The organism is Mycobacterium sp. MS1601, from assembly GCF_001984215.1.
In the GTDB taxonomy this organism is placed as follows: domain Bacteria; phylum Actinomycetota; class Actinomycetes; order Mycobacteriales; family Mycobacteriaceae; genus Mycobacterium.
Map to the genome: position 1 here is coordinate 5,752,092 of NZ_CP019420.1, position 115,343 is coordinate 5,867,434.

Annotated in this window: 89 protein-coding genes and 4 pseudogenes (2 of these 93 cut by a window edge); 39 read left to right on the top strand and 54 right to left on the bottom strand. The window is 66.7% G+C overall.

The features are described from left to right. The 5 genes in view from BVC93_RS27585 to BVC93_RS27605 are tightly spaced (at most 51 nt apart) and all read left to right on the top strand, a layout consistent with a single transcriptional unit that may run on beyond the window. Positions 1 to 355: the 3' end of a molybdopterin-containing oxidoreductase family protein gene (locus tag BVC93_RS27585; RefSeq protein WP_083740187.1), read on the top strand. The gene continues 1,760 nt to the left of window position 1, outside the view; the window shows 355 of its 2,115 coding nt (coding positions 1,761–2,115); its start codon lies off the left edge, out of view; its stop codon occupies positions 353 to 355. 51 nt (positions 356 to 406) lie between these two features. After that, complete coding sequence (locus tag BVC93_RS27590) at positions 407 to 754, top strand: cupin domain-containing protein (RefSeq protein ID WP_083740188.1); 348 nt, start codon at positions 407 to 409, stop codon at positions 752 to 754. Then, positions 706 to 2,073 carry an FAD-dependent oxidoreductase gene (locus BVC93_RS27595; RefSeq protein ID WP_083740189.1) on the top strand — a complete coding sequence of 456 codons (1,368 nt, stop codon included), beginning with the start codon at positions 706 to 708 and terminating at the stop codon, positions 2,071 to 2,073. Before BVC93_RS27590 ends, BVC93_RS27595 begins: the two co-directional genes overlap by 49 nt. A gap of 41 nt (positions 2,074 to 2,114) precedes the next feature. Beyond that, entirely contained in the window at positions 2,115 to 2,540 is a 426-nt protein-coding gene (locus tag BVC93_RS27600; RefSeq protein ID WP_083740190.1) for a hypothetical protein, read from the top strand. Positions 2,541 to 2,577: 37 nt separating this feature from the next. Then, on the top strand, positions 2,578 to 4,206 hold the full coding sequence (locus BVC93_RS27605; protein ID WP_236950147.1) for an alkaline phosphatase D family protein: 1,629 nt from the start codon (positions 2,578 to 2,580) through the stop codon (positions 4,204 to 4,206). A gap of 246 nt (positions 4,207 to 4,452) precedes the next feature. Here BVC93_RS27605 and BVC93_RS27610 read toward each other — a convergent pair whose 3' ends face one another. Continuing rightward, positions 4,453 to 5,412, bottom strand: coding sequence for a methionyl-tRNA formyltransferase (locus tag BVC93_RS27610; protein ID WP_083740191.1), 960 nt, complete (start codon positions 5,410 to 5,412; stop codon positions 4,453 to 4,455). A 169-nt stretch (positions 5,413 to 5,581) separates the two neighbouring features. Here BVC93_RS27610 and BVC93_RS27615 point away from each other — a divergent pair, with 169 nt between their 5' ends. From BVC93_RS27615 to BVC93_RS27640, 7 genes are read left to right on the top strand one after another with little or no spacing between them, the layout of a single operon-like run. Next, complete coding sequence (locus BVC93_RS27615) at positions 5,582 to 5,821, top strand: MbtH family protein (protein WP_083740192.1); 240 nt, start codon at positions 5,582 to 5,584, stop codon at positions 5,819 to 5,821. Continuing rightward, positions 5,818 to 7,503: an ABC transporter ATP-binding protein gene (locus BVC93_RS27620; protein WP_083740193.1), complete on the top strand. Its 1,686-nt coding sequence runs from the start codon at positions 5,818 to 5,820 to the stop codon at positions 7,501 to 7,503. Before BVC93_RS27615 ends, BVC93_RS27620 begins: the two co-directional genes overlap by 4 nt. Continuing rightward, entirely contained in the window at positions 7,500 to 9,269 is a 1,770-nt protein-coding gene (locus BVC93_RS27625; protein WP_083740194.1) for an ABC transporter ATP-binding protein, read from the top strand. The genes BVC93_RS27620 and BVC93_RS27625 overlap by 4 nt, the downstream gene beginning before the upstream one ends. A gap of 11 nt (positions 9,270 to 9,280) precedes the next feature. Next, positions 9,281 to 9,433 (top strand): hypothetical protein, encoded by a 153-nt coding sequence (locus BVC93_RS34225; protein WP_236950149.1) that lies wholly within the window; start codon positions 9,281 to 9,283, stop codon positions 9,431 to 9,433. Next, a complete protein-coding gene (locus BVC93_RS27630; RefSeq protein WP_236950150.1) occupies positions 9,403 to 31,587 on the top strand; it encodes a non-ribosomal peptide synthetase in 22,185 nt (7,394 codons plus the stop codon). Before BVC93_RS34225 ends, BVC93_RS27630 begins: the two co-directional genes overlap by 31 nt. Positions 31,588 to 31,637: 50 nt before the next feature. Beyond that, positions 31,638 to 32,045 carry an aspartate 1-decarboxylase gene (gene panD, locus BVC93_RS27635; protein ID WP_083740195.1) on the top strand — a complete coding sequence of 136 codons (408 nt, stop codon included), beginning with the start codon at positions 31,638 to 31,640 and terminating at the stop codon, positions 32,043 to 32,045. Further along, positions 32,045 to 33,349: a lysine N(6)-hydroxylase/L-ornithine N(5)-oxygenase family protein gene (locus tag BVC93_RS27640; protein ID WP_083740196.1), complete on the top strand. Its 1,305-nt coding sequence runs from the start codon at positions 32,045 to 32,047 to the stop codon at positions 33,347 to 33,349. The genes panD and BVC93_RS27640 overlap by 1 nt, the downstream gene beginning before the upstream one ends. 10 nt (positions 33,350 to 33,359) lie before the next feature. On the opposite strand, the gene BVC93_RS27645 is transcribed toward BVC93_RS27640, so the two are convergent. Continuing rightward, the gene (locus tag BVC93_RS27645; RefSeq protein ID WP_083741408.1) at positions 33,360 to 33,851 is read right to left on the bottom strand and encodes a hypothetical protein; all 492 of its coding nucleotides are present in this window, start codon (positions 33,849 to 33,851) and stop codon (positions 33,360 to 33,362) included. Positions 33,852 to 34,083: 232 nt separating this feature from the next. Here BVC93_RS27645 and BVC93_RS27650 point away from each other — a divergent pair, with 232 nt between their 5' ends. Further along, complete coding sequence (locus BVC93_RS27650) at positions 34,084 to 34,728, top strand: MspA family porin (RefSeq protein WP_083740197.1); 645 nt, start codon at positions 34,084 to 34,086, stop codon at positions 34,726 to 34,728. A gap of 7 nt (positions 34,729 to 34,735) precedes the next feature. Beyond that, complete coding sequence (locus tag BVC93_RS27655; protein WP_083740198.1) at positions 34,736 to 35,266, top strand: hypothetical protein; 531 nt, start codon at positions 34,736 to 34,738, stop codon at positions 35,264 to 35,266. A gap of 5 nt (positions 35,267 to 35,271) precedes the next feature. On the opposite strand, the gene BVC93_RS27660 is transcribed toward BVC93_RS27655, so the two are convergent. Beyond that, positions 35,272 to 36,354 carry an aldo/keto reductase gene (locus BVC93_RS27660; RefSeq protein WP_083740199.1) on the bottom strand — a complete coding sequence of 361 codons (1,083 nt, stop codon included), beginning with the start codon at positions 36,352 to 36,354 and terminating at the stop codon, positions 35,272 to 35,274. Positions 36,355 to 36,508: 154 nt separating this feature from the next. On the opposite strand from BVC93_RS27660, the gene BVC93_RS27665 reads away from it, so the two are divergent. Next, positions 36,509 to 37,405: an AraC family transcriptional regulator gene (locus tag BVC93_RS27665; protein ID WP_083740200.1), complete on the top strand. Its 897-nt coding sequence runs from the start codon at positions 36,509 to 36,511 to the stop codon at positions 37,403 to 37,405. Here the strand turns inward: BVC93_RS27665 and BVC93_RS27670 are convergent. Next, positions 37,402 to 37,821, bottom strand: a complete 420-nt coding sequence (locus BVC93_RS27670) for a hypothetical protein (protein WP_083740201.1) — start codon at positions 37,819 to 37,821, stop codon at positions 37,402 to 37,404. The two genes, BVC93_RS27665 and BVC93_RS27670, sit on opposite strands and share 4 nt — an antisense overlap. Positions 37,822 to 38,062: 241 nt before the next feature. Between BVC93_RS27670 and BVC93_RS27675 the strand changes: the two genes are divergently transcribed. The 5 genes from BVC93_RS27675 (at position 38,063) to BVC93_RS27695 (ending at position 41,734) form a co-directional block, all read left to right on the top strand. Continuing rightward, positions 38,063 to 38,326: a LapA family protein gene (locus BVC93_RS27675; RefSeq protein ID WP_157517108.1), complete on the top strand. Its 264-nt coding sequence runs from the start codon at positions 38,063 to 38,065 to the stop codon at positions 38,324 to 38,326. Between the two features lie 103 nt (positions 38,327 to 38,429). Next, positions 38,430 to 39,686 (top strand): GTP cyclohydrolase II, encoded by a 1,257-nt coding sequence (locus BVC93_RS27680; protein ID WP_083740203.1) that lies wholly within the window; start codon positions 38,430 to 38,432, stop codon positions 39,684 to 39,686. Further along, positions 39,683 to 40,852 carry a URC4/urg3 family protein gene (locus BVC93_RS27685; RefSeq protein ID WP_442928985.1) on the top strand — a complete coding sequence of 390 codons (1,170 nt, stop codon included), beginning with the start codon at positions 39,683 to 39,685 and terminating at the stop codon, positions 40,850 to 40,852. The genes BVC93_RS27680 and BVC93_RS27685 overlap by 4 nt, the downstream gene beginning before the upstream one ends. Beyond that, entirely contained in the window at positions 40,852 to 41,481 is a 630-nt protein-coding gene (gene upp, locus BVC93_RS27690; protein ID WP_083740204.1) for a uracil phosphoribosyltransferase, read from the top strand. Before BVC93_RS27685 ends, upp begins: the two co-directional genes overlap by 1 nt. 64 nt (positions 41,482 to 41,545) lie before the next feature. Next, entirely contained in the window at positions 41,546 to 41,734 is a 189-nt protein-coding gene (locus tag BVC93_RS27695; RefSeq protein WP_083741410.1) for a hypothetical protein, read from the top strand. Positions 41,735 to 41,765: 31 nt separating this feature from the next. Here BVC93_RS27695 and BVC93_RS27700 read toward each other — a convergent pair whose 3' ends face one another. The 3 genes from BVC93_RS27700 to BVC93_RS27710 form a co-directional block, all read right to left on the bottom strand. Next, positions 41,766 to 42,653 (bottom strand): LLM class flavin-dependent oxidoreductase, encoded by an 888-nt coding sequence (locus BVC93_RS27700; protein WP_083740205.1) that lies wholly within the window; start codon positions 42,651 to 42,653, stop codon positions 41,766 to 41,768. Beyond that, positions 42,650 to 43,063, bottom strand: coding sequence for a VOC family protein (locus tag BVC93_RS27705; RefSeq protein ID WP_157517109.1), 414 nt, complete (start codon positions 43,061 to 43,063; stop codon positions 42,650 to 42,652). Before BVC93_RS27705 ends, BVC93_RS27700 begins: the two co-directional genes overlap by 4 nt. 71 nt (positions 43,064 to 43,134) lie before the next feature. Further along, on the bottom strand, positions 43,135 to 43,692 hold the full coding sequence (locus BVC93_RS27710; protein WP_083740207.1) for a hypothetical protein: 558 nt from the start codon (positions 43,690 to 43,692) through the stop codon (positions 43,135 to 43,137). Between the two features lie 242 nt (positions 43,693 to 43,934). Between BVC93_RS27710 and BVC93_RS27715 the strand changes: the two genes are divergently transcribed. Continuing rightward, positions 43,935 to 44,348 (top strand): acyl-CoA thioesterase, encoded by a 414-nt coding sequence (locus tag BVC93_RS27715; RefSeq protein WP_083740208.1) that lies wholly within the window; start codon positions 43,935 to 43,937, stop codon positions 44,346 to 44,348. Here the strand turns inward: BVC93_RS27715 and BVC93_RS27720 are convergent. Next, complete coding sequence (locus BVC93_RS27720; RefSeq protein ID WP_083740209.1) at positions 44,323 to 44,610, bottom strand: putative quinol monooxygenase; 288 nt, start codon at positions 44,608 to 44,610, stop codon at positions 44,323 to 44,325. The two genes, BVC93_RS27715 and BVC93_RS27720, sit on opposite strands and share 26 nt — an antisense overlap. A gap of 130 nt (positions 44,611 to 44,740) precedes the next feature. Between BVC93_RS27720 and speB the strand changes: the two genes are divergently transcribed. Then, entirely contained in the window at positions 44,741 to 45,787 is a 1,047-nt protein-coding gene (gene speB, locus BVC93_RS27725) for an agmatinase (RefSeq protein ID WP_083740210.1), read from the top strand. A 34-nt stretch (positions 45,788 to 45,821) separates the two neighbouring features. On the opposite strand, the gene BVC93_RS27730 is transcribed toward speB, so the two are convergent. Genes BVC93_RS27730 through eltD form a run of 8 tightly spaced genes read right to left on the bottom strand, consistent with a single transcriptional unit; the run spans position 45,822 to position 54,594 of the window. Next, the gene (locus tag BVC93_RS27730; protein ID WP_083740211.1) at positions 45,822 to 46,280 is read right to left on the bottom strand and encodes a ribose-5-phosphate isomerase; all 459 of its coding nucleotides are present in this window, start codon (positions 46,278 to 46,280) and stop codon (positions 45,822 to 45,824) included. Beyond that, positions 46,280 to 48,028, bottom strand: a complete 1,749-nt coding sequence (derK, locus tag BVC93_RS27735) for a D-erythrulose 4-kinase (RefSeq protein WP_083740212.1) — start codon at positions 48,026 to 48,028, stop codon at positions 46,280 to 46,282. The genes BVC93_RS27730 and derK overlap by 1 nt, the downstream gene beginning before the upstream one ends. Then, positions 48,025 to 49,158, bottom strand: coding sequence for an ABC transporter ATP-binding protein (locus tag BVC93_RS27740; protein ID WP_083740213.1), 1,134 nt, complete (start codon positions 49,156 to 49,158; stop codon positions 48,025 to 48,027). The genes derK and BVC93_RS27740 overlap by 4 nt, the downstream gene beginning before the upstream one ends. After that, complete coding sequence (locus tag BVC93_RS27745; RefSeq protein WP_083740214.1) at positions 49,155 to 50,258, bottom strand: ABC transporter ATP-binding protein; 1,104 nt, start codon at positions 50,256 to 50,258, stop codon at positions 49,155 to 49,157. Before BVC93_RS27745 ends, BVC93_RS27740 begins: the two co-directional genes overlap by 4 nt. Then, complete coding sequence (locus BVC93_RS27750; RefSeq protein ID WP_083740215.1) at positions 50,258 to 51,121, bottom strand: carbohydrate ABC transporter permease; 864 nt, start codon at positions 51,119 to 51,121, stop codon at positions 50,258 to 50,260. Before BVC93_RS27750 ends, BVC93_RS27745 begins: the two co-directional genes overlap by 1 nt. 2 nt (positions 51,122 to 51,123) lie before the next feature. Further along, positions 51,124 to 52,077 (bottom strand): carbohydrate ABC transporter permease, encoded by a 954-nt coding sequence (locus tag BVC93_RS27755; RefSeq protein WP_083740216.1) that lies wholly within the window; start codon positions 52,075 to 52,077, stop codon positions 51,124 to 51,126. Between the two features lie 8 nt (positions 52,078 to 52,085). Beyond that, on the bottom strand, positions 52,086 to 53,456 hold the full coding sequence (locus tag BVC93_RS27760) for an extracellular solute-binding protein (protein ID WP_083741411.1): 1,371 nt from the start codon (positions 53,454 to 53,456) through the stop codon (positions 52,086 to 52,088). A 49-nt stretch (positions 53,457 to 53,505) separates the two neighbouring features. Then, positions 53,506 to 54,594 carry an erythritol/L-threitol dehyrogenase gene (gene eltD, locus BVC93_RS27765; RefSeq protein WP_083740217.1) on the bottom strand — a complete coding sequence of 363 codons (1,089 nt, stop codon included), beginning with the start codon at positions 54,592 to 54,594 and terminating at the stop codon, positions 53,506 to 53,508. Positions 54,595 to 54,754: 160 nt separating this feature from the next. Here eltD and BVC93_RS27770 point away from each other — a divergent pair, with 160 nt between their 5' ends. Next, a complete protein-coding gene (locus BVC93_RS27770) occupies positions 54,755 to 55,783 on the top strand; it encodes a sugar-binding transcriptional regulator (RefSeq protein WP_442929108.1) in 1,029 nt (342 codons plus the stop codon). A 23-nt stretch (positions 55,784 to 55,806) separates the two neighbouring features. Here BVC93_RS27770 and BVC93_RS27775 read toward each other — a convergent pair whose 3' ends face one another. After that, positions 55,807 to 56,433, bottom strand: coding sequence for a TetR/AcrR family transcriptional regulator (locus tag BVC93_RS27775; protein ID WP_083740219.1), 627 nt, complete (start codon positions 56,431 to 56,433; stop codon positions 55,807 to 55,809). A 119-nt stretch (positions 56,434 to 56,552) separates the two neighbouring features. On the opposite strand from BVC93_RS27775, the gene BVC93_RS27780 reads away from it, so the two are divergent. Next, positions 56,553 to 58,274 carry a sulfatase-like hydrolase/transferase gene (locus tag BVC93_RS27780; RefSeq protein ID WP_157517111.1) on the top strand — a complete coding sequence of 574 codons (1,722 nt, stop codon included), beginning with the start codon at positions 56,553 to 56,555 and terminating at the stop codon, positions 58,272 to 58,274. Between the two features lie 80 nt (positions 58,275 to 58,354). Here the strand turns inward: BVC93_RS27780 and BVC93_RS27785 are convergent, their stop codons facing one another. Next, entirely contained in the window at positions 58,355 to 59,833 is a 1,479-nt protein-coding gene (locus BVC93_RS27785) for an FGGY-family carbohydrate kinase (protein WP_083741412.1), read from the bottom strand. A gap of 113 nt (positions 59,834 to 59,946) precedes the next feature. Between BVC93_RS27785 and BVC93_RS27790 the strand changes: the two genes are divergently transcribed. From BVC93_RS27790 to BVC93_RS27800, 3 genes are read left to right on the top strand one after another with little or no spacing between them, the layout of a single operon-like run. Next, positions 59,947 to 61,080 (top strand): DmpA family aminopeptidase, encoded by a 1,134-nt coding sequence (locus tag BVC93_RS27790; RefSeq protein WP_083740221.1) that lies wholly within the window; start codon positions 59,947 to 59,949, stop codon positions 61,078 to 61,080. Positions 61,081 to 61,117: 37 nt separating this feature from the next. After that, complete coding sequence (locus BVC93_RS27795; protein WP_083741413.1) at positions 61,118 to 62,587, top strand: MFS transporter; 1,470 nt, start codon at positions 61,118 to 61,120, stop codon at positions 62,585 to 62,587. Between the two features lie 46 nt (positions 62,588 to 62,633). Continuing rightward, complete coding sequence (locus BVC93_RS27800; protein ID WP_083740222.1) at positions 62,634 to 63,593, top strand: YihY/virulence factor BrkB family protein; 960 nt, start codon at positions 62,634 to 62,636, stop codon at positions 63,591 to 63,593. A 4-nt stretch (positions 63,594 to 63,597) separates the two neighbouring features. On the opposite strand, the pseudogene BVC93_RS27805 reads toward BVC93_RS27800, so the two are convergent. Next, positions 63,598 to 64,436 (bottom strand): annotated as a pseudogene (locus tag BVC93_RS27805) (EamA family transporter). Between the two features lie 117 nt (positions 64,437 to 64,553). Here BVC93_RS27805 and BVC93_RS27810 point away from each other — a divergent pair. Then, complete coding sequence (locus tag BVC93_RS27810) at positions 64,554 to 65,465, top strand: LysR family transcriptional regulator (protein WP_083740223.1); 912 nt, start codon at positions 64,554 to 64,556, stop codon at positions 65,463 to 65,465. Between the two features lie 25 nt (positions 65,466 to 65,490). Here BVC93_RS27810 and BVC93_RS27815 read toward each other — a convergent pair whose 3' ends face one another. From BVC93_RS27815 to BVC93_RS27845, 7 genes and pseudogenes are all read right to left on the bottom strand, one after another. Next, positions 65,491 to 65,889 carry a VOC family protein gene (locus tag BVC93_RS27815; RefSeq protein WP_083740224.1) on the bottom strand — a complete coding sequence of 133 codons (399 nt, stop codon included), beginning with the start codon at positions 65,887 to 65,889 and terminating at the stop codon, positions 65,491 to 65,493. 74 nt (positions 65,890 to 65,963) lie between these two features. Continuing rightward, positions 65,964 to 66,794, bottom strand: coding sequence for an acyl-CoA thioesterase II (locus BVC93_RS27820; protein WP_335583106.1), 831 nt, complete (start codon positions 66,792 to 66,794; stop codon positions 65,964 to 65,966). Between the two features lie 38 nt (positions 66,795 to 66,832). Further along, positions 66,833 to 68,251 carry a pyruvate kinase gene (pyk, locus tag BVC93_RS27825; RefSeq protein WP_083740226.1) on the bottom strand — a complete coding sequence of 473 codons (1,419 nt, stop codon included), beginning with the start codon at positions 68,249 to 68,251 and terminating at the stop codon, positions 66,833 to 66,835. An 88-nt stretch (positions 68,252 to 68,339) separates the two neighbouring features. After that, positions 68,340 to 69,842: a glutamate synthase subunit beta gene (locus BVC93_RS27830; protein WP_083740227.1), complete on the bottom strand. Its 1,503-nt coding sequence runs from the start codon at positions 69,840 to 69,842 to the stop codon at positions 68,340 to 68,342. Continuing rightward, positions 69,835 to 74,408, bottom strand: a pseudogene (gene gltB, locus BVC93_RS27835) (glutamate synthase large subunit). The gene BVC93_RS27830 and the pseudogene gltB overlap by 8 nt, the downstream one beginning before the upstream one ends. A 183-nt stretch (positions 74,409 to 74,591) precedes the next feature. Next, positions 74,592 to 75,011 carry a DUF2752 domain-containing protein gene (locus BVC93_RS27840; protein ID WP_083740228.1) on the bottom strand — a complete coding sequence of 140 codons (420 nt, stop codon included), beginning with the start codon at positions 75,009 to 75,011 and terminating at the stop codon, positions 74,592 to 74,594. Continuing rightward, the gene (locus BVC93_RS27845) at positions 75,001 to 75,426 is read right to left on the bottom strand and encodes an NINE protein (RefSeq protein ID WP_083740229.1); all 426 of its coding nucleotides are present in this window, start codon (positions 75,424 to 75,426) and stop codon (positions 75,001 to 75,003) included. Before BVC93_RS27845 ends, BVC93_RS27840 begins: the two co-directional genes overlap by 11 nt. Before the next feature lie 99 nt (positions 75,427 to 75,525). On the opposite strand from BVC93_RS27845, the gene BVC93_RS27850 reads away from it, so the two are divergent. Next, complete coding sequence (locus tag BVC93_RS27850) at positions 75,526 to 76,020, top strand: DUF427 domain-containing protein (RefSeq protein ID WP_083740230.1); 495 nt, start codon at positions 75,526 to 75,528, stop codon at positions 76,018 to 76,020. A gap of 7 nt (positions 76,021 to 76,027) precedes the next feature. Here BVC93_RS27850 and lgt read toward each other — a convergent pair whose 3' ends face one another. From lgt to BVC93_RS27880, 6 genes and pseudogenes are all read right to left on the bottom strand, one after another. After that, complete coding sequence (gene lgt, locus BVC93_RS27855) at positions 76,028 to 78,016, bottom strand: prolipoprotein diacylglyceryl transferase (protein ID WP_083740231.1); 1,989 nt, start codon at positions 78,014 to 78,016, stop codon at positions 76,028 to 76,030. Then, entirely contained in the window at positions 78,013 to 78,810 is a 798-nt protein-coding gene (gene trpA, locus BVC93_RS27860) for a tryptophan synthase subunit alpha (RefSeq protein ID WP_083740232.1), read from the bottom strand. Before trpA ends, lgt begins: the two co-directional genes overlap by 4 nt. Then, the gene (gene trpB, locus BVC93_RS27865; RefSeq protein ID WP_083740233.1) at positions 78,807 to 80,075 is read right to left on the bottom strand and encodes a tryptophan synthase subunit beta; all 1,269 of its coding nucleotides are present in this window, start codon (positions 80,073 to 80,075) and stop codon (positions 78,807 to 78,809) included. Before trpB ends, trpA begins: the two co-directional genes overlap by 4 nt. Positions 80,076 to 80,112: 37 nt before the next feature. Then, complete coding sequence (trpC, locus tag BVC93_RS27870; protein WP_083740234.1) at positions 80,113 to 80,931, bottom strand: indole-3-glycerol phosphate synthase TrpC; 819 nt, start codon at positions 80,929 to 80,931, stop codon at positions 80,113 to 80,115. A 68-nt stretch (positions 80,932 to 80,999) separates the two neighbouring features. Continuing rightward, positions 81,000 to 81,596, bottom strand: a complete 597-nt coding sequence (locus tag BVC93_RS27875) for a TIGR02234 family membrane protein (protein ID WP_083740235.1) — start codon at positions 81,594 to 81,596, stop codon at positions 81,000 to 81,002. Next, positions 81,596 to 83,178: pseudogene (locus tag BVC93_RS27880) on the bottom strand (anthranilate synthase component I). Before BVC93_RS27880 ends, BVC93_RS27875 begins: the two are co-directional and overlap by 1 nt. Between BVC93_RS27880 and BVC93_RS27885 the strand changes: the two are divergent. Continuing rightward, on the top strand, positions 83,177 to 83,638 hold the full coding sequence (locus tag BVC93_RS27885) for a peroxiredoxin (RefSeq protein ID WP_083740236.1): 462 nt from the start codon (positions 83,177 to 83,179) through the stop codon (positions 83,636 to 83,638). The pseudogene BVC93_RS27880 and the gene BVC93_RS27885 sit on opposite strands and share 2 nt — an antisense overlap. 9 nt (positions 83,639 to 83,647) lie before the next feature. Here the strand turns inward: BVC93_RS27885 and hisI are convergent, their stop codons facing one another. The 8 genes from hisI to hisD are packed head-to-tail and all read right to left on the bottom strand — an operon-like array spanning position 83,648 to position 90,030. Beyond that, positions 83,648 to 83,995, bottom strand: coding sequence for a phosphoribosyl-AMP cyclohydrolase (hisI, locus tag BVC93_RS27890; protein WP_083740237.1), 348 nt, complete (start codon positions 83,993 to 83,995; stop codon positions 83,648 to 83,650). After that, positions 83,992 to 84,789 (bottom strand): imidazole glycerol phosphate synthase subunit HisF, encoded by a 798-nt coding sequence (gene hisF, locus BVC93_RS27895; protein WP_083740238.1) that lies wholly within the window; start codon positions 84,787 to 84,789, stop codon positions 83,992 to 83,994. The genes hisI and hisF overlap by 4 nt, the downstream gene beginning before the upstream one ends. After that, positions 84,786 to 85,604: an inositol monophosphatase family protein gene (locus BVC93_RS27900; RefSeq protein WP_083740239.1), complete on the bottom strand. Its 819-nt coding sequence runs from the start codon at positions 85,602 to 85,604 to the stop codon at positions 84,786 to 84,788. Before BVC93_RS27900 ends, hisF begins: the two co-directional genes overlap by 4 nt. Continuing rightward, the gene (gene priA, locus BVC93_RS27905) at positions 85,601 to 86,338 is read right to left on the bottom strand and encodes a bifunctional 1-(5-phosphoribosyl)-5-((5-phosphoribosylamino)methylideneamino)imidazole-4-carboxamide isomerase/phosphoribosylanthranilate isomerase PriA (RefSeq protein ID WP_192860124.1); all 738 of its coding nucleotides are present in this window, start codon (positions 86,336 to 86,338) and stop codon (positions 85,601 to 85,603) included. The genes BVC93_RS27900 and priA overlap by 4 nt, the downstream gene beginning before the upstream one ends. Then, on the bottom strand, positions 86,335 to 86,952 hold the full coding sequence (gene hisH / locus BVC93_RS27910) for an imidazole glycerol phosphate synthase subunit HisH (protein ID WP_083740240.1): 618 nt from the start codon (positions 86,950 to 86,952) through the stop codon (positions 86,335 to 86,337). Before hisH ends, priA begins: the two co-directional genes overlap by 4 nt. Next, positions 86,949 to 87,572: an imidazoleglycerol-phosphate dehydratase HisB gene (gene hisB, locus BVC93_RS27915; RefSeq protein ID WP_083740241.1), complete on the bottom strand. Its 624-nt coding sequence runs from the start codon at positions 87,570 to 87,572 to the stop codon at positions 86,949 to 86,951. Before hisB ends, hisH begins: the two co-directional genes overlap by 4 nt. Then, positions 87,569 to 88,705: a histidinol-phosphate transaminase gene (locus tag BVC93_RS27920; RefSeq protein ID WP_083740242.1), complete on the bottom strand. Its 1,137-nt coding sequence runs from the start codon at positions 88,703 to 88,705 to the stop codon at positions 87,569 to 87,571. The genes hisB and BVC93_RS27920 overlap by 4 nt, the downstream gene beginning before the upstream one ends. Then, positions 88,702 to 90,030: a histidinol dehydrogenase gene (gene hisD, locus BVC93_RS27925; RefSeq protein WP_083741415.1), complete on the bottom strand. Its 1,329-nt coding sequence runs from the start codon at positions 90,028 to 90,030 to the stop codon at positions 88,702 to 88,704. Before hisD ends, BVC93_RS27920 begins: the two co-directional genes overlap by 4 nt. Positions 90,031 to 90,108: 78 nt before the next feature. On the opposite strand from hisD, the gene rhtB reads away from it, so the two are divergent. Continuing rightward, on the top strand, positions 90,109 to 90,744 hold the full coding sequence (gene rhtB / locus BVC93_RS27930) for a homoserine/homoserine lactone efflux protein (RefSeq protein WP_083740243.1): 636 nt from the start codon (positions 90,109 to 90,111) through the stop codon (positions 90,742 to 90,744). A 31-nt stretch (positions 90,745 to 90,775) separates the two neighbouring features. On the opposite strand, the gene BVC93_RS27935 is transcribed toward rhtB, so the two are convergent. The 4 genes and pseudogenes from BVC93_RS27935 to nadA form a co-directional block, all read right to left on the bottom strand. Beyond that, positions 90,776 to 92,428 carry an HNH endonuclease signature motif containing protein gene (locus tag BVC93_RS27935; protein WP_083740244.1) on the bottom strand — a complete coding sequence of 551 codons (1,653 nt, stop codon included), beginning with the start codon at positions 92,426 to 92,428 and terminating at the stop codon, positions 90,776 to 90,778. Positions 92,429 to 92,527: 99 nt separating this feature from the next. Continuing rightward, a complete protein-coding gene (gene nadC, locus BVC93_RS27940) occupies positions 92,528 to 93,385 on the bottom strand; it encodes a carboxylating nicotinate-nucleotide diphosphorylase (RefSeq protein ID WP_083740245.1) in 858 nt (285 codons plus the stop codon). After that, the gene (locus BVC93_RS27945) at positions 93,385 to 94,965 is read right to left on the bottom strand and encodes an L-aspartate oxidase (RefSeq protein WP_083740246.1); all 1,581 of its coding nucleotides are present in this window, start codon (positions 94,963 to 94,965) and stop codon (positions 93,385 to 93,387) included. Before BVC93_RS27945 ends, nadC begins: the two co-directional genes overlap by 1 nt. Then, positions 94,962 to 96,010 (bottom strand): annotated as a pseudogene (gene nadA / locus BVC93_RS27950) (quinolinate synthase NadA). The gene BVC93_RS27945 and the pseudogene nadA overlap by 4 nt, the downstream one beginning before the upstream one ends. A 45-nt stretch (positions 96,011 to 96,055) precedes the next feature. Here nadA and BVC93_RS27955 point away from each other — a divergent pair. Beyond that, on the top strand, positions 96,056 to 96,751 hold the full coding sequence (locus BVC93_RS27955; protein WP_083741416.1) for an NUDIX hydrolase: 696 nt from the start codon (positions 96,056 to 96,058) through the stop codon (positions 96,749 to 96,751). A 44-nt stretch (positions 96,752 to 96,795) separates the two neighbouring features. Then, positions 96,796 to 98,148 (top strand): lipase family protein, encoded by a 1,353-nt coding sequence (locus BVC93_RS27960; protein ID WP_083740247.1) that lies wholly within the window; start codon positions 96,796 to 96,798, stop codon positions 98,146 to 98,148. Here the strand turns inward: BVC93_RS27960 and BVC93_RS27965 are convergent. From BVC93_RS27965 to bioB, 3 genes are read right to left on the bottom strand one after another with little or no spacing between them, the layout of a single operon-like run. Beyond that, complete coding sequence (locus BVC93_RS27965; RefSeq protein WP_083740248.1) at positions 98,122 to 98,760, bottom strand: DUF2567 domain-containing protein; 639 nt, start codon at positions 98,758 to 98,760, stop codon at positions 98,122 to 98,124. The genes BVC93_RS27960 and BVC93_RS27965 overlap by 27 nt on opposite strands. Then, positions 98,757 to 98,987: a biotin synthase auxiliary protein BsaP gene (bsaP, locus tag BVC93_RS27970; protein ID WP_083740249.1), complete on the bottom strand. Its 231-nt coding sequence runs from the start codon at positions 98,985 to 98,987 to the stop codon at positions 98,757 to 98,759. The genes BVC93_RS27965 and bsaP overlap by 4 nt, the downstream gene beginning before the upstream one ends. Positions 98,988 to 99,015: 28 nt before the next feature. Further along, complete coding sequence (gene bioB, locus BVC93_RS27975) at positions 99,016 to 100,023, bottom strand: biotin synthase BioB (protein ID WP_083740250.1); 1,008 nt, start codon at positions 100,021 to 100,023, stop codon at positions 99,016 to 99,018. Positions 100,024 to 100,091: 68 nt separating this feature from the next. Between bioB and BVC93_RS27980 the strand changes: the two genes are divergently transcribed. Further along, a complete protein-coding gene (locus tag BVC93_RS27980) occupies positions 100,092 to 100,670 on the top strand; it encodes a TetR/AcrR family transcriptional regulator C-terminal domain-containing protein (protein WP_083740251.1) in 579 nt (192 codons plus the stop codon). Here BVC93_RS27980 and BVC93_RS27985 read toward each other — a convergent pair. The 4 genes from BVC93_RS27985 to BVC93_RS28000 are packed head-to-tail and all read right to left on the bottom strand — an operon-like array spanning position 100,663 to position 104,347. Beyond that, entirely contained in the window at positions 100,663 to 101,178 is a 516-nt protein-coding gene (locus BVC93_RS27985) for a 2'-5' RNA ligase family protein (RefSeq protein WP_083740252.1), read from the bottom strand. The two genes, BVC93_RS27980 and BVC93_RS27985, sit on opposite strands and share 8 nt — an antisense overlap. Positions 101,179 to 101,182: 4 nt before the next feature. After that, a complete protein-coding gene (bioD, locus tag BVC93_RS27990; RefSeq protein ID WP_083740253.1) occupies positions 101,183 to 101,863 on the bottom strand; it encodes a dethiobiotin synthase in 681 nt (226 codons plus the stop codon). Then, positions 101,854 to 102,999, bottom strand: a complete 1,146-nt coding sequence (locus BVC93_RS27995; protein WP_083740254.1) for an 8-amino-7-oxononanoate synthase — start codon at positions 102,997 to 102,999, stop codon at positions 101,854 to 101,856. Before BVC93_RS27995 ends, bioD begins: the two co-directional genes overlap by 10 nt. Before the next feature lie 31 nt (positions 103,000 to 103,030). Next, positions 103,031 to 104,347, bottom strand: coding sequence for an adenosylmethionine--8-amino-7-oxononanoate transaminase (locus tag BVC93_RS28000; RefSeq protein WP_083740255.1), 1,317 nt, complete (start codon positions 104,345 to 104,347; stop codon positions 103,031 to 103,033). Between the two features lie 70 nt (positions 104,348 to 104,417). Here BVC93_RS28000 and BVC93_RS28005 point away from each other — a divergent pair, with 70 nt between their 5' ends. The 4 genes from BVC93_RS28005 (at position 104,418) to treZ (ending at position 112,854) form a co-directional block, all read left to right on the top strand. Further along, the gene (locus BVC93_RS28005) at positions 104,418 to 106,571 is read left to right on the top strand and encodes an acyltransferase family protein (protein ID WP_083741417.1); all 2,154 of its coding nucleotides are present in this window, start codon (positions 104,418 to 104,420) and stop codon (positions 106,569 to 106,571) included. 74 nt (positions 106,572 to 106,645) lie between these two features. Continuing rightward, entirely contained in the window at positions 106,646 to 108,832 is a 2,187-nt protein-coding gene (gene glgX / locus BVC93_RS28010; RefSeq protein WP_083741418.1) for a glycogen debranching protein GlgX, read from the top strand. A 4-nt stretch (positions 108,833 to 108,836) separates the two neighbouring features. Next, on the top strand, positions 108,837 to 111,122 hold the full coding sequence (gene treY, locus BVC93_RS28015) for a malto-oligosyltrehalose synthase (protein ID WP_083740256.1): 2,286 nt from the start codon (positions 108,837 to 108,839) through the stop codon (positions 111,120 to 111,122). Further along, a complete protein-coding gene (gene treZ / locus BVC93_RS28020; RefSeq protein WP_083740257.1) occupies positions 111,115 to 112,854 on the top strand; it encodes a malto-oligosyltrehalose trehalohydrolase in 1,740 nt (579 codons plus the stop codon). The genes treY and treZ overlap by 8 nt, the downstream gene beginning before the upstream one ends. A gap of 13 nt (positions 112,855 to 112,867) precedes the next feature. Here the strand turns inward: treZ and ilvA are convergent, their stop codons facing one another. Further along, positions 112,868 to 114,151, bottom strand: coding sequence for a threonine ammonia-lyase IlvA (gene ilvA, locus BVC93_RS28025; protein WP_083740258.1), 1,284 nt, complete (start codon positions 114,149 to 114,151; stop codon positions 112,868 to 112,870). A 120-nt stretch (positions 114,152 to 114,271) separates the two neighbouring features. On the opposite strand from ilvA, the gene BVC93_RS28030 reads away from it, so the two are divergent. Further along, entirely contained in the window at positions 114,272 to 114,499 is a 228-nt protein-coding gene (locus BVC93_RS28030; protein WP_083740259.1) for a hypothetical protein, read from the top strand. Here the strand turns inward: BVC93_RS28030 and BVC93_RS28035 are convergent. Further along, on the bottom strand, positions 114,496 to 114,909 hold the full coding sequence (locus BVC93_RS28035) for an SRPBCC family protein (RefSeq protein ID WP_192860125.1): 414 nt from the start codon (positions 114,907 to 114,909) through the stop codon (positions 114,496 to 114,498). The two genes, BVC93_RS28030 and BVC93_RS28035, sit on opposite strands and share 4 nt — an antisense overlap. 51 nt (positions 114,910 to 114,960) lie before the next feature. Then, on the bottom strand, positions 114,961 to 115,343 hold the end of the coding sequence (locus BVC93_RS28040; RefSeq protein WP_157517297.1) for a polysaccharide pyruvyl transferase family protein. The gene runs 628 nt beyond the window's last position; only the last 383 of its 1,011 coding nucleotides appear in the window; its start codon lies off the right edge, out of view; its stop codon occupies positions 114,961 to 114,963.

The window sequence follows — 115,343 nt, forward strand, 5'->3', positions numbered from 1 at the left end:
TACGCCCCGAGGACACCACTTCATCAGTTCTCAATACGCGAACGTTGATCGACAGCGGTTGGCGGAAGGATGCCAGTCGGTCACGGTGAATCCAGAAACGGCGCAATCCCGTGGACTCCAGGCAGGACAGCAGGTGACTGTCTTCAACGAACTCGGGCGGTTCTCAGCAGAGTTGAAGATCGACGACTCGTTACAACGGGACACAGTCGTCGCGCCATACGGATTCTGGCCCTCCCGGAGTCTGGGCTCCAATACGGTTGCCGCAGTTATCTCCGCAGAACTCACCGACATAGGTCGCGGGGGGCTCTATCAGGACGCCCGTGTCGACATCGAGGCAAACCCAGCGATGACCTGATTCCCAAGTCCGTCAATTCCGCATCGACAAGTACAACCAGGAGAAGATCTCATGACTGAAGTTGCAGTGCCCGTGGACAGATCAGCTGTCGACGCTGATAGCTACGAACCATTCATCGTCGACGACGAAGCGGTTGGCGAGGTGCACTGGATTCGCAGGTCCGACATCGGCGGAAACGGTCTCACGGTGGGGTTGTGGCGCGCCGAACCAATGGAATTTGCGTACCCGTTCACCGAAGACGAGACAATCCACGTACTCGAGGGGCGGGTCGAGATCACGCTCACAGCTGGGTCGACAATCGTGCTCGAGCCGGGCGACATCGCCTCGTTCGCCAAGGGCACTGACTCGACATGGAAAATCGTCACGGCGTTCAAAAAACTCTTCGTCAGCATTGGCTGATGGCGCCACCCAGTGACATGAGTGGGTCCGTCCACCATATTGCAGTGGTGGGCGCTGGGCCCTCCGGCCTGTTCACAGTAGCGGAGATCTCACGACGGGCGCCCAGCTTCCTGATCGACGTCTATGACCGTGATCCGACCCCGTTCGGGTTACTACGGCACGGCGTTGCTCCAGATCATCTGAAGATCAAGTCGTTGGCAGGATCATTTGAAAAGACGTTGCGTTTGCCGAACGTACAGTTCTTCGGAAACATCTTGGTAGGCGACAGGATTCAGTTCGAGGAACTTCTCGATGCCTACGATGCGGTGATCGTAGCGACGGGAGCGGGCACCACGAAAGTACTGTCGGTTGACGGCATCGACTTGGCCATACCGGCAAGCGATGTAGTGCACTGGTACAACGGTCATCCCGACGGCCCCGCCGTGGCACCGCTCGATCTGCCCGTCACGCACGCCACCATCATCGGTGGCGGGAACGTCGCACTGGATGTGGGCCGGATATTGTTGAAAGGTTCCGAAGGGCTGGCACATACAGACATGACTGCCACTGCGCTGTCCGCCTTGAGCGGCGGCGCTCAGAACGTCACGCTGCTCATCCGAGGCGGCATAGCGCAGGCCAAGTTCACACTCGCCGAACTCCTCGAGTTCGACAATCTCGACGGGGTGGCGCCAGTGGTCGACGGCGACGACATCCGGATCTCAAGCGAAGAAGAGGCGCTTATCGCAGCATCACCCCACCTCAAGCAAACCGTTGACGTACTGACGAACTGGGCTTCGCGGCCGCGCTGCCGACATCCGCGAAGGGTGCACTTTCGGTTCTACTCGACTCCACAGCGCGTGGTGGGCCGATATCGCGAAGTCGAGGCCATCGATGTGTTGCGAACAGATGGCCAAGCAGGCTATCGGCTCAACACGCACGCAGTGATCTCGGCCGCCGGTTACCGAACAAGGGGTCTGGCCGGGGTTCCGTTTGATGAAGTGGCCAACCATGTCCCGAATGAAGCCTCACGCGTCACCGGTCTGCCGCGGGTCTACGTCGTCGGTTGGGCCAAACGTGGGCCACGCGGGGTCATCGGGACAAACAAGGCGTGCGCCCGCAACACCGTCGACGCCCTCTTCAAAGACATAGAGATGGGGTTGGTGGTGCCTAGAACACTGTGCCGACGACCCTTTCGCGACACTTCGAGCCTCGGCGCCGTGACTGCTGAAGCATGGTCTCGAATTGACCAACACGAGATCGCCACAGGCAGGGCGCAAGGCCGGGCACGTGCCAAGATCGGGTCACGACGCGATCTGCTTGAGATTGCCGGCGTTCTATAGAGCATCGCTCCCCCGTCCCCGTCCCCAAGTACTGTGCAGTCATGCGTGCTCGCCTGATCCCGGCCGCCGTCACCGCGCTGGCGGCAGGCCAGCTCAGCCTCGGCATCCCGGCCGCCGGTGCCACCCCCGTCATCACCACCATCCCCGAGGTGCAGGCACCGTCCGGTCAAACCGTCTTCACCGACAACTCGGCCGTCGTCGACCCGCATCCTCAGTCCATCGACTCCTGGAGCCGGGTGGCGGAGACCGATTCCTCGATTGCCGTGCACTTCACCACCGGGACGCCGGAGTGTTTCGGCGTCACCGCCGAGGTCCAGGAAACCGTCGACATCGTGGCGGTGAAACTGCGCGGCGGCACGCGGCCGGAAGCACTGGACCGGGCCTGCATCATGCTCGCGGTCTTCGGCACGTTGACGGTGCCCCTGTCGGCACCTGTCGGGGACCGCGCCGTCGTGAGCATCACCTGAGCAGACCCGCCAGGGCGGATGCCCCTACGCTGGATCGGTGACTCTTCTGCTGGGCCCGGTTCTGCGCCACGTCGCCGACACCACAGCCATGGTCTGGGTACAGACGGAAAACGCCGCAGAAGTGGAGATCCTCGGCTGCACGGCACGGACCTTCCAAGTGCAGGACCGCCACTACGCGCTGGTTCCCGTCGAAGGACTGACACCGAGTTCCTCCATCGAGTACGAGGTACGCATCGACGGCGCCAAGGTGTGGCCGGAAGCCGACTCCGACTTCCCTCCGAGCGTGATCCGCACCAGGGGTCCGCAGACCGCGGACCGGATGCGGATGATCTTCGGCTCATGCCGCTACCCGAAGACCGGCGATCCGAAGATCGACGACAAACTGGGCCAGGATGCGCTGGACTGCTACGCCGATCGGTTGACCAACGTCCCCATGGACGAATGGCCCGACGTGTTGATCCTGCTGGGCGATCAGGTGTATGCCGATGAGCTGACTCCGGAGGCCCGTCGCAAGCTGGCCGGCCGCCGCAGCCACACCTCGAAGAAGCGGCCACCGGATGAGGTGGTGACGTTCAACGAGTACGAGAGTCTCTACCGGCACACCTGGGGCGATCCCGAGATCCGCTGGATACTGTCAACAGTGCCGACGGCCATGATCTTCGACGACCATGACATCCGCGACGACTGGAACACCTCCGCGGCGTGGCGCGCCGAGATCAACCAGAAGCCGTGGTGGCGCGATCGCATCCGGGCGGGACTCGCGTCCTACTGGGTGTATCAGCACATCGGCAACCTGAGCCCGCAACAACTGGCCGCCGACGCCGAATACCAGAAAGTGCTCGCCACCGAAGGTGACGTCTGGCCACAGCTGGTTGACCTGGCAGACCGTGCGGACCGGGAAGTGGACGGCGAGAAGGGATTGCGGTTCAGCTTCCGCTGGGACGTCGGCCGCAGCAGGCTCATCATGATCGATTCGCGAAACTCCCGCATCCTCGACGGCGGCGAACGGAAGATGCTGGGCGACCGCGAGTTCGACTGGCTGGAACAGCAGGTCGATGACGGATTGGCCGACTTGGACCACCTCGTTCTCGCGTCCTCACTGCCCTGGCTGCTGCCACCGGTGATCGGCGACATCCAATCCGTCAACGAGCGCGCTGCCACCCATTCCGGGCTGCGTGGCACTGTCGCCGAAAAGATCCGGCAGGCAGCGGATCTGGAGCACTGGCCCGCGTTCTTCAGTTCCTTTCTCCGGCTCAGCGAGCTCATCATCGGGGTGGCCAACCGCTCCGGTGACGGGCCAGCCACCGTATTGGTGCTCTCCGGAGACGTCCACCACAGTTACGCCGCCAGGGCACAGTTCCCCGGTAAGTCGACGACGCAGGTGTACCAGCTGGTCTGTTCACCGGTGCACAACTACGTGCCGACGTTCATGAGGCCGGTGTTCAAGCTGGGATGGTCACCCACCGTGGCATCGCTGACGCGCCGCTGGGCCAATCGCCTCGGCGTTCCGGAGCTACCGATGTCGTGGCGCAACCTCAGCGGGCCGCTGTACGGCAACACCATCGCCACGCTCGAAACCTCCGGTCGCGACGCTGAAGTGAGATTCGAACAGCCGCAGGACAACTCTGAGTTGGCCACTGCGGCGTCAATTGCACTCACCGAATGACGGTCGTCACGTGGCAGGACTGCCACCACCTCGATCAGGCTGCCCCACATACACCACCAATACGAGCAACCGCGTTCTTGCGTGTCATGCCCTCGACGTTAGGACACCGACGCGTCGATGTGGGGCCTACGAATGGCCGATGTCGCCGGATGTGGACAACCAGCAAAATTGGCGGATCAGTCAATACTGCAACGGAATTCGCCACTGAACAGCCATCCGCCACATGCCACCGTGCCCTGAGCGCGTTTATCGCAACCCCGGGTCGAGGCTCGAACTCAGGTATCCACCGCCATGCTTGAAGTACGCCATCGCACTGTGATCGACCCCGTCATCGGTGCGGACGACGTCGAGCACCAGGCCGGGTGACTCACCCCGGTGTGCATCGGCTCCCGCCACGATGACCATGCCGCCGTCCTCCTCGATGAACACCCGTCCCGGTGTGCCACCGTAGCGGCATCGGGAGACCCTCGCGGAGATCAGGCGGAGTCTCTGACCACGAAAGTAAGTGTAGGCGTTGGGGTATGGATCTGACAGGGCACGGATCAGCCTTTCGATGTCTTGAGCTGGCCAGTTCCAGTCCACCTGGCCGTCGCGTTCGCAGCGTTTATGGAAAAACGTGCGGCGGCTGAGGTCCTGAGGAACCGGCTTGGCAGTGCCGAACTCCAGCTGGTCAAGAGCCTCGTTGAGTACGCCGGGCACCAGATCCAAAGTGGCCAGTACCAAACTGGTTCCGGTGCTGGTGGGCGTGATCTCCACGGAATGCTGCACCAGCACATCGCCGGTGTCGAGTTCACCGTCCATCAGATGGGCCGTCAGACCAGTATGGCTGGCCCCGCTGATCAGAGACCAGATCACCGGCGAGAATCCGGTGAACGCCGGCAACAAGGAATCGTGAAGATTCACAGTCCCGTGCTTGGGGATACGAAACAGCTCCTCCGGCAATCGAGTACGCCAATTGTTGGCCACCATGACATCTGGCTGGACGTCCTTGACACGCTCGACCAGCTCCGATGTGGGCCTCTTGGCGAGAAGTACCTCGATGCCCTCGTTGCGGGCCAGGTCTTCCACAGAATCCGCCCAAATTGATTCATAGGCATGCTCGCTCACAGGGTGAGTCGCCACGAGAACCACCTCGTGACGGGATTTGAGCAGGGCCTGGAGGGTACGGTGCCCCCAGGTCTGATACCCGAACATCGCTACACGCACAGCAACCTCCCAGCTTCACAGCGCCAAAATATGGTTAGGCTTCCCTTTGATAACACGCTGGGGAGCGTGAGCATCATCGCCCACGAGGGCACCTGACCGGCACAGCGGCCGACTGGATATCGGCTGCCGCACGAATGCCGTGTTCAGTCGACGTTACGGGAGGAATGCATTGTCCAGCAACCCTTTTGATGATCCGGACGGCCGATTCTTCGTCCTCGTCAACGACGAGGAACAGCATTCGCTGTGGCCGACCTTCGCTGAGGTTCCCGCCGGATGGAGCGTAGTGTTCGGAGATCCGGACGGTTGCGACCGGGAGAGCGCCCTGCGCTACGTCGACGAGAACTGGACCGACATGCGGCCGCTGTCGCTACGCCAGAAAATGGCCTCCGACACCGCTTCCCGAGGTTGAGCCGGGCGGAACCGAGCGCTCTCACCGGCGCTCGGGTTCTGCGCCGCACCGTCGTGCGGAACCTGCGCTGGCTAGCGCCCGGCTCGGGTTTGATTGCGGCGCATCAATTGTGCGAGGTGGCAGTACCAGTGCTGATCGGCGTCATCGTCGACCGCGCGGTGGCGACGGGGAGCGTGGGTGCCATCGTCGGCTGGATCGGCGCGCTGGCCGCGCTGTTCCTGGTTCTGACCACTGTGTACCGCTTCGGTGCCCGGCTGCTGATGTTCGCGATCGCCAGAGAGTCACACCTGCTGCGAATCGAGTTGAGCCGCAAGATCGTCGACCCGCTGGGTATCCGCACCGACTATCAGGTTGGTGAACTGTTGTCGATCTCGTCCACCGACGCCGACGAGACGTCCTATGTCCTGGACTATGTGCCTCGGGTGACCGGCGCCGTGGTCGCCACCGTGGCGTGCGGCGTGGTGCTGTTGACGGTGGATCTGGCACTGGGCTTGATGGTCCTGATCGGGGTGCCGATCGTGGTGGCCGGTTTGCAACTGACCGCACCGCTGATAGCGCGACGCGTCGAGGAGCAGCAGAGCCAGATCGGCCGCACCGCGGCCCTGGCGACAGACCTTGTCAGTGGGCACCGTCCACTGGCCGGAATCGGCGCACAGGGCAACGCCGCAGCCCGGTATCGCGTGGCCAGCGGCCGCGCTCTAACTGCCGCCTTGAGGGCCGCACGCATCCAGAGCGTGCACGCCGGTGCGGCAGCCGCCGCCGGTGCCGTCGCCGCGATGTCGGTGGCTGTCGCAGCGGCCTACTTCGCTGTGCAGGGCGATCTGACCGTGGGTCAGCTGATCACGGTGATCGGGTTGGCGCAATTCCTCATCGAGCCGTTCTCGCTTCTGGCCATCGTGCCGAGTTGGGTCGCCGAGGCCAGGGCGTCTGCCAATCGGGTGGCCACCGTGTTGTCAGCGGACACCCGACATCGGTCCCACAGTGACCCGGGGGCCGACATCGACGAACCGGTTGGATCGCTGTCACTGTCCGGCGAGCCCGCACTCTCGGTGGGCCCGGGCGAGTTGGTCGCGGTCGTGACAGCCGACCCCAAGGATGCCAGCCTGCTGGTCGACACCCTGTCGGGGCAGATCCGCGACGCCGGCGTGGTGCGGGTGGGCGGCCGGTGGATCGGCAACATCCCAGCCGGTGAGCGGCATCGGCTACTGCTGGTCGACCACCACAACAGCGATCTGTTCAGCGGCACACTGCAATCCAATCTCGGTTCGGTACCCGACGACGACATCGTGCAGGCAGCTCTCACCGCATCCTGCGCCGTGGACGTCGTGGGTCTACACACCGACGGGCTGGCGCATCCCGTCACCGAACGCGGGGCCAACCTCTCGGGTGGTCAGCGCCAGCGCTGGACTCTGGCCCGGGCACTGGTCACCGACCCCGACGTGCTGGTCTTGCACGATCCCACCACCGCGGTCGACGCGGTGACCGAACAGGCCATCGCCGACGGTCTGCGACGGCTGCGTCGCGACGCCGGCCGAACCACCGTGGTCTTCACCACCAGCCCGGCACTGCTGGCCGCGGCCGACCGCGTGGTGCTCATCGCCGACGGCCACGTGCGCGCCCAGGGTGCGCACCACAGGCTCATGGAAACCGATGCCGACTACCGGGAGTTGGTGAGCCGATGAGCGTCGGTGAATCCGTCACCAGGCCGGTGCTTCCGGTGGCCGCCGCCCGCCGCACCGCAACGTGGCTGCGCACCGAATTGCGAAGCCGAAGTACAAGCGTCACCGCCGCCGTGGTCGTTGGGCTCGGCGCGGCAGCGGCGGCCACGGTGCCCATCTATCTGCTCGGAGCGCTGATCGACCGCGTCGATCAACACGATTCTGCAACGGGGCTGACGTGGTTGGTGGTGGCCATCGGCGTCACCGCAGTGCTCGGCGGACTAGGCACCGGTTTGTCCACCTACCTGATCACCCGGCTGGGTGAGCAGGCCGTGGCAGACCTTCGTGAGGATGTCCTCGACCGCGCACTGCACCTGCCGGCGACCACCATCGAGGAGAGCGGTCGCGGTGACCTGCTGTCGCGCGTGGGCGCCGATGTCTCCACGGTGGCCAAATCGGCCTCCGAAGTGCTGCCCACCATCCTCAACGCCTTCTTCCTCGGTGTTGTCACCCTGGTCGGAATGTCCAGTCTGGACTGGAGGCTGGGGCTCGCCGGAGCGCTGTGCATCCCCGCCTACATCGCCGGGCTGTGGTGGTACCTACCGCGTTCGGCGCCGATGTATGCCGACGAGCGCGTCGCCATCGCCGCACGTGCTCAGGTCACCGTCGAATCAATCCAGGGTGTCAAGACCATTGACGCCTACGAGACCCACCAGCAGCACCGCAGCGACATCGAAGACGCCTCGGCGCGCGCGCGTGACATCTCGATCGCGGTGTTCACGCTGTTCACCCGTCTGGTCGGACGAGTCAACCGGGCCGAATTCATCGGTCTGGCAGCTACTCTGGTGGTCGGCTTCCTACTGGTGAAATCCGGTTCCGCAACAGTAGGTCAAACCACCGCCGCGGCATTGATGTTCCATCGGCTGTTCAATCCGATCGGCATGTTGATGTACACCTTCGACGAGGCGCAGGCAGCCGGTGCCAGTCTGGCCCGACTGGTCGGCGTGTTGGATATGCGCACTTCGGTGAACGAGGTGGTGCGCTCTGCGGTGCCGCGGGGTTCCGACGTGCTCGTCGAAGGTGTGTCCTTCTCCTACCACACCGGACCCGTTGTGCTGCACGATGTTTCTCTCCACATCCCGGCGGGCACCAGGTGTGCACTGGTGGGAACCACCGGGGCCGGTAAGTCTTCCCTGGCGGCACTTGTCGCAGGGTTGCTGTCCCCGACATCGGGCCGGATTCGCATCGGTGGGGTCGACATCGCCGACATCGATCCCGACGAGTTACGGCGCCGCGTCGCCAGCATCACCCAGGAGGTCCATGTGTTCTCGGGACCGCTGATCGACGACCTTCGGCTGGTCTCACCGCAGGCCGGCCACGAGGAGATCTGGTCCGCTCTGCACCAGGTCGGCGCAAGCCGATGGGTAGAAGCTCTCGAGGACGGGTTGGACACCGTGGTGGGCGAACACGGGGCGATGCTCACCGCCGCCCAGGCACAACACATCGCCATGGCGCGACTTGTGCTGGCGGACCGGCAGGTGGTGATCCTCGACGAAGCCACCGCAGAGGCCGGTAGCGCGCACGCAGGGGAACTCGAATCCGCTGCCGATGCGGCCACCAAGGGCCGCACCACCCTGGTGGTCGCGCATCGACTCACCCAAGCCGCCAGTGCCGACCAAATCGCCGTCATGGACGGCGGCCGCATCGTCGAATGCGGCACCCACACCGAACTGCTGGGACGCGACGGCCGTTACGCACGGCTGTGGCGGGCCTGGAGCAGCCACCACTGACGAGGAGTTACGTGACCGCGAACCCGCTGGACATCGCCGAACTGCTGGAGGAATGGAACAACCACTCGACGCCGGAGTCCACTTCGACTGTCCCCGAGTTGTTCGCGGCCCAGTGTGTCGCCACCCCGAATCGGTGGCGGTGGTCCACGGCACCCGCAGCCTGACCTACCGCGAGCTGGCACAGCGGGTGTCGACATTGGCTCACGCATTACAGGCCCTCGATCCGCGGCCCGAGGCCGTGATCGCCGTCGGGGTCCCCCGCTCTGCGGAGATGGTGGTGTGTGTGCTTGCCGCGATGGTCGCCGGCGCCGCGTTCGTGCCGTTGGACCCCAGCTGGCCAATGCACCGCCGCAACCAGGTGCTGGCCGACTCGGGCGCGGTGGCTGCGTTGGTGTCCCGCGGCGACGACACCGAGTGGGATGTTCCCACCGTGGTGGTGGACCTGGACCGGTGGGCGTTCGACGACGGGCCCACGCGGACCGCGGAGATCCAGCCCGCCCAGTTGGCGTACGTCATCTTCACCTCCGGTTCCACCGGGAAGCCCAAAGGCGCGATGATCCGCCACGAAGCCATCGCCGAACGGCTGCTCTGGCAGCGTGATCAGATCCTGATGTTCGGCGGCGACGACGCCGCGCTGTTCAAAGCACCACTGTCCTTTGATATCTCGGTCAACGAGATCCTGTTGCCTCTCATCGCGGGCGGGCGGGTGGTGGTGGCCGACCCCGGTGGCGAGAAGGATCCCGACTACCTGCTCGAGCTGATCCACGCCCAGCGGGTGACCTTCGTCTATCTGGTGTCGTCGATGCTGGACACCCTCCTCGAGCTGGACCGTGCGGTCACCGACCAGGGGGCGCCCAGTGCGCTGGAGTCGCTGCGGCACGTCTGGTGCGGCGGTGAGGTGCTCACCCCCGGTCTGTTCGCCCGCTTTCGCCGCCAACTGACCACCACGCTCTATCACGGATACGGTCCGGCCGAAGCGACCATCGGGGTGTCGCATGTGATCTACCGGGACAACGCCGAACGCATCGCCACGTCGATCGGCAGACCCAACCCGCACACCCAGCTCTACGTCCTCGACGACAGCATGCAGCCGGTGCCACCTGGCGTCGGCGGCGAACTCTACGCTGCCGGTTTTCTGTTGGGTCGCGGATACGTCAATGCCGCAGCGCTGACCGCATCGCGGTTCGTGGCCAACCCCTTCGACCCCCACGGTGCACGTATGTACCGCACCGGCGATCTGGCGCGCTGGACCGACAGCGGGACACTGGAATTCCTGGGCCGTGCGGACAACCAGGTCAAGATCCGAGGCCGGCGCATCGAACTGGAGGAGATCGAATCCCAGCTCGCCGAACACCCGGCGATCCGGCAGGCCGTCGTCGACGTCCACCGCGACAACCTGGTCGGATACCTGGTCACCCACGACGGCCACACCGATGCTGCCGCCCTGCACACTCAGATCAGCCACTGGGCACACTCCAGGCTGCCCGACTACATGGTGCCCACGTGGTTCGTCGCACTCGAGACGGTACCGCTGACGCCCAACGGCAAAACCGACCGGCGCGCACTGCCCGCACCGCAGATTGCCGACACCGCGACCATCACCGCGCCGCGAACCCCGCGGGAGACACTGCTGTGCACGGCTTTCGCCGAGGCGCTGGACCTGGACGCGATCGGTGTGGACACCGACTTCTTCCACGCCGGCGGTGACAGCATCGTCGCCATCAAAGTGGTGAGCAAGCTGCGCGCTCAGGGGTTGTCGTTGCGCCCGCGGGACATGTTCACCCACCGCACCGCGGCGGCATTGGCTCCGCTGCTGGTACAGACCGAAGCGTCGGCACCGCCGACCATCGGCGCCACCGGCACCGCCGTGGCCACCCCGATTCTGCGTTGGCTCGCCGAGATCGACACCGCGCCGACCGGTTCGGCGCTGGACGGCTTCTTCCAGGGCATCGTGCTGCGCACGCCCGCCGACCTGACCGAAGAGGTGTTGCGCTCCACGCTGTCGGCGGCCGTCTCCCGGCATCCGGTGCTGTGGGCGGCCACCGGCGCCGACGCTGCGACACTGACCATCGCACCCGCGCCACCACCGCTCGCCTTGACCACCGTCACCATCAGCGACCGGGACATGGCCTCCGCGATAGGTGAACTACGAGACGACCTGGTCTCACTGTTGGATCCCGCGGCGGGGATCATGATCGGATTCGCCTGGGTACGAGTGCCTTCGGGACAGGGCCGTCTGCTTGTGATCGCCCATCACGTCGTCGTCGACGGGGTCTCTCTCCGAATTCTGGCCGACGACATCGCCGCCGCCCACCATGGCGTCCTGCCTGCCGAGGAGACGTCGTGGCGCGCCTGGGCAGCCGGGCTCACAGCGGCGACCGAGAGCGGGCAGTTCGACGCCGACCTGACCTACTGGGAACACACGTGCGCGGTGACCGAGACACCGTGGGGGAACCGACCACTGGATCCGGCTCTCGACACCGTGTCCACGGAACACCGCTGTACCGTCGAACTGCCGCCGCAGGTCAGCGAGGCCGTGCTGACCCGGGTGCCGCAACAGATCCACGGCCACGTCAACGATGCCATGGTGGCGGCGCTGTATCTGGCGCTGCGGCAATGGCGCCGTGACTCATACCCCGACGACATCAACCCCCACGACCTCGACCCTGATGCGCTGCTGATCGAGATGGAGGGCCACGGCCGCGAACCCCAATACGTCGGCGACGTGGATCTCTCCGGTACCGTCGGCTGGTTCACCACGTTGTACCCGGTAGCGCTGCGTGATCGCGACTTCGATTGGCGTGCAGCATCTTCGGGCGGTCCCGAACTGGGTGCGGCGGTGCGCTCCATCAAGGATCAGCTGCGCGCGGTCCCGTCGCACGGGCTCAGCTACGGTGCGCTGAGGTATCTGCTTGGGGCTCCGTTGAATTCAGCGCCGCAGGTACTGTTCAACTACCTCGGCCGATTCGACACCTCCCCGCGGGACTGGGGTGTCGCCGATGACACCCATGCCGTCCTGGAAGACCGCGATCCAGCCATGCCGTTGCCGCGGCTGTTGGAGGTCAACGCCGAAGCGGTGTCCTGCGGCTCCGACACGCTCCTGCGAGCGACGTTCAGCTGGCCTGCCGGTGCAGTGGCCGACGCCGACGTCGCCCGACTGGCCGACCTGTGGGCGCAGACACTGACCACCATCGCCACCTCCGAGGACGTCGCCGGCCACAGCCCCAGCGACTTCGCGGGCGTAGCGCTCTCCCCCGCCGACACCCTCGAACTCGAGCGCCGCTACCCAGGTCTGCGGGATGTGGTGCCGTTGACCTCGACACAGACCGGCATCTACTTCCACTCCACCTTCAACCGTCACCATGACCCCTATGTGGTGCAGCAGATCATCAACATCACCGGTCCCCTGGACCACGATCTGTTCCAACGGGCCACCGAGACCGTCGCCCGTCGCCACAACGCGCTGACCGCGGCCTTCACCACCATCGGCGACGGCACGCCGGTGGCGGTGTACGCAGGCGCGGTGGCACCGGACTTCGACGTGGTGGACGCCCGAGGGCACGCCGACCCGGACACCGTGGTGGCTCAGCGCGCCCGATACGAACGCGAACGCCGGTTCGATCTGGCTGCCCCACCGCTGACCCGCTACACCTTGGTGCGCCGTACCGACAACCTGCACACCATGATCCAGACGGTGCATCACATCGTGGCCGACGGCTGGTCGGTCCCGGTGGTGCTCGACGATCTGCTCACGGCGTACGCCGGCGACGATTTCGACAGTCCGGCCGCACAATTCGACAGATTCGTGGACTGGCAGCGGAGCCGGGGCCAGGAGCACGACGCTGACCGTGCCGCCTGGACACACATGCTGGCGGGGGTGGGCGAACCGACTCTGGTCTCGTCGGTCGACGGCGGCCGCAAGAGCTCCGGGTACGGCACTCGCCGCACCGATGCCGGGTCTCGGAACACGCTGGCCCAGGCGGCCTCTCGGATGTCGGTCACAGTCAGCACCCTGCTGCACGCCGCATGGGGTGTGACACTCGGGCGCCTCGCCGGTTGCGGCGACGTGCTCTTCGGCACCGTGGTGTCCGGCCGCGACGCCGACGTCGCCGGGATCGAATCGATGGTGGGTCTGCTGGTCAACACCATTCCGGTGCGGGTGCAGTGGTCGGCTGACCACACCGCGGCGCAGGTGGCCAGGGAACTGGCGGCACGGGAGTCAGCAGTGATGGAACACCATCATCTGCCGCTGGTCGACGCCCGCGAGATCGTCGGTGGCGACCAGCTGTTCGATTCGCTGATGGTGATCGAGAACCTGGGGTCGCAGGCCGGTCGCGGCGGCGAGATCACCTTCGGCGACATCGACGTCATCGAAGCCCCGCACTACCCCCTGACCGTCATGATCGCCGTTCACGACACGGTCAGCGTCACTGTCACCAATGACCGCAGCCAGGCCAGCGACACGTTCGCCGATGCGGTGACCGCCACCTTCCTGGAGGTACTGGCGGCCATGGTGCAGGACCCGTCGACTCCTTGCGGCCGCATCGAAGTGCGTGCACCCGAACAACTCTCTCCCGCCGCCTCGACGGGCACCGTGACCGAACTGCTGCGCGGTGCCGCCGACACCCATCACGACCTCACCGCACTGGTGGTCGGTGATACCCACGTCAGCTTCGCCGGTCTCGAGGCGAGGGCCCGCGCACTCTCGGCGCAACTGGCGGCCTTCGGGGTCCGGCACGGTGACATCGTCGCGCTGGCGCTGCCCCGCGGAGCGGATGCCGTGGCATCGATCTGGGCGACGCTGGCCGCCGGCGCGGCCTACCTCCCGCTGGATCTGTCGTACCCGCCGGCACGGCTGGAGTTCATGCTCAGCCACGCGCGTCCCGCGGTGGTGCTGGTGGACGGAACCACCGGTCTCGCTGTCCCTGCGGGGTCACAGGTGGTCGACGTCAACGCCGAAACTCCGGAACGCCCCGCCTGGCCGTCGGTCGACGTAGCGCCGCTGGATGCGGCGTCCGTGCTCTTCACGTCCGGCTCGACGGGTGCGCCCAAAGCCGTGGTGGGAACCCATGGTGCGCTGGCCAACCGCCTGTCCTGGGCCCGCGACCGATGGCCCGCCGCAACCCGGCTGGCCAAGAGTTCGCTGTCCTTCATCGACGGCACCACCGAGCTGTTGGCCGGGTTGGTGTCCGGGGCATGCACCATCCTGGCCGACGACTCCGCGGCCCGCGACGGCGCGCAGCTGGCCGGATTGGTACGCGAGCACGGGGTGACACAACTGCTGGCAGTGCCGTCGCTGGCAGCCATGCTGGTCGAGGAGCACCCTGACCACTTCGGGTCACTGAACCGCTGGATCGTCAGCGGTGAGGATCTGCGCACCACGCAACTGGCGCAGCTCGCACGCACCTGCCCGCAGGCCGCGGTGGTGAACTCCTACGGCTCCTCCGAGGTGACCGGGGACGTTCTCACCGCGGTGCAGTCATCGGGCGAGATCATCTTGGGCGCACCGGTTCCCGGTGCAGGTGTGCACATCCTCGACCGGACTCTGCGAACACTTCCCGACGGTGTGATCGGCGAGATCTACGTCTCCGGTTGCCAACTGGCCCGCGGCTACCTCAACGCCCCGGCCGCCACCGCAACACGTTTCGTCGCGGCCGCGGGCGGAGGCCGGCTGTACCGCACGGGCGACCTCGGTGCCCGCCTGCCCGACGGCAGCGTGGTCTTCGCAGGCCGCGCCGATGATCAACTGACGATCAACGGCCACCGGGTGGAACCCGGCGAGGTGGAAAGCGCGCTGCTCGAGCACAACGGTGTCCATGCGGCTGCCGTGGTGAGCGCCGGGTCGGGCCTCGCTGCATTCGTCACCGGCGACTGCGCCGACACCGCAGCGCTTCGCGCCATGCTTGTTGCACGGCTCCCCCGCCATCTGGTGCCGGCAACCATCCAGATGATCGACGCGATTCCGTTGCTGCCCAACGGAAAAAAGGACAGTGCGGCACTGCGCGCCTCCGTGCGACAGGACACCACGACCACCGCAGTAGCACCTGAAAACGAGGTGCAGCGGCTGATCGTGACCACCATGGCCGACGTACTGGGCCGACCCACGATGTCGGCCGACGCCGACTTCTTCGCCGCCGGTGGTGACAGCATCTCCGCCATCCGGCTCACCAGCCGGCTGGCCCGGGCAGGTTTACGCGTCACCACCGAGGACGTGTTCCGGCACCGAGACGCCTTCGGCCTGTCCACCGCTGCAACTGTGGACTCCGTCACCGCCGCCGCACCGATCCCCCGATTCGGGACCTCGCCCCTGTCCCCCGCTGCCACCTACCGGCTGGCGGAGGAACCAGACGTGGAGGACATCTGGGCGATGTCGCCTCTGCAGCAGGGGGTCTACTACCAGAGCACCCTGTCCGACGGCGCCGGAACCTACCTCGCGCAGAACATCTTCGACTTCGACCGACCGATCAGCATCCCCACCATGCGGATCGCCTTCGACGCTTTGCTGCGGCGCCATCCGCAGTTACGGGCCGGCTTCCACAGCATCGACGACGGTGACACCACCGCGCTGGCACAGGTGATCCGCCGAGTCGAGCACCCCGACATCCAGGTTGTCGACATCCGTGACGGGGACCCCGAAACTGCCCGTGCGGTCGTGGACACCGACCGCACGGCGCCCTTCGATCTGCGGCGCCCGCCGCTGCTACGGCTCACCGTCATCCGCATGCCGGGCGGGCGCGATCGCCTGTTGGTCACCTATCACTTCCTGCTGTTCGACGGTTGGTCCCGTGAGCTGGTGCTGCGGGAGTTGTTCGCGCTATACGGTTCTGCAGGCACCTCCGGGGCGGTGCCACCCCACAGTGAGCTGGTGGTGCAGTACCTGGACCGGTTGGCCGAGGGCGGAGAGGCCACCAGCGGCGCCGAGTCCGCCTGGCGCGCACTGCTGTCCGGGTGCGAGGAGCCGACACTGGCCAGCGGTGTGGAGCCCGGGCATCCCGACGCCGCCCCCGACACCGAACCCGGACGCATCGTCGCGACAGTGCCACCCGACGTCACGAGCCAGCTCAACGCCCTGGCCCAGCAGTTGGGCGTGACACTCAACGCGGTGGTGACCACCGCTGTGGCCGCGGTGACCGGCTACCACGCCGGTACCACCGACGTTCTGCTGGGCGCCACGGTCGCGGGCCGGCCCGGCGATCTGGTGGGCATCGACGAGACCATCGGCCTGTTCCTGAACACCGTCCCGGTCCGCGTCCGCCTGCGCGCCGCCGACACCGCGGCGTCGACCATGCGGACCGTCCACGACCAACGGCTCGCGATGCTGCGCCACGATCATCTCGGCCTGGGGCAGATCCAGCGCGCCGCAGGTGAAACCGGACGCGAACTGTTCGACACGTTGCTGGTCCTGCAGAACTTCCTCGACGACGACACATTCGCCGATCTGGAAGCCGACTACGGGATCGTGGGTGTGGACTATCACGACACCACCCACTTCCCTTTGACCTGGGTGCTGACGCCGGGGCGCGCGCTGAGCGTGAAACTCGAGTACCGGGTGATCGGTGACGCCCGAGCCCGCGAGATGGTCGACCAGTTGCTCGCCGTCCTCGCCGCGGTGGCCCGTGATCCGCACAGCGCCGCCGGTGCCCTGCCTCTGGTGGAAACGCAGCGTAGGAAGGAACTGGAAGCCCGCTGGTCCTCGACGGCCAGGCCGGTGGAAGCTGTCACCATCGCCGAGTTGTTGGCCCGCCAGGCGCAGCGACGACCGGACGACACGGCGTTGGTGTTCGGTGACCACCAACTGAGCTACGGCGACTTCGATGCCCGGGTGACCCGGTTCGCCCGCCTCCTGCAGGCCCGCGGTGCCACCGCGGAGTCCTTCGTCGCGTTGGCCTTGCCACGATCGGTCGACATGGTGGTGGCTCTGTTCGCCGTCCTTCGCGCCGGCGCCGCCTACCTTCCCCTGGAACTCGACCTGCCGAGCGAACGGTTACGGGCCATCGTCGACGACGCCCGCCCCACGCTGTTGGTGACCAGCTCTGCCGGCACCGAATTGGCTTGCCGTGCAGCAGGTTCGGGCATCGACGTGATCGCACTCGACGACCCCGCCACCGCAGAGCAGCTCAGAGCGTCCTCTGATGCACCGTTCGCCGAGGGCGGCGTGGACCTGCAGAACCCGGCCTACCTCATCTACACCTCCGGCTCCACCGGCCGCCCGAAGGGTGTGCTGACCCCGTACGCCGGTCTGACGAACATGTACTTCAATCACCTCGACACCATCTTCGCTCCGACGGTGCAACGCGCCGGGGGGCGGCAGGTCACCGTCGCGCACACCGTGTCCTTCTCGTTCGACATGTCCTGGGAAGAACTCTTCTGGCTGGTCGCCGGCCACTGCGTGCACATCTGTGATGAGGACCTACGCCGCGACGCCCCCGCCCTGGTGAACTACTGCGACCGCCACCGCGTCGACGTGGTGAACGTGACGCCGACCTACGCCCACCACCTCCTGGATGCCGGACTGCTGGACGGGCACGCACCGGTGCTGGTGCTGCTCGGAGGTGAGGCAGTGGGAGACCACGTCTGGAGTACCCTGCGCGAACACCCGTCGTCGGCGGCGTACAACCTGTACGGGCCCACCGAGTACACCATCAACACCCTCGGCGGCGGCACCGATGACAGCGTGACACCGACTGTCGGACAACCCATCTGGAACACCCGGGCGTACATCCTGGACTCGGCATTGCGCCCTGCGCCCGACGGCTCGGCCGGCGAGTTGTACATCGCCGGCAGCGGGCTGGCCCGCGGTTACCACCGACGCACCGGGCAGACTGCGGCAACCATGGTCGCCGACCCGTTTGTCGCCGGCGGCCGAATGTACCGCACGGGAGATCTGGTCCGCCGGCGCGGCGACGGGCATCTGGATTTCCTGGGCCGCGCCGACGATCAGGTGAAGATCCGCGGTTACCGGGTGGAGCCCGGTGAGGTGGCCGCCGTGCTCGAGACCGCGCCCGGGGTGGCCCGGTGCGCCGTGGTAGTCCGCAGTGTCGACTCCACTCCGCCGTCGAAAACTCTGGTCGCCTACGTGATTCCGCAGACGCTGCCCGCCGACGGCGGCGAGTTCGTGATGCGGCTGCGTGACCATCTGGCAGCGATGTTGCCCAGCTACATGGTGCCCACCCGGTTCGCTGTGGTGTCGACGCTGCCCTTGACCGTCAACGGCAAGCTGGATGTCGCGGCACTTCCGGAACCGGTGGCCGCCAGTCGAGGCACGGCTCGTGCACCGCGAACCCCCGCGGAGCAGATCCTGCTGGAGGTGGTGGCCTCCGTGCTGGGTGTCACCGACATCGGCGTCGACGATGACTTCTTCACCCTCGGCGGTGACAGCATCTCGTCGATCGCGGTGTGTGGGCGGGCCCGCAAAGCTGGTCTGCAACTCACTCCGCGCGACGTGTTCCGCCGCAGAACCATTGCGGCGTTGGCCGCGGCGGCCGCGCTGGAGGACATGCCACAGGTCTTCGCCGACAGTGGGGTCGGCGAGATCACCGCCACCCCGATGCTGGCGGAGACGGTTGCCGCCGGGACCCCGCTGGACAACTTCTACCAGTCGATGGTGTTGGCCACCCCGCCCGACCTCACCGCCGCCCACTTGGATGTGGTGCTGGGTGCCGTGATCGCCACGCACGCCATGCTGCGGGCGAAGCTGGACCGCCGTGACGACACCTGGACTCTGGTGGTGCCCGAAAGCATGGCCGGCACTGTCGAGGTCACCCGCGGAGTTCTGGACGAGCACACCATCGATGCCGCCACCGGTTCGGCGGCGGCCGACCTGGCCCCGGACGCCGGCGTGATGATGAGAGCGGTCTGGGACCCCGAGAACTTCCGGCTGCTGCTGGTGATCCACCACCTGGTGGTCGACGGGGTGTCGTGGCGGATCATCGGCGAGGATCTGGCCCGCGCCTGGGATGCAGTGACCAGCGGGGGCGACGCGCGCCTCGACGATGTGCCGACGTCGTTCCGGACCTGGGCGAACACCCTGGTGCAGAAGGACTTCAGTGGTGAAGCCGACTACTGGAACGGTGTTCTGGACACCGAGGACCCCGACCTGGGGCGGCGACCGTTGGATCCCGACACGGACACCGCGGCCACCGTGCGTTCACACCGGGTCACTCTGCCCGCCGATGTCAGTTCCGCGCTGCTGTCCGCTGTGCCCGCCGCCATGCACGGCGGGGTCAACGACGTTCTGCTGACGGCGTTCTCGCTGGCACTGGCCCAGTGGCGCGCAGACCGCGGCCACGAGGCACGGACTGCACTGCTGAACCTGGAAGGCCACGGTCGCGAATCCGAGGAACTGGACCTGTCCCGCACCGTCGGCTGGTTCACGGCCATCTACCCGGTACGGCTGGAACCCGGGCAACTGACCTGGTCCGAGGTGCTGGCCGCTGGCGAACAATTGGCGACCTCGGCCAAAGCGGTCAAGGAACAGTTGCGGGCGATACCGAACGCGGGGCTGGGCTACGGGGTGCTGCGGTACCTGAGAGACCCGGCGGCTGTCCGCGGCCCGGCACCACAGATCCTGTTCAACTACCTGGGGAGGTTCGCCGGCGGCAGCGGACGGCCCTGGCAGCCGGTGGCTGGAGTCGGCGCCCTGCGGGAAGGGGTCGACCCGGCCAATCCTGCTGTTGCACTGGAGATCAACGCTCTGGCCGAGGACACTGCCAACGAGACCACGCTGAGTGCGACACTGGCCTGGCCGTCGGGTCTGTTCGACGCAGCAGACGTCGAGTCACTGGCGGTGCTGTGGGTCGAGGCGTTGACCGCCCTGACGCGCTGTGACGCACTGCGTGGTCACACCCCCGCCGATTTCCCGCTGCTGCACCTGACTCAGGCCGATCTCGACGAGTGGGAACGTGACGGTGGCGTCGAGGAGGTGCTGCCGCTGCTTCCGCTACAGGAGGGCATGTACTTCCACAACGTGCTGGCCACCGGGGAAGACGAAGACACCTACCGGGTGCAGCAGATCGCCGAGCTGTGCGGACCGGTTCAGCCTCAGGTGCTGCGCGACAGCATCCTGGCGGTGCTGCGCAGGCACCAAGGTCTGCGTGCCGGATTCCGGGAGCGCCACGACGGCGGTTTGGCCCAGGTGATCTGGTCGGAGCCTGCGCTGGAATTCGACGTCCTCGACGGTGAACTGCACACCGTTGCGCAGCAACAGCTCAACCGTCCCTTCGATCTTGCCCGGCCACCTCTGGTGCGCTATGCGCTGGTGACCGTCGCGCCCGATGAGCACCGCCTGATCCAGACCATGCATCACATCGTCGCCGACGGCTGGTCCTACCCGGTGATCTTCAGCGACATCGTGACGCACTACAACAGCGTGGTACGCGGCAGTGCGGGCCTGCGGCCCTTGCCGGTGACGTTGCGCGATCACATCGAGTCGGTGGTCGGCGCGGACCGCGACACTGCCCGGCGGGTCTGGTCGGAGGCGCTGGCAGGTGCCAGGGCGTGCACCCTGCTGCCGACCGACACAACCACCGTCGGGGAGCACCGCAGCAGCGTGCGCCACCTGTCCCCCACCGTCACCTCTGCCCTCACCCGCGTTGCGCGTGAGAACGGTCTGACCTTGAGCACCGTGGTGCACGGCGCCTGGGGGCTGGTGCTCGGTCGGCTGCTGGGCCGACGCGACGTGATGTTCGGATCAACCGTGTCCGGCCGCGGCGGCCGGTTGGAAGGCACCGAATCCATTGTCGGACTGCTGATCAACACCATCGCGGTGCCGATGCGCTGGGAACAGGACTGCACTGTCGTGTCGGTGCTGGCCGACCTGCAGGAGCGGCAGACCGCGTTGCTCGACGCCCAGCACGTGGGACTGGCCGAGCTGGCTCGCCTCAGCGGGGTGCGGGATCTGTTCGACACCATGGTGGTGGTCGAGAACTTCCCGTCCGTCAGTACACCAGCCGAGGACCCCGACAGCCTGACCTACCGCGGGTTCACCGGCTCAGATGCCCCGCACTACCCGGTGTCTCTTGTCGCCTACCTCGACGAGCAACTGACCATCGAGATCAAGTACGACACCTCCCGGTCGTCCCAGACGCAGGCAGGCGTGTTCGCCGAGCGGGTGGAGCTGGTACTGAGCGCTTTCGCCGAGCGGCCCGACCTTCCGGTCGGCCGTCTCGAGGTGCGCACCGCACCCGAGCGGGAGATGGAGTCGGACGCGGTGTCGCTGCCCGGGCCGCACCGGACCATTGCCGATAGCTTCGCCGAAGTGGTTGGCCTGCACCCGAATTCCGTGGCGCTGCGCTGCGGCGACACCGAGTTGACCTATGCGGCCCTTGACCAGCGGGCATCCGCCGTCGCCGCGGGCCTGGTGGAGCGTGGAGTGCGCCCCGAAGCCCGGGTGGCGGTGGCGCTGCCACGTTCGGTTGATCTCATCGTGGCCATCATTGCGGTGATCAAGGCCGGCGGCACCTACGTGCCCGTCGACACCGCCTCTCCGACAGCACGGCTGCGGCATATTCTCACCGATGCACGCCCCGTCTGTGCCCTGGTGGACCGGCCGGACCGCCTCGACGACGCCGCCCCTGCCGGAACGCCGATGCTGGTGCTGGCGGAGTTGAACACACCGACGGCATCCTCACCGGAACCGCAACTGCATCCCGACCACAGCGCCTACGTCATCTACACCTCCGGTTCAACGGGTGCGCCCAAGGGCGTCACCGTCACCCACCGCGACGTTGCCGCCCTGTTCCGCGTCACCGAAGGGCCGCTGTTCGACATCGGTCCCGACGACGTGTGGACGATGTTCCATTCGGCGGCCTTCGACTTCTCCGTCTGGGAACTGTGGGGGGCGCTGCTACACGGCGGGCGCCTTGTCGTGGTGCAGGACACCGTGGCACGGGATCCCGAACAGTTCCTCGAACTGCTGGAGCGTGAACGCGTAACGGTGCTGAACCAGACGCCCTCGGCGTTCTATCCCCTGATCGACGCCGACCGACAACTTCGACCCTCTTTGGCACTGCGGTATGTGGTGTTCGGCGGGGAAGCCCTGGACACCACCCGCTTGGCCCGGTGGTATCAGCGACACGACGCACAATCACCGCAGCTGGTCAACATGTACGGCATCACCGAAACCTGCGTCCACGTGTCGCTGCGGGCACTGCTGCCCGAGGACACCCGCAACTCCGCCAGCGTGATCGGGCGGCCCCTGCCCGGCCTGCAGATCCACGTCCTCGACGATGCGCTGCAGCCCGTACCGGCCGGTGTGGTCGGTGAGATCTACGTTGCCGGTGGTCAACTCGCACGCGGTTACCTGGACAAGCCCGCCCTGACCGCAACGCGTTTTGTCGCCGACCCGTTCCACGCCGGTCAGCTGCTCTACCGCAGCGGCGACGCCGCGATGTGGACGGACACCGGTGAACTCGTTTACGTCGGGCGAACCGATCAGCAGGTGAAGGTGCGGGGCTACCGCATCGAACTGGGCGACGTCGAATCCGCCCTGGCTGCCGTTCCCGGCGTTGTGAATGCCGCTGCCGCGGTGCGCCAGGATGATTCGGGGCGCACCAGGCTGGTCGGGTACCTGGTCGGCGATCGGCTTGACACCTCGAGCGTGCGTGCCGAGCTGGAGCAGCACCTGCCCGGCTACATGGTGCCGTCGGCTCTGGTGGTGCTGGAGCGGCTGCCGCTGACGGTCAACGGCAAGCTGGATCGCGGCGCACTCCCCGATCCTGCTGACCGACCGGCGAATGCCGAGCCGGTTGCCGGCGGCGTCGCAGCACAGATCGCGCAGTTGTGCACGGAGATCCTGCGCACCGAGGTGAACGTCTCGGATGACTTCTTCGGCGCCGGAGGCGACAGCATCGTCGCGATCCAGTTGGTGAACCGGGCGCGGCGACTGGGCCTGCGGATGACCCCGCAGGACGTGTTCACCCACCGCACCCCCGCCGCGTTGGCCGCCACCGCCGCCGCTGCCGACCACCCCGACACCGACGCCGGCCAAGACAACGGCGAGGTGATGCTGACGCCGATCGTGGCGCGCCTGGCCGAACTCGGCGGCACGATCGACCGGTTCAACCAGACCGAACTGCTGCTCACCCCGGCAGGAGCCGTCGGAGCACATCTCGACGCGGCGTTGACGGCACTGACCCGACGCCACGACGCCCTGCGTCTGCGCCTGCAGCGACCGGTGCCGATGTTGTGGTCACTGGAGATCACGGGAAGCGACTCTGTTTCACTGCTACAGCTGGATGCTCGGCACTGTGACGACGACGAGTTGCGCGAGCTCATCGCGATACAGTCCGACGAGGCGGCGACACGACTGGACCCGGAGGCCGGGCCGATGCTGCAGGCGGTGTGGTTCGACCGCGGGCCGCAACTGCGTGGCCGGCTGCTGTTGGTGGTGCACCATCTGGCTGTCGACGCGGTGTCGTGGCAGATCCTCGTCGACGATCTGGCACAGGCCTACGCCGACATCGCGGCAGGGCGGCCACCGGCGCTCGATCCGGTGCCGACCTCACTGCGTCACTACGCCAGGATGGTCAATGAGAATGCCCTGCAGGCGGCCCGCCTGGCCGAATTCGAGCGCTGGACAGCAACACTGGCACCCGGTGGTGAACTGGTCGAGGGAGCCTCTGCCACCGGGCTGACCGTGGGCGACACCCGCGATCACGAGGTCACGCTCACCACAGCGCAGACCGTGGCGCTGCTGACCGCCGATGTCACCGAAACCCTGGTGACGGCGGTGATGCTGGCGGTGCAGCGGTGGCGGGACAGTCGCGGTGTCACGGCCGCTCCCCTGGTGCTCGATGTCGAGCGACACGGTCGCGACGGCTGGACCGAGATGGACCTGTCTCGCACCGTGGGCTGGTTCACGGCCATAACACCGGTTCGCCTGCCCGCCGACGCCGGCTGCGTGGGGCAGACCGCACTGAACACGGTGAAGGAGTCGTTGCGCCAGATGCCCGATGGCGGGCTCGGTTTCGGACAGTTGCGGTACAACAACCCCCGCACTGCCGCCGCCCTCGGCCGGTTCGCGCCACCACAGCTGTTGTTCAACTACCTGGGCCGCTCGACGAGTGACGCCGACGCCGACTGGCACACAGCTCCTGAAAGTGCCGCGCTGCGAGTGGCGCCGGACCCGGATCTGGGCACACCGTATGTGCTCGAGATCAATGCCCACACCGAGGACTCCGTTGCCGGGCCGCGGCTGCGCGCCACGTTCACCTACGTCGACGGCCAGCTCGACGACGCGGATGTCGCCGACCTGGCGGACGCGTGGGTCCAGGCGCTGATCGAGCTGGGTGAGGTGTCGAATGCCGACGGAAAGGTGCTCACGCCGTCGGATCTGCCGCTGGTGTCGCTGACCCAGGCGCAGATCGACGGCATCTGTGCGGTAGCCGACGGCGCCGAGGACATCTGGCCGTTGTCGCCGCTGCAGGAGGGGGTGTACTTCCAGGCCCGGTACGCCGATGCCGCGGTGTACGTGGTGCAGAATGTGTTCGACTTCGCCGACCCTGTGGACGTCACAGCCCTGAGCACCGCCTTCCGTTCCGTCATGCGTCGAAACCCAGTGCTGCGCTGCGGCTTCCATGCCGATGATCTGCCGTATCCACTGGCTGTGGTCACGGCCGATCCGGTGTGCACCCCGCAGGTGGTGGATCTCTGCGACCTCGAGGGCGACGAGCTGGAACATGCCGTGCTCCAGCACACCGGCGATGACAGATTGCGCACCTTCGACCTGGCCCGGCCACCGCTGGCCCGGTTCACGGTGCTGCGTACCGGTCGGGGTGACCGGCTGATCTTCAGCTACCACTTCCTGTTGCTGGACGGCTGGTCGCGGGAGCAACTGTTGCGGGAGCTGTTTGCCGACTACACCGCGGCCAAGGCCGGCACTGTTTGCGAGCTGCCCACTCCCACAGCCGGATTCACCGACTACTTGCGCTGGCTGGCCGGCCGGGACCGCGCCGAGTCGGCACGGATGTGGGCTGCCCGCCTGGATGGGCTCAGCGCACCAACCCTGCTGATCCCCGAGGCTGTGGGCAGTGCACCCACCCTGGCGTCACGTCTGGAGTTCATCCTCGGCGACACCGAAACCCGGCTACTGACACAGCGGGCCCGCTCGGTCGGGGTCACCCTCAACGCCGTCATCGGCACTGCGTTGGCCCTGGTGCTCGGGTACGAATCAGGCAGCGACGATGTCGTTTTCGGATCAACCGTGGCCGGTCGTCCCACCGAGGTGGACGGGATCGACAGCGTCATCGGGCTTTTCCTCAACACGGTGCCCACCAGATTGCGGTTGTCCGCGGACCGCACCACCGCCGACGTCATGCGCGATCTCCAGTCCGACCGGCCGGCTTTGATGGACCATGAATACCTGGGGCTCGGTGAGATCCAACGGGCGGCGGGCAGTGACAACCGGCCGCTGTTCGACAGCCTGTATGTGCTGCAGAACTTTTTGGACGACGACACTTTCACGGACATGGAGGCCGAACACGGCATCGTCGGCCACGATTCCGTGGACGCGTCACACTATCCACTGACCTGGGTGGCATCACCCGGGCGACGGCTGTGGGTGAAACTGGAGTATCGGCCCGACGTGGTGGCCCAAGCCCACGCGCAGCGGCTCCTGGATCGACTCCAGCAGGTGTTGCTCCATCTGGCCCACCATGACACCGCACTGGCCGCGGTACCCATGGTGCTGCCGCGAGAGCGTGCCGAACTGGTTGCACTTGCGCAGTCCGCCGAGCACCCGCTGCCGCAGGCCACGGTGACCGATCTGTTGGAGGCGCAGGTCGGGCTGTCGGCAGACCTGCCCGCACTGGTGTGCGGGCAAGACAGCGTCGACTACGCCGAACTGCAACGTCGAGTCGATCAGCTGGCCTGGATTCTGCGTGATCGCGGTGTCGGCGTGGATACCACTGTGGGCCTGGCGATCCCACGGTCGATCACCGCCGTGGTGGCGCTGTTTGCGGTGTTGCGGGCAGGTGCGGCATATCTGCCGCTGGAACTCGACTACCCCGACGAGCGGCTGGCGGTGATGCTCGCCGACGCTCGTCCGACCTACGTGTTGACCACTGCGCAGGTCGGCGCCCGACTGGATGGACTGGTTCCCACCGGATGCGCGGTGGTGTCCGTGGACGACCTCCCAGGCCTGGAGGGGCACCTCACCTGGGATGGCCGGTCCCCCGAACTCGACGACCCCGCCTACGTCATCTACACCTCGGGGTCCACCGGCACCCCCAAAGGTGTGGTCACCGGTCACCGCGGTCTGACCAACATGCACCTCAACCACCGCGAGGCGATCTTCGTCCCCGCCATCACCAAGGCGGGCGGGCGCCGGCTGCGGATCGCCCACACCGTCTCGTTCTCCTTCGACATGTCATGGGAGGAACTGCTGTGGCTCATCGAGGGACATGAGGTCCACATCTGCGACGAGAATCTGCGCCGTGATGCCACCGCGCTGGTGAAGTACTGCCATGAGCACGAGATAGACGTCATCAACGTCACCCCCAGTTACGCGGCGCTGCTGATCGAACAGGGCCTGCTGGACGCCGACGGTCATCCGCCGGTGCTGGTACTGCTGGGCGGCGAGGCGGTGTCGACGTCAGTGTGGGATCGGCTGCGCAGCAGCGACACCAGTTACGGCTACAACCTCTACGGTCCTACCGAATACACGATCAACACCCTGGGTGGTGGCACCGATGACAGTGCAACTCCGACTGTCGGACAACCCATCTGGAACACCACGGCGCTGATCCTGGACAGCTGGCTGCGCCAGGTGCCCGACGGTGTCCCGGGCGAGTTGTACATTGCCGGGGCCGGGCTGGCCCGTGGCTACCTGCGGCAACCGGCATTGACGGCGGGCAGGTTCGTGGCCAACCCGATCTCCGGCGGCCGCATGTACCGCACCGGCGATCTGGTGTGCCGCAGGGCAGACGGGAACATCGACTTCCTGGGCCGCACCGACGACCAGGTGAAGATCCGTGGCTACCGGGTGGAACCAGGGGACGTGCAAACGGTGTTGACCGCACACCCCGGAGTCGCCAGCGCTGCGGTGATAGCGCGACCGGACCCGACCCGCCTGATCGCCTATGTGGTGCCTGCCGCCCAGTGCACCGCCGACCTCGTCGCCGACGTCCGCAACCACGCGAAGAGACATCTACCCGGCTACATGGTGCCCTCGGCCATCGGCGTGGTGGACGCGCTTCCCCTGACTGCCAACGGCAAACTCGACGTCCGGGCGCTGCCCGACGTCCAACCGTCCAGCAGGGACACCCGGTCACCGGCATCTGCGCACGAGGAAATGGTGTGCGGACTGTTCTGCGATCTCCTCGGAGTCAAGACAGTGGGCGCCGAGGACGATTTCTTCGAACTGGGCGGGCACTCGCTGCTGACCATCCGGCTGATCAACGGGATCCGCGCCGCCTCCGGGGCGGAGCTCACCCTGCCGGAGGTGTTTGACGCGCCGACGCCGGCCGAGCTGGCTGCGCTGGTATCGCAACGGTCGAGCGCAACGCGTCGCCTGCCGTTGGTCGCGGGACCGCGTCCTGCGCAGATCCCGGTCTCGCCCGCGCAGGCACGGATGTTGGTCCTGGACCGGATCGGCGGCACCGGCGCCGCGTACAACTATCCGCTGGTGTTCAGGGTGCGGGGGCATCTGGACCTGGAGGCATTCCGGGCTGCGGTGGGCGACGTGGTCGATCGACACGAGGTGTTGCGCACCGTGTTCGCCGACGAGGACGAGACCTTGCTGCAGCGGATCCTTCCCCCGGGCACCCGGCCGCCGTTCCGGGTGCAGGCCTGTGACGCGGAGCTGGTGGCGCAGCAAGTGAGCGCAGCGGTGGCCCACCGGTTCGACCTGGCAACCGAAATCCCGATTCGGGTCGAGGTTCTGGAAGCCGGGCCCGATGACCACACGGTCGTGATCCTGCTGCACCACATCACCACCGACGAATGGTCGGACACCCCACTCCTGGCCGACCTGGACCGCGCCTACCGAAGCAGGGCCGCCGGAGCGGACCCGCAACTGCCGCCGCTGCGCGTGCAGTACGCCGATTACTCGCTGTGGCTACGCGACATGTCCACGCACAACCAGATGGGGTTCTGGCGTGACACTTTGGCCGATGCTCCCGACGAACTGGCGCTGCCGACCGACCGGGACCGTCCGGCACTGCCCAGCGGATCCGGTGGCACCGTCCACGTCGACCTATCGGAGGCCACTGCCACCGGAGTCCGCACCCTGGCCGTAGCGCGGCAACTGAGTCCGCTCATGGTGCTGCACGCAGCGGTAGCGCTGCTGTTGCACCGGCTGGGCGCGGGTGAGGACATCGTGGTGGGGACGCCGGTGGCCGGACGGTCCGAGTCGGCCCTGGACGAGGTGATCGGACTGTTCGTCAACACCGTGGTGCTGCGGTGCGACGTGTCCGGCAACCCGACCATCGAGGATCTGCTGTCCCGTGTGCGCGAGGCCGACCTGGCGGCGTTCGCGCATCAGGAGGTGCCGTTCGAGCATCTGGTGGAAGCACTGAACCCGCCACGCGTCGCCGGCCGCAATCCACTGTTCAACGTGTTCGTCGGCTATCACCGCGACACCGGTCAGGACACCGCACTGTTCGGCCTGGACACGACGTGGCAGGAGCCTGCGGTCACCGCCGCGATGTTCGACCTCGGTTTCACGCTGGTCGACGGTCCCGCCGGGGCGACGGTGATGGCCGAATACAGCTCCGACCTGTTCGACGAGGCCAGTGTGCGGACGCTGGCAGGTCGGTTGGTGTCCGTGCTGGACCAGGTGGTACGCGCTACGACACGACGGGTCAGCACCGTGGACGTGCTGTTGGATGACGAATTACGCACCGTGACAGTCGATTACAACAACACCAGCCATCCCGTTCCTCCGGCGGATCTGGCGGCGGCGGTGCACAGGCAGGCGCAATCGAGGCCGGCGGCCACGGCGGTGATCTTCGACGGGGAACAGCTCGACTACACCGAACTCGACCGGTGGTCGGATCAACTGGCGGCACGCCTGCTCGACGCCGGAGACCACGCTGTGATCGGGGTGGCGCTGCCTCGCTCACTGGAGCTGGTGGTGGCACTGCTCGCGGTGGCCAAGACCGGCGCGGCGTTCCTGCCGCTGGACCCGGAGTATCCACCGGAACGGTTGCGCCACATGATCGACGACGCACGTCCTGCGATGGTGGTCGACGACACCGCGCAGGTTCGGGCGGCGCGGGCCGACCCCCATCGCCGGCCGGAACGAGTGGTGGACCCGTCGTCGTGGGCGTATGTCCTCTACACCTCCGGCTCCACCGGCAAACCGAAAGGCGTGGCGGTGCCGCATGCCGGCATCACCAATCGGATCGCCTGGTTGCAGCACGCCTACCCGTTGTCCGGTGAGGATCGGATGCTGATGAAGACGCCCATCGGGTTCGACACCTCGGTGTGGGAGGTGTTCTGGCCGCTGAGCGCGGGCGCCACGCTGGTGGTGGCACAACCCGGTGGCCACCGTGACCCGCGTTATCTGGCCGATGTCATTGCCGATCAACAGGTCACGGCCGTCGACTTCGTGCCGTCGATGCTGGAGCTGTTCCTCGACGACCTCGACGTCGGCAGGTGCGCGTCACTGACCCGGGTGACGGTGGGCGGTGAAGCACTCTCCGACGAGCTGGCGCGCCGGTTCACCGCGGTGTTCGGTGACGAGGTGGCGCTGCACAACCTCTACGGCCCCACCGAGGCGTCGGTGGACGTACTGGGCTGGACCGCCGACGGTGGCCCGGTGGCGCTCGGGAGGCCGGGCTGGAACGTCCGAGCGCACGTGCTGGACCGCTACCTTGAGCCGGTTCCGCCCGGGACAACGGGTGAGCTGTACCTCGCGGGTGTGCAGCTGGCCGACGGGTACCTGAACCAGAATGCGTTGACCGCCCAGCGGTTTGTGGCTGATCCATTCGGCAGCGGGTCCCGGCTGTACCGCACAGGTGACGTGGTGCGGTGGCGCAACGACGCGCAGTTGGAGTACCTGGGGCGCTCCGACGACCAGATCAAACTGCGCGGGGTGCGGATCGAGCCGGGCGAGATCGAGGCCGTGCTGGGTACTCACGCCGGTGTCGCGTCGGCGCGGGTGACGGTGCGCGACGACCGGCTCGTGGCGTACTACACCACAACCGGAATCCACTGCAGCCCCCAGGAATTGCGCGTTCACGCCACTGCGTCACTTCCCGGCCACATGGCACCTTCGGCGTACGTCGAGGTGGCGCAGTTCCCGCTGACTCCCAACGGAAAGCTGGATCGCAAGGCGCTGCCGCCGCCGCGGCCGCAGCGCGCCGACTCCGTCGCGGGCACCCACCGGCAACAGCGATTGTCCGCGGTGTTCGCAAAGATCCTCGGGGTCGACTGGGTTGGTCTGGACGACGACTTCTTCACCCTCGGTGGGCACTCTCTGCTGTTGGTTCGCCTGGCCGCGGCCCTGCGCCGTGAGTTCGGCGCCGAGATCTCGGTGGGTGAGTTGATGATGGCCGCCACTGTCCGCGCCGTCGAGGCAAGGCTGGCCGGCGCCGGATCGGAGGCCGACAGTCTGGCACCGGTGCTGCCGCTGCGCACCGGAGGTTCAGCGCCACCACTGTTCTGCGTGCACCCGGCCAGCGGATTGAGCTGGCAGTTCTCCGGCCTCAAACGGCATCTGCCGCAGTCCATCCCGCTGTACGGACTGCAGTCGCCGCTGTTCTCCGGCACAGCACTGCCGGACAGCATCGACGAACTGGCCGCCCAGTACGCCGACACCGTGCACCTGATCAGCCCCACAGGACCCATCCGGCTGCTGGGCTGGTCGTTCGGCGGCGCGCTGGCGGTGTTGATCGCCGCCGAACTCGTGGCACGCGGGCGCGATGTCAGCTGGGTCGGCATGCTGGATGCCCGCACCGACGTGGCCCCCGAGACGGAGTTCGATCCCGAGCAAGTGCTGGCCGGGCTGATGCGCGAGATGGGGTTCCGGGTGGCCGCAGGTACCCGGCTGTCGGTGGCAGAGGCGGTGCGGTTGGTGCGCGACAGCGATGATGCGATCGGCTTTCTGGACGACGATCAGATAGCGCTGGTGATCCAGAACTACGTCGCAGCCGAGCGGCTCACGGCCGCAGCCGACTACAGAACCTACAGCGGTGACGTCTTCTTCGTCGACGCCACCGTGATGGAGCTGGACCTCCACGGAGTCGCCTCACACGGATGGGCCCAGCATCTGACCGGCCGGGTGCGGGTGCTGCCACTGGAGTGCGGACACTCCGAGCTGCTGGACGCGGCCATCCTGGAACAGCTGGGCCCGGTGATCGCCGAGGAGCTCACATGAGCATATCGACTACTGCACAACACATTCCCACAACGCGAGAAGGGCGCCAAATGCAACGAACACTATTGGCAGGCAAGATCCACCGGGCCACGGTCACCCAGGCCGACCTGCACTACGTCGGGTCCATCACCATCGATGCCGACCTGATGGCGTCCGCCGACATCGTCGAAGGCGAGCAGGTGCACGTCGTGGACATCACCTCCGGAGCCCGACTGGTCACCTACGCCATCACCGGCGCCGCGGGCAGCGGGGTGATCGGCATCAACGGCGCTGCAGCCCATCTGGTCTCACCAGGCAACCTGGTGATCATCATGTCCTTCCTGCAGGTGGACGAATCGGAGCGGGCACTCCACGAGGCACGGGTGGTACACGTCGACTCCGCGAACCGCATCGTGGCACTGGGATCGGACCCGTCGCAGCCCGTCCCCGGTGCCGTCGACCAGATGGCAGGTGCGTGATGTCCACCAACGGTCACCAACGGATCCTGGATCTGGTCGGGGTGGGCTTCGGGCCCTCCAACCTCGCGCTGGCCATCGCCATCGCCGAACACAACGCCGACCCGAACACCGTCAGGCCGATACAGGCTGAGTTCGTAGAGGCCAAGGAGGAGTTCGGCTGGCATACCGGCATGCTGATACCGGGCGCCACCATGCAGATCTCGTTCCTGAAAGATCTGGTGACACAACGTAACCCGAAGAGTGACTTCACGTTCCTGAACTACCTCACCGAACGCGGCAGGCTCACCGACTTCATCAACTACAAGACCTTCTTCCCCACTCGGCTCGAGTTCCACGACTATCTGTCCTGGGCCGCCGAACGGGTGGCTGCGGTGGTGCACTACGGGTCGCGGGTCACCGGCGTCAGGGAGGTGGACGGCTGCTTCGAGGTGGAGGTCAGCGGCAACGGTGCCCGCCGCCTGCGCGCCCGCAATGTGGTGATCGCCGGCGGCCTGAACCCTGCGCTTCCCGCCGGGGTCACCGCGTCGGCGCGTCAGATCCACAACCACGGTTTCCTGCACCACCTGGAGCAACTGCCGGGCCACACCCACAACCGGTACGTCGTGGTGGGCGCCGGCCAGAGTGCCGCCGAAGTGGCCGCCTACCTGCACGACCAGTCGCCGGTGAACGAGATCCACGGCGTGTTCGCCAAGTACGGGTACAGCCCTGCCGACGACAGTCCGTTCGCCAACCGGGTGTTCGATCCCGACGCCGTCGACGACTTCTACACCGCCGACCCCGGCGTGCGGCGCCGGCTGATCGACTACCACCGCAGCACCAACTACTCAGCGGTGGATCTGCCGCTGATCGAGGATCTGTACGCCCGCGAGTACGCCGAACGAGTGGCCGGGCAGCGACGGCTGTTCCTGCGCGGCGCCTCGAGTATCACCAAGACCGACGAGGACGACGACGGCGTACGGGTGCACATCCTGCACCACCCCACCGGTGCGGTGGACGTGCTGGACTGCGACGCCGTCATCTATGCCACCGGCTTCCTGCCTGCCTCCCTGCAGGGAATCCTCGGCGACTTGCACCACAGACTGGTGCTGGTGGACGGACAGCCCGCGGTGACACGGGACTATCAACTGGCCACCGAGCCCCCCACCGCGGGCAACCTCTACATCCAGGGCAACACCGAACACACCCACGGGCTCACGTCGTCACTGCTGTCCAACATCGCCATTCGCAGCGGCGAGATCCTGGACTCGATCCGGGATTCGGTGCCCGCCCCGGTCGCTGTCGGCGCGGCCGCACGCGGCGCCTGAATCGACAGGTCTACAGCTCGGTCGGACCGGGTGCCTGTCGCCGGCGGCGGGGCGCCCGGTCCAGCCATCGCGCGATCTTCGGTTCCAGCGCCGCGAGGATCAGCAGCACGATCGGCCAGAGGACGCCGATCACCTCGGTGGTGACGTACGCGCCGCTGTCTCGGTAGCCCTCGTCGTCGTATTGGGGGTAGTAGGGCTCGATGATGCCGAACTGGATGACCGGCGCGATGGCAATACACAACGCCAGGCCGACGGTCGCCCCGAAGGCACCGCGCAACAGATACGCGCGAGGAGAGCGCACCACGGGCGCCGCACGGTGATGGGCCAGCAGGATGATCAGCAACAGCACTCCCACCACGCAGGCCAGGACATCCCAGTCACCGTCGCCGAAGATGAAAGCGATGGCACCGGCCACGGTTGCGAGCGCCAGGGCCCCCGGATCGACGCGTTGCTCGTAATCGCCGGGAGCAGACCGCGGGTCCGGCGAGGGTTGAGGCCCCATGGCGCCTGAGTATGGTCCACGGCATGCCCGCCGGGCCGGTGACGCGCCGGTGTCGGGGTTTGCCAGACCGTAGCCCGCCACCACCCCTCGGACGGCTTGTCGGGATAGATTCAACGGCGCCGGTAATTGCCGTCGGTGTTTTACACTTCGGTGGCCGCACGCTGATATCAACCGACATCGCCGTCGACTCTGAATCGGTGACAGAACCAGTTGAGTTGGGGGCTTGGGTTTCATGAGGCTTTCCGGAGCGGCAGCAGCTGTCGTGGTCGCGGTGGTGCTCAACAGCGTTGTCGGTGCTCCCGCCGCGTCGGCGGAGCCGGTGAACATGGCGCCCAAGACTTACGGGAAGATGTCGCGCGACGGTTGGCAGCTGAACATTCAGCTGGACCGCGAAGTGGTGAACTCGGTGCCCAATCTCGCCAATGCAGCCGACTCCCGTGAGGGCTTCGTGACCGTCTCCGGGACTGCCACCGCCACCGGCGGTGCCGGGCAGATCACCGACAGCCTGTTCATCGTGGGTTATCAACTGGGATGCCAGCGGGATGTGTCGACCGGTTTGCAGTACGGCGGCACCGCGGGCATCGCCCCGGAGGCGTCGGTAGGTCTGCCGTTCAGCAACGGCGCCAACCTCGGCATCGCCGGCGGCGGAGCCGGATTCGTGCAGACCGTGGTGCAACCAGGCGTGATCGTCGACCTGCCGCTGTCCAACATGGCACTCAGCGAGGGCGGCCAGGCCATGATCGACATCGACAACATCCACGTCAAAGCGGACGCCTGCGGCGGCGATGTGACCATTCGGTCCTACGGTTATCTGCGTGTGTCGACATCCGCGGCGCACACCCAGTTCGCCATCTACGGCGACCCGATCAAGATCTGAGGCCACCATGACGTCTCGGTACCTTCCCGCGGTCGCTGTCGCTGCCGGCCTGATGGCGGTTGCGGCGCCCACAGCCGCCGCCGAACCGCCCGATCTCCCTGGGGCGCCCGACTACGTTCCGGGCGCGCCCACCCCGGAGCCCGGCAGCTTCTCCTACCCGTACAACATCATCGTGACCGGGCCGCCGGCCACCACCGATGCCCGCGGGGTCCGGATCACCACCAATGCCGCGGCGGGCCAACAACTGAGCGGCCTGCCCGGCAGTCAACTGGGCAACACCGGCCAGGCTGCAGGCAGCCTCACCAACTCCAGCGCGTCCTACGGCATCTCTGTGGGTAACTCGCATCCCGAGCCACCCAGCCCCGGGATCAACATCAGCGCCGGGCCGCAGACCAGCGTTACGCTCGAAAGCGCCGACGGGCAATCTCCACAATCGGTACTCGGCATCGAATCTGCCTTGCCGACAACCGATCCCACGGTTCCGGTGATGAACATGGAGGACCCGCACGGCCAGCACCCGGCGCCCGCAACCAACTAGCAGAGTCAGTAGCGCGTGCTGCTCTGCAGCAGCGGCGGATACACCGTGGACGACTCGCCGTCGACGGTGGTGCCCGCGAACTGCAGCATCGCACGCACCACACCGTTCTGCGGGGCAGGGTCGATGGGCTCGGGCGCCGAGGCGGCATCCAGGGCCGCCAACTGGCCGTCGCTGAGAGTGATCTCGAGGCCCTTGAGGTTGTCCTCGAGGTGATGCAGGCGCCGCGCCCCGATGATGGGCACCACGGTGCCCGGCCTGGACCGCAGCCAGGCCAGGGCCACTGCCGCCGGGCTGGCGCCCACTTCGGCGGCCACCGCCACCACGGTGTCGATCACGCCGAACTGGTGGTCGGTGGGCCGTCCCACGTAGTCCACCCGCGCAGAATCGGCGACCTCGCCGGTGCGCCGGTACTTGCCCGACAGGAAGCCGTTCTTCAACGGACTCCACGGCACCAGCGCCATTCCCTGGTCACGTGCCAGCGGCGCCATTTCGTGCTCGATGGTGCGGGCCAACAACGAGTACTCGATCTGCACGGCGATCAGCGGGCTCCAACCGCGCAGCGTCGCCATCGTCTGCGCCTGCGATGTCACCCAGGCCGGGGTGTTGGAGAAGCCGATGTAGCGGATCTTGCCCACCCGGACCAGGTCATCGAGTGTGCGCAGGGTTTCCTCGACAGGGGTGTTGCGGTCCCAGTTGTGCAGCCAGTACAGATCCAGGTAGTCCGTCTTGAGTCGTCGCAACGTTTGCTCGAGTTGGGCGACGATGGACCGCCGGCCCGCTCCGCCACCGTTGGGGTCACCCGGGTACATGTTGGTGAAGAATTTTGAGGCGAGAACAACACGATCACGGCATCCGGGACGGTTCGCGAAGTAGTCGCCGAGGATGGCCTCGGAATGCCCGTTGGTGTAGAAGTTCGCGGTGTCGACGAAGTTGCCGCCACGCTCGAGGTAGGCCGTGAGTATCTGCCCGGACTCTTCCTCGGTGGTTCCGGCACCACCGGCATCGGTACCGAAGGTCATGGCGCCCAACGCAAACGGGCTGACGCGAAGACCGGATCGGCCGAGGGTGACGTAGTGGTCGAGGGACATCGGTTGCTCCTGGAAGTGGTGGTGTGTGATACCTCTTCATTCCATCCGGCAAGCCACGCCCGCGGTAGCTCATTTCCCCCACGTTTTTGCACAATCCTGCTCAATCTGACGGGATCGGGTGGATTTCACGGTCTGATGCTGGTTCCCTGGGGACATGACGACACGGGAGAACCTGCTGAACACCATCCGCGGTCGCATCGCAGCGCACGCGCGCCCCGACCTGCACACCTCGATCGACGGGTTGCTGCTCTCGGCGGTCACCGAACCCGAAGCCGTGCCGGAGTATTCGCTGACCGAACCGATTCTGGTGGTGATGGCCCAGGGCGGCAAGCGATTGTCGATCGGCAACCGGACCTATGAGTATCGCGCGGGAGACTGCCTGGTGGTGACGGCCGATCTGCCTGTGACCGGGCATTACCTGGACGTGGCGCCAGGGCGGCCTGCGCTGTCGCTGGGGCTGACACTGCGGCCCTCGGCGGTCGCCGACTTGGTACTGCGAATGCCGAGTCGGCGCTCGATCCGCACCGAGACGCAACCCTCGGCCATCGCCACCGGCCCAGCCGACCACGACCTACTCGACGCTGTCTGCAGATTGACGCGCCTGTTGGACCGACCGGCCGACGCGCCGGTGTTGGCTCCGCTGATAGAACAGGAAATCCTCTGGCGGGCCCTGACCGGGCCGCTTGGGGACATGGTGCGCCAGATCGGGCTGGCAGACAGCGATCTCACCCATATCGGCCGAGTGGTCACCTGGATCAGGGACCACTATGCCGAGCCGATCGCGGTCGAACAGCTGGCCCGCCTTGCCGGTATGAGTTCCTCGACGCTGCACCGCCGGTTCCGCACGGTGACGGCCTTGAGTCCGGTGCAGTTCCAAAAACAGATTCGGTTGCAGCACGCCCGGTCGCTGTTGTTGAGTCGCCCCGGAGATGTGGCCGCGGTAGGTCACGCGGTGGGTTACGACAGCGCCTCTCAGTTCACTCGCGAGTACCGGCGGATGTACGGAGCGCCACCCGGACGCGACAGCAGACAACTGCGCGCAGAGGTTTAGGTCCAATCCATGGGCACGCCATGCTGCCCGATGACCGCGCGGTCGGCCACGGCGGTGGCGGTGGCCTGCCCCAAAATCACGGTGCCATGAATGGACACCTGGTCATTGACGGCGAAAGGCACCGCGGTGGCAAAGGACTGGCCACCCGCCCCGGTGACCGCGGTGGTCTGCGGCGTCACTCGGTAGGTCTGGACAAAGCCGTTGTCGCTGCGCGCGGTGATGGTGTCCGCGGTGACGGCCACAATGGTGCCCTGCTGGCTGACCGACTGCGGTTGCGCCACGGTGTAAGCGCTGGGCGCCGGATCGGCGCGCACAGTCTCCGGCGTTGACTGCGCCACCATCACGGCGGCACCGAAGCCGGCGAACGCCACGGCCATGGACGCCGGAAACCACATGACCCCGGCGGAGCGCTTCACAGCTGCTGCCGCGCCAGAACGTGGCTGGTGGTGCGGAGATGCTTCACGGTGTCGACCCGACATCTGGAATATCGCCTCCTCACACGCTCGATGTTGGATGTCAGAGCTTTACCCTTCGTCCAAAGTGCATAAACAGGGCCAGCTATTCCCGGTACCGGGTTTCAGCTGCGCTGGTACTCGGGTACCAACCATGGGTAACAGGTCGTCGGGGCGACCGAGGACCACGTGAGGGGAGACACACGTGAGTGACCGAACCCCAGACCCGGCAAATGCAGACACTCCGGTGGGAATTCCAGGTTTGGTGCTGATCGCGGTAGGCGTAGCGGCATTCGCGGTGTGCATCGTCGCGTTCACCCAGGCGTGGGTCGGTACCGGCACCTGGGCGGGCATCGTCGCACTGCTGTCCAGCGCCGCGGGCCTGGCGTGGCTGGCCGAGGAGGGGCGACGACAACACGGGCAACGACCGATGAGGCCCGGTGGCGGTACGGGGTCAAAGTCGGCCTGACCGCTGGTGAAGCCGTGACCCGGCAGCACCCCCGGCAACTCGTTATGCTTGCCCATTCCGGCAGCCACGCCGGGCCGCCGGGCCGAGGATGTCGAGGATCGTCATGTCTGCTGAAGCCCCACGGGTTCCCAGCCATATCCGGCTGACATCGCACAGCGGTGGACCGGAGGCGCCCCCCGTGCGCTGGGGTGCCGCCACTCCCGTCGAGCGCGGCCCTGTCATCGGCACCACCGGCTCACGAGCTCACCGGAACGTCATCGGCACCCATTCCGGCTCCTATAGCGTCTACCGGGCGTTGGCAGTGGCTTCGGGTGCCCTGTCCCGCGAGCACCGCGCCGATCTCACCAATACCGCCCCTACCGATGTCGTAGGTCCCTATCCGAAGTGGGGCGACCCCACCGCGATCGTCAGCCTCGATCCCTGGGGCGCAGCCGTGGCCGACGTCTTCGCCCCGCAGATCGCCGCCGGCATGGACATCCGGCCCACCATCGCCGTCACCAAAGCGCACGTGCACCTTCCCGAGATCGCCGAAGCCGTCGTCAAGGGCCGACTGCACCCGGACGGCAAGATCCTGTTACCCAGCGGAGCCGCCCTGGTGACCAAAGCCGCGGTGGAGCCGGTGTGGTACCTACCCGGCGTGGCTGCCCGGTTCGGCTGCACCGAAGCCGACTTGCGTCGAGTGCTGTTCGAGGAGACCGGCGGGATGTACCCCGAACTGGTCACTCGCGGTGATCTCGAGGTGTTCCTGCCGCCGATCGGTGGCCAGACCGTCTACATCTTCGGCGATCCCCGCGCGTTGTCGGACCCGTCGGTGGAGCTGACCGCCCGCGTGCACGACGAGTGCAACGGCTCCGACGTCTTCGGTTCCGATATCTGCACCTGCCGTCCCTATCTGACCCATGCCATCGAGGAATGCATCGCGGGAACACAGCGCGGCGGTGTGGGTCTGGTGGCGTACTCCCGCAAGGAGGGTCGCGCCCTGGGCGAGGTGACCAAGTTCCTGGTCTACAACGCGCGTAAGCGCCAGATCGGCGGCGACACCGCCGATCAGTACTTCGCGCGAACGGAATGTGTTGCCGGAGTGCAGGACATGCGTTTCCAGGAGCTGATGCCCGACGTGCTGCACTGGCTGGGTATCACCCGGATCCACCGGCTGGTGTCGATGAGCAACATGAAGTACGACGCCATCACCGGTTCGGGCATCGAGGTGGGCGAGCGGGTGAACATTCCCGACGAGCTGATCCCCGCCGACGCCCGTGTCGAAATCGACGCCAAGATGGCCGCGGGCTACTTCACCCCCGGCGAGGTCCCCGACGCCGAAGCGCTGCGCAACACTGTCGGCCGGGGCCTGAGCGGGTGACGGTGTCGGTCGCCGAGTTGCGCACCACGGCAGCCATCCGTATCCGCGCCGAATCACTGCTGGCGCGTGCACGTTCCGGCAGTTCACCATGGTTCAGGATCGACGACACCGCGCTGCAGGTCGCCGCCGCGCACGTCGCCGAGTTGACGGCACAACGCTTTCCGGATCTGCAGATTCCGTTTCACAGCCGCTGGCGGCATTTCGAGGCGGGCGGAGTGGACCGCAAAGCCGATCTCGACCGTCAGCTGCGTGGCCGCAGCGATACCGAACGCGCACGCACCTACGTCGATCTGGCCGTGGTCAGTGTGTTGCTCGACGCCGGTTCGGGACCGGGCTGGAGCTATCACGAGACCAGCAGCGGGCAGTCGTTCACGCGTTCCGAGGGACTGGGCGTCGCGAGCTTCCACGCCTTCTGCGCCGGGCTGTTCTCCTCCGACCCCGACAATCCGCTCCAGGCGGATGCGGCGGGGCTGACGTCACTGGATACCGGGCAACTGGCGCGGGCGTTCCAGGTCTCCCCCGACAATCCGCTGGTCGGCCTCGACGGCCGTGCCGCACTGCTGCGCCGGCTCGGTGCCGCCGTCGACGAACGCCCGGGCACGCTGTTCGACGTCCTCACCGCCGACGGGGCCACCGTCGCCACCCACGACATCCTCACTGCCCTGCTGAACTCACTGTCGGGAATCTGGCTGGCCGACAACCTGATCGACGGAGTGCCGGTGGGAGACTGCTGGCCGCACCCGGCGGTGGCCGGAGGGTGGATGCCGTTTCACAAGTTGTCCCAGTGGCTGACGTACTCGCTGCTGGAGCCGCTGAGCTGGGCGGGCGCCGAGGTGACGGGCTTGGACGCGCTGACCGGGCTGCCCGAGTACCGCAACGGCGGGCTGCTCCTCGACACCGGTGTCCTGGTGTTGCGCGACCCCGCGTGGAGCGCCCGGAGTTGGTCGGTGTCCGATGAGCTGGTGGTCGAGTGGCGTGCGCTGACAGTGGCTCTGATCGACGAACTGGCGCCGTTGGTCCGCCGGCACCTCGGTGTCGGTGAGGCGGCAATGCCGTTGGCCTGCATTCTGGAGGGCGGCACCTGGTCGGCGGGACGCCGGCTGGCACGCGAGCTGCGTGACGGGTTGCCGCCCTTGTCCATCACCAGCGACGGGACTGTCTTCTGATGAGCGACGTATGTCTGATCGAACATCCACTGGTGCAACACAAGCTGACCCTGTTACGGCAGAAACAAGTGTCCACCAACAATTTCCGTCGACTGGTGAACGAGCTGTCGGCTCTACTCACCTACGAGGTGCTGCGTGACATCCCGCTGCACGACATCGAGATCGAAACTCCACTGGAGACCATGACCGGCCGGGTGATCGACGGAAAGAAGCTGGTGTTTGTCTCGATCCTGCGGGCCGGCACCGGCATCCTGGACGGCATGTTGTCCGTGGTGCCGGGCGCTCGCGTCGGCCACATCGGTCTCTACCGGGACCCCAAGACCCGGATCGCCGTCGAGTACTACTTCAAGATGCCCCACGATCTGGCCGAGCGCGACATCGTGGTGGTCGATCCGCTGCTCGCCACCGGACATTCAGCGGTGGCGGCGGTGGACCGGCTCAAGGAGTACCGGCCCAAGTCCATCAAGTTCGTCTGCCTGCTGACCTGCCCGGAAGGCCTGGCGACGTTGCACGGCGCCCACCCTGATGTCCCGGTGTACACCGCGGCCATCGACCGTGAACTCGACGACCAGGGCTACATCGTGCCGGGCCTCGGTGACGCCGGTGACCGGATGTTCGGTACCAAGTAGCAGTTGATCGTCGATACGCGATGGGGCCAGCCCCGGGGTGAGCAGGGCGGGTACAGTCAGGTCGATGCGCAGTGCACTGCTCGTTTTGTTCGGCGTGATCATCGCGCTGTTCGGTTTGCTGTTCACCTTGCAGGGGCTCGGTTTTGTGCAGGGCAGCCCCATGAGCAACACCACCACCTGGTCGATCCTGGGTCCACTGACGGTGCTGGTGGGGCTCGGGCTGGTCTACCTGGGACGCCGGCTGCGCCGGTAGAAGTGCGCAGCAGCGCAGGGAACGCGAGTCATCACCGCGACGTCCGGTTCATCAGAGGCTGCACCTGGACCGCGATGTCGGTGACGAAGTCGACGACATCGACGTCAGGGCCCGGCTGGAAAACAATGGTGTCCGCACCGGCCTGCACCCACCGCCCCGCCGCGGCAGCCACCTCGTCGGGCGTGCCGTAGGCGGCCAGGTCCGCGTCGACATCAAAGCCCCAAACCTGAAGCTCCTGCAATGCACGGCTTTTCGCATCTGCTCCGAGCGCGCACTGCACATAGGCGACCACCGAATGTGACGCCGGTTCAGGCCGAAGCGCCAGACCCGCCCTGACGTGCGGCATCGCGGCGGCCAACCCGTCCGGGGATGTACCGCCGGTGATGACGGTACCCGAGGCCAACTCGCCGCTGAGAGCCAGCGTCTTGGGTCCACCTGCGGCACAGAGCAATTCGACGCCCGCCTGCGGAGGCCAGTCCAGCTTCACTCCATCGAGCTTGACGTACCTGCCCTCGACGGTGACCTCCTGGCCGTCGAGCAAGAGCCGTAGCGCGCTGAGATGTTCACGCAGCAGCGTCATCGGTGAGGCGACCTTCTCACCGATCTGCGCCATCCAGTCCTGCACGCCATGTCCGAGCCCGACACGCACGCGCCCCGGAAAGGAACGGCACAGCGTGGCGATCTCCATGGCGGTCAGGGCGACGTTGCGCAGCGGCACCGGCAGCACCCCCACTCCGACGGTCAGGCGTTGCGAGTTGGCCAGAGCGATAGCTGCCGACGACACGCCACCCGACAGGAAACAGTCCTCCCACAGCCACAATTCGTCCAGGCCCGCGGCGTCGGCGGCCCGGGCCGCGGCCGCCAGCGTCTCGGGAGCGAACTGCGGGCGAAAGACGCACCCCACCCGTGTCGTGGTCACAGAGTGCCGAAGAATTCGATCCAGTTGCCGTCCGGGTCGGCGATGAACAGAAAGCCCATACCCGGCACGGGTTCGAACTCGGTGAGTGGTTCCACGACCTCGTATGGCGATTGGGCGGCTCGCTCGGCCAGCGCGGTCAGGTTCTTCACCGCGAACGAGAAGTACTTGATCCCGGCCTGCGCCTTGCCGCCGCCTGGTGTTGCGGGCAGCGCGGGCGCAGGGGTGTACGTGACAAGCTTGACGACGTTGCCGCCCAGGGCGTAGCGCCGCTGCGATCCGCCGGGGAAGTCCAGTTCGGACTGGAACTCCAGACCCAGGAAGTTCTCGTAGAACTCGATCATCGGGGCCAGGTCGGTGGTCACCACGGCCACCTCGAGTGTGGGGCTGAGCAGATCCAGTTGTGCGGTCACGGGCTTCATGGTGCCACGCCATCACACCAGCCTGAGCTCCTTCGCCTGGCTCCTCCGTCGCCAGCCTCGGACTAAGGCCAGGTCTGGTCGATCATCCCCGCCACGTCGATCACCTTCGCCTGAATGGACTCCGGCGCATCGATCTGAGCCGATACGTGCGCGGCGATGAACCGTCGGATCTCGGCGTCCACCCCGCCGATCAGCCGCACGATCTCACCGCGGATGGACTTCGACTCCACATGGACGCTGATATCGGTGGGCCGCGGTTTGGCCACGTCGAGAATCAACACCAGCGGCTCGGCGGCGCGGGCGGCGGCGCGCAGAGCGATCTCACCGTCGACGGTGAACCGTTGTTTGTCCAGCCGGAGATCGACCAACAGATCGATCACCAACGGGATGCGGATCGTGAAGGTGATGGTGTCACCGAGCTGACGAGTCGCTCTCGGCTCCTGGATCCGCACCTTGGCGGTGACGCGCGCCAAGCGGCCCGGCCCCTGCGCCATGGGACCCATGGTCAGTTCGTCGCCCGCGATCTCGGCGAACGCCGCGGCCACCCGCTCCTCGGTTACCGCGAGCTCAAAAAAGGAACGCCCCCACTGCTCATAGGTGACGTAGTCATGGGAGTCCATAGTGCTCCTACGTTCTCACAGCGCGTCGGCCAGACTGTCCAGGTGAGCATTCGCGAGTCCCCCGCTCCACCGTTCGGCACGCTGGTGCACAGGTGGCGCAGACGCAGGCGGCTCAGCGGAGCCGGACCTGGCGACCCGCGCCGACGCCCCCTCGAGTGTGACGAAACCGGCAGGTCAGCGCCGCGACGCTGCGCGGCGGCACGCAGGGGCACCACCGGCGCGGCGACGGCGGAGGCCTTGTGATGACGGTGCACCACACCATGCCGCTGCGGGTCCGGTTCGTCGAATGCGACATGCAGGGCCGGGTGTTCAATGCCCACTACCTGACGTGGGTGGACATGGCTCACACCGACGCGCTCAGCGAAGTCGTCGGCGACTACCAGGCCCTGTTGGATTCCGGCGTCGACGTCGTGGTGGCCGCCGCCCAGCTGCAGTTCCGACGCCCGGCCTCTTACGACGACCGGTTGACGGTGACAGTGACATTCCGGCCGCCCGGAAACACCTCACTGCAAACCGAATTCACCATCCTGCGGGGCGACGACGTGATCGCCGAGTGTCTGATGACCCACGTGTGCGTCGATTCCACGAACTACGAGAAGCAGCCGTGGCCTGCGTCGATCCGAGCCAAACTCAGCTCAGCGACCGCGTCGCACTGACGTTGTACTCGGCGACGGCCGCGGCGAGGATGGCAGCCCCCTGATCGTCGCCAGGGCCGCCGCCGCGGAACTCCTCGACGGCCTGCGTTGTCTCCCAGCGCTCGAAGATGTTGATCCTGCCGGGATCCACCAGATCCGCGCTGATCGAGAAATCGAGGCACCCCGGGGTGGCCCGGGCCTGCTGCACCACCGCACTGCAACCCTGCAGATACTCCTTCCGTTGGTGCGCAGCGACTGTCAGATGTCCGGCGACGATCACCATGGGTTCTCCTCTCGGTCTGCTGATTGAGACCCGGTGCCGAGCCAGAAATCATCGGTCGTCCAACGATCCGCCGACGCGAGGCGACCTTCAATTACCTGCCACATGGCCGTTCTGCCCCTAGGGTTTGTCCATGGGCCACGACCACCACCACGGACCGCAACGCGACCTCCCGCCAGGGATGGCAGAGCAACTCGACCTGGCGTATGCCGGGTTGGCGTCGTTCGGCCACCGGCCGTTCCTGACCGAGGTGGAGCAGCTCGATTCGTGGCAGCCCGACGTAGCGATCGTCGGTGCGCCCTTCGACATCGCGACCACCAACCGGCCTGGCGCCCGCTTCGGCCCGCGCGCCATCCGAGCCACCGCATATGAGCCCGGGACCTATCACATGGACCTCGGCCTGGAGATCTTCGACTGGCTCGAGGTCGTGGATTTCGGTGACGCGTACTGCCCGCACGGCCAAACCGAGGTGTCGCACGCCAACATTCGTGAGCGGGTTCACGCTGTGGCATCGCGCGGCATCGTGCCGGTGGTCCTGGGCGGTGACCATTCGATCACCTGGCCGTCGGCCACGGCGGTGGCCGACGTGCACGGCTACGGCAACGTCGGCATCGTGCATTTCGACGCGCACGCCGACACCGCCGACATCATCGAAGGCAACCTGGCCAGCCATGGCACGCCGATGCGTCGACTCATCGAATCCGGGGCGGTGCCGGGCACCCATTTCGTCCAGGTCGGGCTACGCGGCTACTGGCCGCCGCAGGACACCTTCGAATGGATGCTCGAGCAGGGCATGACATGGCACACCATGCAGGAGATCTGGGACCGCGGCTTCAAAGAGGTGATGAACACCGCGGTCAGTGAGGCGCTGGCGAAGGCGGACAAGCTGTACCTCTCCGTGGACATCGACGTGCTCGATCCGGCCCACGCCCCGGGCACCGGCACCCCTGAACCCGGCGGCATCACCAGTGCCGACCTGCTGCGCATGGTGCGCCAGCTCTGCTACGAGCACGACGTGGCCGGGGTCGACGTGGTCGAAGTGGCACCCGCCTACGACCACGCGGAGCTGACGGTGAATGCCGCGCACCGCGTGGTGTTCGAGGCGTTGTCCGGCATGGCGGCCCGACGCCGCGACGCCGCAGGCGGCAAGCCCGGACATCCCTCGCCGCTGGCGCGATGAACCGGGCCCGTGTGTCAGTTTGGGTGAGGTGGGTTCAGGCTTCGTAGCCGCAGATGGCGTCGACCTTGGCGGCCGACTTGCTGGTGGGGTCGAATTCGTAGTCCAGCCATTCGCGGGCCAGCCGACGCGCCAACTCCAGACCGATGACCCGCTGCCCCATGCACAGCACCTGCGCATTGTTCGACAGCACCGAGCGCTCGACGGAGAACCCGTCATGGGCAGTGACCGCCCGGATCCCGGCGACCTTGTTGGCGCTGATCGCCACACCGAGGCCGGTACCGCAGATCAGCAGGGCGCGATCGGCCTTGCCTTCGGCCACCAGCCGGGCCGCCGCGACCGCCACATGCGGGTAATCGGTGTGCTCATCGGAACCCACACCCACGTCGGTGACCTCGACCACCCGCTCGTCACCCAACAGGTCCGCCTTGAGGGCTTCCTTGTACTCAAAACCCGCATCGTCACAACCGACGACGATGCGCAGATCCGACGGCATTACTTCGCTCCTTCAGTAGTGAACACCTCGGCAACGGTGTTGGCACACATGGCCAACGACGTCGCCCCCGCATCCGGGGTACCGATGCTGCGCTCAGCCAACGGCCGAGCGCGACCGACCTTGGGCCGCATCTCCGCTGTCGCCTTGGCAGCCTCGGTGGCCACCGCTGCGGCGGACCGCCACGCGTCGCGCCACGCCTCGCCGGCAGCAACGCGACGTTCCAGATCCTCGGTGAACGGCAACAGCGCATCCAGCATCGTCTTGTCGCCGGGGGATGCACCACCCAACGAGATCAGTGCGTTGTAGCCGTCACGGATTCCGGCGGCCACCGTCGCCGCCTCCGGGGTCCCGGTGTCACCTATGCGGGCACCGAGCGCAGACAGGAACGCGCCCCACAACACCCCTGACGTGCCGCCGGCCTTGGCCGCCCACTCCTTGCCCGCCGCGGCCAGTACCGACCGGGTACCGCCGCCCTCAGCGGCCGCCTTGTCCGCCGCCGTGCGCGCCGCCGATGAGCCCTTCACCATGCCGCGACCGTGATCGCCGTCGCCGGCCACCGCATCGATGCGCCCCAACTCGTCCTCAGCGGCGGCCAGCATCTCAGCCATCGCGGTGATGGCGGCGGCGACGAACTGCCCACATGCGCGACCCTCGTCATCGGAGAGTTCCGAGAGCACCGGGGCATCAACCGCGGCATCGGCGGTGGCGTCGGTGCGCCTCTCCCCCAGGGCCGCAGATGCCGACTCCCCCGAAAACGCGCCTTTGCGGTAGGCCGGTGTGTCGGCCGGCGCGGTCCAGTACTTCTCCAACTCTTCGTCCAGCCACATGATCGTCAACGAGCATCCGGCCATGTCCAGGCTGGTGACCAGCTCCCCGACCTCAGGTTCGACGATCTCGAAACCCTTGTCCCGCAACAACTGTGCCGCAGTGCCCCACACCACGAACAGTTCCTCGTACTTGGTGCGGCCCAACCCGTTGAGGATGACCGCGATCCGCTTCGACGGGTTCTCCGGAAAGTCCTCCAGAACACCGTCAACCAGCGTCTTGGCCAGATCCGCGGCAGTCGGCATCGGATGGTCGGCCACCCCGGGCTCACCGTGGATGCCCAAGCCCAGACCCATCTGCCCCTCGGGCACGGTGAACAACGGATGATCGGCACCCGGCAGGGTGCAACCGTCGAACGCCACCCCCAACGTGCGGCTGGCAGCGTTGGCCGCCTGGGCAACCCGAACCACACCGTCGAGATCCAGCCCGTCCTCGGCCGCCGCGCTGGCGCATTTGAACACCGTGAAATCACCCGCGATCCCGCGACGCTTGGCCTCTTCACCCTTGGGTGCCGAGGCCACGTCGTCGGTGACCGCGAAGTACACCGCGTTGATGCCCTCACTCTGGAGCTGGCTGACAGCCAGACCGAAGTTCATCACGTCACCGGCGTAGTTGCCGGTGGTAAGCAGAACCCCGGCGTCACCGTGGGCGGCGCGGGCCACCGACGCAGCCTCCTCGGCCGACGGTGAGGTGAAGATGTTTCCGACCACGGCGCCGTCAGCAAAACCCGGACCGACCGTGCCGCAGAACGCGGGGTAATGCCCGGACCCGCCACCGATGACCACCGCGACCTTGCCCGGCGCCGTCTTCGTCGCCCGCACCACACCACCGGGAACCCCGGCGACATACCGCGAATTGGCATCCAAGAACCCAACCAACATGTCCTCGGTGAACCGGGCAGGGTCGTTGAACAACTTGGTCATCGAAGTCTGGCTCCATTCTCTGCATCGAAGAGGTAGACCCGCTCAGCCGGGGCGGTGATCGTCACGCGCTGCTCGGGCTGATAGCTCTCCTGTGCGGGAGTCTGAACGACGATCCCCTCTTCCATACCCGCAACCGTACTGGTCGCCAGTCCGAACTCCAGCAGGTGTTCGAAGAACGCGACGGTGGCTGTGACACCCGTCGCAGAATCGTCCCCGGCCACCGTCAGCGCACAATCCTGCGGCCGGATACCGACGGTCACCCGGGTGCCGTCGGGGACTCCCGAGACGGTGGTTTCCAGCGAGCCGGCGCGGCTGCCGATCTCCACGTGAACCCGGCCGCCGTTCACTCGTGCCGTGCCGCGGAGCACGTTGATCTGCGGCTCGCCGACGAACGTCGCGACGAACAGGTTGGCCGGATCGTCGAACACCTCGTCCGGTGTGCCGAACTGCTGTACGACGCCCGCGTCCATGACCGCCAGCCGGTCGGCCAGCGAGAGCGCCTCCACCTGGTCGTGGGTGACGACGATGGTGGTGTAACCGAATTCCCTCTGCAGGACTTTGAGTTCGCGTCGGACACGCTGACGTGCCGAGGCGTCGAGGTGGCTCAGCGGCTCGTCCAGCAGCAGCACCGGTGGGTTGCGCACCAGCGCCCGCGCCAGCGCCACGCGCTGCTTCTGGCCGCTGGACAACCCCGCCGGACGCAGATCCAGCAGGTCGTTCATCTCCAGCCGATCGCAAATCGAGGCCACCATCTGATCAGCGCCTTTGACCTTTCGCGCCTTGAGGCCGTAGAGCAGGTTGTCCTTGATGGACATCGGCGGATACAGCGCGTAACTCTCGAAGCCGACGCCGATGCCACGCTTGGCCGCGGGCAGCTGCGAGATCTCGCGGTCACCGATCTTGATGGATCCGCTGGTGACAGTCTCCAGTCCGGCAATCATCCGCAGCGTGGTGGTCTTGCCGCAACCCGATGGGCCCAGCAGTGCGATCAGTTCTCCCGGCTCGATGGCCAGGTTGATGCCCTTGGCGGCGGTCACGTTGTCGCGGCCACGCGACGAGTACGTCTTCACCAGGTCGGCCAGCGTGAGGCTCTGCGCCGTGGTGGTGGTGCTCTTCTGTGTGACGGTCACTTCACGGCCTCCAAGGGAATGTCTGCGCTGAGCCGACGGGTGTCGCCGTCCCCGGATGCGAAAACGTGCACATTCTCGTCGGCGATCTTCATGGTCACGGTGTCGCCTTCTCCGACGCCGTGCCTGCCCGAGGTCAGCACGATCAGTTGCGCACCACCCACGTCGACGGTGAGCTCGATGTTGCGGCCCAGTCGCTCGGCCAGCAGCACCCGACCGTGTAGCGATCCCTCACCGCTGGTGACATGAATGTCGGAGGGCCGCAACCCGACTCGTACCCGGTCGCCACGACTGACAATGGCGTCCTGCGGAATCGCGACGGTGAGGTTCTGCCCCAGGTTGATCCTGCCGTCGTCCACCACACCGTCGATGATGTTGATCTCCGGCTGACCCAGTGCCTTGGCGACAAAGGTGTCGGCCGGACTGCGCCAGATCTCGTCGGGCGTGCCGATCTGCACCAGCCTGCCCTCGCGCATCACGCCGATCCGGTCACCAAGGGCCAGCGCCTCCTGGTAGTCGTGAGTGACATAGATGGTGGTGGTATTACTCATGGCACCAAGCTGTTTGAGCTCAGCGCGCATCTGCGCCCGCAGCTTGGCGTCCAGGTGACTCAGCGGTTCGTCGAGCAGGTACACGTCGGCCGGGCGCACCAGCACCCGGCCCAGTGCCACACGCTGACGCTGACCATTGGACAGCTCTCGCGGGAACCGCTTCAGCAGATGGTTGATACCGAGGGTCTTGGTGACCTGATCGATACGCTCGGACTGCTGGGCTTCGGTGTATTTGCCGGTGCGGCCCGACCGCAGCGGTGAGGCCAGGTTCTGGCTGACGGTCTTCTGCGGGTACAGCGCATAGCTCTCGAACGCCATGGCGACGTTGCGGTGATAGGGCTCCACCATGGTCATGTCGACACCGGCGATGCTCACCGATCCGGAATCCACGTCGACAAGTCCGGCAATGGATTTCAAGGTGGTGGTCTTGCCGGCACCACTGGGTCCGAGGATCACGAAGAACTCGCCGTCGGCGATGTCGACGCTGATCCCGTTGACCGCGTGGGTCTTTCCGTAGGTCTTCTGAAGATCCTTGACCGCAATGGTGGCCATCAGGCTTTCACCGCCCCGAACGACAGGCCCCGCACCAGATAGCGCTGGATGGTCAGGGCGAGGATGAGTGGCGGCAACGCGGCGATGAGTGCCGCTGCTGCCGTGAGGTTGTAGTACGCCTGGCCGCCACCACCGAGGAACTTGGTGATGGCCACCGTGACGGTGCCCGCGTTGCTGTCGGCCAGGATCAGCGGGAACACGTAGTTGTTCCAGGCGAAGATGAAGGCCAGCAGCGCCGCCGCCGCGATGCCCGGCCGCACGATCGGCAACGCCACCATCACAAATGCGCGGCTGCGGGTGTAACCGTCGAGCAGTGCCGCCTGCTCCAGATCCTCGGGCAGATCCTGGAAGTAGGACCGCAGGATCCACACCACCAGCGGCATGGTGACCAGCTGCAGCACCCAGATCATGCCGACCTTGGTGTCGAACAGGCCGATCTGGTTGTAGATCACGAACAGCGGGACGATCACCATGAGTTCCGGCGCGAATCGGAACGAGAGCATCTGGAACATCAGGTCGTTGGAACCCTTGTACTGCCAGCGGCCCGCGGCGTACGCGGCCGGGATGCCGATGACCAACGAGACGATGACCGCACCACCGCAGTTGAGCAGGCTGGTGAGCATCGCCGCCTTGAAGTCGACGCTGGTCATCTGGGTGCCCTTGTCGGACAGCACCGTCGCGAAGTTGGACCAGGTGGGACTGAACGAGAAGTACGTCGACGTCTGTTCCTCGGCGTTCTTCAGAGCCAGCATCAGCATCCAGAAGATCGGGAACAACGAAAACAGGAACCAGAAGACCAGCCCGATGTCGGCGGCCACCGATCCGATGGACCAGCGTTTCTGGCCCGGAAGCAATTCAGCCATCTCTAGGACTCCGCTCCGGCAGCACGACGCTGCGCCTTGCCGAGCACGCTCACCAGGTAGCGCGCGGTGATGAACACGATGATCCAGAGCAGCAGCATGTAGGTGCTGCCGCGGGAATAGTCGAGGTTGATGATCGAGTCCTCGAACGCGCCGATCTGCAGGGTGCGGGTGGCCACGCCCGGGCCGCCCGCGGTCAGCACGTAGATGTGGTCGAACACCTTGAGGTTGTCCATGAACCGGAAGATGACGGCCACCAGGATGTAGGGCCACAGCATCGGCAGCATCAGCTTGCGGAACATGTAGAACCAGTTGGCTCCGTCCACCTCGGACGCTTCGAACGGTTCGCGCGGCAGCGAGCGGATGCCGGCCAGCACCAGGATGGCGACAAATGGTGTGAAGATCCAGATGTCGACCAGGATCACCGAGACAAGTGCGTTGCCGGCCGACAGCCAGTCGAAGGTGTTGCCGAGTCCCAGAACGTGATTGAGGATGCCGAACTGGGGGTTGAACATCAGTTTCCAGATGACGCCCGCGATCACCGGGGCGATCATCAGCGGCAGGATCAACACCTTCTCGAAGATCTTGCCGATGATCGAGGACCGGTTGAGCAGCAGTGCCAGGCCCACGCCGAGCACGGTTTCGATGAAGGTGGCCGCCACCGCGAACGTGGCCGTCACCTGCACGCTCTTCCAGAACACCTGATCGCCCAGCACCGAACCGAAGTTCTGGAACCAGACGAAGTGCGGGTCGGGATTGACCGCGGCGTAGTTCAGGAACGCGTAGTAGGCGCCGACCGCGAAGGGGTAGAGAATCCCGATCACGATCACCACGGCCGGAATCGAGAGCAGGTACGGCCGCAGCTTGCGCCGCCAGCTGGGCACCTCCGGCAACTTCCGCGGCGGGGTGCCGCGCTGCTCAGCAGATGTGCCGGGAGCCTTGGACGTCTGAGTGGTCATTCGGGCTCCTAGAGGTTGACCTTGGAGGTGTTGGTCTTGGCCAGGCTGGCCAGCCGAGAGCGCGCGTCATCCCCGCCGTAGATGTCCTGCAGTGCGACGGCCCAGTTCTGGGTGGTGTCGAAGAACTTCTTCTGCGGGGTGAACTGGATCTTCGACTCACCGATGACGGTCTCGAACGCCTCGAGGTAGCCGTACTGGTCGGCGGCCACCCGCTTGAAGGTGGTGTCGAACACCGACTGGCGCACCGGGTCGGCGTAGGTACCACCCTCGACGGCCTTGTTCATCGAGTCCTTGCCGGTGGCCCACTGGATGAACAACCAGGCCGGCAGCTTGTTGCGGGAGTTGGCGCTCATGGCCCAGCTCCAGGTCCACAGGTTGGTCTTGTAATTGCCGTCAGGTCCGGCGGGTCCGGCATACCAGGCGATGTTGCCGGCTTCCGCGCTGGCACCCGGCTTGTTCTTCGGGTAGGTCGCGCTGTCGGCGTCGAACACCATCATGGCCTTGCCGTCACCGAGATCGCCTGTGGCATTGGGATAGTCGTAGGTGGTCCAGGACGTCGGTCCGGCCTGGTGCTGCAGGTCGATCCACTTCTCGGTGAACTCGACGGCGGCGTCGCTGTCCATCTCGGCCACGAGCTCGCGGCCGTTCCAGCTGTAGTCCACCGCACCCTGGCGCACATACTGCGTCATGAAGCCGGGGTGGATGGTGGCCCACGACTTGGAGCCGCGGGTGGACAGGCCGTAGCGGTTCTGGGACCGGTCGGTCAGATCGATCGCCAGCTGGATGAAGTCATCGAGGTTGTCAGGCAGTCGGGTGATGCCTTTTTCGTCGAAGATCCGCTTGTTGTAGGCGACGACGTTGTTCTCGAATCCCCACGGAATCGCCCACTGCCCACCGGTTCCCAACGGATTTCCCAGGGTGAAGTCCCACCGGGTGGAGGTACGCAACCCCTCGAAGATGTCCTCGAAGTCGTACTCGGCGCTGGTGGCCGAGGTGTTCTGCAGCCACGGCCCCAGATCCTCGACCCATCCGGGCGGGCCGTACTGCCAGATGAAGTAGGCGCCGAGCATGAACGCGTCGTGTTTACCGGAGCCGCCGGCCAGTTCGGTGTTCAGTTTGGTGAAGTAGTCGGCCTCGGGAACCAAGTCGACGTTGACGGTGATGCCGGTCAGCTCGGTGAACTCCTGCAGCAGCGGCTGATACGACAGCTGGTAGGGATGCGGGGTTTGCAGGATGTTGATGGTCTGCCCCTCGGCTTTGCGCCAGTCGAAGCCGCCGGTGACCTCGGAGGCTCCGTTGGGTAGCGGTGTCATGCCGCCCACCCCGCATGCGGACAGCAACGGCACGCTGGCTGCCGCAAGGCCCATGGCGGCCAACATGTTCCGGCGGGACATCTGAGGTCCCTGATAGTTACGCATGCTCTGCCCTTCAGGCGGGGATCAGGGAGACTTTGACCGATTCCTTACCGCTGCTCACCAGGTCCAGACCTTTCTGGAACTCCGAGAGCGGGAGCTGATGGGTGCAGATCTCGTCCATCGGCAGTACACCGGACTCGAGCAGCTTGATGGCGGCCGGCCAGCAGTAGGCACCCAGGTGGGCGCCCAGCACGTCGAGTTCCTTGTCGTCGCTGATGATGCTCCAGTCGACGGTGACGTCGCTGCCGAACACGCTGTACTCGACGTAACGCCCGCACTTGCGCAACAGGTTGAGCCCTTGCGCCACGGCCGACGGGTGGCCGGTGCCCTCGAGGTAGACATCGGCGCCGTAGCCGTCGGTGAGGTCCTTGACGATCTTCTCCACGTCGTCCTCAGCGATGTTGAGTGCCAGGTCGGCGCCGCATTTCTTGGCCAGCTCCAGCTTCTCGGGGGCCATGTCCAGCGCGATCACCCGGGCGGCGTTCTTGGACTTGGCGCCGGCGATCATGCCGAGACCGATAGGACCGCAGCCGGCCACCACCACGGTGTCCTCGAAGGTGAGCTGCGCGCGCTCGACGGCATGCAGGGCGCACGACAGCGGTTCGACGAACGCGGCGTGTGCGGGCGGCAGGTCACCGGAGATCTTGTGCACCAACGCTTCCACGGGGTACGTCATGTAGCCGGCCATGGCTCCCGGGGTGCGGCGCTTGAAGCCGTACAGATCGTGGGGCTGGCACATGTGGTACTGACCGCGTAGGCAGAAACGGCATTTCCAGCACGGCACGATCTGCTCGGAGGTCACCCGGTCGCCGACGGCGATGTTCCAGCGCTGCGCGGCCTCGTCGTCGAGTTCGACCACCCGACCCACGAATTCGTGGCCCGGGATGACCATGGTCTCGGCCCATGCCGGACGGTTCTCATCGCCCCAGAACTTGGCGGCGCCGTGGTAGCACTTCAGATCGCTGGCGCAGATGCCGACGGCCTCGACGCGGATCAGCGCCTCTCCCGGACCGCGCTGCGGTACCGCGACCTCCTCGAGGCGGTAGTCGTTGGGCCCGTGACAGATCACTGCCTGCATTTTCTCGGGGATGTTCTCGCTCATCTGTCCGCTCCTGGATTCCGTCGTCTCACACCCCTGCACCGGTGTGGGTGGGGTCACACTATGCGACCTTCTGCATATTTGTCCAGAACGAATGTTCAGAGAACGGCAGACGTGCACAAGTGTTCAATGTCATACTCTTGAGGTGCCTCGACCTGCACACTTGCCCACCCCGGCCAACGGCCCCAGTCCGACTCACAGCGACGTGTCGACGTCCGACGGTGAAGCCGGCCATTTTTCGGCGTCATTGCTGTACTCGGCGGCCAAGCTCTACTACACCGAGGACGCCACCCAGGCCGACGTGGCAGCCCAGCTGGGCTGCAGCCGCGCCACCGTGAGCCGACTGCTGGCCGAGGCGAAACGGCGTGGCATCGTGCGCATCGAGGTGGTTCCGCCCGCCGAGGTCTCCTCCGGCGATCTGGCCGACCGGTTGGCCCGCGCCCTGTCGTTGACGACGGTGTTCCTGTCCATGCCGATGCCCACCGCGGGGCCGGGACGGACGGTGCTCGACGTGATGGGCAGCGCGCTGGCGCCTGCAGTGGGACGGGCCCTGACCGCCGCCGGCCTGTTGCCGGGCGACATCCTGCTGGTGTCCTCGGGTCGCACGGTCTACGAGGTGGCACAGTTCGATCTGCCTTCACTACCCGGTGTGCTGGTGGCGCCCACGGTCGGCGGCAACGACCAGCCCGAGGAGTGGTATCAGACCAACGAGATCACCCGGCTGGTGGCCAACCGGGTGGGTGGACGCGCCAATTACCTTTTCGCGCCGGCACTTCCGGGCCCCGACCTCTACCCGTCCCTGCTGAAGGACCCGAGCATCCAGCGGGTGTTGCACCTATGGCCCCACGCCCGGTGTGCGCTGATGGGCATCGGCGCACCGCCGCTGTTGCGCTCCGACATCCCGCAGTTCGTGCCCACCCGGTCCAACTCACTGCGGAACGCGGTGGGCGACGTCTGCTCACGTTTCTACAACCGCGAGGGCGCCGAAGTCTCCTTTGAAGGTGGCGACCGGCTGATTGCCGTGGAACTGGAAGCGCTGCGCCACATTCCGGTGTCTATCGGTGTCGCGATCGGCACCGACAAGGTGGAGTCGATCATCGCTGGCGCCTCCGGCGGCTACTTCAACCAGTTGGTCACCGATCCCGCGACAGCCGAGGCCATCCTGGCACGACTGGGCGAGGGCGGCGCATAGGCAGTCGGCGGCCAATCGCCCGATCAGAGCGCCATCGCCGCGGCGGCCTGGAACACCAACTGTGCGTGCAGTTCGAACAGTTCGACGAAGCGCCGCGGATTCTCCTCGATCTCATTGGCGACGAAGATGCCGTCAGCGCCTGCGATCAGGTAGGTGGTGAGCACCTCGACCTTGTCCTCGGCAAGCCCCGGAGCCACTGCGCGGATCACATCGGCGAACCGCTGGAACGTCGCATTCCGGTTGTACAGGAAACGCGTCTTGGCGTGTAACTCGACCGGTCGGCGGTCCAGCGCAAGTTTCAGTCCCAGCCTCAAGAACTCCGGACTCTCCTGCAGCGCCTTCGCGACCTCAGCACCGATCTCGCGCCCGCGCTCCTGGGCGCTGGCGGCCTCCGGCAGGCTCAACGCGCGTGACCACCGCTCGAAGCTGCGGTCGATGACCGCCGCCATCAGATCGTCCTTGTCCTCGAAGTGCCAGTAAATGGACGTCGGCGGTAGGCCACTGAGGTCGCTGACCGCCGAGATACTGGCGGCGTCGTATCCCCGTTCGGTGGCGACCGTGGTGGCCGCGTCGAGGATGCGCTCGCGGGAACGGTCGCCGTTGGCCCGGGTACGGCGGGTCGGCGACGAACCCGGCTTCTTTCTCGTCATGACCGCCTCCCTGACGTCTGATTATGCACTAATCTCTTACTATAGGGATCACTACATCAAGAGAGAGTGGCTGCGTGATGACCCACTTTTATGCACCAAGCCGTCGAGCATTTCTGACCATGGCGGGTCTGTCTTTCGCTGCCGCCACCGCCGTCTCGTGCGCGGCCGAACCATCCACCACCCCCGCGGCGACGAAGACCGGTCTGCCGTCGGAGTCCAAATACAACATCCTGTTTGTCTTCACCGACCAAGAGCGACATTTTGAGCAGTGGCCAGCCGGAATGTCGTTGCCCGGCCGCGAGCGTCTGCACAACGATGGAGTCACCTTCACCAACCACTACTGCCCGGCGGTCATGTGCACGAGTTCGCGGTCGGTGATCCTGACCGGGCTCCAGACACCGGACAACGGCATGTTCGAGAACGTCGACCTGCCGTACGTCACCTCGATGAGCCCGGATATCCCAACGGTCGGTGACATGCTGCGCGCGGCGGGCTATTACACCGCCTACAAAGGTAAATGGCATTTGAACAGCGCGTTCGAAACCGCTACGCCGGATCACCTGTTCACCGAAGAAATGGAGGCCTACGGCTTCTCCGATTTTGTGTGGCCCGGTGACGTGCTGACCCACACCCTCGGCGGGTACACCTATGACAACATGATCGGCGGCAGCGTCGTGTCGTGGCTGCGCGATCAGGGCCGTGCACTGGCGGACGAGAACAAGCCGTGGGCAATGTTCGTGAGCCTGGTGAACCCCCATGACATCATGTACTTCAACACCGACGCACCCGGCGAGCATGTTCAGGACAACGGCCGGCTTCTGATGCGGGCCGCCCGGGCCCCCAAGAACGAGCTGTATGAAAAGCGTTGGCACGCACAACTTCCCGATAGCCTGAACCAGCCGATGGATGCGGCGGGGCGACCGTCTGCACACGGCGAGTACCTCAAGGCGTGGGGCTATACGCTGGGCACCATTCCGCCGGAGGCCGAGCGCTGGGACCGATTCTCCGACTTCTATCTGAACAGCATCCGCAGTGTCGACCAGCAGGTCGCGCTCCTGCTCGACGAACTCGATGCGTTGGCGCTAACCGACAACACCATCGTCGTCTTCACCAGCGATCATGGGGAAATGGGTGGCGCTCATGGACTCCGCGGAAAAGGCCCCTTCGCCTACCAGGAAGCCATCCACCTGCCTTTGCACATCGTTCATCCTGATGTTGCAGGCGGACAGCAGGTTTCGTCTCTGACCGGACACATCGACCTGGCACCGAGCTTGCTTTCCCTTGCCGGTGTTCCGGCCGGTGCGGTGGGCGACATTGCGGGACGCGAGCTACCCGGTTCAGACCTCAGCGCGGTACTGGGCAACCCGGCTGACGCCGACGAGCACTCGGTTCGGGATGCGGTGTTGTTCACCTACAGCGGACTGGCCACCAACGACAGCGAAGTCATCCGCATAGTCGCCGATGCCAAAGCCGCCCAACGGGACCCGAAGCAGGCCATGGCCGAGATCGGTTACCGACCGGACTTGAGCAAGCGGGGCAGCCTGCGCACTATGTTCGACGGGCGGTACAAGTTCAGCCGCTACTTCGCACCCACACAGCGCAACCTTCCGCGCGACCTCGACGAACTCTATCGATTCAATGACATCGAGCTGTTCGACCTGCAAAACGACCCCGCGGAGATGACAAACCTGGCCGCCGAAAAGGGTGACAACGCCGATCTGGTCATGACCTCGAGCGCCAAACTGGAGGCGGCCATCAAGCGCGAGATCGGTCTCGACGACGGGCGCGAGATGCCAGACTTCGACAAGATCGAATGGACGATCGACCGCCTCGATCTCTGATTGGACGCCGAATCAAGGAACTGTCGGGGCCCAGCTTCTGCTGCGACCGACAACATGCCGACAGATTCACACCGTCGGGTTCATGCGTCGGTGTGGGCAAGCCGGTGCACCACATCCCGAGTGTCCGGGTAGAGCCTCGACCAGGTGGCGTAAAGGTCGTCATACAGCGCCACCGCGTCGGGATCAGGGGTGATCTCGTAGGAGATCCGCGCCCAATCTGTCTCCGGTGCAACAACTCCCGCGCCTATTGCGGCTAGTAGTGCGTCACCGTAGCTGGCTCCGATCGCCTGTTCGGGCACCAGTTGCGGGCGGCCGGTGATATCGGTCAGCGTCCGCGCCCAGATCGGGCTGCGCAGGCCGCCGCCGACGGCGACCACACGACGGGCGGTGTGCGCGTCGTCGAACTTCTCCAGTATCTGCCGAATGCCGAACGAGATTCCCTCATACGCCGCGCGGAAGAGGTGTCCCCTGCCGTGCCGCAGTGTCATGCCCGCGAACACCCCGCGCGCCCGCGCGTCGAAGACCGGCGTCCGCTCCCCCGCCAGATAGGGCAGCACCAGCAGACCCTCGCTGCCCGGCGGGACAGCCTGAGCCTCAGCCATCAATTCCTCGAAGGGTGCGCCACCGGTGACGGCCTGCAACCAGTTGACCAGGCTGCCTGCTGTAGCGGTCCCCGCGGCCAGAGCATGGGTACCGTGTTCCACTCCGGAGGTGGTCCACAACACAGGGTCGGCGTGGTAGCCCTCGATGATCTGCACCAAGAACATCGTCGATCCGTACATCAGCATCTGATCGCCGGGATGGCGCACCCCCACGGAGAATGCCTCGGCGAACGCGTCCACCGTGCCCGCCGCCACCGGGGTGCCCACCGGCACACCGGTGGCCGCCGCGGCCTGGGCGTGCACCGTGCCGACCACCTCACTGGGCCAGACCAGCCGGGGCAGCGGCAGGTGCCCGCAGATCCGTTGTGCCCATTCGGTGTTCCAGGCAAAGGTGCGGGTGGCGTACAAGGGGTCACACTGGCTGGCGGTGTGGTGATCCATGACGTACTCGCCGGTGAGCTTCGCGGCGATGTAGGAGTTGGAGCCGTACCAACCGGTGGCGTCGGCGAAAACCTCGGGTTCATGGCGGCGCACCCATTCGATCTTCGGACCCACCGCCTGACTGGATAGCAATGTCCCGGCGCGATCGAGGATGGCGTCGGCACCCAATTCGGCTGTCAGGAGCTCGATTTCGGCTTCGGCGCGGGAATCGACGCCATAGAGGATGGCCGGCCGCAAAGGCCGAAGCTGCTGATCGCACAACACCAGACACGGTCCGACCCCGCTGACACACATCGCCGCGATGCGGGCACCCGTCGGGACCCTGCTCACCAGGGCGCGACTGATGACGCAGACCTCGCGCCACCACAGGCTCTCCGCGTCCACTTCCGCCCAGCCCGGCCTCGGCAGGGACATCGAATGCGAGATGGTCTCGGTCGCGAGCACCACACCCGTGGAGTCGACAAGAACACCTTTGGAGCTTCCGGTGCCCATGTCGATGCCGAGCAGCAGGTCCACGCACATCACCCTACGGCCTGGCGCAGCCGCGTAGGCCGACCCCGTACCCGCCATCGCGGGAACAATCCGGGCTGCAGGCGTGACGGCGTTGGGGCACTTAGGGTGCAGAGACCATGACTTCACCGCAGACCCACACCCCTGACGGCAGACCCCGTGCCCGCGGCCTCGGCATCAATCTGCCCGGGCGCCCCGGCCCGCTCAACGCGATCACCGATGTCCCCGGATTCGAGGTCGGCGTCACCACACTGATCGAGGACGAGAGGGTGCGCACCGGGGTCACTGCCCTGCTGCCCCGGGGCCGGGGCGGCGTCGGCACCCCGTGCGCCGCGGGGTGGTATTCGCTCAACGGCAACGGTGAGATGACCGGGACCACATGGATCGAGGAAGTGGGCTCGCTGAACCTGCCGATCGTGCTGTCGAACACCCACGCCGTGGGCGCCTGCCACACCGGTGTCATCTCCTGGGTCAACACGGTCAATCCCGGATTGGCCCGGCAATGGCTGCTGCCAGTGTGCGCCGAGACCTGGGACGGCTACCTCAACGACATCAACGGCGGCCACGTCCGGCCCGAACACGCCGAGGCAGCGCTCGACTCGGCAGCAGGCGGGCCTGTCGCCGAAGGTTCGGTGGGCGGCGGCACCGGGATGAACTGCTACGAGTTCAAGGGAGGCAACGGGACCTCATCGAGGCTGGTGGCCTACGGCTCGCACACCTTCACCGTTGCCGCATTCGTCCAGGCCAACTTCGGGTCGCGGACGGAGTTGACGGTTGCCGGGCGCCACCTCGGCACGGCACTGGCCGACGACAACCCACTGGGTGGCGACTGGTTCGAAACCGAGATGGGGTGGACGCCGCCACCCGGCGCGGGATCGGTGATCGTGATCATCGCCACCGACGCCCCACTCCTGCCCGGGCAGTGCAAGGCGCTGGCGCGCCGCGTCCCGCTGGGCCTGGCCCGCACCGGCACCGCCGGATCCCATTTCTCCGGCGACATCTTTCTGGCGCTGTCCACCGCCGATGCGCGGGGCCTGGCCAGTGCCTTCCCGGTGGGCCCACCGGGTGACGACGAGTTCGGCACCGTTCGCTTCCTACCATGGGGCCGGATGGACGACCTGTACACCGCCACCGTGCAGTCGGTGGAGGAGGCAGTGCTCAACGCCATGGTGGTCAACACGGAAATGACCGGCCGCGACGGGCACCGCACGCCGGCCCTACCCCACGATCGATTACTGGCGCTGCTGCGATAGTTTGGTAGTCAATCTATTTCGTCGGTGAGGAGGCGTGGTGCTCAAGGCCGGAGGGACATCCCCCGTCGCTTCGCTCGCCCCGTCGCCCCGGCTCCTGGTCTCCGCATTGAGCATCGTGGCCCTGACGGTGGCCGTGTTGCAGACCGCCGTGGTCCCCGTCCTGGGCCTGATCTCCGAGCAGTTGCACTCCTCGACGGTGGCCGTCAGCTGGACAGTGACCGCCAACCTGCTGGCCGCGGCCGCAGCCACCCCGTTGCTGAGCAGGCTGGCTGATCTCTTCGACAAAAAATACGTGTTGCTGGGTGTGCTGGCCGTGGTCCTCATCGGGTCGGTGCTGGCCGCGACCACCACGTCGCTGCCCGTCCTGATCGCCGCCCGTGCCCTACAAGGCGTGTCCTACTCGCTGTATCCGATCTGCGTGGCCGTCCTACGACAAGAACTCGACGAAACCCAGGTGGTCCGGGCGCTGGCGGTGCTGTCGGCCATCCTCGGCTTCGGCGGCGGGATCGGACTGGTGACCACAGGCCTGCTGGTGACCGGCGACGCCGACTATCACCGCGTCTTCTGGCTCACCACCGGCTTCACCCTGTTGGTGATCCTGGTGGTGGTGCTGGTGGTGCCGTCGCGCCGCCGCGACGGAGAGGGCACGATCGACTGGCTGGGCGCGGTGGGATTGGCGGTCGGACTCAGCGCGATCCTGCTCGCGATCACCCAGGGCAACAGCTGGGGCTGGGCCGCGCCCGCCACGCTGGCCGCAGGCGCCACCGGTGTCGCGGTGCTGGCGTTGTGGTGGTGGTGGGAACGCGGTCGCCGCTATCCACTGGTGTCGATTGCACTGCTGACCCGGCGGGCGATGCTGCTGACCAACCTGGCCACCGTATTCGTGGGGATGGGACTGTATTTCAGCTTCCTCGGCCTGACCGCTTTCGTGCAGGCCCCGCGCGAGGTCACCGGCTACGGCTTCTCCGCCAGCGTGCTGTACGCCAGCATCGTCTACCTGTTGCCCGGTGCCGTCGCCGGTCTGGTGATCGCGGTGATGAGCGGCCGGTTCATCAACCGCTTCGGCGCCCGTCCGGTGTTGATGGTGGGTGCGCTGATCGGCGTGGCGGGTTTCGTCGGGCTGGCGGTGGCGCATTCGCAGCCCTGGCAGGTGATCGTCGCCGGCATCTTCGCCAACGCCTACGTCAGCCTTGCGTACGGCGCGCTGCCCGCGCTGGTGGTCAGCGAGGCCGCCCACAACGAGACCGGAATCGCCACCGGGCTCAACGCCATTGCGCGCACCGTGGGCAGTGCTGTCGCCGCCGCGGTGGTCGCGGTGCTGTTGGGTCACGTCTCACCGCTGACCGGCCAGCCCCCGGAGAGCGCCTACATCATCACCTTCGCCGCGGGAGCGGTGACCGCGGCGCTGGCCACCGTGCTGATCGCCCTGTCACGCGGCAGGCGCGGCAGGGAATCGACGGAGTACGACACCGTCGAATCGCGAGCCATGAACCATGAATGGGGCTGAAACGGGCGCACGGTTGCCGGTGGGGCGCAACGGGTAACTACCAGCCATGGTGAACTGGCTGGACAGGCTGCAGCAACGTAGCCCGGCGGCCGGGTTCGTGATTGCCGTCATCTACAAATACGTCGATGACCAGGCCGGATACCTCGCGGCGCTGCTGACCTACTACGCGTTCATCTCACTGTTTCCGTTGCTGCTGCTGCTCACCACGGTGCTGGGCGTGGTGCTGGCGGGGCGACCCGAATGGCGCGAGGACATCTACAACTCGGCGCTGTCCCAGTTCCCGCTCATCGGGGACCAGCTCAGCGAACCGAGCCGGCTCAGCGGCGGCACCGCCGGCGTCGTCATCGGCATCGCCGTCGCTCTCTACGGTGGCCTGAACGTCGGCCAGGCGCTGCAGAACGCTATGGAGAACATCTGGGCGGTTCCGAAGAACCTGCGGCCGGACCCGATCCGGTCCCGGTTGCGCAGCCTGCTGTTGCTGTTGGTGCTCGGCACCGCATTGGTGGCCACCACGGCGCTGGTCGCGGTGGGTCGATTCCTGGGCCCGCTCGGCGCGGTCGCGGTGGTGCTGGCGGCGCTGGCGTTGAACACCGGCGTGCTGGTGGTGGCGTTCCGGGTGACCACCACGCGGTCGTTGACCGTGCGGGACGTGCTGCCCGGCGCGCTGGCCGCCGCCGTGGTCTGGCAGCTGCTGCAGTGGTTCGGCGCCAGCTACGTCCAGCACGTGGTGGCCTCGGCCAGCGTCACCAACAGCGTATTCGCGGTGGTGCTGGGGCTCATCGCGTTCCTGTACCTGATCTCGACGGTGCTGCTGATCTGTGCCGAGGTGAACGTGGTGCGGGTCGACCGCCTGCATCCCCGTGCCCTGTTGACGCCGTTCACCGATGACGTGGAGTTGACCGCGGCGGACCGCAAGATGTACGAAGGCCAGGCAAAAGCACAGCAGGCCAAGGGCTTTCAACGCGTTGAGGTGACGTTCGAGGATCGCTCCCCCGCCGGGGACTGACCGCTCAGGTGGTATGCACCGGCTCCGCGGCGACAACGGGCCTGGCGCCCGCACGTGAGGCACCGATACCGGCGATCACCACGAAGGCGATCCCGATGATCGCAGCGGGCCCCGGCACCTGGTGCAGGATCACCAACCCGATCAACAGGGCGAAGGCAGGTTCCAGGCTCATCAACGTGCCGAAGGCCGAGGTGGTGAGCCTGCGCAGGGCGAAGAACTCCAACGTGAACGGGATGACCGGCAGCAGCACGGCCAGACCCAGCCCGATCAGGATGAGGTCAGGAGTGATTCGGTCGTACGCCATGGGACCGGCTATCAGCGTCGCGACAATGCCCGCCGTGGGCATCGACACCGCCAGCGCGTTGACGCCACTGACCTGATCACCCACCCGCTGCGTCAGCAGGATGTAGCCGGCCCAGCACAGTGCGGCACCGAGAGCGAACAGCACACCCACCAGATCCACCTGGCCCGACCAAGGTTGCGTCAACAGCAGCACCCCGACGGCCGCCAGCCCCGGCCACAACATCCGACGACCGCCTCCCGCCGTGGCCACCGCAACACCGAGGGGCCGAGGAATTCCAGGGCGCTGGCAGTACCGAGCGGAATCCGGGCGATGGCGGCCATGAACAGCAGGGTCACCAGTGCGGTGACGACACCGAGGAGCACGCTGTAGCCGAAGGAGCGGCGGGTGAAGGCACTGCGCTTCGGACGGACGAGGACCACCATGAGGATGCCCGCCCAGGCCAGCCGGAGCCAGGCCGCACCCTCTGCGCCCACACGGTCGATCAGCATCACCGAGACTGCCAGGCCCAGCTGGACGAACGCCATGGAGCCCAGCGCCATGAAGGTGCCGCTGCGGGCCTGGTCGGTAGTCACGCAGACATTGAAGAACGACAGAACCGTTCATGTCCACGTGATATTCGTGGACATACCGTTCGTGATTGATGAACAATTCAGGGCATGGATCCCCGGCGCCTGGAACTGCTGCTCGCGTTGGCCCAGCAGGGCTCGATGCGGGCGGTGGCCGACACCCATCACCTGACGACTTCGACGGTCTCCCAACAGATCGCGGCACTGTCCAAGCACGTGGGAACGGCGCTGATCGAGCCCGACGGGCGCAACGTCCGGCTGACCCCCGCCGGAGTACGGCTGGCCGATCATGCCGTCACCATCCTGGCAGCCCTCGAATCGGCCCGGCTCGACCTCGATCCGGACGCCGAACCCGCGGGCACCGTCCGGGTGGGCGGGTTTGCCACCGGCATCCGTGTGTCGCTGATGCCGGTGCTGGCCGCACTGCGCGACAGTCACCCCGACGTCGATGTGGCGATCAACGAATTCGAACCACTGGAGGCGTTCCGCTTGCTGGTCGACGACGACCTGGATCTGGCGATCACCTACGACTACAACCTGGCACCAGCGACCGTGAATGCCGTCCTGGAGACGGTACCGCTGTGGTCGGCTCCGTGGGGTCTGGCGGTCCCCGCCGCAGAGCCCGACCACTCCGGCGACCTGGCCGCCTATGCCGGCCGTCAGTGGATTGTCAACTCCCGCAACACCGCTGACGAGGTTGTGGTCCGGACGCTGGCCTCGTTGGCCGGGTTCACCCCCATGATCACCCACCAGATCGACACCCTGGATCTGGTGGAGGACCTGATCCTCGACGGCTACGGAGTGGGACTACTGCCCGCCGGCCGACGACCGCGGCCCGGCATCACGGTGCTTCCGCTGACCGACCCCGACGTGGTGATGACGGCCTACGCGGTGACGCGTCGAGGCCGTGGCGGCTGGCCGCCGTTGCGGCTGCTGCTGCAGCGGTTGCGGGCCGATGCCACAGTGCCGCACCTGGACCGGTGGCCACGCATCACGGTGTGACCGCCAGGCCGGACGAACCCGCGGGTCACGCCGGTGGAGCGAAGAACTCCAACGCGATGTTGTCCGGATCGCGGAACGAGATGCCCGAACCGTAGTGGCCGTTCTTGATGCCGCCGTGGGCAACACCCAGTGCGTCCAGTTTGTCGCGCCAGCCGATGAGTTGGTCCTGAGTGCAGCCGAAGGCGATGTGGTCCAACCCGGCTCGCCTCTCATCGAAGGGACTGTCGGCCTTGGATCCGGTGTGGGTGTGCAGGCCGAACAGCATGCCGTCGGCCAGGGCGAAGACAGTGTGGTGGAATGTGCCCGATTCCTCGTCCTCGTCGAGCACGGGGTCGGTCCCGAAGAGCTTCGAGTACCACTGGGTGCTGGCGGCGAGGTCGGACACCGTGACTGCGACGTGAGCCAGGCCGGGAAAGGTCGACATGGCTCGAACCTACGACCGCCCGACGCCGCCGCGTGCTGGGTTGACCGGAAACTGCCCACTCGGGCAGGTTGGGTTCACTTCCTGGCAGGAAAGTGCTTGATGATGCCTTCCTGCACCACGGTGGCGACGATGTTGCCCGCCGTGTCGAAGAAATGGCCGGTTCCCAGGCCGCGGGAATCCGAGGCCACCGGCGACGACGTCGAATAGAGCAACCAGTCGTCGAACACCACGGGCCGGTGGAACCACACCGAGTGGTTGATGGTCACGGCAAAGATCCGGTCGAAACCCCACGACAATCCGTGGGTGGTGATGATCGAGTCGAGAACCGTGGTGTCCGACGAATACACCAGCGCGGCGTGATGCAGCACCGGATCCTCGGGCATCGGCCTCTCGGTCTTCATCCAGACCCTGTTGTGCGGCAACCGCCCACCCTTGGTGCGCATCACCCAGGCCGGATCGTTGGTGTAGCGCCACTCGATGGGCTTGAGCGCCTCCACGAACAGCGGCACCGTCTCCTCGTAGCCGACCAGCAGATCGGTGATCTTCGGAAGATCATGTGGCGCAGCCACATCCGGCATCTCGACGCTGTGCTCCAGACTGCGACCGCCGGCCAGAAAGGACACGAACGCCGTCGTCAGCAGGGTGCCGTCCTGGGTGACATCCACCCGGCGGTTGGCGAACCGCCGCTCGTCGCGCAGCCGCACGACTGTGAACTCCAGATCCTTGGTGGGATCACCACCGGCGATGAAGTGCGCCGACAGCGCGTTCGGCGGCAGCTGATGCGGCACTGTGCGGCTGGCTGCCACAAATGCCTGCGCCATCATCTGTCCGCCGAACGTGCGGATCGGGTTCTTGCTGGGATGAGAGCCGAGGAAGGAGTCTTCGCCGGTGGCACGGAGATCCAAGACGTCGAGCAGCTCGTGGAAATCCGAGCGGTCCGAACTCAGTGGTCGTCCTCGCCTATCCGGTGCACGTGGATCAGGTTGGTCGAGCCCACCGTGCCCGGAGGGGCACCCGCGACGATGACCACCAGATCACCACGCTTGTAGCGGCCGAGCGCCAGCAGTGATTTGTCGACCTGGCGGATCATGGTGTCCGTGGTGTCCATCTTCGGCACGATGAACGTCTCGGTGCCCCAGGTCAGCGCGAGCTGACTGCGGACCTCGGGCAGCGCCGTGAACGCCAGCAGCGGCAACGGGGTGTGCAGCCGGGCCAGACGGCGCACGGTGTCCCCGGACTGTGTGAAGGCGACCAGCGCCTTGGCGTCCAGACGCTCGCCGATATCGCGTGCGGCATAGGAGATGACGCCGCGCTTGGTGCGGGGCACGTGGGTCAACGGTGGTGCGGCGGTGGAGTTCTCCTCGACCGCCGACACGATGCGGGCCATGGTGCGCACGGCTTCCAGCGGGTACTTGCCCACCGAGGTCTCACCGGACAGCATCACGGCATCGGCGCCGTCGAGAACCGCGTTGGCCACGTCGGACGCCTCGGCCCGGGTGGGCCGGGAGTGCTCGATCATCGACTCCAGCATCTGAGTGGCGACGATGACAGGCTTGGCGTTCTCGCGGGCCATCTGGATGGCCCGCTTCTGCACCAGCGGCACCTCTTCGAGCGGCAGCTCGACGCCGAGATCACCGCGGGCGACCATGATGGCGTCGAAGGCCAGCACGATGGCCTCGAGATTGTCGATGGCCTCCGGCTTTTCCAACTTCGCGATGACGGGGACCCGACGGCCGACCCGGTCCATCACCTCGTGCACCAGCTCGATGTCGGCCGGCGAACGGACAAACGACAGCGCGATGAAGTCGACGCCGAGTTTCAGCGCGAACTCCAGGTCGGCGATGTCCTTCTCCGACAGGGCGGGCACCGAGACGTTCATGCCCGGCAGGGACAGGCCCTTGTTGTTGCTCACCCGGCCACCCTCGGTGACCTTGCACACCACGTCGTCACCCTCGACGCTCTCGACGGTCAATCCGACGTTGCCGTCGTCGACCAGGAGCCGGTCGCCGGGCGCGGCGTCATGAGCGAGTTGCTTGTAGGTGGTGGACACGCGGTCGTGGACGCCCAGGACGTCCTCGACGGTGATGCGGACCGTCTCCCCCGTGGCCCAGAGCGTGGCGCCGGTGTTGAAGCGGCCGAGGCGGATCTTGGGGCCCTGCAGGTCGGCGAGAATGCCCACGGCGCGTCCGGTGGCATCCGAGGCGGTACGCACACGCTTGTAGTTGGCTTCGTGGTCGCTGTGCTCACCGTGGCTGAAGTTCAGCCGTGCGACATCCATGCCGGCTTCGACCAGAGCCTTGACCTGTTCATCAGTGCCAACGGCTGGTCCAAGAGTACAAACAATCTTCCCGCGTCTAGTCACGACGACTCAGCATAGTCGCAGTCAGGACCCATCTCGACCGATACAGATGTGTTGACGAAGCCGTCACCTGGTGCACACCTGGCAGCCATCAAACGACAGCCAGCGGCAATGCCGACGGTCGAACCGGTTCGGGCAGGTCCGACTCGCCCATCAAAAAGACGTCAACTGCATGCGCGGCGGCCCGCCCCTCGGCGATGGCCCACACCACCAGCGAGGCGCCGCGGTGTGCATCACCACACACGAACACGCCGGGCGAGTCCGTCTGCCAGTCCGAGCCGCACGGCAGGGCGCCCCGCCGGTTGAGCTCGAGACCGAGTCCGTCCAGCAGCGGCATGTGTTCGACGCCCTCGAAACCGATGGCCAGCAGGGCCAGATCACACGGCAGGGTCAACGGTTCACCGACCGGCGAGATATTGCGTCTGCCGTCGGCGTCGCGGGTCACCTTCACCTCGGCGATCTCGATGGCGACCAGGTTGCCGTCGGCGTCACCGACGAAGCGCTGCACGGCCACCTCGTAGCGACGCAGGCCGCCCTCGGCGTGGGCGGGCGAGGTCCGCAGCACCATGGGCCAGGTCGGCCACGGCGACCGGCTGTCATCGCGCAGTTCGGGTGGCTCGGGGTTGTAGTCGAGCTGCGTCACCGACGCCGCACCCTGACGGTGAGCGGTGCCCAGGCAGTCCGCTCCGGTGTCACCGCCCCCGATGATGACCACGTGTTTACCCGCCGCGGAGATGGGCGACGGGCCGTCGCCCTCGCACTCTTTGTTGGCGGGCACAAGGTGCTCCATGGCCAGGTGCACCCCGCTCAGGTGGCGCCCCTCGACGTCGCTGTCGCGACCTCGCAGCGCGCCGACGGCCAGTACCACCGCGTCGAACCTGTTGCGCAGCTCCTCGACGGACAGGTCGACGCCGACCTCACAGTCGGTGACGAAGCGGGTGCCCTCGGCGCGCATCTGGGTCAACCGCTGATTCAGCGTCGCCTTCTCCAGCTTGTACTCCGGGATGCCGTAGCGCAGCAGTCCACCGAGGCGGTCATCACGCTCGTAGACGGTGACATGGTGGCCGGCCCGCGTGAGCTGTTGCGCTGCGGCCAACCCCGCGGGACCGGAGCCCACGACGGCGACGCTCTTGCCGGTGGCAATGGCCGCGGGCTGCGGTTCGACGGTGCCGTCCATCCATGCCTGGTCGGCGATGGACTGTTCGATGCGCTTGATCGTGACACTGCCACCGGTCTGCGGCTCCGAGATGGACAGCACACAGGCCGCCTCGCACGGCGCCGGACACAAGCGACCGGTGAACTCCGGGAAATTGTTGGTGGCGTGCAACCGGTCCGAGGCGGCATCCCAGCGGCCGCGGCGCACCAGGTCGTTCCACTCCGGGATCAGATTGCCCAGCGGACAGCCCGCGGTTCCGGAGTGACAGAACGGAATTCCGCAGTCCATGCAACGACGGGCCTGCTGGCTCACCTCCGCCGCGCGCTGGTGCGGATCCTGCGCTTCGTAGACCTCGCGCCAGTCGCCCACCCGCTCGTCGACCGGTCGTTTGGCGGCCTCGACCTTGGGAACCTGCAGAAATCCCTGTGGGTCAGCCACGTGTCGCCTCCATGATCGCGGTATCGACGTCACGCCCCTCGGCCTTGGCCATCCGGGTGGCTTGCAGCACCCGCTGGTAGTCGGTGGGCATGATCTTGGTGAATTGTGCGCTGCGCCTGGGCCAGTCGGCCAGCACCGAGGTGGCCACGGTACTGCCGGTGTACTTTGCGTGGCAGGCGATGACCTCACGCAGCCACAACAGGTCCTCGGAGTCGGGCCGTTGCAACTCCACCATGGCGGTGTTGACCTTGGCCCGGCTCAGTCCCAGCACGTAGGCGATGCCACCGGACATCCCCGCCGCGATGTTGCGCCCGGTGGGTCCGAGCACCACCACGCGGCCGCCGGTCATGTACTCGCACGCGTGGTCACCCACACCTTCGGTGACCGCCAACGCCCCCGAGTTCCGCGCGGCGAACCGCTCGCCGACTCGACCCCGCAGGTACACCTCGCCGGAAGTGGCCCCGTACATCAGTGTGTTGCCGGCGATCACGTTGTCCTCCGGCAGGAAGAGCACGTCATCGGGCGGGCGGACCACGATCTTCCCACCCGACAGGCCTTTGCCCACATAGTCGTTGGCGTCACCCACCAGGTCGATGGTGATACCGGGCGGCAGGAACGCACCTACGGACTGCCCTGCGGATCCGGTCAGCTTCACCGTGATGGTGTCGGCGGGCAGGCCGGTGGCCCCGTAGCGGCGGGTGACCTCGGAGCCCAGCAGGGTGCCCACCGTCCGGTTGACGTTACGCACCGGCAGTTCCAGCACCACCGGGTGCGCGTCCTCCAACGCGCCTTCGGCGAGTGCCACCAGCGTCTGGTCCAGGGCGTACTCGAGCCCGTGATCCTGGTGCCGCACTCTGCGCCGCTGCCCCTGGCCGTTCTCGGGCACCGCGAAGATGGGGCGCAGGTCGAGGCCCTTGCTCTTCCAGTGCGCCACCCCGGCGTCGGTGTCGAGCACCTCGGCGTGCCCGACAGCCTCGTCGATGGTGCGGAAACCCAACTGCGCCAAGTATTTCCGGATGTCCTCGGCGATGAAGCGGAAGAAATTCTCCACGAACTCCGGTTTGCCGTTGAAGCGGGCCCGCAACTCGGGATTCTGCGTCGCCACTCCGACCGGGCAGGTGTCGAGGTGGCATACCCGCATCATGATGCAGCCCGACACGATCAGCGGTGCGGTCGCGAAGCCGAACTCCTCGGCGCCCAACAGCATCGCCACGACGACGTCGCGCGCGGTGCGCATACCGCCGTCACACTGCACGGTGATGCGGTCCCGCAGCCCGTTGAGCACCAGGGTCTGCTGGGTGTCGGCCAGACCGATCTCCCACGGCGCGCCGGCGTGCTTGAGGCTGGTCAACGGCGCCGCGCCGGTGCCGCCGTCATAGCCGGAGATCAGCACGACATCGGCGTGGGCTTTCGACACACCGGTGGCGACCGTGCCGACACCGACGGAACTGACCAGCTTGACGTGGATGCGCGCCTGGTCGTTGGCGTTCTTCAGGTCGTGGATCAGCTGCGCCAGGTCCTCGATGGAGTAGATGTCGTGGTGCGGCGGCGGCGATATCAACCCCACACCCGGCGTGGAATGCCGGGTCTTGGCGATGTTCGGGTACACCTTGTAGCCCGGAAGCTGGCCACCTTCACCGGGTTTGGCGCCCTGGGCCATCTTGATCTGGATATCGGAGGCGTTCACCAGGTAGTCACTGGTGACACCGAAGCGACCGGAGGCCACCTGCTTGACGGCACTGCGCCGCTGCGGGTCGTAGAGCCGATCTACGTCCTCACCGCCTTCGCCACTGTTGGAGCGACCGCCCAGCTTGTTCATCGCGATGGCCATGGTCTCGTGGGCTTCGGCCGAGATGGACCCGTAACTCATCGCCCCGGTGTTGAACCTGGTGCAGATGGCTTCGACCGACTCGACCTCACTGAGCGGCACCGGCGGTCGCAGCCCCTCCTTGAAGGTGAACAGTCCACGCAGCGCACCACCCTCGCGGGCCAGTCGGTCGACCTCCTCGGTGTACTTGGCGAACACCTCGTGGCGGCCCGTGCGGGTCGCATGCTGCAGCAGGAACACTGTTTCGGGAGTGAACAGGTGCAGTTCACCGTCTCGGCGGAACTGGTATTCCCCACCCACCGACAGCCGCCGGTGTGCTCGTTCGGTCGGGTTCTCCGGGTAGGCACGCCGGTGCCGGAATCTGACCTCCTCGGCAAGGACGTCGAGGCCGACGCCTCCGAGTTGGCTCACCGTGCCCGTCAGGTACTCGGCCACCACGTCACGGTCCAGGCCGATGGCCTCGAACGCCTGCGCCCCGGTGTACGAGGCGACGGTCGAGATCCCCATCTTGCTCATCACCTTCATCACGCCCTTGGTCAGCGCTTTGAGGTAATTGCGTACCGCGGTGGCGGTTTCGATGCCCGTGAGCTCACCCTCGCGGATCAGATCCTCGATGGACTCGAACGCCAGATACGGGTTGACCGCGGCGGCGCCGAAGCCGATGAGCAGCGCGATGTGGTGCACCTCGCGGGCGTCGCCGCTTTCCACCACCAGCGCCACCTTGGTGCGCTCCTTGGTGCGCACCAGATGGTGGTGCACCGCCGAGACCGCCAACAGCGACGGGATGGGGGCACGGGTGTGGTCGGAGTCGCGGTCGGAGATCACCAGTGTGCGTGCACCTTTGGCAATCGCTTCGCTGGCGCGCAACCGCAGGTCCTCGATGGCGTCGGCCAGCCCCTCGCCGCCGCGCTCCACGTCGTACAGACCGCGCAGCACCGTGGTCTTCAATCCCGGATGTTCACCGTCGTCGTTGATGTGGACGATCTTGTTGAGCTCGTCGTTGTCCAGCACCGGCCACGGCAACAGGATCTGACGACACGACGCCGCCGACGGTTCCAGCAGGTTCTGCTCCGGTCCCATCACCCGCGCCATCGAGGTGACGATCTCCTCGCGGATGGCATCCAGCGGCGGATTGGTCACCTGCGCAAAGAGTTCCACGAAGTAGTCGTAGAACAGCCTGGACCGCTGCGACAGCACCGCCGCCGGGGTATCAGTGCCCATGGAGCCCAGCGGTTCTCCCCGGATGCCGCCATGGGGGTGATCAGGATGCGCAGATCTTCCTCGGTGTAGCCGAAGGAGATCTGGCGGCGCACCACCGACTCGTGGTTGGGCGCCACCCGCGTGCGTTCGGGCAGCGTCTTGAGATCGAGTAGCCCGGCATGCAACCACTCGCCGTAGGGATGCTCCTCGGCCAGCTGATCCTTGATCTCCTCATCGGAGATGATGCGGCCCTGCGCGGTGTCGACCAGGAACATCTTGCCCGGCTCGAGACGGCCCTTGGCCACCACTTCCGCCGAGGGCACGTCGAGCACACCGCTCTCGCTGGCCAGGATGATGCGGTCGTCGATCGTGCGCCACCAGCGGCCGGGACGCAGGCCGTTGCGATCGAGCACCGCACCCACCACGGTGCCGTCGGTGAAGGTGACGCACGCCGGGCCGTCCCAGGGTTCCATGATCGAGGCGTGGAACTGGCAGAAAGCGCGGCGCTGCGGGCTGAGGTCGGCGTTGTTCTCCCAGGCCTCCGGGATCATCATCATCACCGCGTGCGGCAAGCTGCGCCCGCCCAGGTGCAGCAACTCCAGCGTCTGGTCGAAGGACGCGGAGTCCGATGACTCCGGTGTGCAGATCGGGGACAGCCGGGCCATATCGCCGCCGATCAGCTCGCTGGCGAGCATGGCTTCGCGGGCGTGCATACGGTTGCGGTTGCCGCGCACCGTGTTGATCTCGCCGTTGTGCGCCACAAAACGGAACGGGTGCGCCAGCGGCCAGGACGGGAACGTGTTGGTGGAAAAGCGGCTGTGCACGATCGCGATGGCGCTGGTGCAGCGTTCGTCACGCAGATCCTCGAAGTACTTCGGGAGCTGCATCGTGGTGAGCATGCCCTTGTAGGTGATGGTGCGACTGGACAGCGACACGAAGTAGACGCCGCTGCCGGTGGACTTGATCTCCGAGGTCATGTGGCCGGCCCGCTTGCGCAGCGGGAACACCCGGCGGTCGAGGTCCAGACCGGAGAGCCGGGTGCCGTCGGCAGCGGCGGGGGCCGCGACGAACAGCTGCGCCATGTGCGGCATGCAGCCCAGTGCGGTCTCCCCCACTTCGGCGCCTACCGGATCCACCGGAACCGTGCGCCAACCCAGGACTTCGACACCCTCGTCGGCGGCGATCTCCTCGACCCGGGCGCGAGCGGCTTCGCGCGCCTGCGGATCCTGCGGCAGGAAGCAGATTCCGGCGGCGAAGGTGTTGGCACCGTCGGCCGCGGGAGCGGGCAGTTCGAAGTCCACCACGTCTCGCAGCAGGTCGACCGGCATCTGCAGCAGGATGCCTGCGCCGTCACCGCTGTTGGGCTCTGCACCTGCCGCGCCCCGGTGTTCCAGGTGTTCCAGGGCGATCAGGCCGTCGGCGACGATCGAATGCGATCGCCGGCCCAAGATGTCGGCGACCATAGCGACACCGCAGGAGTCACGTTCCTGCTCGGGGTCGTAGAGACCTTGTGCTTGCGGCGTAGCCGAGAACAGCATCCATGTACCTCCGCAGTCGGAACTGCGGGAGTGAGAGATCTTGTGCACCAACGGCATTCGGATCTCAGGCTGGGCCGCAGTCTGACGTGTGAAACCCGGGACTGCACCGGCCCGACATCGGTTGGGCACCGTCTCGAAACGAATGCGTCACCGGTTGCCGAGTGTAACAGCGCTGTTGCCGAACTACCTGTCGAGAAGCGTCGGGACCAGCGGAAAGCCGGGGAGGTTGCGGGCCACGGTCCACGCCACGGTGGCCACCGCGATGGTGATGACCGCAGCCAGCGGCCACACCCGCTTGTGCTGGCGGCGGCGCAACACCACCCAGGTCAGCAGCAGCGGCAGTCCGATGAGGGCGAAGGCGTTGTCCGCCACGGCTGCGGCAAGATCACCGTGCAGCAGGTCATGCGTCATCCGCAGCCCACCGCAGCCCGGGCAATACCAGCCGGTCAGCGCATAGAACGGGCACGGTGGGAACAGCGAGCCGGGCCGGTGCGGGTCGACCAACCCGACGTACGCCAGTCCCCCGGCCAACACGACACCGGTACCGACCGCGGTGTACAGGCCGGTGCGGCGTGCGGGTGGCGACGCCCGATCAGGTTCCATCACGCAGCGGGCGGCCCTGCGGGTCGCGCACCTTGTCGGTGAGAATCAGCACCGCATCCACGATGCCCCAGATGACGGCACCGATGCCACAGGTCAACAGACCGACGATCAGCTGGACCACGCCGAGGCCGATATAGCCGAGGTACATGCGGCCGATGCCGACGAGCCCGAACAGTCCGAGCAGCTGCAGCAACCCGCCGATCAGTTTCGACTTCTCCGAGAAGGGCTCCCCGGTGAACGGGTGCCGGCCGTACGGGGCCGACGGGTCGTAGTACATCCCGGGCGGCGGGGGCGGCGGGTACTGCCCTGCGCTGTACTGCCCGTAGTCCGGTGGGGGTGGCGGCGGGTAGCCGGAGTTGGGTGGCGGCGGCGGGGTGCTGTTGCCGGGATTCGGTCCGAACTGAGGGTCCGTCATACCGCCAAGGATGCCAGATCACCGAACCCCGATTCCGCGACCGCGCCAGTGTTTCGGGCTTTCCACCGTGAGCTTTCCGGGTTTCCCTACCCTGGAGCCATGCGCCCGGTTCCCGACGTCCCCGGCCCCCGTCAGGAGTCGGTCTGGGACTATCCCAGACCACCGCGGGTCGAGGAGGTGTCCGTCGCCATCACGGTGGAGCTGGGCGGTCGCGTCATCGCCGCCACCGGGCAGGCATGGCGGGTGCTCGAGACCAGCCATCCGCCGACCTACTATCTGCCGCGCGACAGCTTCGCCGACGGTGTTCTGCGGCCGACCTCGGGGTCGTCGTGGTGTGAGTGGAAGGGCCAGGCCGGCTACTTCGACCTGGTAACACCCACGCGGACGGCGGAACGGGCAGCCTGGACCTACCCGCGGCCGAAGCCGGGGTTCGAGACGATCGCGAATGCCGTCGCGGTGATGGCGGCGGCGGTGGATCGGTGCACTGTCGACGGCGAGACCGTGCGGCCCCAACCCGGCGGGTTCTACGGGGGCTGGATCACCAGTTCGGTGACGGGCCCGTTCAAGGGCGTGCCCGGATCGATGGGCTGGTAGGCCGGAACTAGCGCCGGCGGCGCAGTAGCCGGCTCAGCCGGGAGCCTTGCTGCTGGTCCGGTTGCGGCTCGGTGACCACGGCATAGTCACTGGCCGAACTGGCCGACTCGGCAGGCTGCTCTTCGGGCTCGTCGAACGGGTTGTCGTCCTCGGCAGTCTCCGCCTCGCCTTCGGCGGCCTCTTCCTCGCCAGCGTCGGGCTCGTCGAGCTCTTCCTGCTGCTCGGAGGCCGGCGCTACAACCTCGGCAGGCTCCTCGAAACTCTCGAGATCGTCTGCATCAACCGGATCGTGATCCTCGTCGATCAGTTGAGCTTCCTCGGCCTCGGCCTCAGGCTCCTCGATCAGCGCCTCGCCTTCGACAGCCTCTTCCTCCTCGGCGGCCTGCTCATCAACCTCAACCTTGGCGTCGGGCTCGTCGAGCTCTTCCTGCTGCTCGGACACCGGCGCGCCGACGGCAACGGGTTCGTCCAGGCTCTCCAGGTCCTCTTCGTCAACCGGATCGTGATCCTCGTCGATCAGTTGAGCTTCCTCGGCCTCGGCGTCGGCCTCGGCTTCGGTCTCGACCACGACGTCGCCACCGGCGGTCACCTCGGCCTCAGGCTCCTCGATCAGCGCCTCGCCTTCGGCAGCCTCTTCCTCCTCGGCGGCCTGCTCATCAACCTCAACCTTGGCGTCGGGCTCGTCGAGCTCTTCCTGCTGCTCGGACACCGGCGCGCCGACGGCAACGGGTTCGTCCAGGCTCTCCAGGTCCTCTTCGTCAACCGGGTCGTGATCCTCGTCGATCAGTTGAGCTTCCTCGGCCTCGGCGTCGGTCTCGACCACGACGTCGCCACCGGCGGTCACCTCGGCCTCCCGATCGGCCTCGTCCAGCTCAGGCTCGTCCAGGTCGGGCTCGTCGGCCGGCACTTCGGCGGTCAGGAGATCGTCCTCGTCGACCGGCTCGGGTTCCGGCGCCGGCTCGGCGTCCAGCTGCTCGATCAGGGCTGTGGTCTCGGCGTTCGCGGGGTCCTCGTCAGCCGTCTTCTCCTCGTCGGCCGCCACCGTGGCCGCCGCCACCGCACCGGTGGTCGCAGCCGCAGCCACGACTTCCTTCTCCGCCTTCTCGACCACACCCTCGGATTCCGGCGCGTTGCCGCGCAGCGTCTCCGGAGCTTCGCGGCCCTTGGGCGCCAAGATGAAGTAGACGATGGCGCCGATGAACACGAACGTCGCGGTGAACGAGTTGATCCGGATGCCCGCGATCAACGTGGCGAAGTCGTCGCGCATGAGCTCGACACCGAAGCGGCCGATGCAGTAGCCGGCGACGTACAGGGCGAACAGTCGTCCGTGACCGATCTTGAAGCGCCGGTCCACATAGATCAGCAGGGCGAAAACCAGCAGGTTCCAGAGCAACTCGTACAGGAACGTCGGGTGCACCACGTAGGCGACCTCGCCGTTGGACACACCGTTGAGCGAGTTGACGTCGACGATGCCCGACGGGTCGACCCGGTAGAAGACCTCCATGCCCCACGGCAGATCGGTGGGCCGGCCGTAGAGCTCCTGGTTGAAGTAGTTGCCGAGCCTGCCGATGGCCTGGGCCAGCACGATGCCGGGAGCAATGGCGTCACCGAAGGCCGGCAGCGGGATCCCCCGGCGTCGACACCCGATCCACGCCCCGACCCCACCGAGCGCCACCGCACCCCAGATGCCGAGGCCGCCCTCCCAGATCTTCAGCGCGGCACCGAATCCAGCGCCCTCGGGCCCGAAATACTTCTCCCAGTCGGTGAGGACGTGGTAAACACGTCCACCGATCAGGCCGAACGGCACCGCCCACAAGGCGATGTCGTAGATGACACCGCGCTCGCCGCCGCGTGCCTCCCACCGGCGGTCACCGATGATCAGCGCGGCGATGATGCCGACGATGATGCACAGCGCATAGGCACGAAGCGGGAACGGACCGAGGTGCCAGACACCCTGTGGCGGGCTGGGGAAGGCGGCCAGAAGCGTCGTGCTCACCCAGGAACCTCAGTCACTTTCTGCCGGACGCCGGCTGCGAGTTCCTCGGTCAGGGCTGCCACGGCGGGCAGTCCGCTTTCCAGCGCGGAGACCAGAGCCGAGCCGACGATCACCCCGTCTGCGTACGAAGCGATGTCGGCAGCTTGTTCACGAGAGCGCACACCGAGTCCGACGCCGACCGGGATGTCGGACACCGCTTTGACCCGGGCGACCAGTTCCGGCGCCGCGTTGGACACCACCTCCCGCGCACCGGTGACACCCATGGTCGATGCCGCATAGACGAAGCCGCGGGAAGCTTCGACGGTCGCCGCCAGCCGTTCCGGGGTCGAGGACGGGGCCACCAGGAAGATCCGATCCAAGCCGTGTTCGTCGGAGGCGACGAACCAGTCGTCGGCCTCGTCCGGGATCAGGTCCGGCGTGATGACACCCGCTCCACCTGCCGCGGCCAGATCCCTGGCGAAGGCGTCGACGCCGTAGCGCAGTACCGGGTTCCAGTACGACATCACCACCGCCTGACCACCGCGGTTGCTGATCGCTTCGACGGCCCTCAATGCGTCGCGCACCCGCACACCGCGCTTGAGGGCGATATCGGTGGCAACCGCGATGGTGGGGCCGTCCATTCCGGGGTCGGAGTAGGCGATTCCGACCTCGATGAGATCGCAGCCGGCGTCCACCAGTGTCGTCATGGCCTCGATGGAGGTCTGCACGTCGGGAAAGCCGGTGGGCAGGTATCCGATCAGCGCGGCGCGGTCCTCGGCTCGGCAACTGTCGAACAGCGGTCCCAGCTTGCTCATGACTGCACCGCCTCGTCGTCGAGCAGGCCGAACCACTTGGCCGCGGTGGCCACGTCCTTGTCGCCGCGTCCGGAGAGGTTGACGATGATGGCCGCGCTGGGCCCCATCTCGATACCCAACTTGAGTGCACCGGCGACAGCGTGAGCGGATTCGATGGCCGGGATGATGCCTTCGGTACGGCACAGCAACCGGAACGCATCCATGGCTTCGGTGTCGGTGACGGGGCGGTATTCAGCGCGCCCGACGTCCTTGAGCAGCGCATGCTCGGGTCCGACGCCCGGATAGTCCAAACCTGCTGAGATGGAATGGGATTCGATGGTCTGACCGTCCTCGTCCTGCAACAGGTAGGAAAACGATCCCTGGAAGGCACCGGGTGAGCCGCCGGTGAAAGTGGCCGCATGCCTGCCGGTTTGAACCCCGTCGCCGGCGGCCTCGAAACCCACCAACCGGACAGCCGGGTCATCGATGAAGGCGTGGAAGACGCCGATGGCGTTCGATCCCCCGCCGATACAGGCGGTGACCGCGTCGGGCAGCCGGCCCAGCTGATCCTGGATCTGCACGCGGGCTTCCATGCCGATGATCCGCTGGAAATCGCGGACCATCAGTGGGAACGGGTGCGGACCCGCGGCGGTGCCGAAGGCGTAATAGGTGCTGTCGGCGTGGGCCACCCAATCGCGGAAGGTCTCGTTGATGGCGTCTTTGAGCGTCTTGGAACCCGACTCCACCGACACCACCTCGGCGCCGAGCAGTCGCATCCGCGCCACGTTCAGCGCCTGGCGGGCCGTGTCGACGGCACCCATGTAGATGACACACTCGAGGTCCAGCAGGGCACACGCCGTGGCGGTGGCAACCCCGTGCTGGCCCGCACCGGTTTCGGCGATGACCCGGGTCTTGCCCATCTGCTTGGCCAGCAACGCCTGCCCCAGCACATTGTTGATCTTGTGAGAACCGGTGTGGTTCAAGTCTTCTCGTTTGAGAAACAGGCGGGCGTTACCGGCATGCTCAGAGAGTCGTTTGGCCTCGTACAGCGGCGACGGACGACCGCTGTAGTTCTTCTGGAGGTCGTCGAGCGTGTCGAGAAACGTCTGATCGCTGCGCGCCTTCTCATAGGCGGCGGTGACCTCTTCGATGACAGCCATCAGCGCCTCGGGCACCAGCCGGCCGCCGTAGCGTCCGAAGTGCCCGCGGGCGTCGGGGTCATGCGATGTGGGCTCGGCGATGGCCGCGCTCATGCGCGGCAAGTCGTTGTTGGACAAATCCACCATCAGAATCGGTTTTCGCGCGGGCGGGCCATAAGCCGCACTAGCGAGCGGGTTTAGGGCAGGACGGATGAGCTCCGGCGGTCACCAGGTCTGCCACGGCAGAGCGCGGGTCACCGCTGGTTACCAGGCCTTCGCCCACCAACACCGCGTCGGCGCCGGCTCCGGCGTAGGCCAACAGGTCGGCGGTGCCGCGAACACCGGACTCGGCGACCCGGATGACGTCACTGGGCAGACCGGGCGCGATACGTGCGAAGCAGTCGCGGTCCACCTCCAGAGTCTTCAGGTCGCGGGCATTGACCCCGATGACCTTGGCACCGGCTTGCAGAGCCCGGCTGGCCTCTTCCTCGGTGTGCACTTCGACCAGAGCGGTCATACCGAGCGATTCGGTGCGTTCCAGCAGCGACTCCAAGGCGGGCTGTTCCAGAGCCGCGACGATCAGCAGCAGCATGTCGGCGCCGTGGGCACGAGCCTCGTGAATCTGGTACGGCCGTACCACGAAGTCCTTGCGCAACACCGGGATGGTGACGGCGGCACGCACCACGTCGAGATCGGCCAGCGATCCGTGGAATCGACGCTCCTCGGTCAGCACGCTGATGATGCGGGCGCCGCCGCTCTGATAGGCGCGGGCCAGATCTGCCGGATCGGCAATGTTGGCCAGCTGACCGCGGGACGGGCTGGCACGCTTGACTTCGGCGATGACGCCGATGCCGGGTTCACGCAGCGCAGCCATGACATCGCGCGGAGGGGGTGCGGCGTTGGCCGCTTCCTTGACCTCCGAGAGGCTGATGATCGCTTCGCGGGCGGCGACGTCAGCGCGGACTCCTTCGATGATCGAGTCGAGGACGGTCGCCGAACTCATCCCTGCCGGTCCCTTCTATACCTCAAGTACTTGTCCCGCAAGGGTAGCCGCTGAACGGCTCACACAGTTCACCGGCCCTCCTTCTCCGGACCCGATCCTGCGGTGGGGTCCCGCCCCTCATCGAGGGCGTCCCACATCATGCGCTCGGACATCGAGTCGTCGACGTCCTGAACTGCGGCGCGACGGGCCGCGGGCGCGGCATATTTGGTGTCGCTCGCCTTGGCGGTTCCTGCGCAGCGGATCAGCAGCACCGCACCCACCAGCGCGCACACAGCTGCCACCAGTGTCAGCACCGCTCCCCAGTAGAACCGCTGGCTGCCCACCAGGGATGCCACCGTCACCTCCACGAGACCGGCGCCCCGCATCGACACATCTCGCACCACCCACTGGGTGATCGCGAGGTAGGCCATGAGCCCACTCGCGACGGCGACCAGGACGGCCAGCACCCGCAGCAGCCAGCCCCGAACCGCCAGCGCCGCCACCGCCGCGGCGAGGAGTAACAGAGCCAGCGGAGTGAGGGCGGCCGACCACGTGGCACCGTTCAGGGTGATGGTCTTGGGCTGTCCCAGGCCGTCGAACGACGTGATCTCGACCCAGGGCAGCCTCGATGCCACCCAGAGTGCCAGCGCCGCCAGCACCATGAGCAGCTGAGCCACCCGGATCATCAGGGCGCCCGCAACGTCTCGGCGGCGGCCACCGCGTTGAGCACCGCCTTGGCCTTGTTGGCCGACTCGGTGTACTCGTACGGACCGTTCGAGTCGGCCACCACTCCGCCGCCGGCCTGCACGTAGGCGGTGCCGTCACGCATGAGGGCGGTGCGAATCGCGATGGCGAAGTCGGCGTTGCCCGCGAAATCGAGGTAGCCGAGCACACCGCCGTAGAGGCCGCGGCGCGTCTTCTCCACCTCTTCGATGAGCTCCATGGCCCGGACCTTCGGCGCACCCGACAGGGTGCCCGCCGGGAAACACGCGGTCACCGCGTCGAGTGCGGTGCGCCCCTCGGCCAGCAGTCCGCTGACCGAGGACACCAGGTGCATGACGTGGCTGTAGCGCTCGATGTGGCTGTAGTCCTCCACACGGACCGTGCCGGGAACGCAGACGCGGCCCAGATCGTTGCGACCCAGGTCCACCAGCATCAGATGCTCGGCGCGCTCCTTCTCGTCGGACAGCAGCTCCTTCGCGAGCAACTGGTCCTCCTCTTCGGTGTCGCCGCGCCACCGGGTACCGGCGATCGGGTGGGTCTGCGCCCAGCCGTCCTTGACCGTGACCAACGCTTCGGGGCTGGAGCCGACAATCGAAAACGCCGTTCCGCCTTGGTCATCCGGTACGTGTAGCAGGTACATGTACGGGCTCGGATTGGACACCCGCAGCATCCGGTAGACATCAATAGGGTCAGCTTGGGTAGTCATCTCGAAGCGCTGCGACGGCACCACCTGGAACGCCTCACCGGCTTCGATGTCCCCGACGAGCTTGTCGACAATCGCGGTGTACTCCTCGACGGTGCGCTGGGAGCGGTGCGTGGGCTCAGGTCTGCTGAACGTCGAGACAGTGGACGCCAGCGGCTGGCTGAGTGCTTCGGTCATCACGTCGAGTCGAGCCACCGCGTCGTCGTAGGCCCAGTCCACCCGCTCGTTGGTGCCGTTCCAGTTCACGGCGTTGGCGATGAGCGTGATGGTGCCCTCGTGATGGTCAACGGCAGCCAAGTCGGTGGCCAGCAGCATGAGCATGTCGGGCAGCTGAAGGTCATCGACGGCCAGATCCGGCAGCCGCTCCAGCCGACGGACCAGGTCGTAGGCGAAAAAGCCGACCATCCCCCCGACAACGGCGGCAATCCCGGCAGCGCGGCCGTCTCGAGCAGTTCCAGCGTCGCTTTGAGCGCGGCCAGCGGGTCACCACCACGAGGTGCGTCCTGCGGGACCGTGCCCAACCACACCGCTTGCCCTTCGCGCACCGTCAGCGCCGAGGGTGCCCCAGCACCGATGAACGACCACCGCGACCAGGACCGCCCGTTTTCGGCCGACTCCAGCAGGAAGGTGCCGGGACGGTTTGCGGACAGCTTGCGGTATGCAGACAGCGGAGTTTCGCTGTCTGCCAGCACCTTACGGACCACCGGCACGACGCGGTGTTCGGCGGCCAGGACGGTGAAGTCCTCGCGGGTGGTGGTCACGGCGGTGACACTGACGTTCGTCGACACCGGGCTATCCTCCCAGATCCGCCAAATCGGCCGCGGCGTAGCGTGACCTTGCATGAAACGCGGGGACGTCGTCGATGACTTTGTTCTGCCTGATCAAACTGGTGCCGATCGTCGATTCAGCGACTTTCTGGCCCAGGGTCCGGTTGTGCTGTTCTTCTATCCGGCAGCCATGACGTCCGGCTGCACCAAGGAGGCCTGCCACTTCCGCGACCTCGCCGCCGAGTTTGCGGCCGTGGGTGGTCAGCGAGTCGGGATCAGCACCGACGCCGTCGACAAACAAGCACAGTTCGCCCAGAAGGAGCGCTTCGACTATCCCCTGCTCTCGGATGCCGACGCAACGGTTGCGACGGCCTTCGGGGTGAAGCGCGGCCTGTTGGGCAAGTTCATGCCGGTGAAGCGGACGACATTCGTGATCGACACCGATCGCAGGGTGCTCGACGTGATCGCCAGTGAGATCAGCATGGACTCGCACGCCGACAAGGCGCTCGAGGTACTGCGAAAGCGGGCGAAGTAGCAGCGGGCACTACTCCGAGGGCAGCAGCACATCCGCGTCGAAGCAGGTGTGATCGCCGGTGTGGCAGGCACCACCCACCTGATCGACCACCAGCAGCACGGTGTCCCCGTCACAGTCCAGGCGCACAGAGTGCACGTGCTGGGTATGCCCGGACGTCGCACCCTTGATCCACTGCTCGCCACGCGATCGCGAGAAGTACGTGGCCTCGCGCGTCGCCAGGGTGCGGGCCAGGGCGTCGTCGTCCATCCAGGCGACCATCAGCACGTCACCGGTACCACGTTCCTGCACCACGGCGGTGAACAAGCCGTCGGCGTTGCGCTTCAACCGCTCGGCAACAACAGGGTCCAACGACGTCATCGGACACAGATCCCGTCAGCAGCCATGGCTGCCTTCACCTGACCGATGGTCAGCTCCTTGAAGTGAAACACGCTGGCCGCCAACACAGCATCGGCACCGGCGTGCACCGCCGGCGCGAAGTGCTCGACTGCACCGGCGCCCCCGCTGGCGATCACCGGCACTGTCACGGCGGCACGCACCGCACGCAACATCGGCAGGTCGAATCCCGCTTTGGTGCCGTCGGCGTCCATGGAGTTCAACAGGATCTCGCCCACGCCGAGTTCGGCTCCACGCCTTGCCCATTCGACTGCATCGATACCGGTGCCACGGCGACCGCCGTAGGTGGTGACCTCCCACCCGGATGGAGTGGACCTCGAGCCGTCCTGATTCAGAGGCGCGGTGCGGGCGTCGACCGACAGCACGATGCACTGGGATCCGAACTGCCGCGACATCTCGGCCAGCAGGTCCGGCCTGGCGATGGCGGCGGTGTTCACCGACACCTTGTCCGCACCGGCCCGCAGCAGCACGTCCACATCGGCAACCGCGCGCACTCCCCCGCCGACGGTCAGCGGGATGAACACCTGCTCGGCGGTGCGGCGCACCACCTCGAGCATGGTGGCCCGGCCCGACGACGACGCGGTGACGTCCAAGAAGGTCAACTCGTCGGCGCCCTCGGCGTCGTAGACCGCGGCGAGCTCGACGGGATCGCCTGCGTCACGCAGGTTCTCGAAGTTGACCCCCTTGACTACGCGCCCGGCGTCGACGTCCAGGCACGGGATCACCCGAGTGGCCAGAGTGGTTTGCGCAATGGTCATCGGTAGTCCTCCGGGTTGCCCGCCGATTTCACGATGTCGAGAATCTCGCCGTGCACACCCGGAGCGGCGGCCAGAGCCGAGCTGGCCGCGGGCGTCCACGGCGCGCCCGTCAGGTCGGTGACGATGCCGCCCGCCGCCCGCACCAGGGCCACACCGGCCGCGTAATCCCACACATGATCACCGAACGTCACCGCGCCGGCGAGAATTCCGTCCGCGACAAACGCCAGGTCCACCCCCGTGGCACCGTGCATACGCAGGCGCGAGCACTCCCGGCTCAAGTTCTCCAGCACCGCGAGGCGGTAGCGCCCCGGATACCGCCCTCGCCAGTCGACATTGAACGTGCCGAAGCCGACTATCGAGTCCGTGAGCGCCGGGGACTCCAGCGGCGGCTGGGCAACTCCGTTGGTCAGCAGAGGCCGGCCCACCACCGCGGTGTAGCGCTGATCGGTGAACGGCAGCCAGGTCAACCCGGCTACGGGCTCACCGTGGTTCATCAGCCCCAGCAAGATCGCGGCCATGGGTGACCCCGCAGCGTAGTTGAACGTCCCGTCGATGGGATCGAGCACCCACACCAGTTCCGAATCGACCGGGGCGCCCCCGAATTCCTCGCCGTGCACACCGATGCCGGTGCGCTCTGTCAGCGCCGAGACCACCTCACGCTCGATGGCCAGATCGATCTCGGTGGCGAAGTCGTTGCCCTTCTTCCGGACCGCCGAGTCGGCGCGGTGACCCGCCAGGAAACGCTCCACCACACTGTCCAGAATGGTCGCCGCAGTCGCCACCAGGTCGTCGAGATCACCCGGGTAATCGGTCATCGGCTGACCGCGGACAGAGCCTCCGGCAAGGTGAAACGACCGGCGTAGAGCGCCTTCCCGACGATGGCTCCTTCAACACCTTCACCGGTGAGGGTGGCGATGGCCACCAGGTCCTCGATGCTGGACACGCCGCCTGAGGCGATCACCGGCGCGTCGGTCTTGGCGGCCACCGCGGAAAGCAGTTCCAGGTTGGGGCCCTTGAGGGTGCCGTCCTTGCTGACGTCGGTCACCACGAAGCGCGAACATCCTTCGGAAACCAGACGTTCCAACACCGGCCACAGGTCGCCGCCGTCGGTTTCCCAGCCGCGGCCCCGCAGCCGGTACTGGCCGTTCTCGAGTCTGACGTCCAGGCCGATCGCCACCTTGTCGCCGTGCTCGGCGATCACCGAGGCACACCAGGTCGGATTCTCCAGCGCCGCGGTGCCCAGGTTGACCCGCCGGCATCCGGTGGCCAGGGCAGCCTTCAGCGACTCGTCGTCGCGGATACCGCCCGACAGTTCGACATCCACGTCCAGCTTGCCGACCACCTCGGCCAGCAGTTCACGGTTGGAGCCGCGGCCGAAGGCAGCGTCCAGATCCACCAGGTGGATCCATTCGGCGCCGTCGCTCTGCCACTGCAGGGCGGCGTCGAGTGCCGAACCGTAGTCGGTTTCGCTACCGGCCTGGCCCTGAACCAGACGCACCGCCTTGCCGTCCACGACATCGACGGCGGGCAACAGAATCAAAGAAGTCACAGTGCCTCAACCCAATTGGTGAGCAGCGTCGCACCGGCGTCGCCGCTCTTCTCCGGATGAAATTGTGTGGCCGACAGCGGACCGTCTTCGACGGCCGCCAGAAACGGCACATGATGCCTGGCCCAAGTGAGCTTGGCGTCGGTATTGCCTGCCCACTCCTGGGCGGCATACGAATGGACGAAGTAAAAGCGTGTCTGCGCATCGAGCCCGCGGAACAGCACGCTGTCTTCGGGTGCCTGCACCGTGTTCCACCCCATGTGCGGGACCACGGGTGCGTCCAGATGGGTGACAGCACCGGGCCATTGGCCGCAGCCGGTGGATTCGACACCGAACTCGACACCGCGGGCGAACAGGATCTGCATGCCCACGCACACGCCCAACACCGGCCGACCGCGCTGCAACCGGTCGGCGATGATCTTCTCGCCGCCGATGGCCCGCAGCCCGGTCATGCAGGCCTCGAAAGCACCCACGCCCGGCACCACCAGGCCGTCGGCCTCAGCGGCCGCACCGGGATCAGCGGTCACTTCGACGTGCGCACCGGTGCGTTCCACCGCCCGCTGCGCCGAACGCAGGTTGCCGGATCCGTAGTCCAGCACCACGACTTTGGCGCTCACAGCGTGCCTTTGGTGGACGGCACCCCGCTGACCCGGGGGTCGTACTCCACAGCCTGGCGCAGCGCGCGGGCGACGGCCTTGTACTCCGCTTCGGTGATGTGGTGCGGGTCGCGGCCGTAGAGGGTGCGCACGTGCAGGGCGATGCGGGCGTTGAAGGCCAGCGACTCGAAAACGTGCTTGTTGATGACGGTGTGATAGGGCACCGATGACCCGGCGATGGTGAAACTCACCATGGATTCCGGCTCGCCGGTGTGGACGCAGTACGGCCGCCCTGAGACGTCGACGGCGGCATGGGCCAGGCATTCGTCCATCGGGATGAAGGAATCCCCGAAACGACGGATGCCCTTCTTGTCGCCCAACGCCTGACCGAGCGCCTGCCCCAACACGATGGCGGTGTCCTCGACCACGTGGTGACCTTCGATGTGCACGTCACCGGTGGAGCGCACCGTCAGATCGAAGCTGGCATGGGTGCCCAGAGAGGTGAGCATGTGGTCGAAGAACGGCACCCCGGTGTCGATGTGCACCGCACCGGTGCCATCGAGGTCGAGTTCGACCAGGATGTCCGATTCCTTGGTGGTGCGCTGCACACGGGCACGCCGGGCGGTGACGGTCTGGGTCATGAGGCTCCTAGCGGCTGGGTCAGTTCTTCTGCGACAAGGGTGGCGCTGGTGGCCAGCAGGGCGTCGTTCTCTGCGGCCAGCCCGGTGGTGGCCCGCAGGTAGCCGGGAATCCCGACGTCACGGATCAGCACTCCGGCATCCAGGTAGCGCTGCCACGTGGCGGCCGCGTCGGCGAACTCGCCGAAGAGTACGAAGTTGGCGTCACTGGGGATGACGCGAAAACCCATGCTGGTCAACGCTTCTGTGACGCGTTTGCGCTCGGCTATCAGGGTGGCGACGCTGCCGAGGGTGTCATCGGCGTGGCGCAGCGCTGCGCGGGCGGCAGCTTGGGTGACCACCGACAGGTGGTACGGCAGCCGGACCAGCAGCATGGCGTCGATGACGGCAGGCGCGGCCACCAGGTAGCCGAGCCGGCCACCGGCGAAGGCGAAGGCCTTGCTCATGGTGCGGCTGACGATGACCTTGGTGGGGAACTCCTCGATCAGCGCGACGGCGCTGGGCTGCGAAGAGAATTCACCGTAGGCCTCGTCGACGATCAACACCCCGGAGGTCATGGCCTCGAGGATGATCCGCAGATCCGCCAGCGGCACGCTCTGCCCGGAGGGATTGTTCGGACTGGTCACGAAAACCACGTCAGGAGAACGGCTTTCGATCGCAGCCAGCACCACGTCGAGGTCGAGGCTGAAGTCCTCGGCCCGAGCGGCCTGAAGCCACTCGGTCTGGGTGCCGTCGGAGATGATGGGGTGCATCGAGTACGACGGGACAAATCCGACGGCGGTGCGGCCAGGGCCACCAAAGGCCTGCAGCAGCTGTTGCAGGATCTCGTTGGATCCGTTGGCCGCCCAGAGGTTTTCGACCCCCAGCTGAACGCCGGTCTGACCGGTCAGGTAGGCAGCCAGGTCGGCCCGCAGCGCCACGGCGTCACGGTCGGGGTAGCGGTGCAACTCGGCCGCGGCCTCGGCCACCGAGCGGGTGACGTCGTCGACCAGCGCCTGGGTGGGCGGGTGCGGGTTCTCGTTGGTGTTGAGCCGCACGGGCACCACCAACTGCGGTGCGCCGTACGGGGACTTGCCGCGCAGGTCGTCCCGCAGCGGAAGATCCTCCAGTCCGATCCGGGCTCCCGGCACACTCATCGTTCAAACCTCCGACGGACCGCCTCGCCGTGGGCGGGCAGATTTTCGGCTTTCGCCAGCGTGATCACGTGTCCCGAAACGTCTTTCAGAGCGGCTTCGGTGTAGTCGACGACGTGGATGCCACGCAGAAAGGTCTGCACCGACAGACCACTCGAGTGCCGGGCGCATCCCGCGGTGGGCAGCACGTGATTGGAGCCCGCGCAGTAGTCGCCCAGGGACACCGGTGACCAGGCGCCGACAAAAATGGCTCCCGCGGCGCGGATCCGGCCTGCCACCTCGTGCGAGTCCGTGGTCTGGATTTCCAGATGTTCGGCGGCGTAGGCGTTGACCACTCGTACCCCGGTGTCGATGTCGTCCACCAACACGATGGCCGACTGCTTACCGAGCAGTGCGGCCAGCACCCGATCGCGGTGCACGGTGGTTTGCAGCTGGCGAGCCAGCTCGGCGTCGACGGCCACCCCCAGATCACTGCTGGGTGTCACCAGCACACTGGCGGCCATCTCGTCGTGTTCGGCCTGGCTGATCAGATCGGCGGCGACGTGCACCGGGTCGGCGGAGTCGTCGGCCAGAATTGCGATCTCGGTGGGACCGGCTTCGGCGTCGATACCTACCTGCGACCGGCAGATCCGCTTGGCGGCGGTGACGTAGATGTTGCCCGGACCGGTGATCATGTCGACGGGCGCCAACTCGGCCCCGTCGGTATCCGTGCCGCCGTAGGCCATCAGCGCCACCGACTGTGCACCACCCACTGCCCACACCTCGTCGACCCCGAGCAGCGCGGCCGCCGCCAGGATGGTCGGGTGGGGCAGTCCGGAGAAGTGAGCCTGCGGTGGGCTGGCGATCACCAGCGAATCGACCCCCGCGGTCTGGGCCGGCACCACGTTCATGATCACGCTGGACGGGTAGACGGCGTTGCCGCCGGGCACGTACAGACCCACCCGCTCGACGGGCACCCAGCGCTCGGTGACGGTGGCGCCGGGAGCCAGTTCGGTGGTGGTGTCGGTGCGGCGCTGATCGGCATGCACAGCACGGGTGCGCTCGATCGCGACCAGCAGCGCGGCGCGGACGTCCGCGTCCAGTTCACTCAGCGCTTGTTCCAGCGCCACGGCAGGCACCCGCACTGCGGCGGGGCGGATACCGTCGAATTTCTCACCGAACTCCAGCGCGGCTTCGGCGCCCCGTTCGGCTACCGCGTCGACGATGGGGCGCACCGTGGGGACCACTGCGTCGACGTCGACGCCTCCGCGGGGCAGGGTGGCACGCAACTGCGCCGTGGACATGGGTCGGTTGCGCAGGTCGATCCGGGACATCTCGAAGCTGGCCATCACCACGATTGTCCCTGATCGATGCACCCGAATAAAAATTGGTTGAACTGCGTCGTTGGCCACTGCCACACTCCGGCCATGGAATGGTCTGTCTGGGTCGCCTTCCTCGGCGCCTCGATCCTCATCAGTGTGTCCCCCGGCGCCGGGGCGATCCTGTCCATGGCGACCGGTCTGGCACACGGTGTGCGCCGCAGCTACTGGACGATTCTCGGGCTTCAGATCGGCCTCATGGTGCAGTTGGCGGTGGTCGCGGTGGGCCTGGGCGCAGCGCTGGCCAAGTCGGTGCTGGCGTTCACCATCATCAAGTGGCTCGGTGTGGCATACCTCGTCTACCTAGCGGTTCGGCAGTGGCGCACCGCCAGTGTGGATCTGCGGGCGCAGCTGGGACCTACCGGCGCGTCCGGCGCCACCGTCCTGATCACCCGGGGAGCATTGGTGAACCTCACCAATCCCAAAGGCCTGGTGTTTCTGCTGGCGGTGCTTCCCCAGTTCGTGGACCCGTCGGCGCCACTCGTGCCGCAGTATCTGGTGATCGGCGTCACCATGGTGTGCGTGGACCTGGTGGTGATGGGAGGGTACGCCGGACTGGCAGCCCGGGTGCTGGGGTGGTTGTCCACGCCCCGCCAACAACTGGCCGTCAACCGCGTGTTCTCCGGGTTGTTCGCCGCAGCTGCCGTGGTGCTGTCGTTTGTGCGGCGCACCGCGACGGTCTGACCTGGACGACGGCGACCCGGACATCCACCTGTCAGAAGGGTGGTTCGTCGTCGTCGGATTGCGGTGGTGGCGGGGGTGGGGGTTTCCAGTCGGCGGTGATGGTTTCGTCTTCCCAGGGGTCATTGATCCAGGGGCACCAGCTGGCGGTGCGGCGGTGGGGGCTGAGGATGAGTCGGTAGAACCGCACATGGTTGCGTCGTTTGCGGTGTTCGATTTCGTCGGCCCGCCCCTGATTGAGCCACCGAGTCTGGTCGTTGGCGGCCTGTTTGGCCGCCAACCCAGCCCGGGCGGCGGCAATCCGTTTCGCTTTCTCCGCTTTGGGGTCACGCGGACGAGTCCAGGGCTTCGGGGCGCTGGCCGCGGCGATGTCATCGAACAACTCCGACCCGTCCGGCGTGGAACGGTAGGTCCGCCCGGTGGGCGAGGTCCATTCGATGGTGCCGTCGGCCAATTGTTTGGTGTCCCAACCACAGTCACCGGTGAGGAAGGTCTTCCAGCGGTGATGGGTCCGGCACTTGGGATCGAGGTTGGCGGCCATGGTCCAGCCGCCGCGCAGGGGATTGTGATGGTCGAAGGCGATGCTGTGGTCGATATCGGCACCCCAGGCGGGACGGTTGCAGTACGGGAAGCTGCACGTCAGGGCGCGGGCACGCAGCCAGCGGTCCATCGCGGCCGACCAGCTGTGGCGCAGCAGAATGGAGGTGCCCTCGCGGGTGAGGGTCGGGGTGCTCGGGTGGGTGTCGGGGTTGTGCACGTCACGCAGCACCGTGCCAGGGTGATCGGCCAGTTCCCGGACCTGGTCGGCATCGACGACGCCGTAGCCCTGCAGAAAACCGGGGTCCTCACCGTCGCCGGTCACTGTCGCCGCCGGGGCGATCACATTGATCACCACCTGCGCCGGCGCAGCGGTTGTGATGGTGTGGGGTGACGGTGCCGGGCAGTCTTCGAGCCCACAGGCACACGCCAGGTGGAAGCTGCCGTCGGCGATGGCGTCCACGGCGTCGACCCGGCGCTGCTCCGGTGTTCGGGGATCGTTCCTACACACGGTGACGGACATCTGGGTGAGCCGCGCCTCGACTTTCGCCACCACCGGCGCAGACGCGTAGATCCGAATTTCGCCCATCCCATTGCGCAGCGACTTCACCGAGACGCGACGTTGAGTGTCAGCACAAGCCCGACGTTCTTTGGCACCCTCGGGGTCCACGTTGAGGATGGCCCGGTCGATGACACTCACGAGTCGGGTGCGTGACCAGCAGTCCCAGCGGGCGATCTTGGCGGCGAGGTTGCGATCCAGGTCTGCGATGGCGGTGTCGCCGAGGACGTTCTGGGTGCGATTGAGGATGACCGTGGTGGATTCCCAGTCCAGGCGACCCGAGGCCAACAATCCGTAGATGTGCGGCAGGCGTTCGTCCAGGGCTTCGGCGTAGCCGACGATCTTCGTGGCGACTGCCGGAGCGACCCCGAGCGCGGGTCCCACCTCCCCCACGGTCCGGACGAAACCAGAGATCAACGCAAACCCGGGATCTGCGTCGGGTTTGTTGATCTCCTGATCGAAAGCCTCACCGGTGCGCTGGGCCAACAGTGAGGCGATGGCCGCCATCCGACGCGCCCACACCGCGGACTCATCGAGGCGGGAGGACTCCACCTCGGTGAGCAATGCGTCGGCATCAAATGACTCGAACATGTGTTCGATGATGCCATGTACCTACGACAAAACTGGGTGTCATGCGCCAAGACGACTGACACTTTTCCACGACACCTGCTCGCAAGAGCCGTGTGGCGACTAGAAGTCCAACCCGACGTCCAGCACCTTCACCGAGTGGGTGAGCGCACCGATCGCGAGGTAGTCGACACCCGTGCTGGCATAAGCCGCCGCGGCATCCACCGACAACCCGCCCGAGGACTCCAGCTGCACCTTGGGTGCGCGGGAATCCCTGCGTTGCACCGCGATCTGCGTCTCCCACACTGCGAAGTTGTCCAGCAAGATCAGCTCGATGTCCTCGGCGAGCACCTCATCGAGTTGTTCCAGCGAGTCCACCTCGACCTCACACGGCAGGTCGGGTGCCGCCTCACGGACCGCCCGCAGCGCGGCCACCACGGATCCCGCAGCCGCGACGTGGTTGTCCTTGATCAGTGCCGCGTCACCGAGGCCCATCCGGTGGTTGACTCCCCCTCCGACGCGTACTGCGTACTTCTGCAGCGCCCGCATGCCGGGCATCGTCTTGCGGGTGTCGCGAATCCGGGTGTGCGTACCTTCCACGGCGGCAACCCATTCGGCGGTGGCCGTCGCGATACCCGAGAGGTGGCACACCACATTCAGCATTGTGCGCTCTGCAGTCAACAAACCCCTGGTCTCGGACTCCAGCGTGAGCAGCGCGTCACCGGGCAGCAGAGTGTCACCGTCGTCGGCGCGACCCAGCACCCGGTAGCCGTCGGGCCCGATGACCTCGTCGAGCACCAGCAGCGCGATGTCGATGCCCGCGACCACTCCGTGCTGGCGGGTCACCACTGCAGCGGTGGTGGTGGCGTCAGCGGAAACCGTTGCCAGCGTGGTGATGTCGGGGCCATAGCGCAGGTCCTCGTCGAGCGCGCGGTCGATGACCGCCTTGGCCTCGGCGAACTCGGCGTCGGTGAGTCTCATCAGCAGGCCACCGCCGTGTCGACCACGGCCCGGCCGTGGACCAACCGCACCACCATGCTGCGCGACTGGGTGTCGTCGGCGCCCTGGTGATCGCTGCGGTGGTGACAACCCCGGCTCTCGGTGCGCGCGGCCGCGGCGGCGGACACGGCGGCGGCGGTGGTGGTGAGCGCCATGTCCTCGAACCCGCGCCGGGTACGCATTTCGGCCAATTCGGCCGACCCGACCAGCTCACCGAGGTGTCGCAACCCGTCGGCGTCGCGGACCACGGAGGCCCACTGCGTCATCGCCTGCTGCAGCCGGGTCCGCTTCAGCGCCGGGCCGGCCGCGGTGTCGGTGATGTGCGCAGTCCGGGTGGACGTCGCCATGGCGTGCTCGGCCGCGGCGATACCGGCGCGGCCACCCACCACCAGACCTTCGAGCAGGCTGTTGGACGCCAGCCGGTTGGCGCCGTGCATCCCGGTGCGAGCCACCTCACCGGCGGCGAACAGGCCGGCGAGCTCGGTGCGTCCGTGGACATCGGTGACGACACCGCCGCACGAGTAGTGCGCACCCGGAACCACCGGGATCGGTTGGCGGGTGGGATCGATTCCAGCGGCAACACAGGCGGCGGTGACCGTGGGGAACCGCTGGGCGAACCGCTCGATACGCCGGGCGTCGAGGTACACGCAGGCGTCACCGGACTGCTGCAGACGAGCGTCGATGGCCGCGGCCACGACATCACGTGGAGCCAGATCCCCCATCGGGTGCACCCCCGCGGTGACCGAGTCACCACGCGCATCGACCAGGGTGGCACCCTCGCCGCGCAGCGCTTCGGTGATGAGTGGCCTTCTGCCACCGTTGGATCCGTCAAAAAGCATCGTCGGGTGGAACTGGATGAACTCCAGGTCGCTGACCGGCAGGCCGGCCCGCAGCGCCAAAGCGATGCCGTCGCCGGTGGACCCGTCGGGGTTGGTGGTGGCGCGGTAGAGGTGTCCGAGCCCGCCACTGGCCAGGACCACAGACGGGGCGTGGATCACGCCCCGTCCCTGCGGGCTGAGCACGGAGACTCCGGTGATCGCGTCATCGTCGCGCAGCAGTTCCACGGCGACGTGATCACGCCGGATGTCCAACACGGTGGTGGCCAGATCGAGGGCGCGCTGCACCTCGGCACCGGTGGCGTCACCGCCGGCATGGACGATGCGTCGCCGGCAGTGCCCACCCTCGCGCCCCAGCGCCCAAGCACCGGAAGACGTTTCGTCGAACCGTGCCCCGTCGGTCACCAAGTCGCGAACCGCCCGGTATCCGTCGGCGACAATGGAACGCACCGCAGCCGGATCACATAGGCCGCCACCGGCGGCCAGGGTGTCGCAGACGTGCGCGTCCACGGAATCGTCGGTACGCGGGATGACGACGGCGATGCCACCCTGGGCGTAGAAAGTGGAGGTCACCCCGTACTTTTCGGCGGCCTTGCTGAGCACGATGACGTTGCGGCCCTGCCGGTGGGCGGCCAGTGCGGCGGCCAGCCCTGCGACACCGGTGCCGATGACGACGACGTCAGCGCGCAGCTGCCAGTGAGACCGCCCCCCGCAGCCGGCGTTCATTCCCCGCCGCCGGGCTGACCGATCTCGATCATCCGCTGCACGCTGCGGCGCGCCAGCCGGGCGGTCTCGAGATCGACATGGACTTCGTCGGCCTCTTCCACCAGGCAGCGCAGCAAGGCCGCGGGGGTGATCATCTTCATGTACTTGCAGGAGGCCCTGTCATTGACTGCCAGGAAGTCGATTTCCGGTGCGGCCCTGCGCAGTTGGTGCAGCATGCCGACCTCGGTGGCCACCAGGACCTGTCGGGCGTCGGTCGCGCGGGCGGCGTCGAGCATCCCGCCGGTGGACAGAATCTTCACCCGGTCCTCGGGAACGCACCCTCGCCCGCGAGGTACAACGCCGAAGTGGCGCAACCGCATTCGGGGTGGACGAACAGTTCAGCGTCGGGATGGGTGCGTGCCTGGTCGGCAAGTTCGTCACCGTTGATCCCCGCGTGCACGTGGCACTCGCCGGCCCAGACATGCAGGTTCTTGCGTCCGGTCTCGCGACGCACGTGTGCCCCGAGGAACTGATCCGGGCAGAACAGCACCTCGCGGTCGGCGGGAATGGAAGCCACCACCTCGACGGCGTTGGACGAGGTGCAGCAGATGTCGGTGAGGGCCTTCACCGCGGCGGTGGTGTTGACGTAGGACACCACGACGGCATCGGGATGCTCGGCCTTCCACTCGCGCAGCTCGTCGGCGGTGATGGAGTCTGCCAGCGAGCAGCCGGCCCGTTGATCCGGGATCAGGACGGTCTTCTCCGGCGACAGGATCTTGGCGGTCTCGGCCATGAAGTGCACACCGGCGAAGACGATGGTGTCTTCGGGGGCGTCGGCGGCGATACGCGAAAGCGCCAGGGAGTCCCCGACGTGATCAGCAACGTCCTGGATGGCAGGCAGCTGATAGTTGTGGGCCAGCAGCGTGGCGCCACGCAGTTCGAGGAGCCGGCGAATCTCCGTCGCCCACAACTCGTCGCCGGCGACGCCGGAATAGCCGTCGGGTCCGTCGGAGATTTGAGCGGCGAGCCGCGTTGCCCATCCGTCCATGCGGTCGAGGACTGTCATGACCGCTCCTTTCGCCATCGAGGTTTTCGACTTATGATCGAAAACATGCCACATACTAGCACTGCCCATGAAGTGCTCGCGGTCGTCTTTCAAGTCCGCCGTTTGGAGTCACGAAATCCGCAGCTCAGCGTGCTGCTCTGGGAGCGGGCACTAGATCCCCAGCGCGGCGCTTGGTCCCTGCCGGGCGGACGGCTGCGCAACGACGAGGACATGACCCGATCAGTGCGACGTCAGCTCGCAGAGAAGGTGGACCTCCGCGAGATCGCCCACCTGGAGCAACTCGCGGTGTTCTCCGAACCGCAACGGGTGCCCGGCAACACCCGAACCATCGCCACCACATTCCTGGGCCTGGTTCCCTCCCCCGCCACCCCCGAACTGCCTGCCGACACCCGCTGGCATCCGGTGAACGCACTGCCGCCGATGGCGTTCGACCACGGCCCCATGGTGGCCCACGCCCGCTCCAGGCTGGCGGCCAAACTGTCGTACACCAACATCGGATTTGCCTTGGCGCCCAAGGAATTCGCGCTCTCCACGCTGCGCGACATCTACAGCACCGCGATGGACTACCAGGTGGACGCCACCAACCTGCAGCGAGTGCTCGCCCGCCGCGGCGTGATCACCAGAACCGGCACCACCGCGCAATCCGGGCGCAGCGGAGGCAGGCCCGCGGCCCTCTACAAATTCACCGACGCCCAACTGCGTGTCACTGACGAATTCGCCGCATTCCGCCCGCCAAGCTGAGTTCCACTTGGTCTCTAAGGGTTCTCTGAGAGAGGATGGCGGGCATGGATCTGGGCAACGCAGCCAAGGCGACCGCCGCGGAATGGATCGGCAGGACGCCTCACCAGGGGCTACAGCGCGGTTCCAAGCCTCTGCCGCCCCACGACGATCCCTTCTGCCTGCCACCTGAGGGTTTCGAGCATGCCGAACCCGGCACCGTGCTGCGCTCCCGCGACGTCGAATTGGCCTTCCTGGGACTGATCCCACAGCGCTTCACCGCCGTCCAGCTGCTCTACCGCACCACCGACCTGCACGGTGATCCGGAAGCGGGAGTCACCACGTTGCTGGTGCCCACCGAACGCTCCGAGCAGACACCGTGCCCGGTGGTGTCCTACCAGTGCGCCATCGACGCCGTGTCCGACCGTTGCTTCCCGTCCTACGCACTGCGGCGCGGCGCCAAGGCCATCGGTTCACTGGCGCAGCTGGAGTTCCTGCTGATCGCCGCCGCACTCGCCGAGGGGTGGGCGGTGTCGGTACCCGACCACGAAGGCCTGCACGGGCTGTGGGGCGCCCCGGCGGAACCGGGCTACCACATCCTCGACGGCCTGCGTGCCGCCACCAGCATGGACGGGCTGGGCCTGGCGGAGGACGCACCGCTGGGGCTGTGGGGATACTCCGGCGGTGGTCTGGCCACCGCGTGGGCCGCCGAGGTGGCCGCGGACTACGCGCCGGAACTCAACATCGTCGGCGCCGTTCTGGGCTCACCGGTGGGCGACCTGGGGCACACGTTCGAACGCCTCAACGGCAGCTTCTACTCGGGCCTACCCGCCATGGTGGTGGCGGCGCTGACACACATCTACCCCGACCTGGACCGGGTGATCCAGGAGCACGCCACCGACGAGGGCAAGGCGATGCTGCGCAACCTGGAGAAGCAGACCACCATGAGCGCAGTACTGCGCTCCATCCGCAAGGACATGGGGAACATGGTCGATCTTCCACTCGAGGAGATCCTGGGCAGCCCCGAGGTGCAACAGGTGTTCGCCGACATCAAGCTGGGCACCGCAGCGCCCCGGCTGCCCGTGCTGATCGTCCAGGCCGTCCACGACCGCATCGTTTCGGTGGCCGACATCGACGAACTGGCCGACATCTACACGGCCGGCGGCTGCGAGGTCACCTACCACCGCGACATGTTCAGCGAGCACATGCTGCTGCACCCGATGTCGGCGCCGATGACGCTGCGCTGGCTGCGCGACCGCTTCGCGGGCCGACCCCTGGGCGAACATCTGACCCGCACCAAATGGCCGACCCTGCTGAACCCGTCGACCTATCGGGGCATGCTGCGCCTCGGCGTGATCAGCGCCAAGGTGATCACCGGCCGCCACCTCGAGCGGCTACCGCTCTCCCGCTTCGACCGCTGAGGTCTGCGGCATCGGATTCGGCAGGTAAACCGGCTCGACAGGCGGATAGCCACCGAGGTCGTCACGTGTCGTGGCCACCGCGAACAGGGCATACACCAGCGCTGCCGTGGCGGCCGGCAGGCACAGCGACGCCGCCATGTGCAGCGGCGACGGCCCGAAGAACACCGACGGTGCCTCGGTGTAGTAGTAGACCCGCGCATCGGTGCTGACCGGCGCGGCGTCGATCGATATAGCGGGATAGCGCGATGCCACCAGCAGCGCACCGACGACGCAGGCCGCGGTGGCCGACAGCACCGCACCGACCGACAGGGCAGCCACCATCAATGGTCCACGATGAGAGCGCCACTGCCAGACCAGTACGGGTGCCACCACCGACACCACCCACAGCATCCCCAGCATCAGGAACGCGGCGACGAAGAAGTGGTCGGCTTCCTCACCGAGGTAGGTCTGCACCCGCTCACCGGCCTGGGTGAGGGCGATGACGCCGTGCACCGGAGGCGCCAGCCAGGCCCACAGGCCGCCCAGTGCGGCACCCACCGCCGTCATGCCCGCCACCACGATGAGGGCAGCGCGGCCGCGGCCGATCCGGGGCGCGGTGATCTCGGCCGTCACCGGCGGGTGTCCAGATCCTTGGAGTCCACCTGGCCGTGCCGCGAGCACTTGGCCCACCACCCGTCGGGACGCACCTGGACGATCATCCGGCGTCCGCACGCGGCACAGAACCTCGGCGGTTCCAGGCCCAACTGAGCCGCGGTGGGCACGGCGGCGCCCGCGGTCTCGGCGCTGGCGAGACCGGTGTAGACGTTGTAGTCGCCTGCGGTGATCAACTCGTGAACCATCACCTTGCCCTTTGTACAGGTGATCGTGTTACAGGCTGGCGTTGAGCGCCTTGATCGGCATCTGCAGATCAACGAGCAGTTCGAGGTCCGCTTCCGCGGGACGACCCAGCGTGGTCAGGTAGTTTCCGACGATCACGGCGTTGATACCGCCGAGGATGCCTTGCTTGGCGCCGAGATCACCGAGGGTGATCTCGCGACCGCCGGCGAACCGCAGCATGGTGCGCGGCAACGCCAGCCGGAACGCGGCGACGGCCTTGAGCGCCTCGTTGGCGGGCAGCACCTCCAGGTCGCCGAACGGTGTGCCAGGCCGGGGGTTGAGGAAGTTCAGCGGGACCTCGTGAGGGTTCAGTTCGGCGAGGTTGGCGGCGAACTCGGCGCGCTGCTCCAGCGTCTCGCCCATACCGAGGATGCCGCCGCAGCACACCTCCATGCCGGCCTCCCGGACCATCTCCAGGGTGCCCCAGCGTTCTTCCCAGGAGTGGGTGGTGACCACGTTCGGGAAGAACGACTGCGCGGTCTCGAGGTTGTGGTTGTAGCGGTGCACACCCATGTCCTTGAGGCGGTTCACCTGCTCCTGGGTCAACATGCCCAGCGAGCAGGCGATCTGGATGTCGACCTCGTTGCGGATGGCTTCGATACCGGCGGCCACCTGAGCCAGCAGACGCTCGTCGGGACCGCGCACCGCCGCCACGATGCAGAACTCGGTGGCACCGGACTTGGCGGTCTGCTTGGCCGCTTCCACCAGGCTGGGGATGTCCAGCCAGGCGCTGCGCACCGGAGAGGCGAAAAGCCCTGACTGCGAACAGAAATGGCAGTCTTCCGGGCAGCCGCCGGTCTTGAGGCTGATGATGCCCTCGACCTCGACCTCGGGTCCGCACCACTTCATCCGGACCTCGTGGGCCAAGGCCAGCAGGTCCTCGAGCTGGTCGTCAGGCAGCTGAAGGACCTGCAACACCTGGTCCTGGGTGAGTCCTTCACCGTTGCGGAGGACCTGCTCCCGGGCGACGCCCAGGACGTCGACTGCGGCTTGCGTCACGGCTGACGCTCCTCTCCTGTGCAGCACCTGGTGTGCCACTTGAACGGTGTTCAGGTTAGGCTAGCGGAGTGCAACTGCACAAACGCGACGTGATCGCCAAAGCCACCGAGATCCTGGACAACTTCGGGATCGCGGACCTGACGATGCGCCGGTTGGCGCGCGAGCTCGACGTCACCGCCGGCGCCCTGTACTGGCATTTCGCCAGCAAACAAGAACTGCTGGGCGCGGTGGCCGACGAAGTGTTGCGACCGGCGTGTCGATCGGTCGACGGCCTAGGTTGGCGCGAACGCATCGCAGGTGTCTGTACGCGGTTGCGCGACGCGCTGCTGTCCCACACCGACGGAGCCGAGCTGGTGTCGGCGAGCTTTGCCTCCGGCCAGTCGGTCGCCATGCCGCTGATCGTGGAACTGCTCAGCGGCGCCGCCCGTGATGCCGGCATGCCGGAACCGCAGGCGGAACTGGCTGCGCGCACCATCATCTACTACACCCTGGGCTTCACCGTCGACGAGCAGTCCCGGATCCAGTTGGACTCCGCCGGGGCCCTGTCCACCTCGCCGGCCGGGCCCTCGATGCTGAACCGGCCGGACACCTTCGGTTTCGGGTTGTCGCTGCTGATCGACGGAATGGCGGTGCGCGCGGTCAGCTGACCAGGCTGTGGTCGACGCGGGCGTCGCCGTCCCAGCGACGCAGCCCGGTGAAGGTGGCCGGCAGATCGCCCGGTACGTGGGCCAGGGCGAGGCCGACCTGCTCGGCAGACAAACGTCGGCCAAGGGTGACATGCGGCGTCCAGTGCTCGGGCTCGGTATGCGAGACACCGGCAGCCATGTGCGGCAAGCAAATTCGATGCACACACCGCTGCAGCTCGAGAAGCGGGGTGGACGGCACGATAAGCTGCGCGAGGACGAAGCGGCCGCGGCCGAAGATCAGCGGAGCCCCGACGGTGCACGGCAGTGGCAGGTGGTCGCGGAGCTCGGCGAGCTCACTGTCGACGGCCGGGTTGATGCGCCCGGCCACCACGACGGTCACATGCGGCCGGTTGGTGGTCGACTGCACCCGGTTCTGGCTGGGAACACCAGCGGTGTCCAGTGCCTCCCACACCGCCCTCAGTGCAGCCTCGGTGTGATCGTCGAAAAGCAGCTCGATGGAATGCGCCACCGGGCTATTCGACCAGGCCGGCCACCCAGGCGGTGTCGAATGCGGGCACACACAGCGTGGTGAAGTCCTGCGCCGACAGCGAACCCGCACCGGCGGGAAGCGCTGCACGCACCGCACCCAACTCGGCGAGCGCGCCCCGGTTGGAGATCTCGGCGGCGCCCGGCGCGGCGGGCCACGAGCCGATGATCAGCCCCGCGCAGTCCAGGCCGCGGTTCGCCATGGCCTCCAGCGTCAGTGCCGTGTAGTTCAGGGTGCCGAGCACCGCGGACACCACCACGACGACGGGTGCACCCAGTTCGACCGCCAGGTCGGCCACGGTGATCCCGGCCGCGGCGATCTGCACCAGCAGTCCCCCGGCTCCCTCCACCAGCGTCAACTGGCCAGGCGCGTCGGCGGCCCTGATGGCGTTCACCAGGTCCTCGGCGGTGGGCAGCGGAAGGCCGGCCTGGGCCGCGGCGGCCACCGGCGCCAGCGGCTGGGGATAGCGCGCCACGCCGGACAGGACGCTCACGCCGGAGAGACGGCCGATCTCGGCGAGGTCGTCGTCGCCTGTCTCGGTGCCCGTCTGTACTGGTTTGCACACGGCCACAGCCATATTCGCCAGCCGGGCGTGGCAGGCCAGTGCGGCGGTGGCGACGGTCTTGCCGACGCCGGTGCCGGTTCCGGTGATCACCACTACCGACACGACAACACCTCGGTGAGCACCGCCCTGGCCAAGTCCAACTCGTCGGTTGTCAGCGACGCCCGCGCCGTGAGGCGCAGCCGCGACGTGCCCGCCGGCACTGTCGGCGGGCGGAAGCACCCGACCCGAAGCCCGCGCTCCAAACAGGCCTGGGCGGCGGCCACGGCCACCTCGGGATCGCCGAGTATCACCGACACCACCGCCGACTGGGGTTCATCGGTGACACCACACATCTGTGCGAGCTCCCGGGCGTGGGTAAGCACCGCGTCCGCACGCTCGGGCTCGGTGACCAGCAGGCGTAACGCAGCCAGTGCGGCCCCGACGGCCGCCGGAGCCAGCCCGGTGTCGAAGATGAAGGTGCGGGCGGCGTCGATCAGGTGGTCACGCACCGCAACCGTTCCGAGGACCGCGCCGCCCTGGCTGCCCAGTGCCTTGGACAACGTCGTCGTCATCACGATGTCCGGCTCGCCCGCCAGGCCGACCTCCTGCAGCAGGCCCCGCCCGCCGTCACCCCGAACCCCGAGACCGTGGGCTTCGTCGACCAACAGCACCGCGCCGAACCGGCGGCACACGTCATGCAGCTCGCGCAGCGGCGCGAGGGCGCCATCGGCGCTGAAAACGGAGTCGGTGATGACCAGGGCGCGATCTTCGGTGCGCGCGGCCAGTGCCGCTTCGACGGCGGAGACGTCGCGGTGCGGGGTGACCTGCACCCGGGCCCGGGAGAGCCGGCACGCGTCCACCAACGAGGCGTGCGAGTAGGCGTCCGAGACGATGAGCGAACCGGGGCCCGACAGTGCCACCACGGCGCCGATGTTGGCGGTGTAGCCCGACGAGAACACCAGAGCGGCTGGGGCACCCACGAATTCGGCGAGGGCGCGTTCGAAGTGCTGGTGCAGTTCGGTGTCGCCGGTGACCAGTCGCGAACCGGTGGACCCGGCGCCCCACGTGCGCAGGGCCTCGACGCCGGCCTCGATGACCTCGGGATGCTGCGCCAGACCCAGGTAGTCATTGGAGGCCAGGTCGAGTTCCGGGGCGACGGCGGCCCGGGGACGCAGGGCGCGCCGCAGTCCGGCGGCGCGGCGCTGCTGTTCGCAGGTGTCGAGCCAGGCCAGCGGTGACACCTCGGTGCGTGTGACCATCAGGCCTCCCTCAAACGGACTTGAACACCGTTCAGGTTAGCGCACGGGCCACGGCGACCATCGCGGTGGTGAGCTGGTCTATCTCGGCGGCAGTGCAGACGAAGGGCGGCATGGCGTAGACCAGATTGCGGAACGGCCGCAACCAGACCCCGTGGTCGAGGGCCACCTGGGTGGCCACCGCGACGTCGACGGGCTCGACCATCTCGATCACGCCGATGGCCCCCTGCACCCGCACATCGGCCACGCCGGGCCGCTCAGCGGCGGGCGCCAGTCCCACCCGCAACCCGGACTCGATCTCCCCCACGCGTGTGCGCCAGTCCTGCCCGAGCAGCAGTTCCACGCTGGCCACCGACACCGCACACGCCAACGGGTTCGCCATGAAGGTGGGTCCGTGCATCAACGCCCCCGCGTCGGAGGTGCTGATCACCCGCGCGATCTCGGCGGTGCACAACGTGGCAGCCAACGTCACATAGCCGCCGGTCAACGCCTTGCCTACACACATGATGTCCGGGCTGACACCGGCATGGTCGGCGGCGAACAGGGCGCCGGTGCGGCCGAACCCGGTGGCGATCTCATCGAAGATCAGCAGCACGTCGTGCCGGTCGCAGATCTGCCGCAGATCGGTGAGGTAGCGCGGGTCATGGAACCGCATGCCGCCTGCGCCCTGCACCACCGGCTCGACGATCACGGCGGCCAGCTGGTCGGCGTGCTCAGCCAACTGCGCCTCGAACGCCTCGACATAGGCGGTGTCGTACTCCGTGGGCACCGGCGGGGCGAACACCTGCCGGGTCAGGATGTCGGTCCACAGCGAGTGCATTCCGCCGTCGGGATCGCAGACGCTCATCGGGGTGAAGGTGTCACCGTGATAACCGCCGCGCCACGTCATCAGCCGGGTCTTGGTGAGGTGGCCGCGGCTGCGCTGGTACTGCACCGCCATCTTGACCGCCACCTCCACCGACACCGAACCGGAGTCACTGAAGAACACCGTCTCCAACCCGGCCGGGGTGATCTGCACCAGCAGCTGCGCCAGACGCGCCGCCGGTTCGTGCGTCAACCCGCCGAACATGACGTGACTCATGGACGACAGCTGCCGAGCCACCGCGGCGTCCAACACCGGGTGCCCATGTCCGTGCACGGCCGTCCACCAGGACGCCATCCCGTCCAGGACTCGGATCTCTGCGGCCCGCCCAGCGGTTTCGTGCACCACGGTGAGCCACGGCCCGGAGGCGCTGAGCACCACCTTCGGCGCCAGAGTTCCCGGTGCGCCGATTGTGCTGTAGGGGTGCCATACATGCGCGGCATCGATGGCGCTGATCTCGGCGGGCGTCAACCCCGGTGGATTCGGCACGGGAACCGAGCGTACTGGCCTTTACTCAGCAGGAGTCTTCCAGTGGCGTTGGGTACATTGTCTCTCGATCATGATGTTCTTGACCCCGACCAGGCCGGAGCCAGCAATCACTCCGCAACCTGCGACCCCGACCGCGATGGGGACCAGGAAATCGGGTTTCTACCGACACGATCTCGATGGACTGCGCGGTGTGGCCATCGCGCTCGTCGCTGTCTTCCACGTCTGGTTCGGCCGAGTCTCCGGTGGTGTGGACGTCTTCCTGGTCCTGTCGGGCTTCTTCTTCGGTGGCCGGCTGCTGCGTAATGCCCTGTCCCCCGGCGCGACGCTGGCGCCGGTGCGGGAAGTGACCCGACTGGTGCGCCGGCTGTTGCCCGCGCTGGTGGTGGTACTTGCGGCCTCAGCGGTGCTGACCATCCTGATCCAGCCGCAGACACGCTGGGAAACGTTTGCCGATCAAAGTCTGGCGAGCCTGGGCTACTACCAGAACTGGGAACTGGCGAACACTGCCTCGGACTACCTGCGGGCCGGCGAGGCGGTGAGCCCGCTGCAGCACATCTGGTCGATGTCGGTACAGGGGCAGTTCTACCTCGCGTTCCTGATCCTGGTGTTCCTACTGACCGCGCTGCTTCGGCGACCGCTCGGCAAACATCTGCGAGTGTTCTTCATCGTCCTGCTGAGCGCGCTGACCATCGCGTCGTTCGTCTACGCGATCATCGCCCACAACACCGACCAGGCCACGGCCTACTACAACAGCTTCGCCCGGGCCTGGGAGCTGCTGCTGGGCGCGGCGGCCGGCGCTCTGGTAGGCCATATCCGCTGGCCCATGTGGCTGCGGGTGCTGACGGCCACCGTGGGACTGGCCGCCATCCTGTCCTGCGGATGGCTGATCGACGGCGTGCAGGAGTTCCCCGGACCGTGGGCACTGGTACCGGTGGGCGCCACCGTGCTGATGATCCTGGCCGCCGCCAACCGCCAACCGGGCGAGAAGCTGCCGCTGCCCAACCGGATGTTGGCCTGGAAGCCGTTCGTGACGTTGGGGTCGATGGCGTACTCGCTGTACCTGTGGCACTGGCCGCTGCTGATCTTTTGGCTGGTGCTCAGTGGACACGAACGCGCCAACTTCGGCGAGGGCGCGGTGATCCTGCTGATCTCCGGCGCCCTGGCCTATCTGACGATGCGCTTCATCGAAGAGCCCCTGCGTTACCGCGCCCCCTCCGCCGACGCCGTCAAGATCGCGTGGCGCACCCAGCTGCGCCGACCCACGATGGCACTGGGCACATTCGTGATCCTGCTCGGTGTCGCTCTCACCGCAACGTCGTTCACCTGGCGTGAGCACGTCACCGTGCAACGTGACAACGGCGAGGAACTGGCCGGGCTGGCACTGCGCGACTATCCCGGCGCCGACGCGGTGCTGCACGGCACCCGGGTTCCCGACCTGCCGATGCGTCCCACCGTGCTCGAGGCCAAGGACGACCTGCCGCAGTCCACCATCGACGGCTGCATCAGTGACTTCAGCAATGTCGGCATCATCAACTGCACCTACGGCGATCCGCAGGCCACCCGGACCATTGCGCTGGCCGGCGGCTCACATGCCGAACATTGGATCACCGCACTCGACATCCTGGGCAAGCAGCACGGGTTCAAGCTGGTGACCTATCTGAAGATGGGCTGCCCGCTGACCACCGAGGAAATTCCCCTGGTGATGGGCAGCAACCGGGAGTACCCGAACTGCCACACCTGGAACGAACGGGTGATGAGCAAGCTGATCGCCGACAAGCCGGACTTCGTGTTCACCACTTCGACACGGCCCTGGAACATCAAGGATGGCGACGTCATGCCCGCCACCTACATCGGGATCTGGCAAACCTTGGCGGACAACAACATTCCCGTTCTGGCCATGCGAGATACGCCATGGATCCTGGACGAGGACGGCAAACCGTTCCTGCCCGCGGATTGCCTGGCCAGCGGGGGCGACGCCATCTCCTGCGGAATGAAGCGCTCCCAGGCACTCTCCGACCACAATCCCACCCTGGACTTCACCGACCGCTTCCCCGGGCTGAAGCCGTTGGACCTCAGCGATGCGGTGTGCCGTGACGACATCTGCCGCGCCGTCGAGGGAAATGTGCTGCTATACCATGACTCTCACCATCTGACCGCCACCTATGTGCGCACCATGGTCGACGAGCTCGGCCGACAGATGGGACCCGCCACCGGGTGGTGGTGAACGTCGCAGTGCCGATCGCGCCTGGCGGCACGTCCCGGCCCGCAGGCAGCGACCGGGACCGATAAGGTGCGATGATGCCGTCGAGTGAGTCACCAGGTCCGACTTCCAGTGCCCCCTTGACGCCCGCGCCCACCGTGACCACGGTATGGCCCGGGTCGCCCTACCCGCTGGGCGCCACCTACGACGGCGCGGGAACCAACTTCTCGGTGTTCTCCGAGGTGGCCACCAAAGTCGAGCTCTGTCTCATCGCCAAGAACGGCACCGAGACCCGCATCGATCTCGAAGAGGTCGACGGTTACGTCTGGCACGCCTACCTGCCCACCATCACCCCCGGCCAGCGGTATGGATTCAGAGTGCACGGGCCGTGGAACCCCGGCGCCGGTCAGCGCTGCGACCCCAGCAAGCTGCTGCTGGACCCCTACGGCAAGTCGTTCCACGGCGACTTCGACTTCACCCAGGCGCTGTTCTCCTACGATCTGGAGGCCGAGGACCTCGCCTCCGGTGGCAACCCGCCGATGGTGGATTCACTGGGCCACACCATGACCAGCGTGGTGATCAACCCCTTCTTCAACTGGCAGTCCGACCGCGCCCCACGCACGCCCTACCACGAGACCATCATCTACGAAGCCCACGTCAAGGGCATGACGCAGAACCACCCCGGTGTGCCCGAGGAACTCCGCGGAACCTATGCGGGGCTGGGACATCCGGTGATCATCGATCATCTGAAGTCGTTGAACGTGACGGCCATCGAGCTGATGCCGGTTCACCAGTTCATGCACGACCACCGTCTGCTGGAACTGGGACTGCGGAACTACTGGGGCTACAACACCGTCGGCTTCTTCGCGCCGCACTTCCAGTACGCCGCCACCCGGAACGCCGGCGGCGCGGTGGCCGAGTTCAAGACGATGGTCAAGGCATTCCACGAAGCCGGCATCGAGGTGATCCTGGACGTGGTCTACAACCACACCGCCGAGGGCAACCACCTGGGACCCACCATCAACTTCCGCGGAATCGACAATGCCGCCTACTACCGGCTGCTCGACGGTGATCTGCGTTACTACAAGGATTTCACCGGCACCGGCAACAGCCTCAACGCCCGTCATCCCCACACCTTGCAACTGATCATGGATTCGTTGAGATATTGGGTACTGGAGATGCATGTGGACGGTTTCCGGTTCGACCTGGCATCAACCCTGGCCCGTGAGTTCTACGACGTGGACCGACTCTCGGCGTTCTTCGACCTCGTGCAGCAGGACCCGGTGATCAGCCAGGTGAAGCTGATCGCCGAACCGTGGGATGTCGGTGAAGGCGGCTATCAGGTGGGCAACTTCCCTGGTTTGTGGACCGAGTGGAACGGGAAGTATCGCGACACTGTGCGCGACTACTGGCGGGGTGAGCCCGCAACCCTCGGGGAGTTCGCCTCCCGACTCACCGGTTCCTCGGATCTGTACGCGGCCACCGGTCGACGTCCCAGCGCGTCGATCAACTTCGTGACCGCCCACGACGGATTCACCCTCAACGACCTGGTGTCCTACAACGAGAAACACAACCTGGCCAACGGCGAGGACAATCGCGACGGCGAAAGCCACAACCGGTCGTGGAACTGCGGAGTCGAAGGCCCCACCGACGATCCCGAGATTGTCGAACTGCGGGCCCGGCAGATGCGCAACATCTGGGTCACCCTGATGGTCAGCCAGGGCACCCCGATGATCAGCCACGGCGACGAGATCGGTCGCACCCAGCACGGCAACAACAACGCCTACTGCCAGGATTCACCGTTGTCCTGGATGGATTGGTCGATGTGTGTCACCAACCCCGACCTGCTGGCGTTCACCCGGAAAGTCACGGCATTCCGCAAGGCGCACCCGGTGTTTCGGCGCCGCCGCTTCTTCGAGGGCAAACCGATCCGCACCGGCGAACAGGACCGTGACATCGCCTGGCTCACCACCTCAGGTGTCGAGATGACGCCCGAGGACTGGGGTTCGGGCTTCGGCAAGTGTGTGGCAGTGTTCCTCAACGGCGACGCCATCCCGGCCCCGAACGCACGCGGCGAGCGGGTGGTCGATGATTCGTTCCTGTTGTGCTTCAACGCCCACAGTCAATCCAAGACCTTCATCACACCCGACAGCGGATACGCGCACGAGTGGACGGCGGCGCTGGACACCGCCCACCCCCGCGGCGAGAGCGATCTGGTGGCCAAGGCCGGTGAGGACATCGAGGTATGTGGACGTTCGGTGCTGATCCTGCGCAGGACGGACTGAACCGATGACTCGACCTGTGCTGTCGACGTATCGACTTCAGTTGCGCGGCGACGCCTTTCGTTTTGTCGACGCCGAAGCGCTGGTGGACTACCTGGACGCCCTTGGTGTCAGCCACCTCTACCTGTCCCCCATCCTGACCGCGACCGTCGGTTCCACCCACGGCTACGACGTCGCCGATCCCACTACCGTCTCTGCCGAACTCGGCGGCGCCGAAGGACTTTCATCGTTGTCCGCGGCGGCCCAGGCTCGTGGCCTCGGGCTGGTGGTGGATATCGTGCCCAACCACGTGGGCGTCGACCAGCCCGAGCAGAACGCGTGGTGGTGGGATCTGCTGACGCACGGCCGCTCGTCGCGATACTCCTGCCTCTTCGACATCGACTGGGACCTGGATCCAGACGGCCGGATCGTGTTGCCGGTGCTGGGATCCGACAGCGACGTCGACGACCTCCAGGTCGACGGCGACGTGCTGCGCCTGGGCGATCTGGCGTTCCCGATCGCACCGGGGACCGGTTCGGGCTCTGGTCCCGAGGTGCACGACCGTCAGCACTACCGGTTGATCGGGTGGCGCAACGGGATCTGTGGCTACCGGCGCTTCTTCTCCATCACCTCACTTGCCGGTATCAGGCAGGAGGATCACGACGTCTTCACCACATCGCACGCCGAGGTGAAGCGCTGGTTCGACGAGAAATTGGTGGACGGCATCCGGGTGGACCACCCCGACGGACTCTCCGATCCGGCCGGTTACCTGGTGTGGTTGCGCGAATTGATCGGCGACCAGGCCTATCTGGTGATAGAGAAGATCCTGGCCGCCGATGAGGCACTGGAGCCGACGCTGGCTGTCGACGGCACCACCGGCTACGACGCGCTGCGCGAGATCGGCGGGTTGTTCGTGGACCCGACAGGGCAGCAGGCGCTGTCCGCCCTGTCCGCCTCGGCCGGTTTCGACCACACCGCAGTGCCTGCCATGGTGGCCGAGCTCAAGCGCACCGCCGCCACCGTCACCCTGGGCAGTGAACTGGCCCGGCTGCGGCGCGCCATCGTCGCCACCGTCGGCCATGATCACCCTCACCTCGGTGAGGCCGTCGCTGCCCTGCTGACGCACATCGACGTCTACCGCAGCGACTACCGCGGACTGTCGGCTCTACTACCCACCGCGATCGCCGAAACCGCCTCGGCAGCACCCGAACTGGCCCGTCCGCTGGAACTGGTGTCCGCAGCTGTCGCCGCCGACGGAGAAGCCGCCACGCGACTTCAGCAACTGTGCGGGGCGGTGACGGCCAAGGCCGTCGAGGACTGCCTGTTCTACCGCGACCCGCGTCTGGTGTCACTCAACGAGGTGGGCGGCGAGCCGGAACGCTTCGGTGTCAGCACCGCGGAGTTCCATCAGGCGTCGGCACTGCGGGCCCGGTACTGGCCCACCGCCATGACCACGCTGACCACCCACGACACCAAGCGCGGTGAGGACGTCCGAGCCCGCATAGGCGTGTTGTCGCAGGTGCCGTCGCTGTGGACCGAGCTCGTCAAAGGTTGGGAGGCCTCCACTCCCTCTCCCGATTCGGCCACCGGTTTGTTCTTGTGGCAGAACATCTTCGGAGTCTGGCCTGCCGACAAACCCGACGAGGACCTGCGCGGCCGCCTGCACGGGTATGCCGAGAAGGCCATCCGCGAGGCTGCGCTGCACACCACCTGGAACGAGCCCGACGAGGCGTTCGAGTCCGCGGTGCACGCCTGGGTGGATCAGGTGCTGGACGGGCCGGTGGCCACGGAACTGAGTGCGTTGGTCAAACGGCTCGACGTGCACGCCTGCAGCGACGCCCTGGGCCAGAAGCTGTTGTCCCTCACGGTGCCCGGCGTCCCCGACGTCTACCAGGGCACCGAGCTCTGGGAGGACAGCCTGGTGGACCCCGACAACCGCAGACCGGTTGACTTCGCCGCCCGACGCGATGCTCTGGCCGCCTCGACCCATCCCAAGATGCGCGTGGTGACCGCTGCGCTGCAGTTGCGTCGCGCCCGTCCGGACGTCTTCCTCACCGCCGGGCACACCCCGGTGTTCGCCGACGGCGCGGCCGCCGACCACGTGGTCGCGTTCCAACGGGGCAGCGACGTGCTGGTTGCTGTCAGCCGTTGGACCGTCCACCTGGAGGACAGCGGCTGGGGTGACACCTCCGTGACGTTGCCGCCGGGCACGTGGACGGACCGGATCTCCGGCGCCGAGCACACCGGAACCGTCACCGCCGCAACACTCTTCACCGACCTGCCCGTATCACTGCTGGAGAGAACCGTTGCCTGAGCACGAATTCGCAGTCTGGGCGCCCAAGCCCGAACTGGTCCGCCTCGACGTCAACGGCACTGTCCACGCCATGTCCCGCCACGACGACGGTTGGTGGCGCACCACCCTCGAGGTGGCCCCCGATGTCCGCTACGGGTTCCTGCTCGACGACGACCCGACGGTGCTACCCGATCCTCGTTCGCCGCGGCAACCCGACGGTGTGCATTCTCGCTCGCAACTCTGGGATGCGTCGGCGGTGCAGTGGACGGATCAGGCGTGGTCCGGCCGATCCGTCGAGGGGGCGGTGATCTACGAGCTGCACATCGGCACCTTCACCGCCGAAGGCACCTTCGACGCCGCGATCGACAAGCTGGACTACCTACTGGACCTCGGCGTCGACTTCGTGGAACTGATGCCGGTCAACGCATTCAGCGGCACCCATGGCTGGGGCTACGACGGCGTGCTGTGGTGGGCGGTGCACGAACCATACGGCGGCCCAGACGGTTTGACGCGGCTCATCAACGCCTGCCATGGCCGGGGTCTCGGGGTGCTGATCGACGCGGTGTTCAATCACCTCGGCCCCTCGGGCAACTACCTACCGCGCTACGGCCCGTATCTGTCGTCGGCCAGCAACCCGTGGGGCGAGGGCATCAACATCGCCGACGCCGAGTCCGACGAAGTGCGCAACCTGATCATCGGGTGCGCGCTGCGCTGGATGCGCGACTTCCACGCCGATGGCTTGCGCCTGGACGCTGTGCATGCACTGGTGGACACCACCGCCATCCACATTCTCGAAGAGATGTCGGCCGAGACCTCCTCTCTATCAGGAGAACTCGGGCGCGCACTGTCGCTGATCGCCGAAACCGACCGCAACGATCCGCGGTTCATCACGCCGCGTTCCGAGGGCGGGCTGGGCATGACGGCGCAGTGGGATGACGACATCCACCATGCGCTGCACACCGCGGTGTCCGGCGAACAGCAGGGTTACTACCACGATTTCGGCAGCATGGCGACGCTGGCGCACACCCTCACCAAGGGGTACTTCCACGCCGGGACGTATTCGTCCTTCCGGCACCGTCGCCACGGTAAACCGCTGGACACCAGCAAGATTCCCGGTTACCGGCTGCTGGCCTACACGTGCACCCACGACCAGGTGGGCAACCGCGCCATCGGCGACCGACCGTCGGCCTACCTGGACGCCGGCCAACTGGCGGTCAGCGCGGCGCTGGCCCTGCTGACCCCGTTCACCGCCATGCTGTTCATGGGTGAGGAATGGGCGGCGTCCACGCCATTCCAGTTCTTCTCCTCCCATCCCGAGCCCGAGCTGGCCGAAGCCACCCGCAAGGGCCGCAAAGCCGAGTTCGCCTCACACGGATGGGATGCCGACGATGTTCCCGACCCGCAGGACCCGGAGACTTATCAGCGCTCCCGGCTGGACTGGGCCGAAGTGCAGACCGGTGAGCATGCGGCGATGTTGGGCCTGTACCGCGACCTGATCGCGCTGCGCAAACGAGAACCCGATCTGGCCGACTTCTGGTTGGACCACATGGCCGTCGACTACGACGAGGACGCCCGCTGGATCGTGCTGCACCGAGGCGCGCTGGCCATCGCCTGCAATCTGGGCACTGCGCCGGCGACAGTACGGGCTTGCGGTGAGGTGCTGCTGGCCTGGGGAGAGCCCGAGGCAGGTTCCGACGCAACAACATTGGCCGGGCATTCGTTCGCGGTGTTGAAGACCGCTGAGGACAGCTGAATATCGACCGCTGCTAGGTCAGGTACCGGTACGCCGGGGACCCGGGTTCGAGAGCCTCGACGTGGCATTCGGAGGACCTCATGCGTTCGAGCAGCCCCTCCAGACCCGCCGCGGAGCCCAGCTCAACACCCACCAACGCCTCACCGGTCTCGCGGTTGTTGCGCTTGACGTATTCGAACAGGGTGATGTCGTCATTGGGGCCCAGCACCTCGTCCAGAAAGCGGCGCAGGGCGCCGGGTTCCTGCGGGAAGTCCACCAGGAAGTAGTGCTTGAGACCGAGGTGGACCAGCGAGCGTTCCAGCACCTCGCCGTAGCGCGACACGTCGTTGTTGCCGCCGGAGATCAGGCACACCACCACCGAGCCCGGCGTGACGTCGGCCTCGAGCAATCCGGCCACCGACAGCGCGCCCGCGGGCTCGGCGATGATGCCTTCGTTCTGGTACAGATCCAGCATGGCGGTGCAGACCGCGCCTTCGTCGACCGTGGTCAAAGAGACCATGTCTCCGGCCGCCGACAGCGCCGCGAACGGGTTTTTCCCGGCTCGGTTGACCGCCGCACCGTCGACGAACTGGTCGACGTGCTCGAGGGTGACGGGTTCACCGGCCGCCATGGCCGCAACCATGGACGCCGCCCCGGCGGGCTCGATGCCCAGGATTGAGGTGCGGGAGGTCTTCGCGGCCATGTACGTGGTGATGCCGCTGATGCAGCCACCACCGCCGACGGGCACGATCACCAGGTCCGGCTCGCCATCGAGCTGGCTGAGGATCTCGACGGCGATGGTGCCCTGCCCGGCCATGGTGCGTGGATCGTCATAAGGCGGCACCAGGGTGGCGCCGGTGCGGGCCACGTCGGCGCGGGCGGCCTCGGCGGCCATGTCGTAGGTGGCGCCGCCGACGATCAGCTCGATGAACTCGCCGCCGTGGTAGCGGATGCGGTCACGCTTCTGCTTCGGCGTCTTGGCCGGGACATAGACACGGCCGTGAATTCCCATGGAACGGCACGCCAGCGCGAACCCCTGCGCGTGGTTGCCAGCGGAGGAACACACCACTCCCGCGGCGATCTCCTCCGGCGTCAGCTGCATCAGCAGGTTGTAGGCGCCGCGCAACTTGTAGGAGCGCACCGACTGCAGGTCCTCGCGCTTGAGATAGACCAGGGCGCCGGTCAGCTGCGACAACCGGTCGCTGAACTGCAGCGGGCTGGGTGACACGACGCCCATGATCCGCTGCGCCGCCGCGTCGATATCCGCCGCGGACAGCGGCGAAACCGTACGGGGATCCTGGCTCAGTTCAGCAGACACCGGTCAATGGTGCCACGCACGCCTGATCCCCAGAAAATCGCTGCGTCGGCTCCGAAAAAGGAGACGCCGGATTTGGGGTTTCGGGTAGCCGAAACTTTTGATCCGAGCTATCGTGACAGGATGACCACCGCCGAACAGTTCCGGGATGCCGTTGCTCACCCCGCCTCGGAGATCGTGGTGGCTGGAGTGCCGTGGCCGGCCTACAAGGTGGTGGCCCTGGTGATCGGGCTGGTGGTGTTCGGCGTCGTGGCAGTGGCCACCGCCAGTGCGTCCCCCGCCGTTCTCGGTGGCGCAGGCGTGGCATTCGTGTTGTGGCACGTCCTGGGCCTGCTGCAGCGCCAGCGCTAGCCGAAGATTCCGCGCAGCGTCTCCAGGTCGGCGGCCACCGCCGCCGCATCCCCCGCGAACTCGGCATCACTCATCCCGACTCTTCTGCGCACCGTGAACACCACCTCGCAGCGATTGTCGACCTCACCGTCACGCAGCACCCGCATCGGGTTGTAAAAGGTCTGCCCCTGCGCCGTGCGCACCACATGATCCACCACACCCAGATCGTTGTCCGGTGCGAACTCGACAGTGATGTCCCCCAGCGGCGAGGATGCGGTCCACGCTCCGTCGACCAGCTGCACCTGGCCGTCGGCCAACCCGGCGGCCCAGTGCACCAGGTTTCGGGGATCGCGGATGTAGGCCGCGACGTCGGCAGCGGCGGCGTCGATGACAATGCTGACGTGTCGGGACTGGATGGGTTCTGTGGTCATGAGCCATCATGGCGCGGTAAGACCTGTCCCGACCAGCTCTGGTGTCCCCTATCAGGCCAAACCGAGGGTGGTCCGGATAGCACCGTAATCCGTACACAGCCTTGATTGCAGACGCTCGACCGCGGCACGAGTGGTGGTCCTGATGGCTGCGGCGTCCTCTACCGTGGACAGCACCTTGTCGACCACAGCCCCGGCAGTCACTTGGTCAGTGCGGATCAGTGAGCGTTCATCATCGATCGACAGTGCGAAGTCGCGACATTTCGGTTGATACTCAAGAGAAATCACCGGGGTTTCCGACAAGGCCGCCAAGATCCCCGCGTGGAGGCGGCTGACAATGACAGCCGAACACAGCGCAAGTGCACGAGCGGCGCCCACCGCATCAACGGGTTGCACGACATCGGCACCGACGTTCTGCAAAGCGGCTCGTGTCCACT

Excerpts from the sequence above, each read along its gene's own strand:
- BVC93_RS27590 (WP_083740188.1), top strand. The coding sequence starts at position 407 with ATGACTGAAGTTGCAGTGCCCGTGGACAGATCAGCTGTCGACGCTGAT.
- BVC93_RS27595 (WP_083740189.1), top strand. The coding sequence starts at position 706 with ATGGAAAATCGTCACGGCGTTCAAAAAACTCTTCGTCAGCATTGGCTG.
- BVC93_RS27600 (WP_083740190.1), top strand. The coding sequence starts at position 2,115 with ATGCGTGCTCGCCTGATCCCGGCCGCCGTCACCGCGCTGGCGGCAGGC.
- BVC93_RS27625 (WP_083740194.1), top strand. The coding sequence starts at position 7,500 with ATGAGCGTCGGTGAATCCGTCACCAGGCCGGTGCTTCCGGTGGCCGCC.
- panD (WP_083740195.1), top strand. The coding sequence starts at position 31,638 with ATGCAACGAACACTATTGGCAGGCAAGATCCACCGGGCCACGGTCACC.
- BVC93_RS27640 (WP_083740196.1), top strand. The coding sequence starts at position 32,045 with ATGTCCACCAACGGTCACCAACGGATCCTGGATCTGGTCGGGGTGGGC.
- BVC93_RS27645 (WP_083741408.1), bottom strand. The coding sequence starts at position 33,851 with ATGGGGCCTCAACCCTCGCCGGACCCGCGGTCTGCTCCCGGCGATTAC.
- BVC93_RS27650 (WP_083740197.1), top strand. The coding sequence starts at position 34,084 with ATGAGGCTTTCCGGAGCGGCAGCAGCTGTCGTGGTCGCGGTGGTGCTC.
- BVC93_RS27655 (WP_083740198.1), top strand. The coding sequence starts at position 34,736 with ATGACGTCTCGGTACCTTCCCGCGGTCGCTGTCGCTGCCGGCCTGATG.
- BVC93_RS27660 (WP_083740199.1), bottom strand. The coding sequence starts at position 36,354 with ATGTCCCTCGACCACTACGTCACCCTCGGCCGATCCGGTCTTCGCGTC.
- BVC93_RS27665 (WP_083740200.1), top strand. The coding sequence starts at position 36,509 with ATGACGACACGGGAGAACCTGCTGAACACCATCCGCGGTCGCATCGCA.
- BVC93_RS27680 (WP_083740203.1), top strand. The coding sequence starts at position 38,430 with ATGTCTGCTGAAGCCCCACGGGTTCCCAGCCATATCCGGCTGACATCG.
- upp (WP_083740204.1), top strand. The coding sequence starts at position 40,852 with ATGAGCGACGTATGTCTGATCGAACATCCACTGGTGCAACACAAGCTG.
- BVC93_RS27695 (WP_083741410.1), top strand. The coding sequence starts at position 41,546 with ATGCGCAGTGCACTGCTCGTTTTGTTCGGCGTGATCATCGCGCTGTTC.
- BVC93_RS27710 (WP_083740207.1), bottom strand. The coding sequence starts at position 43,692 with ATGGACTCCCATGACTACGTCACCTATGAGCAGTGGGGGCGTTCCTTT.
- BVC93_RS27715 (WP_083740208.1), top strand. The coding sequence starts at position 43,935 with ATGACGGTGCACCACACCATGCCGCTGCGGGTCCGGTTCGTCGAATGC.
- BVC93_RS27720 (WP_083740209.1), bottom strand. The coding sequence starts at position 44,610 with ATGGTGATCGTCGCCGGACATCTGACAGTCGCTGCGCACCAACGGAAG.
- speB (WP_083740210.1), top strand. The coding sequence starts at position 44,741 with ATGGGCCACGACCACCACCACGGACCGCAACGCGACCTCCCGCCAGGG.
- BVC93_RS27730 (WP_083740211.1), bottom strand. The coding sequence starts at position 46,280 with ATGCCGTCGGATCTGCGCATCGTCGTCGGTTGTGACGATGCGGGTTTT.
- derK (WP_083740212.1), bottom strand. The coding sequence starts at position 48,028 with ATGACCAAGTTGTTCAACGACCCTGCCCGGTTCACCGAGGACATGTTG.
- BVC93_RS27745 (WP_083740214.1), bottom strand. The coding sequence starts at position 50,258 with ATGGCCACCATTGCGGTCAAGGATCTTCAGAAGACCTACGGAAAGACC.
- BVC93_RS27750 (WP_083740215.1), bottom strand. The coding sequence starts at position 51,121 with ATGGCTGAATTGCTTCCGGGCCAGAAACGCTGGTCCATCGGATCGGTG.
- BVC93_RS27755 (WP_083740216.1), bottom strand. The coding sequence starts at position 52,077 with ATGACCACTCAGACGTCCAAGGCTCCCGGCACATCTGCTGAGCAGCGC.
- BVC93_RS27760 (WP_083741411.1), bottom strand. The coding sequence starts at position 53,456 with ATGTTGGCCGCCATGGGCCTTGCGGCAGCCAGCGTGCCGTTGCTGTCC.
- eltD (WP_083740217.1), bottom strand. The coding sequence starts at position 54,594 with ATGAGCGAGAACATCCCCGAGAAAATGCAGGCAGTGATCTGTCACGGG.
- BVC93_RS27775 (WP_083740219.1), bottom strand. The coding sequence starts at position 56,433 with ATGACGAGAAAGAAGCCGGGTTCGTCGCCGACCCGCCGTACCCGGGCC.
- BVC93_RS27780 (WP_157517111.1), top strand. The coding sequence starts at position 56,553 with ATGGCGGGTCTGTCTTTCGCTGCCGCCACCGCCGTCTCGTGCGCGGCC.
- BVC93_RS27790 (WP_083740221.1), top strand. The coding sequence starts at position 59,947 with ATGACTTCACCGCAGACCCACACCCCTGACGGCAGACCCCGTGCCCGC.
- BVC93_RS27800 (WP_083740222.1), top strand. The coding sequence starts at position 62,634 with ATGGTGAACTGGCTGGACAGGCTGCAGCAACGTAGCCCGGCGGCCGGG.
- BVC93_RS27810 (WP_083740223.1), top strand. The coding sequence starts at position 64,554 with ATGGATCCCCGGCGCCTGGAACTGCTGCTCGCGTTGGCCCAGCAGGGC.
- BVC93_RS27815 (WP_083740224.1), bottom strand. The coding sequence starts at position 65,889 with ATGTCGACCTTTCCCGGCCTGGCTCACGTCGCAGTCACGGTGTCCGAC.
- BVC93_RS27840 (WP_083740228.1), bottom strand. The coding sequence starts at position 75,011 with ATGGAACCTGATCGGGCGTCGCCACCCGCACGCCGCACCGGCCTGTAC.
- BVC93_RS27845 (WP_083740229.1), bottom strand. The coding sequence starts at position 75,426 with ATGACGGACCCTCAGTTCGGACCGAATCCCGGCAACAGCACCCCGCCG.
- BVC93_RS27850 (WP_083740230.1), top strand. The coding sequence starts at position 75,526 with ATGCGCCCGGTTCCCGACGTCCCCGGCCCCCGTCAGGAGTCGGTCTGG.
- trpA (WP_083740232.1), bottom strand. The coding sequence starts at position 78,810 with ATGAGCAAGCTGGGACCGCTGTTCGACAGTTGCCGAGCCGAGGACCGC.
- trpB (WP_083740233.1), bottom strand. The coding sequence starts at position 80,075 with ATGGTGGATTTGTCCAACAACGACTTGCCGCGCATGAGCGCGGCCATC.
- trpC (WP_083740234.1), bottom strand. The coding sequence starts at position 80,931 with ATGAGTTCGGCGACCGTCCTCGACTCGATCATCGAAGGAGTCCGCGCT.
- BVC93_RS27875 (WP_083740235.1), bottom strand. The coding sequence starts at position 81,596 with ATGATCCGGGTGGCTCAGCTGCTCATGGTGCTGGCGGCGCTGGCACTC.
- BVC93_RS27885 (WP_083740236.1), top strand. The coding sequence starts at position 83,177 with ATGAAACGCGGGGACGTCGTCGATGACTTTGTTCTGCCTGATCAAACT.
- hisI (WP_083740237.1), bottom strand. The coding sequence starts at position 83,995 with ATGACGTCGTTGGACCCTGTTGTTGCCGAGCGGTTGAAGCGCAACGCC.
- hisF (WP_083740238.1), bottom strand. The coding sequence starts at position 84,789 with ATGACCATTGCGCAAACCACTCTGGCCACTCGGGTGATCCCGTGCCTG.
- BVC93_RS27900 (WP_083740239.1), bottom strand. The coding sequence starts at position 85,604 with ATGACCGATTACCCGGGTGATCTCGACGACCTGGTGGCGACTGCGGCG.
- hisB (WP_083740241.1), bottom strand. The coding sequence starts at position 87,572 with ATGACCCAGACCGTCACCGCCCGGCGTGCCCGTGTGCAGCGCACCACC.
- BVC93_RS27920 (WP_083740242.1), bottom strand. The coding sequence starts at position 88,705 with ATGAGTGTGCCGGGAGCCCGGATCGGACTGGAGGATCTTCCGCTGCGG.
- hisD (WP_083741415.1), bottom strand. The coding sequence starts at position 90,030 with ATGGCCAGCTTCGAGATGTCCCGGATCGACCTGCGCAACCGACCCATG.
- rhtB (WP_083740243.1), top strand. The coding sequence starts at position 90,109 with ATGGAATGGTCTGTCTGGGTCGCCTTCCTCGGCGCCTCGATCCTCATC.
- BVC93_RS27935 (WP_083740244.1), bottom strand. The coding sequence starts at position 92,428 with ATGTTCGAGTCATTTGATGCCGACGCATTGCTCACCGAGGTGGAGTCC.
- nadC (WP_083740245.1), bottom strand. The coding sequence starts at position 93,385 with ATGAGACTCACCGACGCCGAGTTCGCCGAGGCCAAGGCGGTCATCGAC.
- BVC93_RS27945 (WP_083740246.1), bottom strand. The coding sequence starts at position 94,965 with ATGAACGCCGGCTGCGGGGGGCGGTCTCACTGGCAGCTGCGCGCTGAC.
- BVC93_RS27955 (WP_083741416.1), top strand. The coding sequence starts at position 96,056 with ATGCCACATACTAGCACTGCCCATGAAGTGCTCGCGGTCGTCTTTCAA.
- BVC93_RS27960 (WP_083740247.1), top strand. The coding sequence starts at position 96,796 with ATGGATCTGGGCAACGCAGCCAAGGCGACCGCCGCGGAATGGATCGGC.
- bsaP (WP_083740249.1), bottom strand. The coding sequence starts at position 98,987 with ATGGTTCACGAGTTGATCACCGCAGGCGACTACAACGTCTACACCGGT.
- BVC93_RS27995 (WP_083740254.1), bottom strand. The coding sequence starts at position 102,999 with ATGGTCACACGCACCGAGGTGTCACCGCTGGCCTGGCTCGACACCTGC.
- BVC93_RS28005 (WP_083741417.1), top strand. The coding sequence starts at position 104,418 with ATGATGTTCTTGACCCCGACCAGGCCGGAGCCAGCAATCACTCCGCAA.
- glgX (WP_083741418.1), top strand. The coding sequence starts at position 106,646 with ATGCCGTCGAGTGAGTCACCAGGTCCGACTTCCAGTGCCCCCTTGACG.
- treY (WP_083740256.1), top strand. The coding sequence starts at position 108,837 with ATGACTCGACCTGTGCTGTCGACGTATCGACTTCAGTTGCGCGGCGAC.
- BVC93_RS28030 (WP_083740259.1), top strand. The coding sequence starts at position 114,272 with ATGACCACCGCCGAACAGTTCCGGGATGCCGTTGCTCACCCCGCCTCG.
- BVC93_RS28035 (WP_192860125.1), bottom strand. The coding sequence starts at position 114,909 with ATGACCACAGAACCCATCCAGTCCCGACACGTCAGCATTGTCATCGAC.